Raw genomic sequence first — 93,039 nt, forward strand, 5'->3', positions numbered from 1 at the left:
AGGGATGGCTGACGGCGCTCGTGTTGCTCGTGGGCGGAAATCGTCGTCGCTATGGCGGCTACGTGGCGCACATGGGCGTGTTCATGGTGGCGCTCGGCATTGCGGCCAGTTCGTCGTTGCGTACGGAGCAGGAAGCCACGCTCGAGCCCGGCAAGTCGTTGACCATTGCCGGACGTACGATCACGTTGCGCAATGTGTGGGGGCGTGAGGAGCCGCAGCGTTCGGTGATTGGCGCCACGCTCGATATTTCGACCGGTGGCAAGGTGGAGCCGCGCATGAACTTTTATCCCACCTCGCAGCAGCCGGTGCCCACGCCTGAGGTTCGGAGCTATTGGTCCGGCGATCTCTATGCGAACCTGCAGGCCTTCCAGCCGCAGGGAAAGAACGCGACGGTCAAAATGATTTGGGAGCCGCTCGTGCCGTGGATTTGGCTCGGCGGGGGCGTGGTGGTGCTCGGCGCACTCATTGGAATTATGCCGGCGGTTCGCCGGAGGGACGCATGAACTGGAAACGGGCGTCGATCGCATCATTGTTCGCGATTCCCGTCGTCCTGCTGTTGGCATGGGGGATGACGCGCGATCCCAAGGACATCCCGTCTCCGCTGCCGGGGCGAGAGGCGCCGACGTTCACGTTGCCGGTGTTCGCGCCGGGGCAGCCACCGTTGCAGCGCAGCGTGGGCGACACGATTCGCCTCGCGGATTATAAGGGCGAAGTGGTCGTGCTGAATTTTTGGGCGTCGTGGTGCCTCGCGTGCCGCGATGAACACACCACGCTCAGCGAAGTGGCGGCGACCTATGCTGGCAAACCCGTGCATTTCTACGGGGTGCTCTACAATGACTCTCCGCCGAATGGCACCAAGTGGATCGCGGAGATGGGCGGGCAGAGTTATCCGTCGCTGAATGATCCAGGGGCGCGCACGGCCATCGACTACGGGCTGTATGGTGTGCCCGAGACGTTCTTCCTGGACCGCAACGGACGGGTCGCGTACAAGCACACGGGCCCAGTGTCGCCGGCGGTGTTGCAACGTGTTGTGGATTCATTGATGGCGGTGCCTGCCGCAGGAGCACCTACCGCGCCGGCCGCGCCCACCGCGCCGGCCGCTACTACTCCCGCCACTGCTCCCGCCACTGCTCCCGCCACGAAGGGGATGTAAGGATGTCACGTCACCTGAAGGTGGTGCTCGCCGCTTTTGCTCTCGCCGCCACCTACGCCAGCGCACTCGGAGCGCAGCAGAGTGCCTCCGATTCGGCGAAGGCTGCCGCCGCTGCATCTATTGCTTCTGGCGCTCCGCAGGAAGGCGCGCAGAGCGCGGAGCAGCGGGCCGCGCTCAACTTGCGCACCGCCAATGACTCCGCGCTGGAGCGGCTCACGACGACCGTGGCCTCCGAACTGCGTTGCCCTGTGTGCCAAGGGCTCTCCCTGCAGGCGTCGCCGTCTGAGCTGGCCCAGCAGATGCGTGGCTTAGTAAAGGAGCAACTCGCAAGCGGAAAAACCCCCGATCAGGTAAAAGCCTACTTCGTCAGCAAGTACGGGGAGTGGATCCTGCTGGCGCCGAAAGCGCAGGGCTTCAACCTGTTGGTGTATCTGCTTCCAGCGCTTGTAGTTGTCGGCGGTGGGGCGTTCGTTTATGTTATGGTACGGCGGTGGAGTAGCCCGTCTGGGAGTGATACCGTAACTACACAGGACCACGAGTCATAACGCTGTTCTGTAAGCACTTATGAGCTTGTGAAGTCAGGTAACAAACTCCTAAAATTCAGGGAATTACCTACGGTGGGGCAGTTCCCCCATCCGTAAACTTACTCACAGTACATGTGGGTTCTGTTCGTAGTGTCAACATCGAACTGTAGGTCGGAGGCTTGAGTCATATGATGCGTTCCCGGGTCAATACATTGGCGCTGCTGTCGCTTGCGTCGCTCCTCGTAGCCGCCTGTACGTCTGAGAAGGTGGTGTACCGCGACGGGCCGAACTACGCGCAGCCGACCACCGGCGCCGCCAGCTTTGTCGGCTATTCCGACGAAGCGAGCAAAAAGACGGTGTGCGGTTCCTGCCACGTCGAGAAGCAGTCCAAGTGGGCCACCACCAAGCATGCCAGCGCGTGGAAGGATCTCTCCTCCAGTGGCTCCATGCAGACGTACTGCCAGCCCTGCCACACGGTCGGACAGAATGGCAATCCGAGCGCGGATGCCAAAGCTGGTTTCGGCGACGCGGCCGCGGCGCAATATCATGACGTGCAGTGCGAAAGCTGCCACGGCGCTGGCCTCTCGCACGTGTCGAACCCGAGCTTGACCAACTATCCGTTGGCTTCGATCGCGGCTGACACCTCGGCAAAGAACGGTTGCGGCGAATGCCACAGCGGCACGCACAACCCGTTCGTGAACGAATGGCGCGTCTCGGGTCACGCCGCCACCTGGGAAGTGTCGCACAACAGCGTCGACCCGTACTGCCAGGGGTGCCACACGGGCCAGGGCGCGCTTGCCACGTGGGGCATTACCAGCAACTACGTCGAGAAGAACAACACGGCCGGCGGAACGGTGAAGATGCTCGCCGCCACCTGCGCCACCTGCCACGATCCGCACGGCTCGGCCAACAAGGCGCAACTGCGCTTCCCGATCAACACGGCCAGCACCGAAACGAATCTTTGCATGAAGTGCCACCAGCGTCGCGGCACCTTCCAGGACGCCATTGCGCAGGGTCGTAACTCCGTGCACTCGCCGGAAGGCCCGACCCTCCTCGGACAGGCCGGTTGGTTCCCCCCGGGCATGAGCATTTCGGACTCGATCGTCAGCACGCACGGCAACGTCTCCAAGAATCCGAATCTCTGCGCGACCTGTCACGTGTCGAAGTACGCGGGCACGGACCCGCTCACCAAGGCCGCCGTCAACAGTACGGGTCACCGTTTCCTCGCCACGCCGTGCGTCGACGCCTCGGGTCTCCCGACGCTCACGCAGACCTGTGCCGTGACCGCCATGAGCTTCCGCTCCTGCGTCGCCAGCGGTTGTCATGGTACGGAATCGCTTGCTCGCGCTGCCTTCAACACGGCAACAGCTCGCGTCACGTTGCTGAACAACGAAGGCACGCGCCTCGTCAACCTCATCAAGGCGATCCCGGCCAACGCCGCCGACTGCACCTTCTCCGCCACCAAGCCGTATAACAGCTGCTTGGGGCTCCAGTTCAACCAGAGTGTGGTCACGAAAGTGGGCGGCATTATCCACAACCCCTTCCTGCTCGAACAGCTGATGGTGGCTTCGATCACGCAGGTCAAGAAAGATTACGGCGTCACTGTGTCGGCGAACATCAGCCTAGAGCCGCAGCTGAAGCGGCCGCCCACGGTTCCGCTCAGTGGAACGCAGCACTAAGTAGGCCTCGCGTGCACGGTCGGATCGACCCGGAGTCGACCGTGCACGCAACGACGCGGGACCGGCGGGTCACATTGCCCCGCTGGTCCCGCGACGCCGTTTCAACCCTGAGCCAACGACCGTGATGATCACGCCGCTGCTCTACCTGCTGAGCCAAGCGCCCGAAGTGCATTACAAGGGCGGTGCCTCTGGAACGACGGTGGAGGGAGTCAATACCGTCGCCAAACTGTTCCGCTTTCTGTTTTCCACGGTGCCACAGTGGGTGCAGCTCGCCGGAATCCTCATTGGCGGCCCACTCGCGCTGATCGTCGCGTGGCAGTGCTGGAAGCACCGCCAGCAGATCATTGGCTGGTTCAAGGCCAAGTCGCGCCTCTACAAAATGCTGCTGGTGGGCAGCGTTGGCGTGGTGGGACTCGCCGGCGGCGGCACGGGGCTCGTGGGGTACAACTACATGATGACGAACAACGACTTCTGTCAGTCGTGTCACGTCATGGATACGGCGTGGAACCGCTTCCAAGCCAGCGCACATAAAGAACTGCAGTGCCACGCCTGCCATCGGCAGTCGATCTTTGTCAGTAGCATCGAGCTCTACTGGTGGGTCACCGAGCGTCGCATGGCGGTGCCAGCGCACGACAAAGTCCCCACCAAGATCTGCACCGAATGCCACATGCGGGCACAAACCGACTCGACGCGCACGAACGTGCTCAAGTCGGCCGGCCATCTGGTGCATCTCAAGTCCGATTCCAGCGCGCTCAAGAACGTGCAGTGCGTCAGTTGCCACGGCCGCGACTTCCATCTGTTCCGGCCCAACAACAGCACCTGTATGCAAAGCGGCTGTCACACCGACAAGCGCATCAAGCTTGGCGTGATGTCCGACCAAGGCTTCATGCATTGCACGGTCTGTCACGCCTTCCGCGGCAAAGTGGCCGATTCGTCCACCGTCAAGCAGGGCGAGCAGCGCCTGGCTCCCAACGCCACGCAATGCACATCGTGCCACGAAATGAGCGACAAGTTCTCCAAGTACAACTTCGCGGCCGATCCACATAAGGGCGGCTGCGGCAGTTGCCACAACCCGCACAAACAGGTCGAACCCAAGGAGTCGTACAAGACCTGCGCCACCGCGCAGTGCCACGCCAATGCCGATACGCTCACCGCGTTCCATCGCGGGCTCGGCGGACACGCACTCGAGGATTGCGGCACCTGCCACAAGCCGCACACCTGGAAGGTGCAGGGCACGCAGTGTCTCGACTGTCACAAGACCATCTACCAGGATCGCCCGAGTCTGCGGCACCTGCTCAAACCGTCCAGAGCCTCCGCGAAGACGGCGTCGGCGATGACGCAGGCCGGGCCTTCCACTGTTCTCTTAGCGAGTGACCCGTCGCGTCGCTCGTCTCACCGCTCGCCCCGGCGAGCGCTCCCTCGCGCGGTGACGGTTGCCAACGCGCGCTGGGTGCCGCAGGCGCCGGTGTCGAACGCCAAGAATTCAGCGCAGAGCGCCGCACCGGCTACGGCGCCGATAACGGCGCCAGCTGATTCCGCCGCCTTCCCGCACTCGCGCCACAAGTCTGTGAAGTGCGCCGAGTGCCATGGGGCGGGGGATTACCACGGTCAGTTGAAGTTCACGGCCCCCGACGGCTGTCGTGGCTGTCATCACGCGGCCGCGCAGAAAAGTGCGTGCGCCAAGTGCCACGCCACCGCACCAAAGCCGCGCGACGTGAGCGTGACGCTTAACGTCACGCCGCGCAAAGCGCCCGTGACGCGCGGGTTGCCGTTCCGTCATGAGGTGCACGGCAAGCTCGAGTGCGCCAAGTGCCACGGCGCCGATGCCAATAAGACGGTCGTGCAAAGTTGCACGTCGTGCCACGCGGAGCATCACGCGGCTGCACGCGATTGCACCAGTTGCCACACCGGTGCGCAAAAGGGGCATGATCGCGCGTCGCACGAGAGCTGCACTACCTGTCATACCGGTGCCAAGTCGGCGGCGCTCACGCTCACGCGTGCGCTCTGCTTGACCTGTCACGAGAAACAAAAGACCCACGAACCGGGCGGCAACTGCGCCGCTTGTCACGCCATTTCGTCGCACGCGACGGGAGGGCGACACTAATGCGGCGCCATCTCCTCCGTCTCGCGCTCGTGGTCGGCCCCGCCTGCGCTGCTGCGCAGGGTGTGCGGGTGACGGGCGTTACCTATGTGCAGGGCATTGAGCTTCGCCCCCTCGTGTACGATTCCATCGCTCCGTATTTCACGGTCGGTGGTGGCGAGTGGCGCCTTACGCCGGACGGAACGCCGGCGCGTTGCTTACCGAACGCGGACTTCTGTGTCTTTCAGCGATCGGGCGAGCGCATTCAGGCGGCTCCACTCCTGCAGGACCTGTCCGTGAGTTCTTGGGGCCTCGGCGAGGGCGTCAGCGTGCACGTGGATCTGCGCGGGCGCACGCAGCTCACCACACAGGGGCTGATCTATCCGCGGTCGGACACGCACTTCGAAGTGATGGACGCCTACGCTGACGTGGATCGGCAGTGGGGTCGTGCACGCATTGGACGCCAGTGGATTGCCGGTGGACTCGGCGTCTACAATTTCGACGGCGCCAATCTCGTGTATCGGCGGTCGCGATATTCTGTGGAAGGCTGGGCGGGTCGCGCCCTCGAGGCGGGGCTCAACGTTGGCTACAGCAGCTCTGAGTTGGCCGCCATCGAAAACTTACCCCCCGATCAAAACGGATACATTTTCGGCGTGCGCGGGCGTATGCGCCCCAATGCGGTGACGTCGGCAACCGCGACGTATCAGCGGGTGTTGGTTGCTGACCGCAGTGGACTCTATTCCGAGCGCGCCGCGTTCGACGCCACCACGCGCGCGTACGGCGCCAGTATCGACATGGCGCTGGCCTACGATTTTGCGAGCGGCGCGTGGAACGAAGCGCGGCTTCGTGTGGGGCGCGCGGGGCTGCACACCCTCGGCGTCTCGGTTGAAGCACGGCATTCCGCTCCGTTCTTTGAGACCTGGACTATTTGGGGTGCGTTCTCTCCGGTCGCGTTCAACGAAGCACGCGCCACGCTCGATTGGCGCCCCGGGAGTGTGCCGGTGATTCTGTCGGCGCATGGCGCGTATCGGCGCTACAACGAGTCCGATGCGGGCTTTACGCTCCGCAGCAATGGATGGCGAGCCGGTGCGTCCGCGCTGTTGACCGGGTCTAGCGAGTTTTCTGGGCACGCGAGCTATGACGTGGATATTGGCGACGGCGCCTCGCGGAACGATGCGCGCGTATCCGTGCGCTGGAATCCAAGCACCGAACGCTCCATTGGCATCACGGGTTCTGCGCTGCAGAACATCTATGAGTTCAAGATCGGTACTGGACGCGTGATGGGGCTCGCGCTTGACGCCGCCACGCCCATTACCAGCGACGTTCGCCTGATGGCCGATGTTGGCTTTTATCGACAGCTGTTCTCAAAGGGTGCGCCAGGTCCCGATTGGACCCAGCGGCGCGCCTCGCTCCGGCTTGAGTGGACGCTAGGCCGCGACCCCGGCCAGATGGGGAAGGCCCAATGAAACGTCTCATGCTGATCGTCCTGTTGGCGTTTGTGCCCGGACTGCTGTCGGCGCAGGGGGCGGAGCCATTTCCGCACGCCAAGCACGCCAAGCTCTTTCCCGTGTGCTCCGGCTGTCACGTGGGGATTACGGCTGGCGATGCATCGCGCGTCTTTCCGCAAGCCGCGCAGTGTCAGTCGTGCCACGACGGCAAAAAGCAAAAGGTCGTGGTGTGGTCCGCGCCTGCCGCGCGTGGTGCTGGATTGCTGACCTTCTCGCATCCCAAGCACACGGAGCGGAGCGCCGACGCCAGTTGCGCGTCGTGTCATGGAACGAACGGTGATCGCTCGCCGTGGATGAATGTGGGGCGCGTGGCGCAGTCGCGTTGCGCAAGTTGCCACACGCATCAGGCGTCCGAGCACTACGCGGACGACAATAAGTGCGCGACCTGTCACCGCACGTTGGTCTCGGCCAGCGCGCTCACCGATGCCAAGATTGCGGCGCTCCCCAAGCCGTCGTCACACGCGCGCGCGGACTTTGCGCAATCGCACGGGGCAGCGGCAGCCGCGAGCACCGCGGCCTGTGCCACCTGCCATGCACGCGAGAGTTGCGCGCGCTGTCACGTCAATTCGGGCCGTTCTCCCACCATCGCGTCGTTAGCAACGGATGCGCGTGTGGCGCGCCTCGCCGCAACCAAGCCGGCCGTGTATCCCGTGCCGAGTGACCATAAGGACATCGGGTTTAGTTTGTTGCATGGCGACGCGGCGCGCACCAACACGACGCGCTGCGCGGTTTGTCATGCGCGCCCGAGTTGCGCCACCTGCCATGTCGGCGACGGCGCGGCGAAAGTGATCGCGCTCCTTCCCGATGCAGCCGAAGCCAAGGGACGTGGTGTGCAGTTGCGCCACGTGGCCACGCTGCTGGCCCGCAACGCCATTCCCGTTGGACTCGCGCGACCGGGCGAGTGGATTCCCAAGCCGCATGCCAACGACACCACTGTTCGGCGCGTGCGCGTGCACCCCGCTGGCTTTGCCCGAGGCCACGGTCCCGCAGCCGCGGCCGAAGCGCTCAGCTGCCAGGGCTGTCATGCGCAGTCGTTCTGCAAAGATTGCCATGTGGGCGAGAAGGTCGGTCCGCGCCGGTACCACGTCGCGAACTTCGTTACGGGGCACGCGGCCGAGGCCTATGGCCGCGACACCGAGTGCAGTACCTGTCATAACACGACGGCCTTCTGCCGCGCCTGTCACCAGCAGGCGGGGTTGGCCTCGCAGGGGAATGGCCGGAGCATCGGCTATCACAACGCCCAGCCGCAATGGTTGCTCGAGCACGGCCGCGCGGCCCGGCAGGAACTGAACACCTGCGCGTCGTGTCACCAACAGCGTTATTGTTTGCAGTGTCACTCGGATCTGGGCTGGCGCGTGAGTCCGCATGGACCGAACTTCGATGCGAGGCGTTACGCCAACCGCAATCGGCAAGAGTGCCTGCGGTGTCACTTCAAAGATCCGCTCGCCGGTAAATAGGCGAGCGGAAGAGGAGAGGTTTATGCTGACGATGTATCGCCCGTCGCTTCGCGGGTTGCTGGTTGTCGCTGCGGTCGGAGTGCTGGCCTGCGGGAAAAAGGATGATGCCAGCAAGATTCCGCTTGGCGCCAACGCTAAGATGCCGGCGGACAGCGTCCACAAGGGCATGGTCGCACCTGCCGGTGTGGCACCGGAACTGACCGCGGCCTCCAAGGCGGCACTCGACAGCGGGAATGCCCTCTTCCGCAAGAAGGCGTTCGCGGATGCGTTGGCGCAGTACCGCAAAGCAGCGGCGGGTTCGCCGGGGCACGCGTCGCCGGCCTACGGCATCTACATGGTGGCGCGCGCGACGAACAACGTCCCACTCGCCGACAGCGCGCTCGCCGATATTCGTGCGCACAACACCATCACGACGGACAATGTGCCCGACACGGCGGCGTTCAAGGCCGTCCCAAAGAAATCCGACGTCAAACTTCCCAAGGCCTAGCGCCTTGAGTGGTCTCACGCCCGCCGTTGGTCAACCGGCTCCAGATTTTACCCTCGCCTCGACGGGCGGCCCCGTGTCGCTCGCCAGCTTCAAGGGCAATCGGAACGTATTACTCGCGTTCTTCCCACTCGCATTTACCTCCGTGTGCACCGCGGAGCTGTGCAGCTTTACCGATGACTACGCGAGCTTCACGTCGCAGGACGTGGCGGTCATTCCGATCAGTGTGGACGCGGTGCCGAGTCTCAAGGCGTTCAAAGCCCAACACCAGATGGGTGTGGAGCTTGCTAGCGACTTCAAACGCGACGTCTCGCGGGCGTACGGCTTATTGGACGAACAGAAGTTCTTTGCCAACCGCGCGTATTTCCTAATCGACAAGGCCGGTATTGTGCAGTGGAGCTTCGTGGAGGCCGCGATCGGCGACCGGCGGTCGAATGCCGAGATTCTCGCCGAAATCGAGAAGCTGCGCGGCTAACCAACGAACGGTGAAGTAGCGAGGCGGGCGATTCTTCGCGGAATCGCCCGCTTTTCCTGTACCCCACCCTCGGAGGTAACGTGGCTGATCCGGCATCGTGTCCTTGCGACGGCGCCCCCAACCGCCGCACGTTTTGAGCATGAAAATATCTCTCTTCGCGCGAGTCGTGCGGTGCATCGCGGTTGCCATCGCGCTCGTTGCCGCACTTCCGAATCGCGCACACGCCACGTGGTCGGTGATTGCCGTGGATATGGCTACCGGCCGTATCGTGATTGCGTCGGCGACCTGCGTCAACAGCAACGATCGCTTTCTTATGGGTGTCCAGGCCGTGGTGGTGCCTGGGTTCGGCGTTTCCGCCTGCCAAGCGGGTGTCGATGGCACCCATGCCAATCAGATGCTCGTCTTCGAGGAACTGAAAAAGGGGACAGACCCCAAACGCATCATCGAAATGCTCAGCGCCGATCCGGCCTATCAGTCTCGGCAGTTCGGCATCGTCGATCTCAAAGGACGCATGGCCGGCCATTCGGGCCTCACCAACGGGTATGTGTCGCAGGACATGCACGGCCAAGTGCCGGGCACGCAGATCTACTACTCAATCCAAGGCAATATTCTGCGCCCGGGTGAGGTGGTCCCCAACGCCGTGCGGGCTTTTGTGAATACGAAGGGCGCGATCACCGACCGTGTGATGGCTGCGCTGGAGACGGCGGACAAGTTCGGAGGCGATAGCCGATGCACGTGCCCCGCGTTGCCAGACGGCTCGATGCCGGCGATCCCCTGTGAAGGGCGTACCGCGTATGTCGCGTATATCCTGATGGCCGAAAAGACCGACAAAGCCGGGGAAGGCGCGCTCCGGATGTCCGACTCCACGTGGGCGCACAATAACGGCAACTACACGATGTACCTCACGGTCACGCAACCCGAGCAGGGTGGGCCGAACGTGATTAAGCCGAACGAGAATCTAAATCCCGTGAAGACGCTTCGGATGCGCTACGATGCGTGGCGGAACCTCCAGCCGGCGTCATTCAAATGAGGACGGCATCCATGCTACGGACTTTCGGGGGAGTTGCACGCAGCCATCGCTTGGCGCTCCTGGTTTTCTGCTTGATAAGCGCCACCACGGCAGTCCAGGCGCAGGCCACGGCCGCTCGCGGTGGCGGCGGTGGCGGGGGTGGCGGGGGTGGCGGGCGTGGTGCCATTCGTATCATGACGCTGACGTCGTCAGCGTTCCACGACGGCGGGATGATTCCCGAGAAGCACGCGCAGGCTGGTCGCGATGTGTCGCCGCCGCTCGCGTGGAGCGGCCAGCCTGATACCGTGGTCAGCTACGTGCTTCTTGTCCACGACCTTGATGCGCCGGCCGGTGATGGCACCACCGACACGCTGCACTGGATGGTGTGGGGGATTCCGGGTTCCGTGACCGCGTTGGCAGAGGGACTGCCGCAGGGCACCACACTGGCACTCCCCGGTGTGGCGCCGAGTGTCAGTGGGGGGCGCGGCGGAGGCGCGACGCGGCAGCTCAGTGTGACGGGTCCGAACTACCGTGGACCGGCGGCGCCGTCCACGGGTCCGGCACATCACTATCTCTTCGAGTTGTACGCGCTCGACATCAACGTCAATGTGCAGGCGGCGGGCCAGCAGACAGTGCCCACCCGCGAGGCGGTGTGGGATGCGATGAAAACACATATCCGCGCCAAGGGCACGTTGGTTGGGATGTACCGCAGGCCAGCGCCATAGGTCGGCTCTACGTACGAGTATCGGTAGATCGAGACACACCGTCGCCCCTTTCTCCACGCCGACCATCTGGGGCATGGCATTTGTCGCGAGACAGTGTCCGGTCAGCACCTAATCGCAGGGATTCCTCGCATGAGATCGCCACGCTGCTTCGCGCCGTCCGTACGTCGCATTCTTCAGCTCTCGGCGGGGATGGCGCTCGTGGCGTGCGCGGCCACGGCGTCCGTCGCCCACGCGCAGGTGCTCCCGCCGAATCCAAACGGCCCCCAGGCCAACTGGGCGCTCTTTGAAAAGTTTAGTACTCCGAATGCGCGGTTGCTCTCGTATAGCACCACGATTTCCCCACGGTGGATCGGTCAGACCGATTCGCTCTTTTATAGCTGGCGCGATCACACGGGCGAGCATTGGTACCTCGTGAACGCCACTACGCACGTCAAGAAGCCGCTCTTTGATCAAGCCAAGCTGGCCACCCAGCTCACCGTGCTGCGCAAAAAGGCCATCGACGCCTTCGCCCTCAACGAGCTGTTCACCGTCGTGAATATCACGAAGGATCACAAGCATTTCCGCTTCGCGGTTGACAGTCAACGCTTCAACTGGAACATCGCCACCGAAACGCTCACCAGCATGGGGCTGTATCGCGGTGCCCAGGATTCGCTGATGACGAAGGATGAAGAAGTGGACGCCGCGTTGGCGGCGAATGGCCGCGCCGGCGGAGGCGGTGGGCGCGGGGCAACAGCTGCCGGTGGTCGAGGCGCGGTTCCCGATATTCGTAACTGGGCGCCCGACAGTTCGGCGTTCGTCTTTGCGCGCAACCACAATCTGTATCTGTGGGAGAAAGCGAAGGGCGATACCGTCCAGATCACGCACGATGGTATGGAGAAGTTCAGCTACGCGGGCGGAGGCGGCCGTGGTGGGCAACAGGACACGACGCAGCAGGTGGTTGAAGAAACACTAGATGCGGCGGCCGCGGCCGCGCGCCCGTCTCGGCCGACCCTCACTTGGTCGCTCGACTCAAAGGCGTTTCACATCACCCGCACCGATAACCGCGGCGTCAAAAACATGTTCCTCGTGCGCTCGCTCACGGCGCCGCGCCCCACGCTCATGCAGTACACGTACCCGATGCCGGGCGAAGACAGCATCCCCAAGCCGGAGCTGTGGACGTACCTGCGCGGGGAGAAAGAAGTGAAAAGAGCGCCGCTGGATCGGTGGCGCGATCAGCGCATCGTTGCCTCCGGCCAGGTGGGCGTGACACAGCAGGGAGGGCGTGGTGGCGGCGGTGGCGGCGCAGGCGGCGCGCAGGCGGTCACGAACTACTGGATGGGGAAGACCAGTTCGACCATCCGGGTGGTACGTCGCGATCGCTTGCAACGCAATGTGGAGTTCGTGGAACTCGACGTCGCGACCGGCAAGACGAAAGTGTTGTTGACCGACTCCAAGGGCGACGTTGGATCGCTGGAACTGCAATCGCCGATCTACGTGAAGTCGGGCGGCGACTTCCTCTGGTTCTCCGAGCGCGACGGCTGGGGGCACTACTATCTGTATAGCTACGATGGCACGCTCAAACGGCAGTTGACGTCGGGCGAGTGGCGCGCCGATGCCATTATTGGCATCGATAGTCTGAAGGGCGTTGCGTACATCCGGGGGCAGGGCCGCGAGCCGGGTGAGAATCTCTACAATACGCATTTGTATCGCGTGAATCTCGCGGACGGCGCCACGACGCTGCTCGACCCAGGCAACGCCTCGCACGCATCCACCCGTTCAGAGAATTTCCGTTGGATCGTGGATCAGTCGTCCCGCGTGGACACCGTGCCGCGTGTGCAACTGCGCGATGGAACCACGGGTAAGGTGGTGCTTGATCTCGAAACCGCTGATCTCTCGCGCCTGCGGGAAGCGGGGTGGAAGTTTCCCGAGACGTTCGAAACGCTCGCCGCCGATGGCGTGACGAGAATCTTTGGCAATCTGTGGAAGCCATTCGACTTCGACTCCACTAAGAAGTACCCGGTGATTGCCAATGTGTATCCGGGGCCGCAGACCGAATCGGTCAACGGAACCTTCAATGCCACGGCAGCGCCCCAACAGTTGGCGCAGTTGGGCTTCATCGTCATCCAAATCGGGAACCGCGGCGGCACGCCCGCGCGCTCGAGCATGTATCAGGACTTTAGCTACTTCGACATGCGCGATTACGCGCTCGCCGATAAGAAAACCGGCATCGAACAGCTCGCCTCGCGCCATAAATGGATCGACCTCGATCGCGTGGGCATCTTTGGCCACTCGGGCGGCGGCTTCCTGACGGCAGCCGCATTGCTGCTGCCGCCGTACAACGAGTTCTTCAAGGTGGGCGTCAGCGAATCGGGCAACCACGACAACAACATCTACAACAACAACTGGTCCGAGCAGTACCACGGCCTGAAGTGGGTCGCGGCATCGGACACGGCGCGTCTCACCGCAGAAGCACGCTCCAAGGGACGTTCCGCCGACTTCGCGGCAGGCGCCGCCATCGTCACCACGGAACTTGGGGGGCGCGGAGCTGGGGCTGGTCGTGGTGGCGTCGGCACGGGTGGCCGAGGAGGCGTGGGGACAGGAGGTCGCGGTGTGGTGACCGGCGGGAGAAGTGGTGGCACCGGGGGCACCGGGGGCACCGGCGGAGCCGCAGGGCGTGGAGCGACCGTCGCGGACACCACGGCGACGCGTGCAGCCGGCGCACCCGTTGCAGCACCAGACAGCGTGTTCTGGATCTACGTGCCCACGAACATCGACATTGCGAACAATCTCAAGGGCAAGCTGCTCCTCGAGACGGGCGATGAAGACAACAACGTGAGCCCCAGCAACACGATCCGCCTGATCAATGCGCTCATTCTGAGTGGCAAGCGGTTCGACTTTATGCTCTATCCTGGCCAGCCGCATGCGTACGGTCCGATGGCGCCATACGCATTTCAGTTGCAGGCGGAGTATTTCGCGGAGTTCCTGCTCGGCGATCGCAGTTTCCGTATGAGCGCGGATTTCAAGAAACACACGCCCTAACCATCCGTTCCGCGTCCGAGGACGAGGCGCGGGACCGGAAACTTCTATAAGGCTGTTCGAAAACGGGCGATTCCTCAGAATCGCCCGTTTTCTCGTATTATGGCGGCATCGGTCATCTTGTCCGATCCGACGTTCAGGCCTAGCTTCTTTACAGGTAAGGCGGCTGTTCGCCGCGCCTCCCTTTCCGTGCGAGCCAGCGCCCTGTGAGTCCATCGGCCACCTCATCGTCGCATCCGGGCGGAGCTCCCGCCGGCGCATTGCCAGCGCTGGTTGAGATGATCTCCGAGCTGGCCTCGAGTCGGTCACTCGAAGCCAACGTGGTGCGTTGCCTGACGATCCTCAGCAACGCATTGTCGGCGACTGAGGCAACCGTGTGGCTCCGCGCGGGTGACGCGCTGGTGCGCGCGTGGGGCGTCGGGGAAAGCTCGCTCGACGTCGACACCGTCATTGCTGCGCTGCAACCGGCGTCCGGCGATGTGTTGGTGCGTGCGCTCTCCATTGGCGAGACCGGTCATGCGGGCGCCGACGACGCCGTAACGGCGGGTTTGCTCGCCGTGCGAACACCACGCCCGCTGACCACGGACGAGGTCGTACTCATGACGGCGCTGGCCAATCTGCTGTGGCCTGCGCTGGCCCATGCGGAACGCAGCCGGATGCTCGAGGTTGAGGTCGAGGCGCGCACCGCCGAAATCGAACGCGAACGGCGCTTTACCGAAAAGATCATCGACGCGCTGCCGGTGGGCTTGTACGTGATCGACCGCGAATACCGAATCCAAGCGTGGAATCGCAAACGCGAAACGGGGATGCAGGGTGTGAGCCGCGAGGAGGCCATCGGCCGCACCATCTTTGAAATTCTCCATCGCCAGCCGTCCGAGATGTTGCGTCGCGAGTTCGACGACGTGTTTACTACCGGCCGAATTCAGGAATACCAGATGGAGTCGCTCGCCACGGGCGAGCTTCGCACGTATCGCATCACCAAAATTCCGATGCGCCTCGGCAGCTCGACGGTGACGCATGTCATCACGACCGGCGAAGACGTCACCGATTGGAAAGAAGCACAGCTGCGATTTGCACAGGCCGAAAAACTCGCCGCCATTGGTCAGCTGGCCGCCGGCGTGATGCACGAAATCAATAATCCGCTCGCCACGATCGCCGCCTGTGCCGAAAGTTTGGGGTTCAAGCTCGACGATGTCAAAAAAGCGGGGAGCGCGATTCCTGCAGACGCCGCCGAGTATCTCCAGATCATCGACAACGAAGTGTCGCGCTGTAAGCAGATCGTGGACGGCCTGCTCGACTTTAGCCGGCCCAAGCAGGCGTACAAGGAACGGGTCGACCTCAACGAGGCCATCGATCGCACGCTGTTGTTGCTCAAGCACCACGTGCGGTTCAAGCGGCTCACCGTGAACACCGAACTCGACCGCACGATTTCGCGTATCCCGCAGGCCAATGCGGAGCAGCTCGTGCAGGTGTTCATGGCGCTACTGCTGAATGCGATGGATGCGATGGGCGATCGCGGTGTCGTCACCATCCGCACGCGTCGTGGCGCGAGTGTCGAAGAGGGCGCCATCGCCGAGGTGGTGGACCAGGGTCACGGGATTGCGAGGTCCGAGCTCTCAAAAATTTTCGAACCATTCTATACCACCAAGGCGCCGGGGCGTGGCACCGGGCTCGGCCTGTCCATTTGCTATGGCATCATGCACGAACATGGCGGGCGCATCGAAGTCGATAGCGTCTTAGGGCAGGGGACCACCTTCCGTCTGATCTTGCCGACGGTTGCCTGATGACGCACGCGGAGACACCGATCAAGATCCTGATTGCCGAGGATGAGACGCCGCTCCGGGATGTCTTGCAGGACTATCTCGTAGGGCGCGGCCATAAGGTGACGGTGTCGGCCGACGGTCGCGAGGCCCTGCGCGCATTGCGAAGCCAGCCGTTCGACGTGGCACTCCTCGACATCGTCATGCCCGAGCTGGACGGGCTCGACGTGCTACGGCTCGTACGCGAGGATCCGACGCCACCGGAGTGCATCATCACCACCGGCAACGGCACCATCGATACCGCAATCGCGGCGATGCGATTGGGGGCATACGATTACGTGTCGAAGCCATATCGCATGGCAGAACTCGACGTGCTGGTGCGACGGGCGTTTGAGAAACGGCAGCTCGCGGGCAATCAGCGGCGACTCGTCACGCGGCTGTCACACCTCGACCGTCCGCATGAAATGACCACGGTGTTCGCGCCGCTCCAAGCGGTGCTCGCCGCGGCGCGTCGTGCGGCCGCGGGTGATCAGCCAGTGTTGATTATCGGCGAAACGGGCACCGGCAAGACGGCACTCGCCCGCCTGCTGCACGCGCATTCGTCGCGGCCCGACGGTCCCGTGCTGGAGGCGTCCTGTTCGGCCATGCCGTTCGGGCGTGCCGAGGTGGAGCTGTTCGGCGTCGAGCGCGGCGCTGCGGAACTCTCGGCGCCGCCGACGTCGGGATGTGTGGAGCTCGCGGCGGGCGGCACGTTGATTCTCGAGGATATCGGGCAACTCGAGTTGGCGGCGCAGCCGCTGCTCACCGAAGCGCTCGTGCAGCGCACCTTTCGGCGGGTGGGATCGCGCGTCCGCATTGAGATGGAAGCGCGCGTGGTGGCAACGTCACGCATGGAGCTTGCTCACGCGATTGTCGGTGGGTCGCTTCGCACCGATCTCGTCGCGGCGCTCGCCCACGTGACGTTACGGCTGCCGCCGCTCCGTGATCGCCTCGTCGATGTGCCGCTCCTCGCGCGCGAGTTTGTGTCGGAACTGGGCGGCGCGCGCGGCCCCACGATTGCTGACGAGGCGATCAGTACGCTGCAACGGTACAGCTGGCCCGGCAATCTCAGCGAGTTACGCAATGTGCTTGAGCGCGCCGTATTGCTCGCCGGCGGCGGTATCATTCATGCGCACGATCTGCCGCTCCCGCCGGACGTGCTGCAGGCGACGACGGCGGATGACGCCCCACTCGCCCTCGCGGAAGTCGAGCGCCGACACATCTTAGCCGTGCTGCAACGCGCGGGCTGGCATCAGGGGCGGGCCGCGCAGCTGCTCGGTCTGTCGGTGAAGACGCTCTATCGCAAGATTCGCGAATACGGGTTTGAACGCCCCCATTCCGGAACGTCCGCGTGAAAGTACTCGTGATTGAGGACGACCCCACGGTTGGGCAGTTCGTCAAACGTGGGCTCGAAGAACAGCGCTGGAGCGTGGATCTCGTTGCCAATGGCGAGGAAGGCGAAGCGCTGGCGCAGTCGCAGCCGTACGACCTCGTGGTGCTCGATATGCGACTGCCAGGGCGCTCGGGAATCGACGTGTTACGCAATCTCCGCGCGCGTGGCTTTGAGCGCCCCGTGCTCGTGCTCACCGCGCAGGACGCCATTGACGCCAAGGTCGAGACGCTCCGCGCCGGCGCCGATGACTACGTCACCAAGCCGTTTGCCTTTGAGGAACTGCTCGCCCGCGTCGAAGCGTTGGCTCGACGCCCGCGCGCGATCGTGGCCCCCGTGCTGAAGGTCGCCGATTTGCAACTGGATCTCGACGCACGCGAAGTGCGGCGCGGCACCACGTTGGTGGAATTGACCCCCAAGGAATACCTCGTCCTGGAATACTTGGTGCGCCACGCGGGTCGCGTGATGAGTCGGACGCTGATCACGGAGTACGCGTGGGGGTATCACTTCGACCCCGGGACCAACGTGGTGGACGTCGTCATCAACCATCTGCGAAAAAAGATCGACGTAGGGCACGGCAAGAAGTTGATCGCCACGGTGCGCGGCGTCGGCTACGTGATCAAGGCGTAAGGCGTCTCCCGTGAGATCGATTCGCACGCGCATTAGTATTGCCTTCACCCTCGCGCTCGTCGGCACCCTAGGCGCGATGACGTTGATCGTGCGGTCGCAGCGCAAGAGTGTGGTGGAGGAAGACCTGCGCGAGCGCGCGCACGTGTACGCGTCGATCGCCATTGAAGTCCTGTCGGGCTCGGGGATCGGCGACTCACCGGTCTTTCTGTATAACATGACGCGATCCGGCAGCCAGCAGATTGCCGTGGGTTCGCTCAGCCCCCGCGTCAAAGTGCTGCTCGAAACGCTGCCGGCGTATGTCATCGTCACCGATTCCGATCACGTGGTGTTCGCCTCTCAGCGCGTCATGCGACTCCGTGACCGCGAGCGCGAGGACCAACTCTTCCGGAACGCTCCGCTCATCTCGCCCCGGCTCAAGCCCATCGTGCCGCTCGACAGCGACGTGGTGCTGCTCGCCGAGCGCATGGATGTTCCGCGTCAGGGGCAGGCGCGACGCTCGGTGATCGTGGGCATGTCGTTGAAGCCGGTGGAGGACGCGACGCGCGAGGTGGTGCGTTCGATGACGATGAGTGGCGCGGTGATCCTCCTCTTGTCGCTGGTCATTGCGTGGATGATCACCGGCCGCTTGCAGCACATTGATCGCATGGTGGACGACGTGGAAGCCATCAGCGACGGGCGCTCGTTGCACCGGCGAATCCCCGTGGAGCACGACGGCGATGAAATCGGCCGCCTCGGCACCACGCTTAACGCCATGATTGCGCGCCTCGAAGTGTCGTTCGCGGCATTGCGCCGCTTTACGGCGGACGCCAGCCACGAGTTGAAGACGCCGCTCACCGTGCTGCGTGCCGACATCGAACGCGCCATGACCGCGCCGGCCAGGGGCACCGAGCAACTCGTGGCGCTCGAGGAAGCGCTACAGGAAACCACGCGTATGGCCGACCTCGTGGAATCCTTGCTCACGTTGGCACGAGCGGACGAAGGGCGTTTTGATCTTCACCGCGAACCGGTGGAACTCGATGCGCTCGCGCGCGACGTCGGCGAAACTGCGCATATCCTCGGCGAGACCGGGGGTCACGAGGTGCTGACCACCAACTTCGTGCCCGTGACCGTGCTCGGCGACCGCGTGCGCTTGCGGCAGCTTTTTCTGAATCTCATCACCAACGCCATCAAGTACACGCCGAAGGGTGGGCAGGTGGAACTCGTGCTTGAGGTTCGAGAGGGGATGGCAGCGTTTAGTGTTCGCGACACCGGTATTGGCATTGCCGGCGCCGATCTGCCCTTCATTTTTGACCGGTTTTGGCGCGTGGACCGCGCGCGCTCTCGGACAGAGCGCGGCGGGGTCGGGCTCGGATTGGCGATTAGTCAGTACATCGCGCAGGCGCACGGCGGTTCGATCACCGTGGCGTCGCGAATGGGGCGCGGGAGCACCTTTACCGTGAGCATTCCGGTCGCCCCGAGTCCTGAGGCGTAGGCACGCCGACCGTCGTCGCTGAATCCGGCGCGGCGCAATCAAAGCGTAATCCGCATGACAGGAGAACCTCACGCACTCCGGTGTGGAGTTCTCATCTGCGTTGTGTATCGTCTAGTAGCACCTCGTCAAGCACCTCGTCAAGCACCTCGTCAGGAGGGCAACGAACATCGAGCTGGAGGGCGAGTTCAGCGTTATGAGGGGGTCCGCGCGTAGGACAACTCGTGGACAAGCCGTGAGAAGGGCCGTTTTGGAATAAGGGTTACTGCGCGAAGGCCGGGGAATGCTAACGCCCACTTAAGGAATTCTTAATGTTGGCCTATTTCCGTCCGGCTGGCCCTTATGGTAGCTTCTCCCACCGTGGGCACTGTATGATCGGTTCACTCGACTAGTCAGGGGTCGCATCTTGCTCAACAACCTGCTGGAGTCAAAGCCGCAAAAACAGAAGAGCACCGGCGGTACTATCGCCAGTGTGATTCTGCACACCGTGATGATCATCTTCGGGGCGTACGCAACACTGAACGCCGGCAAAATCAAGGAAAAGCTTGAGCAGAAGATTGATTTCATGGAAGTGAAGAAGGACGAGCCGCCTCCGCCAAAGGACGAGCCCAAGCCGCCGCCACCCGATGTGACGGCAGCGCCGCCGCCGCCGAAGGGGTTCCAGGTGCTGACCGCGCCGGTGAACATTCCTGACGTGCTGCCGGAAATCGATCTCACCAAGAAGATGACGAACGAAGCGGACTTCACCGGCAAGGGTGTGGCCGGTGGCCGCGAAAAGGGTGTGGCCGGTGGCGTCGCGCAGGCGATCAACAACGATCAACCGTTGTTTGAGTTCCAGGTGGAAAAGCCGGTCATGCAGGCGCCGGGATCAGCGCAGCCGCGCTACCCCGACATCCTGAAATCGGCCGGTGTCGAAGGCGAAGTGTTGGCGCAGTTTGTCGTGGACACGTTGGGACGTGCCGAAGTGAACACCTATAAGGTGCTCAAGACGTCGCATGAGTTGTTCGCATCGGCAGTGCGCAACGCACTACCGAACATGAAGTTCCTGCCGGCCGAAGTGGGCGGGCGCAAGGTGAAGCAGCTCGTGCAGCAGCCGTTCGTCTTCGCGATTTCCAAGTAATCTTCCGTCGTTCCAACGTTTTCTGAGGCTCAAATGAATCTCTCCCTGATCGAGCTCTACAATCAGATGGGCGGCTTCGCCAAGGGCATCGTGTACGTCCTGGCGATCATGTCGATCTACTCGCTGTCCATCATGCTCCAGAAGTGGTGGTACCTGAAGAGCGCGCAGACCGAGACGCGGAAGTTCGCGCCCGAGTTCTCGCAGTTCCTCGAAGAAGACAACCTCACCGAGGCGATCAACCTCGCCGTCGGCTACAAGAAGTCGCACGTCGCTCGCGTGCTGGGCAACGCGCTCTCCGAAATCAAGCCGCTCATTCAGGACGGCTCGGTGACGGTCGCCGACATCAACTCGGCCGAACGCGCCATTGAACGTGAAATGCTGATGACGCTCGTGCTCATCAAGCGCGGCCTGGGCGTGCTCGCGACGGTTGGCGCCACGGCGCCGTTCGTCGGTCTGCTCGGAACGACGATGGGTATCGTGAATGCCTTCACGGGCATGGCCGCGGGCGGCGGTGGTGGTATCGCCTCGATCGCCGGCGGTGTGGCCGAAGCCCTTATCACGACCGCGTTCGGTCTGCTCGTGGCCATTCCGGCGGTGTGGGCGTACAACTACTTCCAGACCAAGATCGATAACATCACGGCCGAAATGACGTATTCGTCGAAGGAAATGATCGACTACCTCATCAAGGGCGTCTCGGGCGAGTTCGGCCGTAGCCGCTTTACCCGTGAGTTCAATACCGCCGCGCAGAACGCCGGCAAGTCCGCGGTCTGATCTAGCCCCAATTCCTCCACGGAGAATATCCGATGGCGATGTCGATGGGTGGGGGCGGAATCAAGGCCGAACCGAACGTGACGCCGATGATCGACGTGATGCTCGTGTTGCTGATCATCTTCATGATCGTAATCCCGCAGATCAACGCGGGCTTCGCCGCGATTCCGCCGCAAGGCGCGAATTTGAAACCGCATCCGGAAGAGGATAACGACCAAATCCTCGGCCTCGATGCGGAGGGTCACTACTACCTGAACAAGAAGCCGATCAAGACCGAGGACGTCGCGACCGCCGTCAAGGCGATCTATGACGTACGCACCATCGACAAGATCATGTACGTGAAGGCCCATAAGGACCTCAAGTACGAAAAGGTCATCGATGCCCTCGATCTCATCTCGCGCAATGGTGTGCGTGTGACGGGCTTCATCACGGATCAGAAGCCAGGCACCTCTTCGGTCGTGCCAGGGGATAACCTCTCTGAAATCATGAAGAAGAAGGAGACCCCCTAATGTCTATGTCCGCAGGCGGCGACGCGGGGCTGACCAACGAGCCCAACGTCACTCCAATGATCGACGTGCTCCTCGTACTGCTCATCATTTTCATGATGATCATCCCGATGAGCCGGAAGGCGATCGACGTGCAGCTGCCGGACCCGACGCCCGCTGTGGCGCCGGCCAACTCGGTGTCGAATCAGATCGTCCTCGAAGTGTTGCCCGGCGCCACCGGCGCCGAGTATGCCGTCAATCGTGAAAAGGTGGCGGCTGACAAGCTGCAGTCACGGTTGAAGGACATTTACGATCCGCGCCCTGAGAAGATCATTTTCATCAAGGGCGATCCCGAGGTGACGTTCCAAGACGTGATCTTCGCGATGGATGCCGCGCGTGGCGGCGGCGTGAAGGTTATTGGTGCGGCTCCCAAGGACGCGGCAAAGGACGCTGGCAAGAAGAAATAGCGCAGCATCCGTATTTTTTGACGCGGCGGGCGAACCTTTTTGGGTTCGCCCGCCGTATCATTATCTGACCCTCATGACCGAAACCTCTACTCCCGCTCGACGGCCCTACCGGCCGTACCGGCCGCCCGTCGGCATTCCGCTGCCGCGCGAAAATCGCGCCGGCAGCGCCGTGGCGTCGCTGTTTTTTCACCTGATGATCATCTTCCTGCTCATCGGCCCCTTCTGGGTGCACGAACTGCTCGTCCCTGAGGAACATGGGGCTGGCGGGGCGGGGCCACGCGGTGGCGGTGGTGGCGGCAATGGCGGCACCGGTGGCGTGGTGCAGGAACGCGTCCGTTACATGCAGGTCGCGCCGCCTCCGCCGCAGCCAACCGCTGTGCCGGTGCCAGTGGTTCCGCCCCCAGTGATCAAACCACCGGAGCCCGAAAAGCCGAAGCCAGAGCCCCCGAAGGCGCAGCCACAACCCGAGGCGACCAAGGACGCGTCGCTGGTTGCCGGCACCGGGGGCGGAACTGGCCACGACGGCACCGCCGGAACTGGCCCCGGAACCGGAGGTGGCGTCGGCTCGGGGGTTGGAACCGGGCGCGGGTCAGCCAACGGCCCTGGCACGGGCGGGGGCGACGGGCGCGTGTTCCCACCGCAGCTGGTCCAGCTTCCGTTGCTCCCGCTCCCAGTGCCGTCCAAGGTGCGTCCGTACCATCTGGTGGCCAAGTTCGAAATCGACGAAAAAGGAAACGCGCGTCTCCTCGACTGGAATCCCAGCAAGGATTCCGATTACAACAAGAAGGTCAAGGCGATGCTCGAGGACATGCGCTTTCGCGCCGCCGTGAAGCCAGACGGAACGCCGGTGAAAGACATTTACTACGTCACCGCGGACGCTCCCGCGTAGCTGACGATTTCTGGATCCGCTGCGGCCTGTTCCGGCGGAGTATTTGTGAATGCCGAGGCCCCGGCTCAGCGGGTCGAATTGGGCTGTGGCGGTCTGGCCTAACCCGCGCCCGTGCAGTAACTTCCGACGATTATTCCGGAACCTTTTCGGGCACAAAATGACCAAGCCTGCAGGCGGTAGCGGCGAGTTCGTCAAGGCCATGACGCTGACCGACGCGACGATGCTCGTCGCGGGGTCGATGGTCGGCTCCGGCATCTTCATCGTTTCGGCTGATATCAGTCGAACGTTGGGATCGCCGGGCTGGCTGCTGATTGCCTGGGCACTCACCGCCGTGATCACGGTGCTCGGTGCGCTCGCGTATGGCGAGTTGGCGGCGATGTATCCACGCGCCGGCGGGATGTACACCTTCCTCCGCGAATCCATGGGCCCGCTTATGGGCTTTTTGTACGGATGGACGCTGTTCCTCGTGATTCAGACGGGAACCATCGCGGCCGTCGCCGTCGGGTTCGGCAAGTTCTTGGGTGTGTTGCTCCCCGCCATCTCGCCGGAACGCTTCAGTTGGTTCCCGCAGGCGAACATCACGGTCGGCGGATCAACGGTTGAACTCGGTCTTTCCACACAGCGCCTGATGGCGTTGGCTTCCATCTGGGTGCTGACGTGGATTAATCTGCGCGGCGTGAAGCAGGGGAAGATGGTGCAGACGACGCTCACGTTTGTCAAAACGGCGTCGTTGGCGTTGCTGGTGCTTCTGGCCGTCACCATCGGCCGGAACAGCGAAGCGATCGCCGCCAACTTTGGCCCTGGCAAGTGGTTCGCTGGGACGCCGGCCTGGAGCGCGCTCTTCGTCGTGACGTTCGGCTCGGCGCTCACGGGCTCGCTGTTCTCCGCCGATTCGTGGCATAGCCCGACGTTCGCCGCCGCTGAGGTGCAGAATCCGCAGCGCAACCTCCCGCTCGCGATGCTGTTGGGAACGGGCATGGTCATGTTGCTCTACGTGCTCACCAATGTTGGGTATTTGAGCGTCCTGCCCATTCATGGTGTGGCCGATGGTGCCACGGTCATGGCGCGCGGCATCGACCACGCGTCGCAGGATCGCGTGGCCACGGCGGTCATGGAAAGCATGTTTGGTGTTGGCGGCGGCATGGTGATGGCGGTCGCGATTCTCATCTCCACGTTTGGCTGCAACAACGGGCTCATCCTGAGCGGCGCGCGCGTCTATTGGGCGATGGCCAAGGACGGGCTCTTTTTTGCCAAGGCAGGTGACCTCAGCAAGAATGGCGTGCCGGCCTACGCCCTCGTGTTGCAGTCGGTCTGGTGCAGCATTCTGTGCTTGACGGGCACCTACAACCAGTTGCTGGACTATGTGGTGTTTGCGGCGCTGCTCTTCTATGCGTTGACCACGATCGGCTTGTTTATTCTGCGCGTGAAGCGTCCCAATGAAGCGCGACCGTACAAGGCCATCGGCTATCCAGTGCTGCCGGCGCTCTACATCCTGCTGGCGTCCGGCGTGGCGGTGACGTTGCTCATGGCCGACAAGACGCGCCTGCAGTCGCTGGCGGGGCTCGCGATCGTATTGCTCGGCGTCCCCGTGTACCTGTTGTGGCGGAAACCCTCCGCCGTGTAGTTCTGTCCCGCGGGCGGGCGCATTGTGCGCTCGTCGGCATTGTTGAATCCCCTTACTGCCTCATGTAATGCCTTCGCAGTCAACCTTGCTGATGATCATTCTGGGCGTGTCGGTCGGCGCCCTCGTGTTCGCCGTCGGGCTCGCGCGCTGGGTGCTCGCGCGTAGCACCGGCACGCCGGAGATGCGGAAGATCTCCGATGCCATCCAGACGGGCGCCGAAGCCTATCTACGGCGCCAGAACAAGACCATCGCGATGCTCGCGGTGCTGGTGGCCGCCGTCCTCGCCATCGGCTACGGCGTGCTTCGTTCGCACGTCGAATCCGATCCGGTGAGTGACCCGAAAGTCTTCGCGGTCTTCATCACCCTCTCCTTCCTCTTGGGCGCGCTGAGCTCCGGCATTGCGGGCTACATGGGAATGTGGGTGTCGATCCGCACGAACATTCGTGTGGCCGCTGCGGCGACCACGTCGCTGAACGCGGCGCTGCAGACGGCGCTGCGCGGCGGTGCGGTGTCGGGGCTCTTCACCGTCTCGATGTCACTGCTCGGCGTGGGCGGACTGTTTGCCATCCTGACGTTCTTTGCGCCGGCTGGCACGGACGTCTCGGTGTGGGCGACCAAAATTCCGTTCCTCATCGTCGGCTACGGTTTCGGCGCGTCGTTCGTTGCGCTGTTCGCACAGCTGGGTGGCGGCATCTACACCAAGGCCGCTGACGTCGGCGCGGACCTCGTGGGCAAGGTCGAAGCCGGCATTCCGGAAGACGATCCGCGCAATCCGGCGGTGATCGCCGATCTCGTGGGCGACAACGTCGGCGATTGTGCCGGCCGCGGCGCCGACCTGTTCGAGAGCACCGCTGCCGAAAACATCGGCGCGATGATTCTTGGCGTGCTGCTGTTCAAGTCGTTCGGCGTGGCGGGCATCCTGTTCCCGCTCGTCATTGGGTCGCTCGGCCTCGTGGCGTCGATCATCGGCGTGATGTCGGTGAGCACCACCGAAGACGCGGATCCGATGGCTGCGCTGAACCGTGGCTACTACATCACGGCGGCACTGGTGAGTGTGGCGATCTTCTTCGCCTGCAAGTGGCTGCTCGTGACGCCCGACGCACCCGATGCGTGGTGGCACTACTTCATCTGCGCGATGATCGGCGTGGCCACGTCGATCGCCTTTGTGTTCATCACGCAGTACTACACGGAATACCGCTATCGCCCGGTGCTCTCGATTGCCGAGGCCTCGCAGACCGGTCCGGCGACGAACATCATCATGGGCTTGTCGGTGGGCATGGAGTCCACGGTGTTGCCGGTGTTCACGATTGCGATTGCGCTCGTGTCGAGCTTCATGGTGGGCCGCGCAAGTGGCATCATGATCGACGGCGTGGCTGCCGGTGGCCTGTTCGGCACCGCCGTGGCCACGATGGGCATGCTTGGCACCGCCGGCTACATCTTGGCGATGGACGTGTTCGGCCCGATCACCGACAATGCCGGCGGCATCGTCGAAATGTCGAAGCAGCCGCCTGAGATTCGTGACAAGACGGACCGACTCGACTCGGTGGGCAACACCACGAAGGCGTTGACGAAGGGCTACGCGATTGGTTCGGCCGCACTGGCCGCCTTCCTGCTCTTTTCGGCGTACCTCGACGAAGTCAAGAACTACACGGGGCAGCCGCTGCATGTTGACCTGAGCAAGCCGCAGGTGTTTGTGAGCGCGCTCATCGGCGGCATGTTGGTGTTCTGGTTCTCATCGCTCGCGATGACGGCGGTGAGCAAGGCCGCGCAGAGCGTGATCACGGAAGTGCGTCGTCAGTTCAAGGAACGCCCGGGCATCATGCTGGGCACCGAAGAGCCGGATTATGCCGCGTGCGTGGACATCGTGACGGTGGGCGCCCTCAAGGCGATGGTGTTGCCTGGCTTCCTCGTGCTGGCGTTCCCCATCGGCGTGGGCTTGATCTTCAAGTTCCTCGGCGGACCGACGGAGCATCTTGGCGCTGAAGCGGTCGCCGGCTTCCTGATGATTGCGACGGTGGTTGGCATTTTGATGGCCGGCTTCCTGAACAACGGTGGCGGCGCGTGGGACAATGCCAAGAAGTACATCGAGACCGGCGTGTACGGCGGCAAGAAGTCCGACGCCCACAAGGCGGCGGTCGTCGGCGACACGGTTGGCGATCCGTTCAAGGATACCGCCGGGCCGTCGCTGCACGTGCTCATCAAGCTGCTCTCGACCATCACCCTCGTTCTCGCCCCGCTGTTCATTTGAACGGCAACAGCGAGTAGGCCGTAGACCGTATACCGTAGACCGTTCACGTAGCCAGCAGTTCTACGTGAACGGTCTACTGTCTACCAGGCACCGCCTCCTGCTGTTGGAGTAGCCCTCACAACCGGCTCTGCACCGCATGCGATCTCTCTTCAAGCGCAAGCCCATCGCCGAGATGGTGGCCGACACCGAGCATTCGGGGTTGCGCCGTACGATGGGGACCGTCGATTTGGTGATGTTGTCCATCGGCGCGGTGATCGGGGCGGGCATTTTCTCATCGATTGGCACGGCGGCGGCGGGGCAACTCGCCGCCGATGGTACCACCGTCGTGCGGTATGGCGCCGGTCCGGCGCTGGTCGTCTCGTTCGTGTTGTTGGGCGCCGTCTGTGCGCTGGCCGCGCTCTGCTACGCCGAACTCGCCGCCATGATTCCGCAGGCGGGTAGTGCCTATGCCTACTCGTACGCGACCCTCGGCGAGCTGGTGGCGTGGATCATTGGCTGGGATCTGATTCTCGAGTACGCGGTCGGGAATGTGGCGGTCGCCATTAGTTGGAGCGGCTATTTCGTCTCACTCCTTTCTGGGATTGGGGTGAATCTCCCCGAGTGGATGGTGCACGGTTACCGCGAGGTGATCCTCGCGCCACCCGACTCGCCGCTCCGCGCCCTCGTGCAGAGCGCACCGCATATCGGTGGCACGCCGGTGCTACTGAACGTGCCCGCGTTTGTGATTGTCGGACTCATTACGTGGTTGTTGGTGATTGGCGTGCGCGAAAGTACGCGGGTCAATAACGTGATGGTTGGCGTGAAGCTCGCGGTATTGGCGCTCTTTGTGATTGTTGGCGTGCAGCACATCGACACCGCGAACTACCATCCGTTTGCGCCCAACGGATTCCGCGGCATCCATCAGGGTGCGGCGATTGTGTTCTTTGCGTACATCGGGTTTGACGCCATTTCCACCGCGGCGGAAGAGACCAAGGATCCGCAGCGCACCATGCCGCGCGGAATCCTGATGGGGTTGCTCGTCTGTACCATCATCTACATCGTCGTGGGTGCGGTGGCGACGGGGTTGGTGCCGTATCAGCAGCTGCTTGCCAACGACCCGTTGTCGGAAGCGTTCAACCGCGCGGGTTTGCAGCGCTTTTCGTGGATTATTTCGCTCGGTGCCGTGGTGTCGATGAGCGCCGTGTTGTTGGTGTTTCAGTACGGTCAGCCGCGCATCTTCATGGCGATGGCGCGCGATGGCCTGTTGCCGCGGTTTGCCGCCAAGATTCACCCCAAGTTCCGCACGCCGCACATCACCACGATGATCACCGGCGCGTTCGTGGCCACGTGGGCGCTGATCGGTGATGCGGGCGAGACGTACGATCTCACCAACATTGGAACGCTGTTCGCCTTTGTGCTGGTCTGCATCGGCGTGCTGGTGCTACGGAAGACGGATCCCGATCGCCCGCGCCCGTTCCGCGTGAAGTTCGTGTGGCCGGTGGCGTTGGGCGGTGCCGCCGCGTGCGTTTTTGTTATGCGCGGTTTGCCGCCGGTGGCGTGGGAGCGGTTTGGATGGTGGCTAGTGATTGGTCTCGTGCTGTACTTCGCGTACGGATACAGAAACTCCACGCTTCGCAGCGGCTCGCCGCAACGGTCATGACTAAACCGCGCATTAGTGCCACGCAGTGGATCGCGATCTCGATGGTCCTGGGCATCGCCCTCGGCTACTTCCTTCCGGCTGCCGACCATCCGACCGTCGCGATGGTCGAGAAGGCGACGTCATCGGTGTTCCTCCGCATGATCAAGTCGCTCATTGTGCCACTGCTCTTTAGCACGCTCGTGGTCGGGATTGCGGGACATGGCGACGACATGAAGAAAGTCGGGCGCCTCGCATTCCGGTCCATTCTCTACTTTGAAGTGGTCACGACGCTGGCGCTCGTGGTAGGCCTGTTGGCGGTGAACATCATTAAGCCAGGTGTTGGCGTAAATCTCGCGGCGGCGACAGCCGATAAGGGCGCGGAGTTCGCGAAGACTGAAGTGTCGTTTGCGGGCGTGATCGAGCACATGGTGCCGCAGAGTTTCTTTGAGGCGGCCACGCACAACGAAGTGCTGCAGATCGTCTTCTTCTCCATTCTGTTCGCCGTGGGCCTCTCCCGCGTGCAGGGGAAGCCGAAGCAGGTGATGCTCGACTTCTGCGAATCGCTGTCCGAGGTGATGTTCAAGTTCGTCGGTATTGTGATGGCCTTCGCGCCGTTTGGTATTGGTGCGGCCATTGCGACGACCGTCGGGGCGAGTGGGCTGGGCGTGCTCAAGAACCTGTTTATTCTCGTCGGTACGCTGTACGGGGCCCTCATCGTATTTGTGCTCTGCGTGCTGCTTCCCATCGCGCTGCTGGCGCGGATTCCGCTCCGCGCCTTCTGGAGCCAGGTGCGGGAGCCGTGGCTGATCGCATTCTCCACGGCCTCGAGCGAGGCCGCTCTGCCGCGCGCCATGCAGGCATTGGAGAAGTTCGGCCTGCCCAAGCGCATTATCGCCTTTGTGCTTCCCACGGGCTATTCGTTCAACTTGGACGGCTCGACGCTCTATTTGGCAGTCGCGAGCATCTTCGCCGCGCAGGCCGGCGGCATCGACATGCCCATTGGGAGCCAGCTGTTGATGATGCTGACGCTCATGCTCACGTCGAAGGGCGTCGCGGCGGTGCCACGTGCGTCGCTCGTCATTCTGTCCGGCGCGCTGGCGATGTTTGGCCTTCCGCTCCAGGCGGTTGCGGTGATTCTCGGCGTGGACGCGCTGATGGATATGGCGCGAACGTCGATCAACCTCCTTGGCAACTGCCTCGCGACGGCCGTGATGGCGCGTTGGGAAGGGGAGTTCCCCGAGCACCCGGTGTCGGCGAGCGGCGAGATCGGCTAAGGCGTTTAGCGGGGGCTACGGCCTCCGCGGCGCAGGAGAAACGAGCGGTTGGTGCACGCGACATGTCGCGCGCACCAACCGCTTCTCGCTGCTTAGGCGCGGGCCAGCATTGCCAGCGCGTCGCGCACGGCGCCACGCACGGGGACCACGTCATCGGCGCGGAGCTGGGTGCCTGGCACGGCGGACTTGAGTCGCAGCTCCACCAGTTTGCGGAGGTAGCTGCCGCGGCGCATCAGGCCGCCCGCGAGCGCCACTGGGGTCGCGGCGCGCTCGTCCACAAACAGTTGGCGTGACAGCGTGCGGATGTGCAGCACGAGTTCCTCAGCGGCGAGTGCGCACAGCGAGTTCGCGCGCAGATCGCCGTTCGCGGCACACTGCATCACCGGAGCCGTGAGCGTCGCCAAATCGGCTGGCGTCGCTTTCGCAGCCCACGCCACGAGTTCGTCGGGCTGCTCGAACTGTAAATGCGTCAGGATCACGCCGAGGAGCGCGGTACTCGGCTCGCGCTCATCGGACGCACCGGTGACCACGCTCAGCGCGCGTCGCCCAATCCATGACCCGCTGCCTTCATCGCCGCAAACAGGCCCCCAGCCGCCACAGCGGGCCATCTTGCCCCCCGGTGCGCGTCCATAGGCCACGGATCCCGTGCCAGCGATCAGCAGGATGCCAGAGTCGTCGCCAAAGGCGTCGGCAAAGGCAATCATTGCATCGGGGAGGACCACGAGGTCTTCGGCCAGATTCCGGCGCGTCATTTCCGCCAGAAAGGCGGAATACTCGGCGTCGCGGCCTACGCCGGCCACACCAATGCAGAGTGCAGCAGGCGTTTCATCAGACTTGCCCGCCTGATCCAGTGCCGCCACGATCAATTCTTCGATGACGTCGGCTGACTGCTCGGCGCCGCCGGGGCGTACGGCGCTAGCCGAACCCGTGATCGAGGCGAGCTCCACACCGGCATTATCCGCGACAACCACCGTGGTCTTGGTGCCGCCGCCATCCACTCCAATTACAAATGAACTCATAGTCGGAAAACTAGCGGGTGGGAGACGGTGGGGAAGCGTGCGTGAGCGACGAGAGTGAACCCGTGGTCATCGTGATCGTGAGGCCGATGAGCACATACCAGGGCCACGCCACATTGGCGAAGGGGCCAAGCAGCGACGCAAACGACGGGTATGAGGCCACGAGCGGTTTGGCAAAGACGATGCCGGCCATGGTCAGAATGCCCACGGACATCCCTAGGATCACGTCGCGTTGGTTGGCGCGACGATTGGCCATACCGAGGAAGAACGCGCCCAAGAGCGCACCCTGCGTGAAGGACGCAATGGAGAGCGCGATCACCACCACTGGTGTGCGTCCCTCGGGAAAGAGCAGCGCGCCCACCGTCAGCACCACACCCCAGCCAAGGGCAAACCACCGACCCATGCGGAAGGTGCGGGCTTCGTCGGCGCCGTGGCCGGTGAGCGGCAGGTAAATGTCGTGCGTCGTCGTGGCGGCCAGCGAGTTGATGGCGCCAGAGTGGGTGCTCATAGTGGCGGCGAGAATCGACGCCACCAGTAAGCCCACCAGGCCATGCGGCATGCGTTGGAAAATAAACGTCGGGAAAATCGTATCCGGCGAGTTGAACTGCGCGCCGTTGAAGTACGTCCAGAGCCCAATGCCGACGGTGAGGAACAACGTCATCAGCACGAGCACGGCAATGCCGCTCCCGATGATCGCGCGTTGGGCGTCCTTAAGTGACCGAGCGGACAGCATCCGTTGCACGATCGTCTGATCCGCTCCGTGCGAGGCCATCGTCAAGAACGCACCGCCGATGACGCCAGCCCAAATCGTGTGCGGGCGATCGAGGCCCAAGTAAAAATCGAACACCCGGAGTTTGTCGGCCGCGCGAGCCCCGTCAAGAATCGTCGTCCAGCCACCGTCCACCGACTGTCCGAGCAGGACGATTGCCGAGATGCCGCCCGTGGCGTAGACGCCAGCTTGGAGCAACTCCGTCCAGACCACCGCGCGCATGCCGCCGCGATATGTGTACACGATCGTGAGAATGCCGAGTAAAAGAATGGCCGCGGGCATCACCCATTGCTTGGGCATGGAGGGGCCGATGATCAGCGCAATGGGAATGGCCGACGCAAAGACGCGCACGGAGTCGGCCATCGCACGCGTGGCCATAAACACGATCGAGGTGAATCGGCGCGCGCCGAGCCCGAAGCGTGTTTCGAGGAGTGCGTATGCGGTGACCAACTCACCTTGGAAGTAGCGGGGCAGCAATACGTACGCCACCACGAACCGGCCGATGATGTAGCCGAGGCACACCTGCAGAAATCCGAAGTTTCCGACAAACGCGAGTCCGGGGACGGAGATGAAGGTGAGGGCGCTCGTTTCGGCCGCGACAATAGAGAACATCACCGCCCACCAGGGCAGGGAGCGGTTCGCGACGAAATAGTCGCGTGAGTTCTGCTGGTTGCGTCCGAGCCAGGTACCGAGCGCGACCGTGCCGCCCAGGTACACGACAATGACGACGATATCGAGCACTCCGAGTCTACTCAACGACGTACGCCTCCATCGCGAAGTACTCGGCCAGTCCTAGGCGGTCGAGCATCGCGGCTGTGTCCTTGTTGCGCGTTTCGACGCGCTGCCAGAATTCGCGGTCGTCGTGCCCCGGGAACGGAGCGGAATCCTTCTGTGACTGGTGCTTGAAAATCGCTTGGATCTTCAGGCGCAGTTCCTCTTGCGCCATCGGTACGAGCCAGGTGGCGTCCGTGACGGGCCATTCCTGCCAGGCACCGCGATACAGCCACACTTCAGGACGCCCCGGTGCCTTGGCCGTGGGCCAGAGCTGCGCACGCGCTTCGTCGATGGCTTCCTTGCACATGCGGTGCGTGCCGTGCGGATCGGACAAGTCGCCGGCCACAAAAATCAGCTCCGGCTTCTTTTCCTCGAGCAGGGCACGTACGATCGCCACATCAGCCGGGCCGATCGGATCCTTCTTCACTTTGCCCGTTTGGTAGAACGGCAGATTGAGGAAACGCGCGGACTTGGCGTGCAGCCCCGACGTTTCAATGCCGCTCACCGCTTCCGCTTCGCGAATGATGCGCTTGAGATCTTGAATATCGGAGATGTCGACGTCGCCCGGTTTTTTCGAGGCAAGGAAGGCGCGCGCGCGCTCGGCGAACCCGCTCACCTTTGCCGCGTCAATGCTCCCGCTGGCGGCCAACCGTTCGAGGACGTCAATGTAGCGGCGCACGTCGTGGTCGAACACGGCGATGTTGCCGCTCGTCATGTACGCGACGGTGATGTCGTTGTCGTTGAGTGCGAGCTTGTGCAAGATGCCGCCCATCGAGATGACGTCGTCGTCCGGATGCGGCGAGAACACAATGATGCGCTTGCCGCGGGGCAACTTGGACCGGCCACGGATTTTGGCGCCGAGGATGTTGAACACTTCGCCGTTCGCCGCGCCCGGCGATCCGCGTTGTGCAACAAGCGACGAGAGATGGTGCTCGGCGTAGTCTTGCTGTGTCAGCTTGAGAATGGCGGTGCCCGTGGTGAGCGAGAGCCACACGACCGCGCGCAGGGTGAGCTCCGGCGTCCACGCCACTTCGTCCAGCACCCACGGCGTGGCGATGCGCGTGAGGTCCGCGGCAGCCGCCCCGTCCACATAGAACGTGGTGTTGGGGTGACGCTGCAAAAATGTGGCGGCGACTTCCACGCTGATGTCGCCTTCCACTGCGCGGCGCACGATGCGCGACTTGTGTTCGCCGGTGGCGAGAATCGCAATCTCGCGCGCCTCGAGAATGGTCGCGACGCCCATCGTAATCGCTTCCTTGGGGACAAACTCCTCGCCAAAGAAATCCGCGGCCGCGTCGCGGCGCGTGACGTTATCGAGGTGAATGAGGCGCGTGCGGCTCCCGGCACCAGACCCCGGTTCGTTAAAACCGATGTGTCCCGTTTTTCCGATGCCGAGGAGCTGAAAATCGATACCACCCAAATCGCGAATGGCCTGCTCGTACGCGGCACAGGTCCGCTCCACATCGGCCCGCGGCGTCATCCCGCTCGGGATGTGGACGTTCTTGGGATCGATGTCCACCTGGGAAAAGAGATTCTCCCACATGAAGCGGTGATACGAGTGGATGCTCTCGGGCGGCATCGGCCAGTATTCGTCGAGATTGAACGTCACGACGTTCCGAAAGCTCAGCCCCTGCTCCCGGTGCATGCGAATGAGTTCGCGATACACGCCGATCGGTGTCGATCCGGTCGCGAGCCCGAGGACGACGGGGCGGTTCGAGCCCTCGCGTTCACGGATGAGCGTGGCGATCCGTTCCGCCACCACGCGAGCGAGGTCGTTGTGCGCGTCCACCGCGACCGTGGTGATTTTTTCGAGTGCGCTAGAAGACATATGGGGGATTGTGAAACGGCCCGCGATCCCCTTGGGAATCGCGGGCCTCGTTCGATGACGTCACCGGGACGAGCGCGGCATCAAGCGCAGCGGCCCGCGGTGGAACGCAGTCTCAGGCGTTGAACGAGCTACCGCAACCGCAACCACCGGTGGCGTTGGGGTTCTTGAACGTGAAGCCTGAGCCTTGCATGGAGGTCACGTAGTCAATCGTGACGCCGCCCAGGTACTGCATCGAGAACGGATCGACGAAGAGACGGAAGCCGTTGAGCAAGACGATGGCGTCGTCCTCAGCGGGTTTGTCTTCGATGAGCAGGCTGTACTTGAAGCCGGAGCAACCGCCCGGCTGCACGGCGACGCGCAGGCCACCAACATCCGGCGACACGTTTTCTGCCGCCATGAACTTCTGAACCTCGACACCCGCCGCATCGGTCATCACGACGGCGACTTCGGGCTGATTAATTGTGCTCACGGGAATCTCCTTAAGACGGGGGTGCCAGCACGACGCCGCACCACGACATAAATATAGGGCAATGGGGAACCCCTCTCAAGGATACCGCACCATCAGGCGCTGGGCGCGGGAGTTGGTACCGGCGCTCGGGCTTGCCGGCCTCCTCTTCGGAAGCGCCGCGGTGGCCTGGAAGCTGCTCACGCGGCCCGCGCCCAAGGCGGCGCCCATTGTGGTGGACGTCGACCGAAACGCTCGGCCCTACCTCTCAGTGGCCGCGGCCGCGGTGGATTTGGAGCTTATTGCCCCTGACGGGCGCCGCGCCGTCACCGCCAGTTCACTTGAGCTTGCCAGCCGGGTGCCCCTCTCAGATGCTGGGGTGGACTGCGGCGGGTATGGTCGCGAAAAGGAATCGGAATCGGCCTGCACGGCGAGCATCGTCGTCCATGAGCCCATGCACGGCACCTGGCGTGTTATCGTGACCTCAACCGACTCAACCCGAGGCGAAACACTGAATATCGGGTTTGGCGGCCAAGGGTTTCGACGCTCTGGTGGCTTTCCCGTTCGACTCATGGTCGACGCGCACCAGTCGGTGGAGTTCACCATTGGCGTGATGCCGGAAGGCGTCAGCCAAACCTCGCGCGTGAACCCCAAGGCCCGCTAACTCGCTGGCCGACGGGACGAAGTTGCCAGTCGTCGGCAACCGCGTCCCGTCCCCGGTCCGTGCCTACTTCGCTGGCTGCGGCGGGCGGGTAGCCCCAGTGCCAAGCCGCATCACGAGATCGGCCACCGCCTGCCGTACGCCGCCGATTTTCGTGTTGGCGCGCGTCGGGTTCACGCGGTTGGTGAGCAGCAGCACAAACAAATCGTTGGCGGGGTCCACCCAGAGCGAGCCGCCCGTGAACCCCGTGTGGCCAAACGCGGGGCGCTGCATCAGATGGCCAGCGGAGTTGGTGCCATTCGGCGTTTCCCAGAGCAGGGCACGGGCCGAGAAGGTGGAATCCGCCACTGTCGTGAACCGTCGCACCGTGGCATCACTCGCAATGCGCGCCGCGCCGAGCTGCCCGCCGTTGAGGTACATCTGTGCATAGCGCGTCATGTCGTGCGCCGTGCTGAACAGTCCGGCGTGCGAGGACACGCCGCCAAGCGCAAAGGCGTTTTCGTCGTGCACTTCGCCGCGCAGATGGCGCTGACGCCACGGATCAATTTCCGTTGGCGCAATACGTGCCAAGAGCGACGCCGGCGGATTGAATCGCGTGTCGGTCATGCCGAGCGGGCCAAAGACATGCTCCGCCGCATAGGCGTCAATGCGCTGGCCCGTGATGCGCCGCAGAATCTCACCCAGCAGAATCGCATTGAGATCTGAGTAGACCATCCGCACACCAGGCAGGGTGTCGAGCGCGGTGGCATAGACGAGCGCCATCGCCGAATCTGGTGAGTTCGCTTCCTTGTACAGCGGGCGCCATGCTGGCAACCCAGAACTGTGCGTGAGGAGATGGCGAATCAGCACGAGTTCTTTGTTGCGCCCTGTCCACTCGGGGAGATACCGCTGCACGGGAGCCGTCGGATCGATTTTTCCGGATTCCACCAACTGCATCACCGACGGCGCGAGCGCGGTCACCTTGGTGAGCGAGGCCATGTCCCACAGCGTGTTCGCGTCTGGGCGTGGCGAGTTCTTCCCGTCGAGATGCCCGGCGCCATACTCGGCGAGCACGCGGTCTTTGCGACCCACCACCACGTATGCGCCAGGGAAGGCGCTGTCAGCCACGGCGCGGTCGAGCAGGGCGCGCAACGAATCGCTGAGCAGTTTCGGTAGCGTGTCCACCGCGATCACCTCGTGTCCGGAATCATTGCCGCTTGCAAAGGGGCGGGGGAGTCCGTCGCCGCGCGCAAAATATCCCGGAAGTGAAATCGGGGCGCGTCCGCCGATGGGCGCGCGGCCGGTGATGGCGAGCGCGGCGGCCCGTTCGAGTGCGGGGCCGCGACCGTACGTGACGAGATAACTCCCCACATGTGGGAACTCGCGGATCACATACGGATTGCCATGCGCGGCCACGATGACGGGGCGCGTCGCGGCCACACCGTCGAGCCAGCGCGCAATGTGTTCGGCGACGGCAAAGTGGCCCTCCCCTTCGATGGTGCGAACGTGCGTGCTGAGGATAATCCGCTCGCGGGGGCGCAGCAGCGAATCGAGCGCAGCGTGCGTCCAGCGCGGCGAAATGCGCACCGCGCGCGCGCGCGGCAGGCTCTCGCGAATCGTGCTGGCGAATGTGCGGCCGGCTTCCACGTCGGCTTCGGACGTGTAGGTGAGCACAAGCGTGGGGCTGTCGTCGTGCAGCGGCACGAGGGCGCGTTCGTCACGCAGAAGCGTGATGGCTTCGCCCGCGATGCGTTCCGCCAGCGCGCGGTGTGGAGCGGCGCCGACAATCTCGCGCAGCGAGTCGAGCGCGACGATCGGGTGCTGCACGGCCCCCGTGCGGAGTTTGAGTTCTAGGAGCCGGCGCACGGATGCATCAATGCGCGCGGGTGTAATTTCTCCCGCTTCGACGGCCGCGACGACGGCGTTGATCGCGCGCTGCGTGTCCGTGGGCTTGAGCAACACGTCGGCACCGGCGAGCACCGCGAGTACCGTGCTCCGCTCGACGGTGTACCCCTTGCCGACGCCCTCCATGGAGAGTGCGTCGGTCACGGTGAGGCCGCTAAACCCAAGCGAGTCGCGGAGCAGCGCCGTCACGATCGCTGGGGCGAGCGTGGCAGGAACGCTGTCGTGCTGCACTGCGGGAAGCGCGATGTGCGCCGTCATAATTCCCGTGATACCGGCCGCAATCACCGCGCGGAAGGGCACCAACTCGGTGGTGTTCAGATGCGCGCGGTCGCCGCGCACCACGGGCAGGGCGTTATGCGAGTCGGTATCGGTGTCGCCGTGGCCAGGAAAATGTTTGGCCGTGGCGGCAACGCCTTCACCCTGCACGCCGCGCACGAACGCCGCCGAGAAGCGCGCCACCTGATCAGGGTCTTCGCCAAACGACCGGGTGTTGATCACGGGGTTGGCGGGATTGTTATTCACGTCCACCACCGGCGCATACGCCATGTGAATGCCAACCGCGCGCGATTCACGACCAGTAATGATGCCGGCGAGTTCCGCGTTTGATTCTTTGCCCGTGGCGGCGATCGCCATTTCACTTGGCAGAATCGTCGCGCTCCCGGCGCCGTACGTATTGGGTGCGAAGACGCCTCCCTCGAGCCGTCCAAGTCCGGGCTCGACGTCGGACGTCACCAACAGCGGCACGCGGGCGAGTTTCTGCAGGTCGTTCACCTTCGCGGCGACTTCAATCGGCGAGCCGAGCGACATCACAAGTCCACCGACGCCGTCCTCTTGCACCCAGCGGCGCACTTCTTCGTACGCGGGGTCGGTGGTGCTGGTGTAGTCGCCCAGCAGCCAGACGGTGACCATTTGCGCCACGCGTTCGCGCAACGAGAGACTCAACAGCGTTTGGTCGATCCATCGCCGTGCGGCGTCGTTGAGCGGAGCGGTGAGCGTCGGTTCAAAATCCGGCGCGGCGAGCGCGCGCCGCCGACGTGCGGTGCCGCTCGTGGAGGCGTCGGTTGCTGCGGCAATCGCCGTTGAGGCACCCGCGCTCGCCGGTACGGCGGCGGCCGGCGGAGTGGCGACGCCGGATGCCGCCGCGGCGCTGGGCTCCCGCGGGGCGGGTGCCGGTGTGACCTTTGACGGAGCGGGAACCGGAATGCGTCGCACCGGCTGCGGGCTTCGCGCAGCACACGACGCGACAACGGGGAGCGCGCAGCAGAGAATCGCACGGCGAAACATGGGCATCGTCACAAAGGATGGCGGGTGATGAATCGAACAGTGGCACTGGCGCTAGCCACCTTAATCTGCACACTGGGAGCCGAGGCACAATCGCGCGGCGATACTCGGCGGCCTGAGCGCGTCCGTCCGGGCATCACGGTGCTCCTCGACGAACAGATCGGACTGGTGCAGAATCGCCGTGTGGCGCTCCTGACCAACCAGACGGGAATCGACGAGCACGGGACGTCCGACATTGACCTCCTCATGCAGGATGTCCGTGCCCGCAAAGCGCGCGTGCAGCTCGTTGCGCTCTTTGCCCCGGAGCACGGCGTGCGCGGGACAGAAGACCACCCCGACGTCGACGACGAAAAGGATGCGCGGAGCGGCCTCGTCGTGCACTCCCTGTATAAGATGGGGACGATCGCACCGCCGGACTCCTTGCTTCGCGGCGTGGACGTGCTCGTGGTGGACCTACAAGACAGCGGGACGAGAACCTGGACGTATATCGGCGTCATGCTCTATGCCGTCCGCGCCGGCGCGCGGCTGCACATTCCCGTGGTAGTCCTCGACCGTCCAAACCCCATCACGGGGACGCGGCTTGAGGGGCCAATGCTCGACAGTGCCCTCGCCGACGATGCCGATCCGGTCCCCGGACGTAGAGGGAAGGCGCACGCCATCTACCCCCTGCCGCTGCGACACGGCATGACGATGGGGGAGCTCGCGTTGCTCTTCAATGGCGAACTTTCGCTGCAGGCCGACCTTCACGTCGTGCCGGTGCGCGGTTGGAAGCGCGCGCAGTGGTTCGACGAAACGAAGCTCCCCTGGGTTCGCCCCTCGCCCAACCTGCCGTCGCTCAAGAGCATGTTGATGTTCCCAGGTACGGTGATGTTTGAGGCCACCAACCTTTCCGTAGGCCGAGGCACGGGCGAGCCGTTTCAGCGCGTGGGTGCGCCTTGGCTTAAGAGCCGCGAGGTCGTGGATTTGTTGCGCGAACGGTTGCTCCCGGGGGTGAAGTTCGAAGCGGAGCGATTCACCCCCAACAATCCCACCGATCACAAACACTCGGGCGTGACCGTGCCCGGTGTGCGCATCATTGTCACCGATCGCGACGCCGTGAGCCCAACCAGAGTGGGGGCGGCGCTCTTGTGGGCGATTGCCAAAACGTCTGGCGACTCCCTGACCCTGCGGCAGCCGCGATTTGACGAACTCTTTGGCTCCACAGCAGCGCGCGAGGCAATCCTCCGCGGCGATGACCCGGATAGCGTGCTCGATCAGCAACTGCCGCTGGTGCTGGCGTGGCGCGATCGGATGCGTCGGTATCAACTCTATCGCTAATCCGTCCGGTTACCGCGCAGACGCGGGTGGCACGTACCTTTGACGGGGCCATTGTTCACGGGCATCGGCCTCGTATTATGTTACACCACAAGCAGTTAGGCCGTATTGGCCTCGTGCTGATCCCGCACCCATTGCCGCAATGCTGACCCTCTGGAGAGCGATTACCGCTGGCTATCTGCGGCTAATAGAACCACTGGCCGACGCGCTGGTGCGGCGGCGAGTAAACCCGAACACCATCACCACGCTCGGCACCCTCTGCATGGTGGTTTCGGGCGCCCTCTACGCGACGGCGCATATCCACCTCGCGGGATGGGTGCTGGGTCTCACCGCGTTTTTTGATGTGCTCGACGGGACTGTCGCCCGCCGTACGGGGCAGGCGACCGATTTCGGCGCTTTTTACGATTCCACCTTGGATCGCATTGCGGACGGGGCGGTCCTTGGCGGTCTCACGCTGTTTTGGTCTACGAACGGCCCCTATCACAGCGTGCCGATGGTCGCCGTCAGCCTTGCGGCGCTGATCGGGACCTTTCTTACGTCCTACACGCGTTCGCGTGCCGAGCTCATTGGCGTGGATGCCAAAGTCGGCTGGATGCAGCGCCCCGAGCGGGTGGTGCTGCTCTCGGCGCCCCAGGCGTTTTTTGGCCTCGCGCTCGGCGGGTGGGTGTTGGGCGGCGTCGTGACGCTCCTTGCGGTGACGGCGTGGATTACCGCGATTCAGCGCATGCTGTTCGTACGAGATGCCACGCGGTCGCGGCTGCCGCACTAGCGCCGCAGCAGTGGGGTGGAGTGCTCTCCGCACCTGGGTGGCGGGGCGAACTGAAAGATTTTTGTGCGCTGAGGTGTGAAGGGCATTCAAGAGTCGTTAAGCTTCTATTACAAATCGCTGATGGCCGCTGCGGGGCTCCAATCCGAGCACAATCTTTTTGTGCAGATGACGACACGAGTGCATGCCCGTCGTCACGTGCTGGGAGCGGCGCAGAGTACCCACTTCGGCCTGGAGTTCTGACCATGACCCTCTCGCTTCGTTTTTGCTGGATGCCGTTGGCAGCCGCTCTCGTGTTGGGCGGCTGCGGCCCGTCGCAGCCGGTCACCGACCAGCGCGGGTGGACCGACGACTTCGATATTCGCATTCACGCCGACGTCATCCCGCCGTTCGCCGAAGAACCGACGCACTACACCGTCACGGTGCGTGACAAAAAGACGCGGCAGCCGATCGTGAGCGGGCAGGGGCGCATTTTTGCGACGAATGCCGACCGTCACTCGATTTACGACGGGTTTGTCTACGGCCCCGAGGTGGGGACGTATCATGCGACTCTCACGTTTCTCACAGCAGGTGAGTGGGCGATGGGAGTCCAGTTTCGCGCTGATTCGACGCAGCCGTTGCAGCGGACGCTCGATTGGCGACAGCTCATCCGTCCGGGGCAGGAACCCGGCGCTACCGAGAAAAAACCGTGAAGCACTTTCATCGCACCAGTGTGATGCCCGACGCCGTCTTGGCCGACGCCGACATTTTCTTTCCGATGATCGGGTTGCGCAAAACGCAGTCCGCCGCGCGGAGTCGGACCTTTGAAGGCGTGGTCGGCGCGCCCGAGGAAGTCCACACGCTGACGCTGACCGTCAAGATGGAAGGTGGGCACTACACCTTCGTCGAAGCACACACCTCGGCACAGGGTGAGAGTCGGCTCGACCGCAATGTGAAGAAGTTCTTTGTCCGCCTGCACCGGCAGGTGGACGCTCGGCACGCTTCCACCGCCGCGTACTAGGCGAATGACCGGTCCGGAGAGTGCCGCTGACGGACAAGCGGAGGCGCCCCGCGCCCCGCTCGCGCGTCGCGTGTTCGTGGGGTGCTTTACCGCCTGGCTCGGTCTCTTCAGTGGGGCGATGGTCTTCGCGTTCCTGTCGAAGATGGTCGCCTACCTGACGCATACGCAGGCCTGCTCGGGCGTTCCGGCGTGCAACTGGTACATTTATGCGATGGTCGGCGGTGCCTTGGGCGCCGTGAGTCTCCCGGTGCTCGTGATCCGGGCGATGTCGAAACCGGCTAAACGCCCGCAATCAGACTAGAGGAACGATCGGTGGCTCGCGTAGACGTGATTATGCCCCAGATGGGGGAGTCCATTGCCGAGGGGACGGTGTCCCGTTGGCTCAAGAAGGTCGGTGACGACGTCAAGCGCGACGAGCCGATTTTCGAAATCTCCACCGACAAGGTGGACGCTGAGATTCCGGCCCCCATCGCGGGTGTGCTGGCGGAGATCATCATCAAGGAAGGGACGACGGTCGGCATCAACACCGTCGTGGCCCGAATTGAAACAGAAAAAGGTGCTGCGCTCACCGCGTCGGTTGCCGCGCCCGCACCAGTGGCCGCAGTGGCAGCAGTTGCCGCGCCCGTCGCGAGTTCGGCGGCGAGCGTCTCCGCGGCCGCGCCGCGCACACCGGCGGCTCCGAGTGCACCGAATGGCAGCTTCGAGGAACGCGTGCGCACCAAGAGTTCGCCGCTCGTGCGTCGCATTGCCGCCGACAAGGGCATCGCGATTGCCGCGCTCACCGGAACAGGGATCGCCGGACGCGTGACCAAGCGTGACCTCGAGCACTTCATCGAGAGCGGCGCGCCAATGCCAATGGTTGCGCAGGCCGGCATGATCAGCGGCGCGCACGCCGTGCCCGCCATGGATCTGTCCGCGTCGCCAGTGGCAACGGCTTGGCCGGGCGACGTGGTGGAGCCGATGTCCAAGATGCGCCGTCTGACTTCTGACCACATGGCGCAGGCGCGCCGCGTGGCGGCGCATGTGACGACCTTCTTTGAGTTCGACTTCACGCGTGTCGCCCGTGTGCGCACGGCGTTGCGCGGCGATTTTGAAGCGCAGAACGGGCAGAAGCTCACGTATCTCCCGTTCATCATTCAGGCGACGGTGCAGGTCCTCAAGCGTCATCCGTTGATGAACGCCGCGGTCAACGGAACCGAGATCATTCACCGGAAGCGCTACAACATCGGTCTCGCCGTGGCGCTCGAGCCGTCGGGTCTCATTGTGCCAGTCATCAAGCACGCCGAGGATCTTTCGTTGAGCGGACTCGCGAAGGCCGCTGGCGACCTCGCGTCACGCGCGCGTTCCAAAAAGCTCGGCCCGGCCGACGCTCAAGACGCCACGTTCACCATTACGAACCCAGGCACGTTCGGTTCGCTGACCGGCACACCGATTATTCCGGTGGGCACTACCGCGATCCTCTGCCTCGGCGCCATCGAAAAGCGGCCCAAGGTCATCACGGGTCCGGACGGGGAAGACACCATTGCGATTCGTACCTGCGCGTATGTCTCGCTCTCGTTCGATCACCGGGTGGTGGACGGCGCCGACGCAGATCGTTTTATGTCGGATCTCAAGCGCACGCTCGAAACGATTCCTGAGCGCGGCTGGTAGCCGCACACTGCCTCTAGTCCCGACGAGATGCCGCGCGCCCTCTCTCTGCAGCGATCGATCGTGCCGGCCGGCGAGCGGGCCAAGTATTTTGAAAAACTCAAGGTGCGTCAGGCGCACTATGAGCGGGCGCAGTGTCGCTTTTGGGTGTTTGAAGAAGCCGCGTTGAGCGGTGCCTTTATTGAGTTCACGGAGTCTGCCGACGCGCGCACACTGGCCGCGGCGCACGCTACCGCGCCGGATCGCGTCCTGGATCCCGCGCGCATTTACACTGAAGTGGAGTTCGGGTAATGCCGAGTCGCATGATTGAAATCGATGGTGCCCGCTGGCAGGTGTATCCGTCGGGCTACGTGACGCAGTACGACGGTGATGAGTTTGGGCTCATCTTCGTGACCGGGACTGGTGATGAACGCACGGTGCGTGTCACGCGGTACTCGCCACGCGGCGAGCGTGGGCGCGACGCGGCGCTCGCAGGGCTGAGCGACGCTGAAGTGCGCGCGCTGTTCGCGACCTCGCAGTCGAGTGAGCGGTCGCCCGAGGCCGGCTACGCATCGTGACCGACGGCCCCAGCGCTGAGGGCGTGTCGTATACGCGCGTGGCGCTGACCATCGCCGGCTCGATCGACCTGCACTCGCACACGACGGCATCCGACGGAGCGCGCACGCCGTCGGACTCTGTGACCAATGCCGCCGCGGCCGGACTGGCCGCGCTGGCGATTACCGATCACGACACCGTCGCCGGCGTGGCTGAAGCGCGCCTTATGGGTGACCAGCTCGGCGTCCGCATCATCGCCGGCGTGGAACTCAGCGTGTTTGAGGGCGATCGCGAAGTGCACTTGCTGGGGCTGCACCTTGACCGGCCCGCGCATATGGAAAATGCGTTGACCGAGGTGCGGCATGCACGTCGGGAGCGAGCGATTTCGATTGTCGCAAAGCTCAATGCGCTTGGCGTCCCCGTGACGGTGGAGGCCGTGCTCGCGGAAGCGGCCGGCGGTGCCATTGGCCGTCCCCACGTCGCGCGCGCCATCATTGCTGGCGGTTGGGTCAAGGATCAACGCGAGGCGTTTGATCGCTACCTCGGCGCCGGACGTCCAGCGAATGTCGAAAAATCGCGGCTCACCGTGGCAGACGGCGTACGACTCGTGCACGAAGCGGGCGGCATTTCGGTGTTCGCTCACCCGGGTGGCGATGGTCGACGCGAGCTAATTGAGTCGTTGGTCGCGCAGGGGCTCGACGGCATTGAGATTCGCCATCCGAGTCACGGCGGCGAGGACGTGCGCCGCCTGGCGGCGCTGACGCAGCACTTTGATCTCGTCCCCAGTGGCGGCTCGGACTGGCACGGGGCCGCGTCGGGCCCACGAGTCATTGGATGCCAGTGCGTGCCGAGTGAGTGGCTTGAGATTCAGGAAGCGCGCGTCGCGCAGCGTCGCGCGCAACGCACGGCGTGAGGTCCGACGCACTGCTCGGCCGCGTCGCGCTGGTGACGGGCGCGGGGCGCCGCGTGGGACGTGCGATCGCGCTGGCGCTTGGAGAGGCTGGCGCGCAGGTGGCGGTGCACCATCACGCCTCGTCTGATGGCGGCCGAGAGACCGTCGACGCCATCGTGGCCGCCGGCGGAACGGCCGTGGCGTTCGCCGCTGATTTGCTCGACCCCGCCGGGCCGGCACTCCTCGTGGCCGCGGTCGAGCAAGAGTTCGGCCGGATTGATCTCTTGGTCAACTCCGCCGCATCCATGCACCGAACGCCACTCGCCACGGTCACGCCCGCGCAGTGGGACGAAATATTCGCGCTCAATCTGCGCGCGCCATTTTTTATGGCGCTGGCCGCGTCGCGCGCGATGGGACTCGCCGGCGGTGTCATCGTCAATATCAGCGACCACATGGGTTTTGAGTCGTGGCCGCAGTTTGTGCCGCACGGGGTGGCGAAGGCCGCCGTGGCCGATATGACTCGCGCGCTTGCCGCAGCGCTGGCACCCCGCGTGCGCGTCAATGCCGTAGCGCCCGGTACCGTGCTCGCCCCTGAGGGGTGGCCGGCCGCCGAACAGGCAAAGGCGGCTGCTTCTACTCCGCTTCGGCGTCTTGGGACGCCGGAAGATGTTGCGCGGGCCGTGCTCTATCTGGCGACGGCCGAGTATGTGACGGGCGAGACCTTGTTCGTCGACGGCGGCCGACACGGCGCCCGATAGCGCCGCACCGTACGCAGTCTGCGGGTGCGACGGCGATACGCCGATCCACTTTCCGGACCATCTGCGATAATCACGAATTTCCTCGGACTCCTACACAACGGGGCGCCGACTAGCGAAATTGCAGAATCACACACAGGAACGAATGCGTGGCAACGTTTGACTACGACGTAGTAATCATTGGCGCCGGTCCCGCCGGACTGTGCGCCGGCATGTATGCGGGCCGCTCGATGCTCAAAGCCGCCGTGCTAGAGCAGGGGCTCCCGGGCGGTGAGCTGCTCAATACCGAAGTGATCGAAGATTACATCGGCTTCGAACACGTCCTTGGGAGCGAACTCGCCGAAAAATTTCATAGCCACGCGGTCAAATTCGGCGCCGATGTGCAGACGTTTGTGCGCGTCGAAAAATCCCGGAAGGTGGCCGATGGCACCTTCGAGACGCTCTGCGAGAGCGGCGATATCTACCGCTCGCCGACCGTGATCGTCACCGCGGGCGGTACGCCAGTCAAGCTGGATGTGCCGGGCGAGATCGAGTACGCGGGCAAGGGCGTGTCGTACTGCGCCATTTGCGACGGAGCCTTCTTCAAGGGGCACACGATCGTGGTGGTGGGCGGCGGCGACGCGGCCGTGGAAGAGGCGGACTTTCTCACGCGGTACGCGGCAAAGGTGTACCTCATTCATCGTCGGAGCGAGTTTCGCGCGTCGAAAATCGCGCAGCAGCGCGCCTTCGCAAACCCGAAAATCGAAGTCATTCGTGACACGGTCGTCGAGGAGATTCGCGGGGAAGGCGGACTCATGACGCACGTGGCGCTGCAGGATCGCGTCACGGGGGAGCGTCGCAACCTCGACGCGACCGGCATCTTTGTGTTCGTGGGTTTTCGTCCGAACACCGGCGTGATCGATGGCCACTTCGAACACGATGCGGCGGGCTACATCCTCACCGACACCTCTATGCAAACGTCGATCGCTGGGCTGTACGCCGCCGGTGATGTGCGTGTGCAGCTGACGCGGCAGGTCACCACCGCAGTTGGTGACGGCACAACGGCAGCGATCGCGGTGGAGAAGTATCTCACGGCGCGCAAAAACGGACATCCGGCGCCCGTGGCCGTCCCGTCACTCGTGCGCCACGACTAATGCAGGTGCACTGCATGACGGTCGGCCCGTTTCAGGAAAACACATATCTCGTCGTCGACGAACCATCGCGCGACGCGGTACTCATCGATCCCGGTGACGAGGGCGGGCGATTGGTGGCCGAGGTCGAGCGGGCGAAGGTGCAGTTGCGCGCGATTTGGGTCACGCACGGGCACCTCGATCATATTGGCGGCATCGCCGCCGTGAAGCGGGCGTGGAATGTCCCAGTGCTGATGCACCCACTTGATCGGCCGCTGTACGACATCGGCCACCAACAGGCGGCCACCTACGGCCTCCCGTTTGAACAGCCGGAGGCACCCGACGGCGAACTCGCGGAGGGCGATGCGCTCCAGCTTGGGGCGCTGCGGTTCAACGTGTGGCATGTGCCCGGGCACGCACCGGGGCATGTCGCGTTTATCGGGGAAGGCGCCGTGTTCGGCGGCGATTGTCTTTTTGCCGGTTCCATCGGCCGTTCCGATTTACCGCTCTCAAACCCCGCGGCGCTCGCGGCGTCGCTCGAGCGGCTCTCCACATTGCCGGCGGCGACGGTGGTCTACTCCGGACATGGTCACGTGACGACGATCGGCGCGGAACTCGAGTCTAACCCGTTCCTGAACGGTATCGCGCGGATTCCTCGGCAGTGACCACGAGCGCCAAGCGTCTGACCGCGGCCTTACTGCTGGCGGCCTGGATCGGTGCTGCGCTCATTACGGTGGCGGTGGTCGCACCAGGTGCTTTTGCGGTGTTGCCCTCGCGCACGATGGCGGGGCAGATGGTTGGCGCGGTGCTACCGGCCGTCTTTCTCTCTGGGATCGTGATTGGACTCGTCACCGTTGCGCTCATGGGCCTCGCCCGTGACCGTTACGTGCCCGCCATCACGGCCCTCTGCTCAGTGGCCGCGTGCAGCGTTGCACAGTTTTTGATCAACCCGAAGATTGCCCGACTTCGTGACGAAATCCACGGTCCCGTGGACGCCCTTTCCCCCGACGACGTGCGGCGTGTAGCCTTTGGGCTGCTTCACGGGTATAGCGTAGCGGGGCTCGGCGTCGCGATGCTGGCGTCCATGCTCTCGCTTGCTTTCATTCTGTATAGTCCGCGCCAGACGTCCTGACCGGCGCGCCCACCCGAACGGTGCTATCGATGCTTCGACTCAACCGGATTCTGCTCGCCCTTGTCCCGCTCGCCACGCTCACGGCGTGTCTCAGCACTTCGCCGACGGAGGGCTCCTCGATCGCCCTCATCACGATGAACGCGCGCGTGAAGGGCGCCGGTTATACCACGGCGCCGGTGGCAAATTTTTACAAGGCGAGCTCCATCACCTTCGCGTCGTCAGGCGCCGCTACGGACACCTGTCAGGCGGGAGCGTACTCGTCCGCAGTGACCCCAACGACTGCGGCTGTGATTTCAGGCGGCGCGAACATCGCCGTCAAGCTCTCTGGAAAGAGCGATACGCTCCGCAAGGTCTCCACCACTGACTTGTCGTATAAGCTGGCGTCCGCAGCGGGCATAACGTACACGCCGGGCGACAGTGTGACCTTCACGAACTCCGGCGACGTGACCGGATTTTTCTCGACCACGTTCTCCGGAAAGACCGCCGAGGCCTTCACCGCGAGCGCCATCACGGCGCCGGCGGCGGGGCAGCCATTGGCCCTCACTTGGTCCGCCGCCACCGACGGTAACTCCGCAATGATCGTGTCGTTGCGGTATAACGACGGCACGGGCAGCGGAGTCAACGCGCAGATCTTTTGCGATTTCCGCGACGACGGCGCCGGAACGGTTCCCGCCGCGCTTGCGGCTAAGTGGGCTGCCAGCACCGAGCGCTCCACGGTGATGCAGCGTCTGCGCACGGCGGTCATTGTCACGACCTCCACGCAATACATCAACCTCATTTCGACGTTCGAGCTGCCGACCCCGACCTCGCCCTGATGCCGCGCACGCCGGAACCTTCGGTGCGCATGGAGCGCGACCCGCTTGGCACCCGCGAGGTGCCGGCTGGCGCGCTCTACGGCATTCAGACGCTACGCGCGCTCGAGAATTTTCCGATCAGCGGACTCAAGCCGCTCCCGGCCTTCGTGGATGCCGTCGTGCAAATCAAGCGGGCGGCTGCATTGGCCAACGGCGAGAGCGGTCGGCTCCCGCGTGATCTCGCCGACGCTATTATCGCGGCTGCCGACGAGGTGCTGGCCGGCGCGCATCGCGACCAGTTCGTGGTGGACGTGTATCAAGCGGGAGCGGGCACGTCGCACAACATGAATGTCAACGAGGTGCTCGCCAACCTCGCCAACGAACGGCTCGGCCACGCGCGCGGCACCTACGCCCCCGTGCATCCGAATGATCACGTCAACATGGCGCAGTCCACCAATGACGTGATTCCCACGGCCATCCGGCTCGGCGTGCTCACCGAACTCACGCCATTCGCTCAGGCGGCCAAGGCCCTCGCCACCGCGCTCACCGACCAAGGCGGTGCGTTCGACCACATCATCAAGGCCGGGCGCACCCATTTGCAGGACGCGATGCCCATTCGGCTCGGGCAAGAGTTCGCCGCGTGGGGGCACACCATGACGCGTGCGCTCCAGCGCGTCCTACAATCGGCGGATTTTCTGCGCGACCTCGGCATCGGCGGCACGGCCGTCGGAACTGGCGTCAACGCGGAGCGCTCGTACCCGTCACGCGTCATCGCACACCTCAAACAGTCGTGTGGCTTCGCGTTGCGCGAGGGCACCGACCGCGTGCAGCTGATGCAGTCCATGGGGGACGTCGCGGCGTTCAGTGGAGCACTGCGGGCCTTTGCGTTGGATCTCTCAAAGATCGCCTCTGATCTTCGTCTGCTCGCGAGTGGGCCGCGCACCGGCCTTGCCGAAATCGTGCTCCCCGCGGTGCAGCCTGGTTCGAGCATCATGCCGGGCAAGGTGAATCCGTCCGTGCCGGAGATGGTCAACCAGGTCTGCTTTCAGGTCATGGGAAACGACGCCGCGGTGGCTATTGCCGCCGAGCACGGTCAGCTCGAACTGAACGTGATGATGCCCGTCATTGCCCATAACGTCCTCTTTTCGATGGAGATTCTCCGGCGTGCCGTCGAGACACTCAACGTCCGCTGCGTGCAGGGAATCGCGGCCGATGAGGCGATGTGCGCCTACTGGGTCGAACGGTCGGCGGCCCTCGCCACGGCGCTGGCGCCGAGCATCGGTTACGCCCGGGCGGCGGAGCTGTCCAAGGCCTCGGTGGCCAGCGGGGAGTTGATTCGTGACCTCGCGGCTCGGGAACAGGTACTCCCGCCGAACGAGTTGCGGGAGATGCTCGACCTCCGGCGCCTCACGGAGCTGGGCGTCCCAGGCCAGCCAGACAAACCGTAGGGCAAACGCCCTCCGTCCTTGTTCGAATGGGCGGAGTTTCGTATTGTGTGGCATGCGCATTACCACGTGGGCTGAGTACGGTGTCATCTGCGCGATCCACCTCGCGCGACGGGCGAACGACGGGCCGGTCACCGGACGAGAGATCGCGACAACGGAGCATCTCCCCGCGGATTACGTGGAGCAGATCCTCCTCCGCCTGCGTCGCGCCGACATCGTGCACAGCACGCGTGGCGCCAAGGGCGGGTACGCACTCGCGCGGCCCGCGACCGAAATCACGGTCAAAGACATCCTTGCCGGTGCGGAACTTGGCACCTTCGACATTCAGTGTGACCGCCACCCTGTGAGCGAAGAACGCTGTTCGGCCTCCGGTGACTGCAGTGTGCGTCCCGTGTGGCAAATGCTGCAGCGCCGCATTGAGGACGTCCTGGAGAGCGTGCGGCTGAGCGATCTGCTCCAACCAGAAGCGGTTGTGCGCGCACAGGTCGGCCTTCCTGTGCTCAGCGACTGAGTGCGCGCGGTACCATGCTGATCCCCCTAACGCGCGCGTGGCGCGTGGACCGTGATCGTCGTCGCCGCGCGACGGGCTATCTCATTGCGCTACGGCGCGAGCCCGAGGCCGCTGATGTCCGGTGGCTCACCGACGCGGCGGCAGCTGGAGACGCAGACCACGCGCAGTGGGAACTGCGGTACGCGCGCCTGGCGCTCGGCGTGCTCACGGCCCAACGCGATGCGCTGGACGATCAGACTGGCTCCGACGTGGTCGCGGCGCTCGACGGGTCATGGAACGACGATGCCCGGATCGCTGAGGGGATGCATGCGCTCGTGGCGAGTCAGTTCAACGATCGGCTTGGCGCGTACCGCGAGGCGCTCGCGGCGCGCGGTGGTGCGGTGGGCGCGAGCGAACGTCTCGGGCGCGTGCTGTTGGCCTTTGCCTCGGATGGCGCACGCAGCGCCGGCGCACCGCTCCCGAGGGCCATCGCGCTCTTATCGCAGTATCTCGGCGATGCGAGTGAAGCGCTGCGCGCCAATTATGGCGCGGCAAAACTACCCGAGCACCTGCCGCCGTCGGAGATGGCCGCTAAGGCTTGACCCGTATTGGGCGCAGCACGTCAGGGTCTGGGGGGCGGGGCGTGCGGGTTCCGTCCGTCGTGCGACCGAGCGATGCCGCGGTCGCTTCGCGAGGATCCATCTTCCGGCACTCCATTTTGAACCCGCCCGCGCCGCGGGTGAGGTAGGTCATCGAGATCGCCGTACACACGGTGCCTCCGGAAAGCGATCGCACTTTCAGAAACCAGTGGCTGTCGTCCGCCGTGGAGGTGAGCACCTCGTACTGGGGGTCGAGCAGCATCGCGATCCCTTCATCGCGGATAAAGTGCGCGGGGTCGATGTAGTTCCCCGTCTGCCGCAGCACTTTTTCTTCGGCGTCAAACAGATCCTTGTAGCCCTGCGTCATCCGCTCGGTGGTCTTGCTCGCGGCCAACCGCTTTGGCACCGTGCGCACGAGGATCGGCGTGGTGATCGCTACGGCGGCGATTACCACCACCACCCAAATGATCACCTGTAAATCACCCAGCCATTTGACGTCGAGTGGCGCCGTGAGCGTGGCCCACCAGCGAGCGAGCGGATGCAGCAGACGGCGCCGCGGGCGCGCACGGAGGCGTGGCGCGTCGGCGACAAGAATCGGACGATACGGCACCGGCGCCGCGCTCGCCGGTGCCTCGACCGGGATGGCCTTGATCGGGAAGCGCGGCGTCGGCGCGGCGTACTTGGTCTTCGTCTGGCCCGGGGCCACGGGCACCGTGTAGTGCGTGGCCGGCTTTGGCATCGCACCCACCATGACTTGGCTCCACGACGGCGCCTGCTCGGCGTCCTGCGCGGCTTTTTTCATGTCAACGGTGAGGTACAACGAGCGCGACGGCTTCTTCATCTTGAGGTCAGCGGGGAGCCTATGGCGGTGCCGGAATACACCATCCGAACAGAGTATCGGCGCCATAGGCCACCCGCTTGAGACAAAACACACACGCCACCGAGCGAGGCCCGGTGGCGTGTGTGTTTGAAGCAATCTTCCAGTGCCGAAGGGGGGACTCGAACCCCCACGGGCTTGCACCCACTGGCTCCTGAAGCCAGCGCGTCTACCAGTTCCACCACTTCGGCATGGACACGCAACATAACGACTTGGCGCGCGATACCCAAGGGTGCGGCCGGTCGTCTGTTGTCGTGAGGCAAAGTCTCAGCGTAGCTTGCAGTTGAACCCTGTGCCCGACATTGTGTCCAAACCAGCCGCTCCCCAATCCAAGGACGATCCCAAGGCCGTAGAGCCGATCGCGCGCAACAAGCGCGCTCGGTTCGAATACGAGATCTTGGATACCTGGGAAGCGGGCATCGTTCTGACCGGCACCGAGGTGAAATCGCTGCGGGCTGGCAAGGCCAACATTACCGACGCGTACGGCATCGTGAAGGACGGCGAGCTCTGGCTGCTCAATGCCAACATCGCCCAGTACGAAATGGGGAATCGTTTCAATCACGAAGCGACCCGCACCCGGAAGTTGCTTCTCCACTCCCGAGAAATCAGTCGGCTCATTGGAGCGGTGGAGCGTCAGGGGCTCACCCTCGTCGCGCTCGACCTCTACTTCAAGGGCGGACGTGCCAAAGTCAAAATTGCCCTCGCCCGAGGCAAGAAGCTTCACGATAAACGCGCCGACCTCCGCGAAAAGGACGACAAGCGCGACATGGCGCGCGCGATGAAGGTGCGCGGATGACCGTCGGCCTCGGATTCCTCCTCTCGCTCGGCGTGCTCGCACAGTCCGATTCCATTGCCGTGCGTTCAGCCACGCGCGATACGGCCGTCGCGGCAGTCGCGACGGCATCGGGTCCGGCGCTCCGCGCGGCGCTCGCACTTCCGGTTGTTGGTGTGCGCGTCACGGCTGACGGGCAAGGGCGCTGGAAACTCTCGCACGGAACCAGTGTCGTGACCCTGGTGGACGGGGTTCCGTTCGCGTCCGATGGGACATCCAACTTTCCGCTGGCTGCGCCTCCGGTGATGCGCAACGGAGAACTGTTGCTCCCGCTCTCGACACTCACTGCGCTCGTGCCTAAGCTTGGTGCCGACGTGCATTGGAGCGCCGAGCGTCGTGAGCTTCGCTCGGGCGCCGTGCGCGACGTGCGCGACGTGCGCGACGTGCGCGCCGTTGCGGCCGCCGCGCCGCCACTCGCACCAGCGACGCTCCCCGCGCCTGAAAAAGTTGTTCCGCCGGTCACCAATGCCGTCACCCCGCGAAAGACGCCGCGTGCTGCTGCGCAGCACCGGGTGGTGGTGGACGCCGGCCACGGCGGCCCGGACAACGGCATGAAGGGTCCACTCGGCGGACGCATCACCTTGTACGAAAAAGACATCACGCTCGCGGTCTCAAAAAAACTGGCGGGGGAACTCGAGGCACGTGGCATCGAGGTCATCATGACCCGCTCAACCGATACGCTGATCGCGCTGTCCGATCGCGGACGCATCGCGAATCAACGGCATGGTGACCTGTTTATCTCCGTGCACGTGAACGCCGCGAATCCCGGTTGGAAGGACCCCTCGGGAGCACGAGGTTTTGAGACGTACTTCCTCTCGGATGCAAAAACCGAGGATGAACGCCGCGTGGCGCAAATCGAAAATTCATCGGAACGCTTTGATTCCGACGGCGAGACGGGGAAGGCGGATCCGCTCGGATTCCTCATTGCCGACATGAAGCAGAATGAATACTTGCGCGAGTCCAGCGATCTCGCCTCGCTCATTCAGGCCCGCTTGCGGAAGTCGCACCCCGGGCCGAGTCGTGGCGTCAAGCAGGCGGGGTTCCGCGTGTTGGTCACCTCGTTTATGCCGTCGGTGCTCGTGGAAATCGGATTTGGTTCCAACCCCACGGAGGCGGCCTTTATCTCGAGCGCCGAGGGGCAACGCGAACTCGCGGCCGCCGTTGCTGATGCGGCGGTGGAGTATCTCGCGCATTACGAGCGTCGCGCCGGTGCCTCGCCCGGAGGACGTAAGTGAGCGACACAACGTCGGTGCTCTCCGTTGCTGCGTGTGGTCTGCAGTTCCAGAATCCCGTCATGCTCGCCGCCGGCACGGCCGCGTACGGCCGTGAACTGAACGATGTGGTGCAACTCGAAGCGCTTGGTGGGCTGATCACGAAAGCCGTGAGTCTCGAACCGCGGCACGGGAATCCCGCGCCGCGCGTGGCGGACTTCGAGGGCGGCATGATCAACGCCATCGGGCTCGCCAATCCCGGCGTGGACGAGGTGCGTGCGCACGATCTCCCGTGGCTCGCGCAGTCGGTGCAGCGGGCCCGTGTGCTGGTGAACGTGGTTGGCCGCGCGGTGGAAGAGTTCGGCGAAGTGGTGGCGCGTCTTGACGATGCCGCGGGTTTTCAAGGATACGAGCTGAATGTGAGTTGCCCGAACACGCGCGCCGGTGGCCTGGAGTTCGGCGCTGACCCCGTGGCGCTCAAGGATGTGGTGTCGCGGGCGCGTGCGGCCACACGCAAGCCGCTCTTTGTGAAGCTGTCGCCGACGCTCCCTGATATCGCCGCCATCGCCGCCTGCGCGGTGGATGCCGGCGCGGATGGCATCACCGTGATCAACACACTTCCCGGATTAGTGATTGACGTCGCCGCTCGTCGGCCGGCACTGGGATTCGGATCCGGCGGCGTGAGCGGTCCTGGGCTGCGTCCCGTTGGGGTGCTGGCCACTTGGAAAGTGCGTCGCGCGGTGAAGGTTCCCATTATCGGCGTCGGCGGTGTGTCCACCGCTGAAGATGCGCTGCAGTATCTGGTCGCCGGCGCGACCCTCGTGGCCGTCGGCACCGCCGCACTCGCCAATCCCCGTGTTCCGGAGCGCATCGTGCGCGATCTCACGCGTTGGTGTCGTGCGAATCAGGTGCCGCGGATCACAGATATCATCGGTTCGCTCGAGTGGCCCTCGTGAGTGTATCTCCTCTGACACCGCAGCCCATCGTAGCGCTCGATGTGCCAACCCTCGTGGACGCGCAGCAGTTGGTCGCGCGACTCGGCGACCGCGCCGACTACTACAAGGTCGGCTTGCAGTTGTTCACTGCCGTGGGGCCGCGAGTGGTGGAGTGGCTGCGCTCGCAGGACAAGCGCGTATTTCTCGATCTCAAACTGCACGACATTCCGAACACCGTGCGCGGCGCCGCCGAGAGCGCGGCGCATTCCGGCGTGTCGTTGCTTACCGTGCACGCGCACGGTGGCGAGGCGATGGTGCGCGCGGCTGTTGAGGGGGCGGGGGAGCACACGGGGATTCTTGCGGTCACGGTGCTGACGTCCATGGACGCTCCTGCGCTGGGGACAGTGCTCGGGCGTGAGGTCGATGTCGCGGCCGAAGTGTTGCGCTATGCGGGGGTGGCCTCTGCGGCCGGCGCGCATGGGGTGGTTTGCGCTGGGAGTGAGTGCGCGGCGGTACGCGCTCGGTATGCAGATCTTCGTCCGTTAGTGCCCGGCATTCGCGCCGCGGGGGGCGCGACGCACGATCAAGCGCGCGTCGTCACACCGCGCGAAGCGTCGCGTGCCGGAGCGGCGTACGTCATCTTCGGCCGAGCCGTCACGGCGTCTCCGGATCCAGCAGCGGCCTACGCCGCGTTGACCGCCGAACTGGCATCGGCGTAGTGCCTAGTTCGAGCGGACCCCGTTGTTGATGAGCTGGGTGCCAATGCGATTTGCCGATCGCCTCTATTTGGGAGAGACCTGATGCGCCGTCTGTCACTGCTGTCACTGCTGTCACTGCTGTCACTGCTGTCGCTCGTACTCGCCGCCGGCTGCGCGTCCACGGGCTCCACCGCCGCGAACACGACGGGGATGATGTCGACGACGCGCGTGACGACCGGCGGCGGCGGCTCAATGAACATTCAAAGCGGCGCAGGGAGCGTCGGCGCCACGGGGTGGGTGCCGGTGAAACCCGATTCGGCGTTCGCGCTCCTCCAGAAGGCCTATACGGACCTTGAGGTTCCGCTCACCACGCTGGTGAGCGCCGAGCGCACGCTAGGGAACTCGAATCTGAAGGTCCGCCGAAAGCTGGGCCGCCTGCCCATGCAGAAGTACCTCGACTGCGGCATCAAGGAAGGGATCCCGAACGCCGAGACGTACGAGATCCAGATGAACGTGCAGAGTTGGGTGAGCGCCGACCCCAAGGGTGGGGCGTCCATCACCACGCGGGTGCAGGCGATTGGGAGCGATCCGGCGCATGGTCGGGGGAACAACACCAACTGCACCTCGACTGGGGAGATCGAAATCCGCCTCCTGAAGTGGGTGCAGGAGCACTCCTGAGCAGGGGATTCCCCTCTGAGGGGCCGGCAAGAGGGTGACGGGGGCGGACCTGCGGGTTCGCCCCCGTTTTGTGCAGATTTGAGTGGTTCGGTACACGTCGGTCCTGCCCCTTGTGTCAAGGGGTGCAGTCGACTATGCTTGGTGTCTGCCCCAAAACAGGTCCCCCATCTCGGGGTCTGGGGCGCGGTCACTGGGGCCGCGCAGGGGAGTTCCGTCCGACCGGAGTCCGTCCGTGAAAGTTCGCACGAGCGTCAAGCCGATTTGCGAGCACTGTAAGGTGGTCAACCGCCGCGGTGTTACTCGCATCATCTGCAAGCGCAATCCAAAGCACAAGCAGCGACAGGGCTAATCCATGGCGCGTATTGCAGGCGTCGATCTCCCCCGCGAGAAAAAGGTCGAGATCGGACTCACTTACATCTACGGCATTGGTCGCGTGACCAGCCGTCGGATCCTCGAGGCTGCGGGTGTGAACCCGGAGCAGCGCGTGAAGGATCTTTCCGACTCCGACGTGAATAAGCTGCGTCAGGAAATCGAAAAGACCTATCGGGTCGAAGGTGCTTTGCGCACTGAGATCGCGATGAACATTAAGCGCCTGATGGACATCGGGTCGTATCGGGGCATTCGCCACCGCCGCGGTCTGCCGGTCCGTGGGCAGCGCACGCACACCAATGCGCGCACAAAGAAGGGTCCGCGCCGCGCAATCGCTGGTAAGAAGAAGGTGACCAAGTAATGGCTATCGGAAAGAAGTCCAAGCGCGTGGTGGATGCCGAAGGCATCGCCCACGTCAGCGCAACGTTCAACAACACGACCATCACGATCACCGACGCACATGGCAACGCCGTGGCGTGGGGTTCGTCCGGCAAGGCGGGCTTCAAGGGTTCCAAGAAGTCCACGCCGTTCGCCGCGACGGTTGCCGCCGAGCAGTGCGCTCGCGAGGCGATGACCGCTGGTGTGCGCCGCGTACATGTGAAGGTGCAGGGCCCGGGCTCTGGTCGCGAAAGCGCGATCCAGGCGCTCGCCGCCGCCGGCCTGCAGGTCAAGTCCATCAAGGATGTGACGCCCATCCCCCACAACGGCTGCCGTCCGCCGAAGCGTCGGAGGGTCTAACTCATGCGTTATACAGGTCCCAGCTGTCGTCAGTGCCGCCGCGAAGGCACCAAGCTGTTCCTCAAGGGCACCAAGTGCTTCACCGAGAAGTGCCCGGTGGAACGCCGTCCGTATGCGCCGGGCCAGCACGGTCCGAACGCCGCCGGTCGCCGTCGCAAGGTGAGCGAGTACGCCAAGCAGCTTCGTGAGAAGCAGAAGATTAAGCGCATCTATGGCGTGTCGGAGAAGCAGTTCCGCAACACGTTTGAGAAGGTGAGCGGGTTGCCGGGTATCACCGGTCACAACTTGCTGGCCGCGCTCGAAAGCCGCCTCGATAACATGGTGTACCGTATGGGTTTTGCCGCCAGCCGTAAGGCCGCGCGTCAGCTCATTCGCCACCGTCACATCGAAGTGAATGCGAAGACGGTGGACGTGGCGAGCTTCAACGTGCAGCCGGGGCAGGAAATCCGGATGCGTCAGAAGTCGCGCGAACTCGTCATCGTCGCGGCCGCGCTCGAGCAGGCGGCACGCGGAGCCACGCCGAGCTGGTTGGCCGTGGACAAGGGCTCGTTCAGCGGGCGGATGCTGGAACGTCCGCAGCGCGCAGCCATTCCGATTGCCGCGCAGGAACAGCTCGTCGTCGAACTGTACTCGAAGTAAGTAAGGTCGGGGCCCTGACCCCTCTACGGGTCTGCCGCGCGTCAGGGGCGGGGCAGGGCGTAGGCCGCGCACCATGCGCGGCCTGACCATCACCAGGATTCTTACGAATGGTTCAAGCAATCGATCTCCGCGGGCTCGTCCGTCCGCAGCTCGTCGAGGCGACGAAGCGCGAGGACAACCCGAACATCGCCGAGTTCCGTCTGCAGCCGCTCGAGCGCGGCTTCGGTCACACCCTCGGCAACGCCATGCGTCGCATGCTGCTGTCGTCACTGCGCGGCTCTGCCGTGTGGGGCTTCCGCATTGACGGCGTGCTGCATGAGCACCAGACGATCGTTGGCGTCTCTGAGGACGTGCACCAGATCATCGGTAACCTCAAGACGCTCGTGCTCGCCCTCGACAACGAAGTCGAAGAGACCATCCTTCGCATCAACGTTAAGAAGGCCGGCCCTGTGACCGCGGGCGACATTGAGTCGACCGGCGGCTGCAAGATCGTCAATCCCAAGCACCATCTGTTCACCATGCAGGACGACAAAGATCTTTCCGTCGAACTGTACGTGAACCGTGGGCGCGGCTATGTCGAGTCGGATCAGCACCCGACCGACCGCTCGCTCCCAGTCGATCTCGTTCGCATCGACTCCATTTATTCGCCGGTCAAGCGCGTGAACTTCTCGGTCTCCGAGACCCGCGTTGGCCAGCGCACGGACTACGATCGCCTTGTCCTTACGGTCGAGACGGACGGGACTGTGACCCCCGAGGAAGCGGTGAGCTATGCCGCGGCCCTCGCGCAGACGCACTTTCAGTACTTCGTGGGCTTTGGCTCGCACAGCGCGGCCCCGGTGGCCGGCGGTGAGTACAACGGCTCCGATGCGGCCCGCTTGGCGGCGTTGTTCAAGACGCCGATCGACGACCTCGAGCTGTCGGTCCGCTCGGTGAACTCGCTCAAAAACCACAACGTCCGCACGATGGGCGATCTGGTGCAGCTCACCACCAAGCAGTTTGGTGAGGTGCGGAATTTTGGAAAGAAGTCGCTGCAGGAGATCGCCGATCTCCTCGAGCGTGAAGGGCTTAACTTTGGGATGCGGTTTGAGGATACGGGCGATGGCGTGCGCGTGAGCGATTGGGGCACGCCGCCGAAGGAAGCCGTCGCCGCCGCGCCTGACGACGTCAACGAGGAATAAATGCGGCACCGTAAGGTTGGCCGGTCTCTGCGCCGGACGAGCGAGCAAAAACTCGCCCTGATTCGTAACCTCGCCACGTCGCTCATCGAGCAGGGCGCGATCGAGACGACGGAAGCGAAGGCGAAGGAACTCCGTCCCTTTGTCGAGAAGCTCATCACCAAGGCCAAGGCCGGCACGCTCCACGCGCGCCGTCTGGCTGGCAAGCACGTCACCAAGCGCGGCGCTGCGGACAAGCTCTTCCAAGAGCTCGGTCCCAAGTTCGCCAAGCGGGCGGGCGGCTACACGCGCATTCTCAAAACCGGCCACCGCAAGGGTGACGGGGCTGAGATGGCGCGCATTGAACTGATGGAGGGCTGATCCATGGCACCCATTGCCCGTAACGTCTGCTACAGCTGCCAGAAGGGGGTCGCCTTCGGCAACAATGTATCGCACGCCAATAACAAGACTCGTCGTACCTGGAAGCCGAACCTTCAGGTCGCTCGCATTGTTCGCGACGGCAAGACCATCAAGATCAAGGTCTGCACGCGCTGCCTGAACGCGGGCAAGATTCAGCGCGCTCCTCGTGGAGCCGCCCGAATCGCCGCCGGCATCTCCTGAGTTCCCGTACGACCGACGCACCAAAACAGGGAGCCTCGCGGCTCCCTTTTTTGCGCCGGTCGGCGTCGCACCAGTTGGGGCAGCTAGCCGCTCCAACGGAGTGACGAAGGCGCTATAATTCAAGGTTGTTCCGGATACCTTCCCGATTCCCGAACGCACCCCTCAGCATGCGCACTGCACTCATTACCGGCATCACGGGCCAAGACGGCTCTTACCTCGCCGAGCTTTTGCTCGCCAAGGGGTATCGTGTCGTCGGCATCGTACGCCGCAGTTCCACCACGCCCTACGAGCGCATTGCGCATCTCGTGGATCGCGTGGAGCTGCTGTCGGCGGATCTCCTCGATCAGACCTCTTTGATGGACGCGATCAGCGACTGCGCGCCCGACGAGATTTATAACCTTGCCGCGCAGAGTTTTGTGGCGACCTCGTGGACCCAGCCGGTGTTGACCGGCGAGTTCACCGCGATTGGCGTGACGCGCATTCTCGAAGCCATGAAGCGCGCGGCACCGAAGGCGCGCTTCTATCAGGCGAGCTCGAGCGAACAGTTCGGCAAAGTGGTGGAGACGCCGCAGCGTGAGAGCACGCCGTTCTATCCGCGCTCGCCGTATGGCGTGGCCAAGGTGTATGGCCACTGGATCACGGTGAACTACCGCGAATCGTTTGGCCTCTATGCCGTGAGCGGTATTCTGTTCAATCATGAGAGCCCGCGCCGCGGTCTTGAGTTCGTGACGCGCAAAGTCACTGACGCTGTCGCACGCATCAAGCTCGGTCACGCCAACGAACTGCGCCTCGGCAATCTCGACTCGCGGCGCGACTGGGGCTTTGCCGGCGATTACGTGGATGCGATGTGGCGCATGCTGCAGCAGGATGAGCCGGATGATTACGTCATCGGTACCGGCGAGACGTGGTCCGTGCAGCAGCTGTGCGAGGAGGCGTTTACCTATGCCGATCTCGACTGGCGCGAGTTTGTAAAGCTCGACAAGAAATATCTGCGCCCTGCGGAAGTGGATCTGCTGGTGGCTGATCCGTCGAAGGCGCGTGCCAAGTTGGGTTGGGAGCCAAGTGTGAAGTTCGGCGCCCTCGTGCGGATGATGGTGGACGCCGATCTGGCGCGTCACCGCGTCGGCCCGGGCAACGGCTGACGTGACCGTTCGGCGCGCACTCGTCACGGGAGCCGGCGGTTTCGTCGGGCAATGGCTGTGCCGTGAACTCGCGCGCCACGGCTGGGGCGTGACTGGGGCATCCCTCGAGGGTGATCCTGGTGTGGACGTCCTCAGCCCAGAAGATCACGCGCTGATCACCTGGCGTCGCGACGACGTCACCGATCCCGAAGTCGTGCGCGCCATGCTCGACGCCTCGCAGCCCGATGCGATTTTCCACTTGGCCGCCATGGCGTTTGTGCCGGCCGCGAGTGAGGACCCGCGGCGTGCGTTGGCGGTGAATGTTGGGGCCGCCATGACACTCCTCGGTGACGTGCGTGAGCGCCGCGCGGCTGAGACGCTGGATCCGGTAGTGCTGCTGGTGGGAAGCGCCGAGCAGTATGGACGCCACGATTGGGAGGCGATGCCGCTCACCGAGACATCGGAATGCCGGCCTCGCACCCGCTATGCGGCGACCAAAATGGCGCAGGAAGTGTTTGGCCTCGAGGCCTATCGGGCGGACGGCGTCAAGGTGATCTGTACCCGCAGTTTCAATCACAGTGGACGAGGGCAGCACTCGAGTTTCCTGCTCCCGTCGCTGGTGCGCCGAGCGCTCGATGCACGGGCGCGTGGCGAACGGGCGATCTCGATTGGAAACACCACCACCGTGCGTGATTTTCTGCACGTCGAGGATGTCGTGCGCGCCTATGCGCTCCTCGTGGAGCATGGACTCGCTGGCGAGGTGTACAACGTGAGTTCGGGGGCGGGCACGACCGTGGAGACGGTGGCCACCGAGGTGCTGGAGGCCGTTGGGCTCAGCGCAACGCTCACCGGCGATGCCGCACTCAAGCGCGTGGTTGACGTACCGTTTCTCGTGGGCGCGAACGATAAGCTCCGCTCCGATACCGGCTGGGTGCCGCAGCGCACTCGGGCCGACATCATTCAGGACCTGATACATGCCGCGTCGTAACGACATTCATCGCATTCTGCTCATCGGTTCCGGCCCTATTGTCATTGGACAGGGGGCGGAGTTCGACTATTCGGGAACTCAGGCGGCCAAGGCGCTGCGCGAAGAGGGGTACGAGGTGATCCTCGTCAACTCCAATCCGGCGACGATCATGACCGATCCGGAAATCGCCGATCGCACGTACATCGAGCCGGTGACGCCGGAGTTCGTGGAGCTGATCATCGCCCGCGAGCGGCCGGACGCATTGCTGCCCACGATGGGCGGTCAGACGGCTCTCAATGTGGCGATGGCGCTACACGAGAATGGTGTGCTCGCCAAGTACGGCGTGGAGCTCATTGGCGCCAATGCGCGCGCCATTGCCGTGGCTGAAGACCGCAAGCTCTTTGGCGAAGCAATGGAGAAGATTGGGCTCACCTGTCCGCAGGGGCGCATCGCCACCACATGGGAAGAAGCGCTGGCGATCGTGGAGTGGACGGCCTTTCCGGCGATTATCCGTCCGGCGTTCACCCTCGGCGGTTCGGGCGGCGGCATTGCCTATAATCGCGAAGAGTTCGAGGCCATTGTGCGGCGCGGCCTCGCCGAGAGTCCCATTTCGCAGGTGCTCATCGAAAAGTCGCTGCTCGGGTGGAAGGAGTACGAACTCGAAGTGATGCGCGACAAGGACGACAACGTCGTCATCGTGTGCTCCATTGAGAACATCGATCCGATGGGCGTCCACACCGGTGACTCGATTACCGTGGCGCCCGCGATGACGCTGACCGACCGTGAATATCAAGTCATGCGTGATGCCGCGATCAAAGTGATTCGCGAGATCGGCGTGGATGCGGGCGGCTGCAATATTCAGTTCGCGGTCAACCCGGCGAACGGCGACATGGTCGTGATCGAGATGAATCCGCGCGTCTCGCGGTCCTCGGCGCTGGCATCGAAAGCCACGGGTTTCGCGATTGCGCGCATCGGCACGAAGCTCGCGGTGGGATATCGCCTCGACGAATTGCCCAACGACATCACGGGCACCACGCCGGCGAGCTTTGAGCCGGTGCTCGACTACGTCGTGGTCAAGTGTCCGCGTTTTGCTTTTGAGAAATTCCCCGCCGCCGATCCGGTGCTCACCACGCAGATGAAGTCGGTGGGTGAGTCGATGGCTATCGGCCGCACATTCAAGGAAGCGTTGCAGAAGGGGCTCCGCGCCCTCGAGTCGGGACGCAACGGGTGGACGACGGCCGAGCGTCTTATTGACGATCGCTTGGCGGATGATTCGCTCGAGACGTTGTGCGATGCGCTCGCGACGCCGACGCCGGAGCGCATCTTTCAGATCAAGCGCGCGTTCGAGCGCGGTCTTGATGTGGCGGAGATTAACCGCATTACCGCAGTGGACCCTTGGTTCCTGCAGCAAATGCAAGAGCTCGTCGAGGCGGAGCGTGAGTTCGCCGCGCTGGGCGACGTGGATGCTGAAGCACTGCTCGCGATGAAGCGCATGGGCTTTGCCGATGTGCAACTCGGCCAGTTGCGCGGCGAAACCGAGACGCAGATGCGCGAGCGCCGTTGGGGGATGAACCTTCGCCCCGTGTACAAAATGGTGGACACCTGTGCCGGTGAGTTCCCCTCGAATACGCCGTATTTGTATTCGACGTACGACGAAGAAAGCGAAGCGCCACGCTCGGGGCGCAAGTCGGTCGTGATCCTCGGCTCCGGTCCGAATCGCATCGGGCAGGGCGTGGAGTTCGACTATTGCTGCGTGCGTGCCGCGCTCGCCCTGCGTGAGCAGGGTTATGAAACGATCATGGTCAACTCCAATCCCGAGACGGTTTCTACGGACTGGGATACGAGCGACAAGCTGTACTTTGAACCGCTCACACTGGAGCACGTGCTGGAGATCGTGCAGCGCGAGCAGCCGGTTGGTGTGATTGTGCAGCTCGGCGGCCAGACGCCCCTCAAACTGACGCGACCGCTCGAAGCGGCCGGCGTGCGCATTCTCGGCACGAGTCCGGATTCGATTGACGAAGCGGAAGATCGCCGTCGTTTTGAGGAAATCGCGCGGCGCTTGGGTGTGGAGCAGCCGCCCAATGGCACGGCGACGAGCGTAGACGGCGCCGTGGAAATCGCTGATCGCATTGGGTACCCGGTGCTGGTGCGCCCGAGTTATGTGCTGGGCGGCCGCGCGATGGAGATCGTGTACGACGAAATCAGCCTGCGCGACTATTTTGCGCGTGCGGTGCGGGTGTCGGAGGATCGGCCGGTGCTTGTGGATTCTTTCCTCGAGGATGCGTTCGAGGCCGACGTCGACGCGCTCAGCGACGGGCATCAAGTGGTGATTGGCGGCGTGATGCAGCACATCGAGAACGCCGGTATCCACTCGGGCGATTCCGCGTGCGTGCTGCCGCCGTATCTCATTGGCGCCGCCGAACAACAGGTGATGCGCGACCACACGGTGGCGTTCGCCAAAGCGCTCGGTGTGGTAGGGCTCATCAATGTCCAATACGCCATCAAGAATGGCATCGTGTATGTGATTGAGGTCAATCCGCGGGCGAGTCGCACGGTGCCGTTTGTATCGAAGACCATCGGCGTGCCGCTCGCGAGCTATGCCGCGCGCGTGATGCTCGGTGAGACGCTGGCCGATCTCGGCTTCACGAAGGAAGTCATTGCGCCGTACGTTGCCGTAAAGGAAGCGGTGTTTCCCTTTTCGAAGTTCCGTGAATTCGACCCGATCCTCGGCCCAGAGATGCGTTCGACGGGCGAAGTGATGGGCGTGTCGGACAGCTTCGGCACCGCCTTTGCCCGTGCAGAGTTAGCAGCGGGCAACGGGTTGCCACTCGAGGGCGCGGTGTTCGTGACGGTCAACGATCACGACAAGCCTACGGCCGTTGGTGTGGCGCGTCGCTTTCACGAGATGGGATTCAAGGTGATCGCCACGGACGGCACGGCCAAGTACCTGCGGGAGCGCGGCGTGCCGTGCGATCAAGTGCATAAGGTGAGCGTGGCGCGCCCCAATGGCATTGACCTTATCAAGAATGGTGAAGTCCAGTTGTTGATCAACACGCCGCTCGGCAAGCGTGCGCAGAAGGACGACTATTCGCTTCGGCAGGCTGCGATTTCGCACCGCATTGCGTACACGACCACGCTCAGTGCAGCCAACGCCGCCTGCGACGCGATTATTTCACTCAAGTCGCGCGCGCCGAGCGTGCGATCCATTCAAGAGTGGCAGGAGACCATCGTCCGATGACTGACACGCCCTGGGTGCACGAGTCTGCGTATGTCGATGACGGGGCCGTGATCGGCGCCGGCACGAAGGTGTGGCACTTCTGTCACGTCATGAGCGGCGCGAAGATCGGCGCGCACTGCTCGCTCGGGCAAAACGTGGTGGTGATGAACGGCACGGTGATTGGCAACAACGTCAAGATTCAGAATAACGTCTCGATTTACGAGGGCGTGGAGCTGGAGGACGACGTGTTCTGCGGGCCGTCGATGGTGTTCACCAACGTCATTAATCCGCGCAGCGCGGTGAGCCGAAAGCACGAATACCGGCGCACGCTCGTTGGGCGCGGCGCGTCAATCGGCGCCAACGCGACCATCGTGTGCGGGGCGACCCTCGGCGCATACAGTTTCGTCGGGGCAGGGGCGGTCGTCACGAAGGATGTACCGTCTCATGCGCTCGTCGTTGGCGTGCCGGCGCGGCGAGTCGGCTGGATGTGCGAGTGCGGGGTGCAGTTGGAGGAGGGGCTCATGGAGCTCACGTGCCCGTCCTGCGGCAAGACCTACACGCGGCGCGGTGAGACTGTCACGCGCGCCGAAGAGGAATAATGACCGTCCAAAAGTCGCTTCGCGTTGCCCTCGTGGGCTGCGGCCGCATCTCCAAGAATCACTTTGACGCCATTGCCAAAGTTGACGGGCTCGAGGTGTCGGCCGTCTGCGACATCGTGGAGTCTCGGGCGCAAGAAGCCGGCGCTGCGCTGGGCGTGCCGTACTTCACGTCGTACGACAAAATGTTGCGCGAGGCGACCTGCGACGTGGTGACGGTCGCCACGCCGAGCGGGCTGCATCCGGAGCATGGCATTGCCGCCGCGCGTGCTGGCAAGCACGTGGTGAGCGAGAAGCCGATGGCGATCTCGCTCAAGGGCGCCGATGCGCTGGTGAAGGCCTGTGATGACGCCGGGGTGCAGCTGTTTGTCGTGAAGCAGAATCGACTCAATCCGTCGATCCAGCTGTTGCGCCGCGCCATCGATAAGGGGCGCTTCGGGCGCATCTACATGGCGAATGCCACCGTCCGTTGGGCGCGGCCGCAGGAGTACTACGATCAAGCGCCGTGGCGTGGCACGTGGGAGTTTGACGGTGGCGCCTTTATGAATCAGGCGTCGCACTACGTGGACCTCGTGCAGTGGCTTGTGGGTCCCGTGGAGAGCGTGATTGCCAAGACGGCGACCCTCGCTCGGCGTATTGAGGCCGAGGATAGTGGTGTGGCCGTGCTCAAGTTCCGCAGCGGGGCGCTGGGCTGCATCGAGGTGAGCATGCTCACCTATCCGAAGAATCTCGAAGGGTCCATCACGATCCTCGGAGAGACTGGGACGGTGAAGATTGGCGGCACCGCCGTGAACAAAGTGGAGACCTGGCAGTTCGCGGACTACGATGACGACGATAAGACCGTGGATGCCGCCAGCACGAGCCCGCCGAGCGTCTATGGCTTCGGGCACGAGGGGTATTACCGGAACGTGCTGGAGGTCCTGCGGGGCGGGGCCAAGGCCGACACGGACGGGCGTGGGGGACGGAAGTCGCTGGAGCTGATTCTCGGGATTTATGAGTCGGCGCGAACAGGGGCTGAGGTGCCGTTGCCGCTCAAGGGATAGGGGTCGGTGACCGACGGGCTGACGGCGGGGTTCTCAGAGGAGAATCCCGCCGTTTTTCGTTGACTTATCCTCGACTTCCGGCGAGCTTTAACAGTTGTCTGGAGGTGGGTTTTGGCCGGTTTGAGGGAGCGAAAGTTCTCTCGGCGGACCCGTCTCCAGTCGCCCCTTTCCGAATCCGATCCAACATCACAAATATGCCAGTCCCTCTGCTCGACCTGCGCGCCCAACACGCCCTGATCAAGGATGCCGTGATGCAGGCGCTGATGCCGGTCATCGATGACCAGGCGTTTATTCTCGGGGCACCCGTCGCTAGGCTTGAGGCCGACGTCGCGGCGCTCTCCAACACCAAGCACGCCATCGGCTGTGCGAGCGGCACGGATGCGATTCTCCTCGCGCTTCGGGCGCTCGATATTGGCGCTGGCGACGAAGTAGTCACCACGCCGTTCACGTTCTTTGCGACCGCCGGCACCATCCACAACGTGGGCGCGACGCCCGTGTTTGTGGACATCGACCCCAAGACGTTCAACATCCGCCCCGACCTTGCGGCCGCGGCGGTAACGTCAAAGACCAAGGCCGTCGTGCCGGTGGATCTGTTTGGACAGATCGCCGCCATCGAAGAAATCCGCCGCTTGTTGCCCACGATGCCGATCATTGAAGATGCGGCGCAGTCGATTGGGGCGCGCCGCAAGATCGATGGAGCGTGGACGATGGCCGGCCAGACGGCCACCATCGGCACCTTCTCGTTCTTTCCGTCCAAGAACCTCGGCGGCTACGGTGACGGCGGCATGATGGTCACGCAGGATGACGCCATTGCCACGCGCCTGAAGCGTCTGCGCGTGCACGGCGGACTGCAGACCTATCTGCACGAAGAAGTCGGTTACAACTCGCGCCTCGACGCCCTGCAGGCCGCGGCGTTGATCGGCAAGCTCCCGTACCTCGGTGGCTGGAGTGCGAAGCGTCGCGAGAACGCCGCGTTTTACGACGCCGCGTTCGCGGACATCGCCGACATCACGACACCGTTTATTGACCCGGCCAACGAGAGCATCTTCAACCAGTACACGTTGCGCGTGCAGCGCCGCGATGAGTTGAAGCAGCACCTCGCGGCGAAGGGGATCGGTCACTCCGTGTACTATCCGCTCCCGCTCCATTTGCAGCCGTGCTTTTCGTACCTCGGGTACAAGGTGGGGAGCTGCCCCGAGTCGGAGCGCGCCGCCCACGAAGTCGTGTCGCTCCCGATTTATCCTGAACTCACGCGCGCACAGCTGGATGAAGTAGTCGCGGCGGTTCGTAGCTTCTTCGGACGATAGGCCGCGCGATGACATCGCAGATGAAACAGCAGCTACTCGGGCGCATCAAGGACCGGACCGCGATCTCCGGTGTGGTGGGGCTCGGGTACGTCGGACTGCCGTTGGCGATGGAGTTCTGCGAGGCAGGGTTCCGCGTGGCGGGCTTCGATGTGAGCGAGTCGGTGTGCGCGGGGCTGATGGCGGGGCGCTCGCACATCATGGACGTGCCCGCTGAACAGTTGGCGCGCCACGTGAAGAGCGGCAAGTTCGTGGCCAGCACCGACGAGTCGGCGCTCAAGGTTGCCGACGCTATCTCGATTGCGGTGCCCACGCCGCTGGCCAAGACGCGCGATCCGGATATGTCGTACGTGATTGCCGCCGCCGAGACGGTGGTGCGTCAGGCGCACGCCGGTATGTTGGTGGTGCTGGAGAGTACGACGTACCCCGGCACGACGCGCGACGTGATGCAGCCGCGGCTCGAAGCCCTCGGGTACACGATCGGTGACGACGTGTTTCTAGCGTTCTCCCCCGAGCGCGTCGATCCGGGCAATGCCAAGTGGCACACCAAGAACACCCCCAAGATCATTGGCGGCATTACGCCGGCGTGCAACGAAGTGTCGATGGCGCTGTACGCCACCTGCATTGACACGATTGTGCCGGTGTCGTCGCCTGAGGCCGCGGAGTTGGCCAAGCTGCTCGAGAATACCTTCCGCTCGGTGAACATCGGGCTCGTCAACGAAATGGCGATCATTTGCGATCGCTTGGGCGTGGACGTGTGGGAAGTGATCGATGCGGCGGCCACCAAGCCGTTTGGGTTTATGAAGTTCACGCCGGGCCCTGGTATCGGCGGACACTGCATTCCCCTCGACCCGCATTACCTCGCGTGGAAGATGCGCACGCTCAACTACAAGACGCGCTTCATCGACCTCGCCAGCGAGATCAACTCGGCGATGCCCGATGTGGTGGTTGAAAAAGTGTCGCGCGCGCTGAACGACGCGAGCAAGCCGGTGAAGGGAAGCCGCGCGCTCGTGCTCGGTGTCGCGTACAAGAAAGACATTGACGATATGCGCGAGAGCCCAGCGTTCGACGTCATTCGACTGCTCGAGGAGCGGGGCGCGCACGTCGTGTTTCACGACTCCTACGTGGCCTCGTATCAGGAAGAGGACGAGACACGCGTTGGGGTTGCGCTCACGGACGCCGAGCTCGCCAAGGCCGACGTCGTGGTGATTGTGACGGACCACAGCAATGTGGACTACCAGCGTGTGGTGGATCAGGCGTCGCTGATTGTGGACACGCGCAACGCGCTGAAGGCCACGCGGCCGTCGAAGGCGCGCATCGTCTCCTTGTCGGCGCTGCACGCATGAACGTCACGGTCGTTGGTTCCGGCTATGTAGGCCTCGTCGCGGGTGCGTGCTTCGCCGAGACGGGCGTGGCGGTGACGTGCGCCGATGTCGATCAAAAAAAAATCGACGGACTCAAGCAGAACATTCTCCCCATTTATGAGCCTGGGCTCGATTCGCTCGTCGAACGCAATCAGGCGCAGGGGCGCCTGCAGTTCACGACCGACGTGCCGGCCAGCGTGCGTAGCGCGACGGTGGTATTCATCGCGGTCGGCACACCGCCCGATGAAGATGGGTCGGCGGATCTTTCGCACGTGCTCGCGGTGGCCGAGACGATTGGTCAGCACATGGCGCACGAAACCGTCGTGGTGACGAAGTCCACCGTTCCGGTGGGCACGGCCGCTCGAGTACACGCGGCCGTCGCTAAGCACGCCAAGTTCCCCTTCCACGTTGTCTCCAATCCGGAGTTCCTGAAGGAAGGCGCGGCGGTGGACGACTTTCTCAAGCCCGATCGCGTGGTGCTCGGCGTCGACAGCGACTTTGCGCGGAGCGTGATGGCTGAGCTCTATGCGCCATTCGTGCGCACGGGCAAGCCGATCATCTTCATGGACGTGCCGTCGGCTGAAATGACCAAGTACGCCGCGAACGCCATGCTCGCCACGCGTATCTCGTTCATGAATGAGATTGCGAATCTGTGTGAGAAAGTCGGCGCGAATGTGGACTTGGTTCGCAAAGGCATCGGCAGCGACTCGCGCATTGGGCCGTCGTTCTTGTTTCCGGGGCCTGGCTACGGCGGCTCGTGCTTCCCCAAGGACGTAAAGGCGTTGCTGCACACGTCCGAGGAGCGCGGCGCGCCGATGCAGGTGTTGGCGGCGGTGGAAGCGGCCAATGACTTCCAGAAGCATCGGTTGTTTGAAAAACTCAAGGCGGCCTTTGGCGGCCCGCTCAAGGGAGCGCGCATTGCGGTGTGGGGGCTCGCCTTCAAAGCGCAGACCGACGACATGCGCGAGTCGCCGGCGCTCACGCTCATTGAGGCGCTATTGGCGGAAGGGGCGACCGTCGTCGCGCACGATCCTGCCGCGATGCACGAGGCGGAGCGCCGACTCGGCGCCCGTATTGGGTATGCGGCGACGAACTATGACGCATTGACCGGCGCCGATGCGCTGGTGATTGTGACCGACTGGAACGAATACCGCTTTCCTGATTTCGCGCGCATCAAGGCGGCGCTCAAGCGCCCAGTGGTTGTGGATGGTCGCAATCTGTACGATCCCGCGAAGATGGAGCAGTTCGGGTTCACCTATCGGTCGCTCGGTCGAGGCACCGCATGAGAGTCTTGATTACCGGTGCGGCTGGTTTCCTCGGTTCTCACCTGTCGGAGCGTTTTCTTGCCGACGGGCATTCGGTGGTGGGGCTCGACAACTTCATCACCGGCCATCCCGACAATATCGCGCATTTGATTGGGCACGAACGGTTCTCGTTCATGCGGCACAATATCTCCGAGTACACGTACGTCGCCGGGGATCTCGACGGGGTGCTGCACTTTGCGAGTCCGGCAAGCCCCATCGACTATCTCGAGCTCCCCATTCAGACGCTCAAAGTGGGTTCGTTGGGTACGCATAATGCGCTCGGCATTGCGCTCGCCAAGAAGGCGCGCTTCTTCATTGCGTCGACAAGTGAAGTGTACGGCGATCCGCTCGTGCACCCGCAGCCGGAGAGCTACTGGGGCAATGTGAATCCGATTGGCCCGCGCGGTGTGTACGATGAGGCCAAGCGATTCGCCGAAGCGCTTACGATGGCGTATCACCGCTTTCACGGGGTGGACACGCGCATCGTGCGCATTTTCAACACGTATGGCCCGCGCATGCGGCCGCGCGACGGCCGCGTGGTGTCGAACTTCATCGTGCAGGCGCTGTTAGGTGAGCCACTCACGATTTACGGCGATGGCTCGCAGACGCGTTCGTTCTGTTTTGTGGACGATGAGGTCGAAGGGATTTATCAGCTCTTTCTGCGCGGCGACGCCAATCCCACGAATATCGGCAACCCGGTGGAGTACACCGTGAAGCAGCTCGCCGAGATCGTGGTGGAACTCACCGGCACCGCCGCGCCCATTGTCTATAAGCCGCTTCCCGAGGATGACCCCAAGGTGCGACAGCCCGACATCACCCGTGCCCGCACGATGCTCGGCTGGGAGCCGAAGGTCGACGTACGCGAAGGCGTGCAACGGACCATTGACTATTTCAAAACGCTGGTCGGATCGTCGAGGATGGCGCCCCGATGACTCTTTCGTCGCTCCGGCTCGCGCGTCGAACACGGACCTCCCCTTCGGGTATCACCCGCATGACTGCACGCACCCGCGCTACTGTCGTTGTCTCGCTGCTCCTGTTGGCCGCCTGTAACCGCGGCTTTCAGTTGCGCAAATATCCCACGAACGCCGGACTGTTCAAGGCGTCGATGGCCGAGTTCCAGGCCAAGAAGTGGGAGAATGCGATCACCGGCTTTGAGAAACTCACGCTCGATCTCTCCGCACGCGACACGTTGTTGCCGTTGGCGCACTACTACCTCGGCAAGTCGCACGAGAATCGCGAGGAGTTTCTGTTGGCAGCGCAGAGTTATGCCCGCCTAGCGGAGTCGTTCCCGGACGATTCGCTCGCGGCATCGGCGCTGCTCTCCGCTGGCGACTCGTACCTGAAGATGTGGCGCGACCCGTCGCTCGACCCCACGTATGCGACGATGGCGCAGACGCAGTATCGGTTGCTCGCGAGCGTCTATCCGGAATCCCCGCTGAAGGTACAAGCCGAGAAGGGTGCGCAGAAAATCGAGGAGTTGCTGGCGACGAAGGATTATGAAACGGGGATGCACTATGTGCGTCGTCGCGCCTTTGACTCCGCGCTGATTTACCTCAAGGACGTGGTGCGCAACTTCCCGAACTCGGCGAAATCGCGGGATGCGATGCTCCGTATTGTTGAGGTGTATCGTCGCCCCGAGATGAACTACAAGGACGAAGCCAAGGAGATGTGCGTCGCGCTCAATGGTGCGTATCCGCGCGACACGGATGTGGCCAAATTGTGCCCTGAGGAAGTGGCCGCTGACTCCACGGGATCAAAGGCAAAACTGCCGATGCCTAGCCTGCCGCTGCCCAAGAAGCCGGGCGCGGTCTCTCCGTTCTCGCGCTAAGCGCGAACCTGGGGGAGGAGGAGCGGGTTGATGCGCATCGGAGTGTTTGGCGGAACGTTTGATCCTCCGCACATCGGGCACCTGTTGGCCGCGACCGATGCGTGTGAGGCGCTGGCGTTAGATCGGCTGGTGTTCATCCCAGCCGCCGAGCAGCCGCTGAAAATGGGGACGGTGGTGGCGCCGGCGCATCATCGCTTGGCGATGGTGGAGCGGCTCATCGAAGGGGATTCGCGGTTCGCTGTCGATGCCCTCGAAATCGACCGGGGCGGGTTATCTTACACGGTTGATACGTTGCGGGCGTTGCGCAGTCGCTGGGCCGGTGATGTGGCACCATTCCTGCTTTTGGGGAGGGATGCGGTGGCCGCTCTGCCGAAATGGCGCGAGCCGGAGGCAGTGATGTCGTTGGCGCAGGTCGTCGTGCTCACGCGCGCTGGTGAGTCGGCGGAGTTGCCGGCCGGTGTTCGGGCGCTTGCCACGCGCCGGGTGGATGTGTCGTCCACCGAAGTACGCGCGCGGGTGCGGGAAGGAAAGTCGATTCGAGGATTCGTGCCGGATGCGGTGGCGACCTATATCGCCGCTGTCGGCTTGTACCGATAAAGGAGCTCTGTAGGACATGCTGAAAGCGCTATTGTCGACCGTGTTTGGAACACGCCATGAGCGCGAGCGAAAGCGCGTGCAGCCGATCGTCGACGAAATCAACGAAGAGTATGCCAAGCTCGAGGCCTTGTCGGATGAGGCGCTCAAGGCACAGACCGACAAGTTTCGGGCGCTGATTGACGAGCGCACGGCGGAGTTGGCTGGGAAGATCGAAGCGCTCAAGGATGCGAAGCGCACGGCCTCCGACGCCGAAGAACGCGAGCGCATTGACGGTGAGCTGGGCGGTGCGGACGGTATGGGCGGCCTTGAGCGCGACTACCGCGGTCTACTTGCCGATGTGCTCGACGAGATCCTCCCGGAAGCGTTCGCCACGGTGCGTGAGGCGGCCCGCCGTTTGGTCGGCACCACGGTGTCGGTGACGGGGCAGGACATTGTGTGGGACATGGTGCCATACGATGTACAGTTGATTGGTGGCATTCAGCTGCACCTCGGTCGCATTGCGGAAATGGCGACGGGCGAAGGCAAAACGTTGGTCGCCACGCTCCCACTGTACTTGAATGCGCTCCCGCGGCGCGGCGCGCACCTCGTCACGGTCAACACGTATCTTGCTCGGCGCGACTCGCAGTGGATGGGGCACCTGTTCGGCTATCTCGGGCTCACCGTCGGGTGTATTGACGACACGGAGCCGGGCACCGCGGAGCGCGTGGCCGCATATCTCTGCGACATTACCTACGGCACCAATAACGAGTTCGGCTTCGATTACCTCCGCGACAACATGGTGGTGTCGCTCGACCAGCGCGTGCAGCGCAAGCACGTGTACGCGATTGTCGACGAAGTGGACTCCGTGCTCATTGACGAAGCGCGGACGCCGCTCATCATCTCGGGTCCGGTGGGGAACGAGAGTGACGCGGAGTACGCGTTGCACAACGCCGCCGTGGCACGCGTGGTGCGTAAGCAGACCGAACTCGCCAACGATCTCGTGGCGCAGGGCGAGAAGGCGATGGAGGCCGGCGACGAGCACGCGGCTGGCCTCGCCTTCTACAAGGCGCAACTGGGCAATCCCAAGAACAAGCGCCTGATGAAGGCGCTGCAGGAGCAGGGCGTCAAGCAACTCGTGCAGAAGATGGAACTCGAGCATCTGGCGGACCGCAAGTTGCCCGCGGCCAAGCAGCTGTATCGTGAGGTCGAGGAAGACTTGCTGTTCGTGCTCGACGAGAAGGGGCACAGCGTGCACCTCTCCGACCGTGGCGTGGACTTCGTGTCGCCCGCGGATCACGAGGCCTTTGTGCTGCCGGATATTGCGGGCGAGATTGGTCGTATTGACGCCGATCATGACGCGACGCCGGAAGAGCGACTCGCGAAGCGTAACGCCATTGAACGGGAGTACGCGCTGAAGAGCGAGAAGCTCAACATCGTGCACCAGCTGCTGAAGGCGCACGCGCTGTACGAGAACGACGTCAACTACGTCGTGCAGGAAGGGCAGGTGCTCATCGTCGATGAGTTCACGGGCCGCACGATGCCGGGACGCCGTTGGAGCGAAGGGCTCCATCAGGCCGTCGAGGCCAAGGAAGGGGTGCAGGTGAAGGGGGAGACGCAGACCCTCGCCACCATCACCATTCAGAACTATTTCCGCATGTACGAAAAGCTCGGCGGTATGACGGGCACCGCCGAGACGGAGGAGACGGAGTTCTTCCAGATTTACGGACTGGAAGTGTCGGTGATTCCAACGAACCGCGACATCATCCGCGACGATCGGCAGGATCTCGTCTACAAGACGCGCCGTGAGAAATACAACGCGATCGTGGAAGAGACCAAGCGCCTCACGGGGCTCGGCTATCCGGTGCTCGTCGGCACGACGAGCGTCGAAGCATCCGAGACGCTTGCCCGCATGTTCCAGCGGGCGAACATTGTCCATAATGTGCTGAACGCCAAGTACCATCAGCGCGAGGCGGAAATCGTTGCGCTTGCGGGCCAAGGCAACGCCGTCACGATCGCCACGAACATGGCCGGCCGTGGCACCGACATCAAACTCGGTGCGGGCGTCAAGGAATCCAAGCCGTCGGTGATCAAGGATCCCGACAACAAGGACATCGAGGTTGAGGAGTGCGGTGGGTTGCACATCATTGGCTCGGAACGCCATGAGTCGCGCCGCATCGACCGCCAGTTGCGCGGGCGCTCCGGCCGTCAGGGTGATCCGGGGGCCTCGCAGTTCTTTTTGTCGCTCGAAGACGATCTCATGCGTCTCTTCGGTTCCGACCGCATTGCCAAGCTGATGGATCGTATGGGCGCGCAGGAAGGGGAGATGCTCACGCATCCGCTCATCACGCGCTCCATCGAACAGGCACAGAAGCGCGTGGAGTTACAGAACTTTCAGAGCCGTAAACGGCTGCTGGAGTTCGATGACGTGATGAATCAGCAGCGCGAGGTGATCTACTCGCTGCGGTCGTTCGCGCTTGAGGGTGGCGAGGAGCTGAAGGGCGAAGCCGTGCGCATGGTGGAGCAGGCCGTGGCGCGCCGTATCGAAACGGCGCTCGCCGCGGAGATGGATGCCCTGCAGTGGGACGTGCCGCTCGTGCGCCAGGATCTCCTGATGCACTACCTGCTGCGCGTTGATTGCTTTGAAGAAAACGGCACACGCCCGGCGACGATCACCGAAGCCAAGGAGTTGGGGAGCGCCGCTGGTACGGTGGCGTTCAACGCAAAGTTCGGATCGCTCGGCGAATATGCCTCGCAGGTACTCGCGTTGGTGATGCTCAACGTGCTCGACGAGAAGTGGAAGGACCATCTCTACGATCTCGACCAGCTGCGGAACGCCATCCACTATCGCTCGTGGGGGCAGAAGGATCCGCTCCTCGAGTACAAGCAGGAAGCGTACGTGATGTTCGTGGACCTGATGCACGACGTGCATCACACGTTCACCGAGCGGTTCTTGCGTGTGCAAATCGATCTTGGCGGTCCGCCGCCGGCACCGGAACCGCCGCCGGCCGTGAAGAAGCGCTTCAATGCGCTTGGCATGGCCGAGGACGTTCCGGCGGGTGAAGACGGGGCCTACGATGTGGGCCCGGATGAGGCACCGAAGGCGACGTCTGCCGTGCGTCAGGATCCGACGATCGTCGGCGCCGGTCGTGGCGTGCGCTCGTTGTCCGGTGAACGCGCGGAGCCTGTGGACTGGGCCAGCGTGGGTCGCAACGATCCCTGCCCATGCGGCAGCGGGAAGAAATTCAAAAAGTGCCACGGGGTCAACGCGTAATTGATCCGTTCGGCATCGCTTCGATGACAGAACGGGCACGCGCCGGCGATATCGTCGGCGCGTGTCTATTAATCCTGCCCCATCGCTCCGCGAAATGCCGCGTACGGAACGGCCGCGTGAGCGGCTGAAGTCGCTCGGCGCGCATGCGCTGAGCGCCAGCGAACTGCTGGCTATTCTCATCGGAACGGGGTGTGCGAACCGATCGGCGCTCGCCGTGGCGCACGATGCGCTGGCGCGGTCAGTCGGCTCGCTGCGACATATGTCGCGCCAGCCAATCGCGGCGCTGTCGGCGGTACCTGGGCTCGGTAGCGCGAGGGCGGTGGCCATTCACGCGGCACTTGAGCTCGGGCGCCGACTCGCGGCGGAGTCTCGCGACGACGGCGCCCCGCTGCGCTCCCCACGCGACGTCTGGGCGGTCTTTGCACCTCGCCTTGAGGATCTTCCGGTCGAGGAGTTTCACGTGGCGGTGCTCGACGCGCAGCACCGTCTGGAGCGGGACATCACGGTCACGCGGGGTATTCTCAACTCCTCGCTCGTCCACCCGCGCGAGGTCTTTCGTGAGGCCATCGCCGAACGCGCGGCGGCGATCGTGCTTGTCCACAATCACCCCAGCGGCGATCCCACGCCGAGCACCGATGATCGGGCCATTACCTCACAACTGGTGGCGGCCGGGCGGTTGCTCGACATCCCCGTTGCTGACCACCTGATCATCGGACGAGGGCGGTATATCTCCTTCGCCGAGGCCGGATTGCTCTAAAGAGACGCGCCTGCGCTTGACAGCAGCGAGGGACTCCGGCGATATAGCGGTATGACCACAGCGGTACTTGCCGACATCATCCCGGGGTGGGTCCTCGGGGAAGAGGCGCTTCCGGATCGACTCGACTCGGAGTTGTTGGCGCGCGCCTATCGGTTTAGTGAGCGCGCACACGCCGGGCAGACGCGCCGCAACGGCGATCCGTATGTCACGCACTGTGTGGAGGTCGCCAAGATCCTCGCCGACCTGCAACTCGATTCGGTCACGGTCGCCAGTGGGTTGATCCACGATGTGGTGGAGGACACCGCGGCCACCATCGAGGATGTGGAACGGGAGTTCGGTCGCGAAATCGCGCAGATCGTAGACGGACTCACGAAGATCGGCCATCTGCCGATGACGAGCTCCCAAGAGCGGCAGGTTGAGAACTATCGCAAGCTGTTGCTCTCGATTGCCAAGGATGCGCGCGTCATTCTCATCAAGCTGGCCGACCGCACGCACAACATGCGGACGCTCGAGTTCATGCCAGAAGAGAAGCGGGCGCGCATTGCGCAGGAGACGCGCGACCTCTACGCGCCGCTCGCGCACCGCTTTGGACTCGCGAATCTCAAAGGGGAGCTCGAAGACCTCGCGTTCAAGTTTCTCGAGCCAGAAGACTACCGTCAGCTTGCCAGTCAGATTGTGCAGAAGCGCGCCGAGCGTGAGGCGTTGATCAACGAAATGTCGGAGCCGCTCAAGGCGCGGCTGCATGAATCGAATATTGTGGTGTACGAAGTGAGCGGCCGGCCGAAGCACCTCTGGTCGATCTGGAAGAAGATGCAGAAGCGCGATAAGCCCTATGACGAGATCTATGACTTGCTCGCGATTCGCGTGCTCGTCGAGAACGTGCAGGAGTGCTATCACACGCTCGGCGTGATCCACGGAGAGTGGACGCCGCTGCAGGAGCGCATCAAGGACTACATTGCGAGCCCCAAGTCCAACGGGTATCAGTCGTTGCACACGACGATCTTTGGGCCGAAGCAATCGCTCTTTGAGATTCAGATTCGCACGCGCGAGATGCATCGCACGGCCGAGTACGGCATTGCGGCGCATTGGGCGTATAAAGGTGGCGTCGCGACGGGCGGTGACGATCTCGATCGCGCACTGCACTGGTTTCGTCAGGTGCTGGAGCTCCAACTCGACGCCGAGACGCCGGATCAGTTTCTGGAGTTCCTCAAGCTCGATTTGTACCAAGACGAAATCTTCGTCTTCACGCCCACCGGTGACGTGATTCAGTTGCCGCGTGGTGCCACGCCTATCGATTTCGCCTTTGCCGTGCACACCGAGGTGGGGCTCCATACGCAGGGCGCCAAGATCAACGGACGCATTGTGCCGTTGTCGCGCGAGCTGAAGAACTCCGAGACCGTCGAGATTATTCGATCGCCCAACGCGCGCCCGAGTCGCGACTGGCTGGCGCAGGTGCGCACCGGACGCGCCCGTCACCGCATTCGGCAGTGGCTCCGGCACGAGGAGTCGAAGACCTCAATCAAGATTGGTCAGGAGATTCTCGAGCGCGAACTCAAGCGGCGGCGGCACCCCAAGCTCGGCGAGGCGCAAGTGATGGCCGCTGCCGAGGCGCTCAAGCTCAACGACGTGCAGCACCTGTTTGCGTCGATCGGGCAGGGCGACATCAATGTCACGCAGGTGCTCCGTTCGATTTACCCCGACTTCGACGAGCGCGACGATACGGCGCTCAAGGCCAGTCCGCTTGAGCGTCTGATTGACCGCATGAAGCGGCCTGGGACCTCAAAGGGCATTCGCATTTCTGGCGTCGACGGCGTGATGGTGCGCTATGCGCAATGCTGCCAGCCGGTGCCCGGTGACAAAGTGGTGGGCTACGTGACGCGAGGACGTGGCGTGAGCATCCATCGCAATGACTGCCCGAATGTGCTCACGTTGGCGCACGAGCCGGAACGTCGGCTCGAAATCGACTGGCAGGAGAATGAAGGGGAGCGGTTCGTCATTCGCCTCGCGATTGAAGGGTCCGACCGGCGGAGTCTGTACGCGGACGTGGCGCAGGCCGTGAGCGAGACCGGTACTGACGTGCGGTCGCTCGAACTCCGGACCGTGGACGGCCGAGTGAGTGGCGCCGCGCTGGTTGAGGTCGAAAACCTCGCCCACCTTGAGAAGATCATTAAGGCGGTGCGGCGGGTGAAGGGGATTGTGGAAGTCTCGCGGCGCGAGCGGATTGCCGCGGACGACTGAGTAGAGTGTCGTTTTCCCTCACGGCGCGGTAATTTGCAGGTATGGCTCACATACTCCTGATCGTTCATTCGTACGTCCGTTGGCTCGTCCTTCTGGCCGCCCTCGTGGCGGTCGCGCGCGCCGTGTCTGGCGTTGCGACCGGTCGCTCGTACGGAGTGGCCGACGCCAAGTCCGCGCTCTTTTTCATGATTGCGATGGACACCCAGTTCTTGCTCGGCGTTGTGCTCTACGGGGTCAGCCCGTTGATGCGCGAGGCGATGCGCAACATGGGTGCGTCCATGGCCGATGCCCCGACGCGTTTCTTCGTGGCGGAGCATCCAACCTTCATGCTGCTGGCACTGGTGCTGGTGCACGTCGGTCGCGTGCTCATCAAGCGGGCGGAGCTCGATCGGGCCAAGTTCGTACGGTCCGCGGTGAGCTTTGCAGCGGCAACAGGGCTCATTTTGGCCGGGATCCCTTGGTGGCGGCTGGCCGCGGTCTGAGACAGCAGGGGCGCCGCTTGGGTCTGACGGCGCCCTCCCGAACAAAAGCCAAAGGCGCTATATTAGTGAATGCCTCGCGCCCTCTTTGACCTCCAAGCCCCCTTCCTGCCCGCTGGCGACCAGCCCAAGGCAATCGCCGAGCTGACGGCGGGGCTTGAGCGTGGCGATCGGTTTCAGACGTTGCTGGGCGTGACGGGCTCCGGCAAGACGATGACGATGGCCAATGTCATCCGGAACTGGGGTCGCCCCACCTTGGTCCTGTCGCACAACAAGACGCTCGCGGCTCAGTTGTACGGAGAACTTAAATCGTTCTTCCCAAACAACGCGGTGGAGTACTTCGTCTCGTACTACGACTACTACCAGCCGGAAGCCTACGTACCGCAAAGCGACACGTACATCGAGAAAGATGCGTCGATCAATGACGACATCGACCGGCTCCGACTGCGCGCAACATCGTCGCTCATGGAGCGGGACGACGTCATTATCGTCGCGACGGTGTCGGCGATCTACGGACTCGGCGATCCCAAGGCATATCGCGAGACCATGGTGACGCTGCACGTCGGGCAGAAGATCGCCCGCGACGATATTCTCCGTTCGCTCGTGAAGATTCAATACTCGCGCAACGATGTGGCGTTTGAGCGCGGCACCTTCCGGGTGCGCGGCGATACCGTGGAAATCTTTCCCGCGTACGAAGAGCAGGCCGTACGCATTGAGATGTTTGGTAACGAGATCGAAAAAATCTCCAAGGTGAATCCGCTCACGGGCGAGTTGATTACTGCCCTGCAGAAGACCGCGGTGTATCCGGCCAAGCACTTCGTGACGACGCGGCCGACGCTCGAACGCGCCATCGCCTTGATTCGTGCGGAACTCGCCGAGCGGCTCCCGTTGTTGCGACAGGCGGGCAAGCTCCTTGAGGCGCAGCGGCTCGAGTCACGCACCAATTTTGACATCGAGATGATGCTCGAGATTGGCACCTGTCCTGGCATCGAGAATTATTCACGACATCTCTCGGGACGAAATGCCGGCGAGCGGCCGGCCGTCCTGTTCGATTATTTCCCCGACGATTTTCTGGTCGTGGTGGACGAGTCGCACGTCTCGCTCTCGCAGATTGGCGGCATGTTCAATGGCGACCGTGCGCGCAAGACGACGCTCGTTGAGTACGGGTTCCGGTTGCCGAGCGCGCTCGACAATCGGCCGTTGATGTTCGATGAGTTTCTCGCGCTCACGCCGCGCGCGGTGAATGTGTCCGCGACGCCGAGCGACCTCGAGCTCAAGCTCTCGGAGGGCGCGGTGGTCGAACAAATCATTCGGCCCACCGGACTCATTGATCCCACCATCGAGATTCGTTCGGTGCGCGGGCAGGTGGACGACCTCCTCGGCGAAATCCGTATTCGCGAACGGCGCGGAGAGCGAGTGCTGGTGACGACGCTGACGAAGCGCATGGCCGAAGATCTGGCCGACTATCTGCAGCAGGTGAAGGTGCGAGTGCGCTATATGCACTCGGACATCGATGCCATTGAGCGCATGGAAATCGTGCGCGGCCTTCGGCTCGGTGAGTTCGATGTGCTGATCGGCATCAACTTGCTGCGCGAAGGGCTCGATATGCCTGAGGTATCGCTGGTCGCCATCCTCGACGCGGATCAAGAAGGATTCTTGCGCAGTGAGCGCTCGCTCATCCAGACCATCGGTCGCGCGGCACGCCACGTGAGTGGCACGGCCATCTTCTACGCGGATCGTATCACGGGATCCATGCAGCGTGCGATCGACGAAACCGATCGCCGGCGTGCCATCCAGACGGAACACAATCGCGTGCACGGAATTATTCCGCGCGGTGTTACGAAGAGTGTGGAGGAAGTGCGCTTCATCACGCGCGTGGCCGATGCGCGCGACGATCGTGAGGCGCGCGAGGATGACCGCGCATCGCGTGGCAAGCAGAAGCGCGTCGCCGAGGCGGCGGTGCACTACGGGACCGACGATCTGCCGGGGCTCGTGTTGCGCCTCGAACAGGAAATGCGCGACGCCGCCAAGAATCTCGACTTTGAAACCGCCGCGCGGTTGCGCGACGAACTCTTTGACATCCGCGCCAAAATGGATGGCAACCGACGCGAGCCTAGGCGGACCCGTGCCGGTCGCTGAGCTCACACTCCCGGAGCTCGTCGCGTGGGGTGAGGCGTTTGGCGCGCGCCTCGCGGCGCCCGCGCTCATCACGTTGTGCGGCGATTTGGGCGCCGGGAAGACGACGCTCGTGCAGGCCATCTGCCGTGGCTACGGCGTGTCGGAGGCGGTCACCAGTCCGACCTTCGGTTTGGTGCATGAGTATCACGGCAAGGCGTCGCTAGTCTATCACCTCGATCTATATCGTCTCAAAGGGCCCGCGGATCTCGCGAATATCGGATGGGACGACGTCCTCGGTGCTGGCGCCGTCGTGCTCGTCGAGTGGCCGGACCGTGCGGGAGATGCGATGCCGACGCCCGATACGGCGATTGCGCTGAGTCATCTCCCGTTAGACCCCGACCACCGGGGGCTGTCCTGGTGAGCGACCTCGTCACGCTTGCCATCGACGCGAGCACCTACGTGGGCACCGTCGCCGTGTTACGGCACGGCGTGCTCGTTGCGCAGGGCGAGGCGGCAATGCGTGGGGAAAACGAAGAGCGGTTGATGCCGGCCGTGATGGCAACGCTTGCCGAGGCGGGTTGTTCCGCGCGCGACGTGCAACAGGTGATCGCCGGCGACGGTCCCGGAAGTTTTACCTCACTCCGCATCGCGGGTGCGATTGCGAAGGGGATCTGTGCGGGCGCATCGGCAGAGTTGTGCGTGGTGTCATCGCTGGCGCTGATCGTTGCCGGTCACGGCACGCCGTTGCCCGCGGGCCGGTATCTCGCGCTGCTCGATGCGATGCGCGCCGAGCGGTACGCCGCGATTTACGAGTCCGCGACCAATGGCGGGGTGACGCTCGTCGACTCGCTCGGTATCATTCCCGACGCGGAAATCGCGGCGACGGCCGCGCGGTTCGGCGCGTCGCCGATTGGGCCGCGGCAGCTGCTCGATATCGCACCGCATGCGCGCGGCGTGGCGCGGCTGCACGGTGGCCCGCTGGTGCGGGCGGTTTCCCTCGATGCGTGGGAGCCCGCGTACGGTCGGCTCGCGGAAGCGCAGGTCAAATGGGAGGCCGCGAACGGACGCGCGCTCGGATCGTGACGGAGGTCGTGGCGCGCGAGGGCTTCCGACTGCGCCCGGCCGAGTCGCGCGACCTCGATGCGATTCACGCGATTGAGTTGTCATCTTTCTCTGATGCGTGGCCACTCTCGGCGTTTCGGGAGTTGTTGGATCAGGCGCACGTAGATTTTGAGGTAGCAGAGTCGCCATCGCGAGGGGTGGACGGCTACATCATTGTACTGCGGGCGGCCGACGAGGCCGAAATTGCCAATCTTGCCGTGGCCGAGTCGTCTCGTCGCTGCGGGGCAGGGCGTGGCCTGCTGGGTTGGTTTCTCGCCGGTGCGGCCGCGCGCGGTGTGCGCACCGTGTTTCTCGAGGTCCGCGAATCAAACGCGGCGGCGCGGGCGCTGTATGAAGCGCACGGCTTTGCGCCGGTGGGGCGCCGTCGGCAGTACTACCGGAGTCCGGTGGAGGATGCGCTGCTCCTGCGGCGAGAGTTGTAGGGGGGAGGGAACGGTCATCGCGGCGTTGGATTGGTGACGCGCAGTGCCGCCGCTAGATTCATCATAGGTCTGGATCTTTATCAGGAGGAGTCGTGAGCCGGAGCTTGAACAAGGTGACGTTGATCGGGAATCTCGGGAACGATCCCGAAATCCGGACCACCACCGGTGGGAACAAGGTGGCGCAGTTCTCCCTCGCTACCACGCGCCAGTGGAGTTCGGCGTCGGGAGAGAAGCAGGAAAAAACCGAGTGGCACAAGTGCGTGGCCTGGAATCAGGGCACGCGCGGCACCGGACTCGCGGACATCATCGAGAAGTACGTGAAGAAGGGCGACAAGCTCTTCGTCGAAGGACGTCTCGAGTACCGCCAGTACGAGGACAAGGACAAGCAGACGAAGTACGTCACCGAGATCAACGTGCGCGAGATCCTGCTGCTCGGCGGCAAGGGCGGCGGCGGTGATTTTGGCGGTGCGCCGTCCAAGGGGAGTCGCCCGGCCGAGAAGAAGGCCGCAGGCGGCGGGGAGTTCACGGAGTTCCCGGGCGCGCTTGAGGGCGAGGACGACGATCTGCCGTTCTAGATTGGGTGCGATTCTAGACTGTACATGTTAGTCTAGAGAGCTCTCGAAATTACCTGGATGGGGGGTGAGGCCTTTCGGTCTCATCCCCCGACCCGTTTGTTGTACCTGCTGTGAGAGGTATGTCATGGTCAGGTCAATAGATTTGACGTCTTGAGTAACGCGTGATCTTTCAGGCTAAGGCGTGTGGCTTCGTCCCGCTGAGCACCCAAGGCACGCTCCGCGGGCGCGTTGTACGCTGGGGAGGTGTTGTCGAATGGGCCGGTCCTTGCTCCGAAGTTTGCTGTTCGCGCTAACACTGCACGGCGCCGTTCTCACACCGCTCGCTGCGCAGAGTCAGCCGAAAGGTGTCGGGCCATCGGCCGCAGCCGCCAGCGGTCGACGACCGCGCCTGCTTGGCGTATTCGACGCAGCGACCGGGCTGCCGATTGATAGCGTCGAGGTGATCGACCTGATCACGGAGTTTCGTACGCGCACGGACGCCAACGGAGGCGTGGCGCTCAATTGGATCACGCGATGGAAAGCGACCGACAGCGCAGTCGTCGCTGTCCGGAAGATCGGCTATGCCGAGCAGCGATTTGTTATGCTCGCGTCAGACACCGTCGATATCTCGGTGGCCTTGGAGCGTGTCACGGACCTCACCACCGTGGTGACGACAGCAGAGAAGTCGACGATGGCCTCGCGTTGGCTTGAGCCGTTCGAAACCCGCCGAAAGACTGGAATCGGCAGGTTCGTTACATCGGCGGATCTTGTCGACGGCGACCGGAGTGGACTCGGGCTCCGTGACTTGCTCGCGCGGCGCGGGATCATTCTCTGCGGTGCTGGTAGCGGTCACCGCGGCCGAAATGGTGGCCGCCTGATCACGTACGTCGATGGTGTCCAGCAGGCGCTCCGGGACACCACGGCGGGCACCGTCAGTTCGATGTATGCGGCGTTTGAGTTCCACAGCGCGGCGACTGTACCAGCGCAGTTCAATGCGACGGGCCCGTTCGTGTGCGGCTATCTCCTAGCGTGGACTCGCCGCTAGCGGAAGGAAAGTGTCCATCGCACAGGGCCGTTCGGCCGCGGAGTCGGCGGTGACTGGCGATTGATGACCGGCCGCCGCTTTGGTTGGGGGCCGTAACGTTAGGGCGTTGGGTCTCAGAGGCGGACATTTCGTCCCATTCCTGTTTCCCCAGCCTGCGTCCGCTCGTCCAATTCCGTAATGTCGCGCACGGCCCGGAACGGGGTGCGCGGGGTCGGACACACCCAACCCGAGCGGTTATGTCTCGTCTTCGAATCCAATATCTCGCCTTGTTACTCGCCGCTTCGGCCGCGGGTGCGGCTCCGCTCGCGGCCCAGCAGGGCGGCGAAGGGCGCACATACACCGTCAAGCGCGGTGACACACTGTGGGAGATTGCTCGTCAACTGCTGGGCGACGGCTATCTCTGGCCAGAGCTGTTTCGGTTAAACACCGGCACGGTCGCTGATCCGCACTGGATTTACCCCGGAGCCCGTTTGCGAGTGCCCGGTGCCGAAGCGCTGGCTGCGGACGCCGTGGCCGTGGCCGGGCCGGAACGGGAAGGGACGCAGGGGCGGAGTCTCCGCCGTCCGAACGAAACGATGACGGTATTCAACCCGGCGTCAGGCCGCCAGGCGGGAAAGTCCCGCGAGTCGGTATTGCTTGGCGCACGGAAGACGGCCGTTCGGCCGGGCGACTTCACGTCGTCGCCGTTTACGACCGAACTCACTGGGGTTGAGGGTGCCGGATCGTTGCAGTGGAGCGCCGAGACACAGGGCGTATCACTCACGGTTGAAAACCGGCCCATTCAATACGCCGAGGAAGTGTTCGTGCAGTTACCCAAGGGCGCCAAAGGCGTGGCCGGCGAACGGCTGTTGGTGGTTCGTGACGGCCCCGTGCTCGACCGCACGGTGCGGGTGATCGTGCCGACCGGAGTCTTGATGGTGATTGCCCCGATCGCAGGTGGCCGAGCCCGCGTGGCCCTCGTGCAAAAGATTGAAGATGTGTTCATCAGTCAGTCCGTGCTGCCCTTCGACACGCTGCCCTCGCGTCCGGGCGTCTTCCCGTCCCGGGTGGAGTCGGGTGGCTTGGTGACGCAGCTGCGCTGGATGAAGAGCGAGCCGGTGCTTCCGTCGGTGGGGCAACACCTGATCTTGACGGCCACCGCGAAAGACGGCATGACGGCCGGTGATCAGGTCACGTTGTATCGCGATGGCGGGGTGGACGTGCAGGGGCACGCGCTGCCTGAAGAGGAAGTGGCGGCCGCGCAGATCACACGCGTCACTCCGACGGGGACCTCCGCCGTGTTGCTGCGCATTACCGGCCCCGCGATCACCGTGGGCATGAGCGCGCGCGTGACGGCGAAGATGCCTTGACGGTGGGTACGCCGACGCCGCGCCATTAGTTTTCAAGCGTGTCTACTTTACGCGCGCTGGTCACCGGCGGAGCCGGGTTTATTGGGTCGCACGTCGCCGATGCACTCATCGCCGACGGGTTTCAGGTGGACATCCTCGACGATCTTTCGCGCGGCCGACGTGACAATGTTCCGTCGGCCGCGCATTTGCACGAACTCGACATTCGGTCGTCGGACGCACACGCCCTCGTGCGCGACGGCGGTTACGATGTGGTCTGTCACCTCGCCGCACAGATCGATGTGCGCGTCAGCGTAAAGGACCCGGTGGCCGATGCGTCGCGCAATATCCTTGGCTCGCTCAACGTGCTCGAAGGGGCTCGCGCCGCGGCGCGTCCGCCGCGTGTGGTTTTTTCGTCGACGGGCGGCGCCACGTACGGTGACTTTGGTACTCCGCCTAGCCACGAGCCCGACGCCAAGGATCCCGAATCGCCCTATGGCATCGCCAAGCTTTCCGTAGAGTACTATCTCGCCTACTATGGTCGAGTGCACCGCATGGACACCGTCGCGCTGCGCTACAGCAATGTGTACGGGCCGCGTCAGGATCCGCACGGCGAGGCGGGAGTGGTCGCCATCTTCTGCGGCTGTGCGCTCGACGGCCGCGCCATGACCGTGTTTGGCACGGGAGAGCAGACGCGCGATTATGTCTTTGTTGGCGATGTTGCCTCGGCGAACGTGCGTGCGGCTCGCGCTGCACTGCCGGCTGCCGAGCGCTTGGACAGACGCGCGTACAATGTGGGGACAGGCGTTCCGACTTCTGTGCTCGAACTGGCCGAAGCCACACAGCGCGTCGCCGGCGTCACCGTGCCGGTGGAGCTGGCGCCGGCGCGCCCTGGTGAGCAGATGCGTTCATTTGTTGCCGTGGACAAAGCGAAACGTGAGTTGCAGTGGGCACCCAAGGTGTCGCTCGACGAAGGGCTGGGCATTACTTATCGCTGGTTCCGCGCCGCGCGCGGCTAACCCGCCACGTTCATTCCCTTTCTTCCCGACCCGACTGTGATGGATTTTCAAGCCGGTTCCGCAATCCCGTCGACGCCTGTTGAGCTCGTCCTCAAGGCGACGCTCGTCACGCAGATTGTGCTCGGCCTCCTGGCGCTCCTCTCGCTCTTTTCGTGGGGCGTGATGCTTGCCAAGTGGCTGGAGTTCCGTCGCGTGAGTGCGTCGTCGCGCGGATTCCTGCGCGACTTCGCCAAAGCGTCCAAGCTCGAACAGGTCGCGGGCCTCGCCAAGCGTTCCAAGCCAAGTCCGTTCACGCGCATCTTTACGCGCGCCATCGATTTTCTGCACGAGACGCAGCCACTCGGCACCGCGAATGTGGCGGGAGCTGAACGCGGCGCACACGTCACCCTCACGGCGTCGCAGGTGGAAGCGCTACGGCTCGTGCTCGATTCGGAAACCAATGCGGAGCGCGATGCCCTCAGTCGCTTTATTCCGTCGCTCGCGATGATCGGCTCGGCGAGTCCGCTGATGGGGCTGATGGGCACAGTCCTTGGCGTGATCCAAGCGTTCCTCGGTATCGCTCGGAGTGGCGCCGGCAATCTTGGCGCGGTCGCGCCGGGTGTCGCCGAGGCGTTGATCGCCACAGCGGCTGCGTTGGCTGTCGCTATTCCGGCGGTGTTCGGCTACAACATCTTCGCCAACAAGCTCAATCGCTTCGACAGTGAGCTCGAAGGGTTCGGATCGGAAGTCATCGCGCTGATGGCGCGCGAGGGTCGCATTTAATGTCGGCGAAGGTTGGCGTGCGTACGTGTGACCGCGCGGGACGCGCGTCGTGAGCCGTCGTCGACGCGGGGAACGCACGCCGCTCAACGCGGAGATCAACGTCGTCTCGTTGATCGACGTGATGATGCTGCTGATGGTGATCTTCATGATCACCGCGCCCATGATGCAGGGCGGGGTAGACGTCGCGTTGCCGAAGGTGGATGCCAAACCGCTTGAATCAAAAACGGCGCTCGTGGTGAGTGTCACCGCTGACGGTCGCATCTTTGTGGACGAAACGCGGATGTCGCTCGGCGAGTTCAAGGCGACGTTTCCGTCGATGGCGCGTCGGCAGGGGCGCGAAGGCGTCTATTTCCGCGGCGACGAACGCGCACGGTACGGACTCGTGGTCGAGGTACTCGCCGTGATGCGTGCGGCGGGGGTGACCAACGTCGGCCTGGTCGCCGAGCCGGAGACCATCAACAAGTGAGTGCGGCTAGGCGGCCCGCGGCGTCGATCACTATGCCGGTGGGCGTGTCGCTCCTCGGTCACGCCGCGATCATCGTGGGCGTGATCTTTATGAAGACGCCACCCCCGCTTCGGATGCCGCCTATCTACAAGGTGGATCTCGTGGCCGCACCAGCCGGCGAACGCGCGGCCGGCGTCGTGTCGGACGCGCCCGCGCCAACGGAACCCGCCGCCAAAACGCCGCCTCGTCCCGATACGAAAGCCAAGGCGCCGCCGACGAAGGCGAACAAGGCCATCCCCACGAAGGCCGCGCCGCGCGCCACGCCGAATGTCACCGCGAAGTCCACGCCGGAGGCGGTAAAGAATCCGCCCAAGGCCGGCGCTGGTGAAGTTGGCGGCAAGGGGACCGATGTCGTTGGCGTGCACACGGAAGGCATCGTCTTTCCGTATCCGGGGTATCTGCAGAATATCGTGCGGCAGATTGCCCTGAATTTTCAGTGGAAGGGGAATCCGGCTCTCCGCGCCGAGGCGTTTTTCATTATTCGGCGCGACGGCTCGATTGCCAGCTTTCGGTTTGTCAGCAGTAGCGGTAACTACGCGTTCGACCTCGAGGCGAAGGGTGCGGTGGAGGCGGCGGCCAAAGCGTTTGGACTGTTGCCCGCTGGATTCACCAACGACGCCCTCCCCGTAATCTTCAGCTTCGACCCGAGTATCCTGCGATGACCCCTTCCGCTCCGAACTCCAAACGACGAAGGCTGTCCGCCAGCGCCGTACGCCCCTCGCGCGCCGGCATCCGCGCGGCCGTTTTCCTTGCCGGCAGCGTGCTCTGTTCGGCACAGTTGACGGCCCAAAACGATAGCACCAGCGGCGTCCGGATCGGCCTGACCTACACCCCCGGAACCCGCCCTGGCGTGTTTGTAGCGCCGGTGGCCGGCGCGTGGTCGGATTCAGTCCGAACCATTATCGGGCGGGACCTCGACAACGGCGACCGGGTGACCTCCATTTTGGCTCAGGGCGGCGAGCCGCTCAGTGGGGCGCTCAACTACGCGGCCTATGCCAAACTCGGCGCCAATGCGGTCGTGCAGGCCTCGGTGACCCCCTCCGGGTCGCTGCATGTGGCGCTCCACGATGTGGTGGCCAAGAATGTGTCGAATGTGGGCGATTTTCCACTTCCGGCGCAGCCGCTGAGCCCGGAATGGCGCCTCGCCGTGCATGGGGTGGCCGACGAAATCGAGCGGTGGGTGACGGGGACTCGGGGGATCGCGCAAAGTCGCGTGGTATTTGCCCGAGAGCAGGGCGGTGGCCTCTGGACGGTGGACTCCGACGGTGCCAACGCCCGACCGATGGGGGCCCCAACGGGGCTTTCGCCTGCGTGGCACCCCTCTGGGCGCTACATCGCCTTCTGCGATATGACCAACGAGGGGACGAAAATCGCCCTTCGTGACCTCGTGACCGGACGCACTCAGCGGGTCTCCAGCCGGCCCGGTTCGAACATTAGCCCGGCCTTCTCCCCCGACGGCAGCACCCTTGCCTTTTCGGCGGGTGAGGATGGGATGGACATCTTTGCCGTCAACCCATTCAATGGCGAAGCGGCCCACCGCGTGACCATCTCCCGGGGGGTGCAGGACGCCCTCCCCTCGTTCAGTCCGGACGGCCGCCGTATCGCCTTCACCAGCAATCGCTTGGGGCATCCAGAGGTGTATATTGTTGATGCGGATGGAACGAACGTGGAGTTGCTGACATCCACCGGTTTTGGCGATCAGTTGTATCGCTCGAATCCGGACTGGTCGCCGGACGGACGCCGCGTGGCGTTTCAATCGCAGATCAATGGTGTATTTCAAGTGATGACCATCAATGTGCGCGATCACAGCGTGCAGGCGCTCACCAGCGAGGGGCGCAACGAAGATCCCTCGTGGGCGCCTGATGGTCGCCACATCGTTTTCACGTCGACGCGCTCCGGACCGAAGCAGCTCTGGGTGCTCGACACTGAGACGTATCGCACACGGCAGCTGACGCGCGTGGGATTGGCGCGGCAAGGTGCGTGGTCGCCGCGTCTCGATAACGCGAAGTAGTTGGTGTTGCAGATCCCCACTCTCCGGAGACCTCCGATGCTCGTGTCCCGCCGCACCTCCACCGCTCTGCTGCTTGCGATTGTCTCGCTGACCGCATGCAAAGCCAAGCCGGCTCCGACCCCAGTTCCCGTCGCTCCGCCGGTTGCGGTTGCGCCAAAGTTCAACAAGGACTCGGCTGACGCGGCCGAAGCCAAGAAGCGCGCCGACGCGGCTGCCGCCAAGGCCGCTGCTGAAGCCGCTGCGAATGCCTCCGCCGCCATTGCGAAAGCCAAGGCGACGCTTGGTCAGATCGTGTATTTCGACTACGACAAGGACGAAATTCGCGACGACCAGAAGGCGACCATCGAAGCGAAGCTCCCGATTCTGGAAGCGAACCCGACGCTGCGCATCCGCGTCGCGGGGCACACCGACAATCGCGGTTCTGACGAATACAACCTGACGCTCGGTCAGAAGCGTGCCGCGGCCGTCAAGCGCTATCTCGCGGCTCGCGGCATTGCCGATGCGCGCGTGGAGACGGTGAGCTTCGGTGAAGAACGTCCCGCCGTGCAGGGCGAGAACGAAGACGCGTGGGGCAAGAATCGTCGCGCCGAGTTCGAGATCCTGAGCGGTGGCGACACCATGAAGGCGCCGAAGTAATGGGTCGCGCGCACCGCCTCCTTCTCATCGTGGGCGCCATAGTTTCGGCGTCGGGATGTTTTGCCACGCGCAGTGACGTGCAGGTCCTCCAAGGGGACATTGCCGTGCTGCGCGCCGAGGCGGTGCGCGCAGATTCCGCACACCGAGATCAGATGCGCCAGATCGCCCGGCAGATCGGGGCGGTCGGCGATACGCTGCGCTCCGTGAATGCGTTTCTCGCGCGATTCCAGGGCGATTTCTCGTTGACGATGCACACCTTTGGTCAGCAGCTGCTGGCAGTGCAGGAACTCACCGGACAGAGTCAAAAGAAGTTGCAGGAAATGCGCGCCTCGCTTGAGGCGGCTCAGCAGGAGCGAGCCACGCAGGTGGTCGTCCCAGCGGCGCCGATTGCCTCGGTGCCAGGGGCGCCGACGGCCGCGCCGGTGGCATCCGCAGCGGTTCAGCCGCCGGTCATTGGCCCGAATCAGCTCTTTCAGGTCGCGAAGGAACAGCTGCAGGCCGGCCGCACCAGTGCGGCGCGCGACGGCTTTCAGACATTCCTCGCACAGTATCCGTCCGACGATCTCGCCTCCGACGCTGCGTATCGCATTGCGGAGTCGTGGGCGCTCGAAGGCAAGCTAGCGGCGGCCGACACGGCGTATCAGCTCGTCGCCGATAAGTATCCAAAGAGCGAGCAGGCGCCGCGCGCCATCTACAAGCGCGCGATGACGTCTCGGCAGGCCGGACAGACGCGCCAGGCGCGGACGCTGTTCCAGTTGATCGTGGACAAATATCCGAAGTCGCTCGAAGCCGAACTAGCGGCTGACTTTCTCAAGACGTTGAAGTAGGCGCGCCTCCCGGCGCGCTACGATCCGGACCCGTCGTGGCTCTCGACCAACAAGACACCGCCTCCGCTGAAATGCCGTTCCTCGATCACCTCGAGGAGCTGCGCTGGCGCATTTTCAAGTCGCTGCTGGCGCTGATTGTGACGTTCGCGGTGTCGATGTGGGTGTGTACGAACATCGATGTGTTCGCGCTGCTTGCCGCGCCGATCAAGCCGTACCTGCACGGCAAGCCGTTGTACTACACGCATCCGGTCGAGAAATTCACCATCCTGATGCAGGTCGCGGTGGGGCTCGCGTTGGCGATGGCAAGTCCGGTGCTGCTCTATCAGGTCTGGGCGTTCCTTTCGCCCGCGCTCACCAAGCGTGAACGCACGGTGGTGATTCCGGTGTTCGGGTTTGCGCTGGTGTTGTTCGCGAGCGGCGTCGCCATGGCCAATATGGTGTTCATCCCCATCACGATGAAGTTGCTGGAGGGGATCAAGACCGACATGCTCGAGCCGCTGCTTACCGCGAGCGAGTACTACGGCTTCATCATCACGACGTCGCTGGCGTTTGGGGCCGTGTTCGAACTGCCGATTCTCGTGCTGCTGCTCACCGCGCTCGGGCTCGTGACGCCGAAGCTGATGTCGAAGTACCGACGCCACGCCTTTGTGGCGCTCTTGGTCATCTGCGAAATCGTCACGCCCGGCGATCTCATTATTTCGACGCTGGCGCTCTTCATTCCCGTGTACGGCCTGTACGAGCTGAGTATCATCGTGTCGTGGTTCGTGTATCGGGCGCGCCAGCGGCGCCTGGCCGCGCGCGACGCGGAGGCACCAGGGGAGCACGCGGCGTGAGCCGACGCGTCGCGCGCGC

91 protein-coding genes and 1 tRNA gene (1 of these 92 running past the window's edge) are annotated in these 93,039 nt (G+C 63.6%); 85 read left to right on the plus strand and 7 right to left on the minus strand.

The features are described from left to right. From NTZ43_08965 to NTZ43_09085, 25 genes are all read left to right on the plus strand, one after another. Positions 1-503: the final stretch of a heme lyase CcmF/NrfE family subunit gene (locus NTZ43_08965; protein MCX5767336.1), read on the plus strand. The gene continues 1,444 nt to the left of window position 1, outside the view; only the last 503 of its 1,947 coding nucleotides appear in the window; the start codon falls outside the window, past its left edge; its stop codon occupies positions 501-503. Further along, entirely contained in the window at positions 500-1,153 is a 654-nt protein-coding gene (locus NTZ43_08970) for a redoxin domain-containing protein (protein MCX5767337.1), read from the plus strand. Before NTZ43_08965 ends, NTZ43_08970 begins: the two co-directional genes overlap by 4 nt. Before the next feature lie 2 nt (positions 1,154-1,155). Continuing rightward, positions 1,156-1,698: a cytochrome c-type biogenesis protein CcmH gene (locus NTZ43_08975; protein MCX5767338.1), complete on the plus strand. Its 543-nt coding sequence runs from the start codon at positions 1,156-1,158 to the stop codon at positions 1,696-1,698. 167 nt (positions 1,699-1,865) lie between these two features. Further along, a complete protein-coding gene (locus NTZ43_08980; protein ID MCX5767339.1) occupies positions 1,866-3,356 on the plus strand; it encodes a multiheme c-type cytochrome in 1,491 nt (496 codons plus the stop codon). 121 nt (positions 3,357-3,477) lie between these two features. Then, complete coding sequence (locus NTZ43_08985; protein MCX5767340.1) at positions 3,478-5,460, plus strand: hypothetical protein; 1,983 nt, start codon at positions 3,478-3,480, stop codon at positions 5,458-5,460. Beyond that, positions 5,460-6,902, plus strand: a complete 1,443-nt coding sequence (locus NTZ43_08990) for a hypothetical protein (protein ID MCX5767341.1) — start codon at positions 5,460-5,462, stop codon at positions 6,900-6,902. Before NTZ43_08985 ends, NTZ43_08990 begins: the two co-directional genes overlap by 1 nt. After that, positions 6,899-8,401 (plus strand): cytochrome c3 family protein, encoded by a 1,503-nt coding sequence (locus NTZ43_08995; GenBank protein MCX5767342.1) that lies wholly within the window; start codon positions 6,899-6,901, stop codon positions 8,399-8,401. Before NTZ43_08990 ends, NTZ43_08995 begins: the two co-directional genes overlap by 4 nt. A 22-nt stretch (positions 8,402-8,423) precedes the next feature. Then, positions 8,424-8,888, plus strand: a complete 465-nt coding sequence (locus NTZ43_09000) for a hypothetical protein (GenBank protein ID MCX5767343.1) — start codon at positions 8,424-8,426, stop codon at positions 8,886-8,888. Positions 8,889-8,892: 4 nt separating this feature from the next. Next, positions 8,893-9,360, plus strand: a complete 468-nt coding sequence (locus NTZ43_09005) for a redoxin domain-containing protein (GenBank protein ID MCX5767344.1) — start codon at positions 8,893-8,895, stop codon at positions 9,358-9,360. A gap of 139 nt (positions 9,361-9,499) precedes the next feature. Beyond that, complete coding sequence (locus NTZ43_09010; GenBank protein ID MCX5767345.1) at positions 9,500-10,390, plus strand: DUF1028 domain-containing protein; 891 nt, start codon at positions 9,500-9,502, stop codon at positions 10,388-10,390. Between the two features lie 173 nt (positions 10,391-10,563). Further along, positions 10,564-11,094, plus strand: a complete 531-nt coding sequence (locus tag NTZ43_09015) for a YbhB/YbcL family Raf kinase inhibitor-like protein (GenBank protein MCX5767346.1) — start codon at positions 10,564-10,566, stop codon at positions 11,092-11,094. 129 nt (positions 11,095-11,223) lie between these two features. Further along, positions 11,224-14,112, plus strand: coding sequence for a DPP IV N-terminal domain-containing protein (locus NTZ43_09020; protein ID MCX5767347.1), 2,889 nt, complete (start codon positions 11,224-11,226; stop codon positions 14,110-14,112). 203 nt (positions 14,113-14,315) lie between these two features. Next, on the plus strand, positions 14,316-15,893 hold the full coding sequence (locus NTZ43_09025; protein MCX5767348.1) for an ATP-binding protein: 1,578 nt from the start codon (positions 14,316-14,318) through the stop codon (positions 15,891-15,893). After that, positions 15,893-17,263, plus strand: coding sequence for a sigma-54 dependent transcriptional regulator (locus NTZ43_09030; GenBank protein MCX5767349.1), 1,371 nt, complete (start codon positions 15,893-15,895; stop codon positions 17,261-17,263). The genes NTZ43_09025 and NTZ43_09030 overlap by 1 nt, the downstream gene beginning before the upstream one ends. Beyond that, positions 17,260-17,928, plus strand: coding sequence for a response regulator transcription factor (locus NTZ43_09035; protein ID MCX5767350.1), 669 nt, complete (start codon positions 17,260-17,262; stop codon positions 17,926-17,928). Before NTZ43_09030 ends, NTZ43_09035 begins: the two co-directional genes overlap by 4 nt. A gap of 10 nt (positions 17,929-17,938) precedes the next feature. After that, positions 17,939-19,399 carry a HAMP domain-containing sensor histidine kinase gene (locus NTZ43_09040; protein ID MCX5767351.1) on the plus strand — a complete coding sequence of 487 codons (1,461 nt, stop codon included), beginning with the start codon at positions 17,939-17,941 and terminating at the stop codon, positions 19,397-19,399. Between the two features lie 403 nt (positions 19,400-19,802). Continuing rightward, positions 19,803-20,516: an energy transducer TonB gene (locus NTZ43_09045; protein MCX5767352.1), complete on the plus strand. Its 714-nt coding sequence runs from the start codon at positions 19,803-19,805 to the stop codon at positions 20,514-20,516. A 33-nt stretch (positions 20,517-20,549) separates the two neighbouring features. After that, positions 20,550-21,287, plus strand: a complete 738-nt coding sequence (locus NTZ43_09050; GenBank protein ID MCX5767353.1) for a MotA/TolQ/ExbB proton channel family protein — start codon at positions 20,550-20,552, stop codon at positions 21,285-21,287. 32 nt (positions 21,288-21,319) lie between these two features. Next, positions 21,320-21,793, plus strand: a complete 474-nt coding sequence (locus tag NTZ43_09055) for a biopolymer transporter ExbD (GenBank protein ID MCX5767354.1) — start codon at positions 21,320-21,322, stop codon at positions 21,791-21,793. Beyond that, complete coding sequence (locus NTZ43_09060; protein MCX5767355.1) at positions 21,793-22,236, plus strand: biopolymer transporter ExbD; 444 nt, start codon at positions 21,793-21,795, stop codon at positions 22,234-22,236. The genes NTZ43_09055 and NTZ43_09060 overlap by 1 nt, the downstream gene beginning before the upstream one ends. 73 nt (positions 22,237-22,309) lie before the next feature. Continuing rightward, positions 22,310-23,125: a hypothetical protein gene (locus tag NTZ43_09065; protein ID MCX5767356.1), complete on the plus strand. Its 816-nt coding sequence runs from the start codon at positions 22,310-22,312 to the stop codon at positions 23,123-23,125. A 157-nt stretch (positions 23,126-23,282) separates the two neighbouring features. Beyond that, the gene (locus tag NTZ43_09070; GenBank protein MCX5767357.1) at positions 23,283-24,749 is read left to right on the plus strand and encodes an amino acid permease; all 1,467 of its coding nucleotides are present in this window, start codon (positions 23,283-23,285) and stop codon (positions 24,747-24,749) included. 67 nt (positions 24,750-24,816) lie between these two features. Then, complete coding sequence (locus NTZ43_09075; protein ID MCX5767358.1) at positions 24,817-26,997, plus strand: sodium-translocating pyrophosphatase; 2,181 nt, start codon at positions 24,817-24,819, stop codon at positions 26,995-26,997. 136 nt (positions 26,998-27,133) lie between these two features. Then, positions 27,134-28,636, plus strand: a complete 1,503-nt coding sequence (locus NTZ43_09080; protein ID MCX5767359.1) for an amino acid permease — start codon at positions 27,134-27,136, stop codon at positions 28,634-28,636. Beyond that, positions 28,633-29,889: a dicarboxylate/amino acid:cation symporter gene (locus tag NTZ43_09085; GenBank protein MCX5767360.1), complete on the plus strand. Its 1,257-nt coding sequence runs from the start codon at positions 28,633-28,635 to the stop codon at positions 29,887-29,889. Before NTZ43_09080 ends, NTZ43_09085 begins: the two co-directional genes overlap by 4 nt. Before the next feature lie 92 nt (positions 29,890-29,981). Here the strand turns inward: NTZ43_09085 and NTZ43_09090 are convergent, their stop codons facing one another. From NTZ43_09090 to NTZ43_09105, 4 genes are all read right to left on the minus strand, one after another. Then, a complete protein-coding gene (locus tag NTZ43_09090) occupies positions 29,982-30,908 on the minus strand; it encodes a hypothetical protein (GenBank protein MCX5767361.1) in 927 nt (308 codons plus the stop codon). A 10-nt stretch (positions 30,909-30,918) separates the two neighbouring features. Then, positions 30,919-32,430 (minus strand): sodium:solute symporter, encoded by a 1,512-nt coding sequence (locus NTZ43_09095; protein MCX5767362.1) that lies wholly within the window; start codon positions 32,428-32,430, stop codon positions 30,919-30,921. After that, positions 32,423-34,276 carry a glucosamine-6-phosphate deaminase gene (gene nagB / locus NTZ43_09100; protein MCX5767363.1) on the minus strand — a complete coding sequence of 618 codons (1,854 nt, stop codon included), beginning with the start codon at positions 34,274-34,276 and terminating at the stop codon, positions 32,423-32,425. The genes NTZ43_09095 and nagB overlap by 8 nt, the downstream gene beginning before the upstream one ends. Before the next feature lie 112 nt (positions 34,277-34,388). Next, on the minus strand, positions 34,389-34,745 hold the full coding sequence (locus NTZ43_09105; GenBank protein MCX5767364.1) for an iron-sulfur cluster assembly accessory protein: 357 nt from the start codon (positions 34,743-34,745) through the stop codon (positions 34,389-34,391). Positions 34,746-34,806: 61 nt separating this feature from the next. Here NTZ43_09105 and NTZ43_09110 point away from each other — a divergent pair, with 61 nt between their 5' ends. Further along, positions 34,807-35,385 carry a hypothetical protein gene (locus tag NTZ43_09110; protein MCX5767365.1) on the plus strand — a complete coding sequence of 193 codons (579 nt, stop codon included), beginning with the start codon at positions 34,807-34,809 and terminating at the stop codon, positions 35,383-35,385. A 63-nt stretch (positions 35,386-35,448) separates the two neighbouring features. Here the strand turns inward: NTZ43_09110 and NTZ43_09115 are convergent, their stop codons facing one another. After that, entirely contained in the window at positions 35,449-38,556 is a 3,108-nt protein-coding gene (locus tag NTZ43_09115; protein MCX5767366.1) for a serine hydrolase, read from the minus strand. A 21-nt stretch (positions 38,557-38,577) separates the two neighbouring features. Here NTZ43_09115 and NTZ43_09120 point away from each other — a divergent pair, with 21 nt between their 5' ends. From NTZ43_09120 to NTZ43_09200, 17 genes are all read left to right on the plus strand, one after another. Further along, on the plus strand, positions 38,578-39,864 hold the full coding sequence (locus NTZ43_09120) for a DUF1343 domain-containing protein (protein MCX5767367.1): 1,287 nt from the start codon (positions 38,578-38,580) through the stop codon (positions 39,862-39,864). 139 nt (positions 39,865-40,003) lie between these two features. Continuing rightward, complete coding sequence (locus tag NTZ43_09125; protein ID MCX5767368.1) at positions 40,004-40,630, plus strand: CDP-alcohol phosphatidyltransferase family protein; 627 nt, start codon at positions 40,004-40,006, stop codon at positions 40,628-40,630. Positions 40,631-40,872: 242 nt separating this feature from the next. Continuing rightward, positions 40,873-41,319 (plus strand): hypothetical protein, encoded by a 447-nt coding sequence (locus tag NTZ43_09130; GenBank protein MCX5767369.1) that lies wholly within the window; start codon positions 40,873-40,875, stop codon positions 41,317-41,319. Continuing rightward, entirely contained in the window at positions 41,316-41,627 is a 312-nt protein-coding gene (locus NTZ43_09135) for a hypothetical protein (GenBank protein MCX5767370.1), read from the plus strand. The genes NTZ43_09130 and NTZ43_09135 overlap by 4 nt, the downstream gene beginning before the upstream one ends. A gap of 4 nt (positions 41,628-41,631) precedes the next feature. Further along, positions 41,632-41,928: a hypothetical protein gene (locus NTZ43_09140; protein MCX5767371.1), complete on the plus strand. Its 297-nt coding sequence runs from the start codon at positions 41,632-41,634 to the stop codon at positions 41,926-41,928. A gap of 11 nt (positions 41,929-41,939) precedes the next feature. After that, positions 41,940-43,277: a dihydrolipoamide acetyltransferase family protein gene (locus NTZ43_09145; protein MCX5767372.1), complete on the plus strand. Its 1,338-nt coding sequence runs from the start codon at positions 41,940-41,942 to the stop codon at positions 43,275-43,277. A 27-nt stretch (positions 43,278-43,304) separates the two neighbouring features. Continuing rightward, positions 43,305-43,565: a hypothetical protein gene (locus tag NTZ43_09150; protein ID MCX5767373.1), complete on the plus strand. Its 261-nt coding sequence runs from the start codon at positions 43,305-43,307 to the stop codon at positions 43,563-43,565. After that, entirely contained in the window at positions 43,565-43,831 is a 267-nt protein-coding gene (locus tag NTZ43_09155) for a hypothetical protein (GenBank protein MCX5767374.1), read from the plus strand. Before NTZ43_09150 ends, NTZ43_09155 begins: the two co-directional genes overlap by 1 nt. Continuing rightward, positions 43,828-44,721, plus strand: a complete 894-nt coding sequence (locus NTZ43_09160) for a PHP domain-containing protein (GenBank protein MCX5767375.1) — start codon at positions 43,828-43,830, stop codon at positions 44,719-44,721. Before NTZ43_09155 ends, NTZ43_09160 begins: the two co-directional genes overlap by 4 nt. Continuing rightward, a complete protein-coding gene (locus NTZ43_09165) occupies positions 44,718-45,458 on the plus strand; it encodes an SDR family oxidoreductase (GenBank protein MCX5767376.1) in 741 nt (246 codons plus the stop codon). Before NTZ43_09160 ends, NTZ43_09165 begins: the two co-directional genes overlap by 4 nt. A gap of 146 nt (positions 45,459-45,604) precedes the next feature. After that, positions 45,605-46,588 (plus strand): FAD-dependent oxidoreductase, encoded by a 984-nt coding sequence (locus tag NTZ43_09170; GenBank protein MCX5767377.1) that lies wholly within the window; start codon positions 45,605-45,607, stop codon positions 46,586-46,588. 14 nt (positions 46,589-46,602) lie between these two features. Next, positions 46,603-47,229 carry an MBL fold metallo-hydrolase gene (locus NTZ43_09175; GenBank protein ID MCX5767378.1) on the plus strand — a complete coding sequence of 209 codons (627 nt, stop codon included), beginning with the start codon at positions 46,603-46,605 and terminating at the stop codon, positions 47,227-47,229. Then, the gene (locus NTZ43_09180; protein MCX5767379.1) at positions 47,226-47,696 is read left to right on the plus strand and encodes a DUF4149 domain-containing protein; all 471 of its coding nucleotides are present in this window, start codon (positions 47,226-47,228) and stop codon (positions 47,694-47,696) included. Before NTZ43_09175 ends, NTZ43_09180 begins: the two co-directional genes overlap by 4 nt. A gap of 29 nt (positions 47,697-47,725) precedes the next feature. Then, the gene (locus NTZ43_09185) at positions 47,726-48,511 is read left to right on the plus strand and encodes a hypothetical protein (GenBank protein ID MCX5767380.1); all 786 of its coding nucleotides are present in this window, start codon (positions 47,726-47,728) and stop codon (positions 48,509-48,511) included. After that, entirely contained in the window at positions 48,511-49,938 is a 1,428-nt protein-coding gene (locus tag NTZ43_09190; protein ID MCX5767381.1) for an aspartate ammonia-lyase, read from the plus strand. Before NTZ43_09185 ends, NTZ43_09190 begins: the two co-directional genes overlap by 1 nt. Before the next feature lie 52 nt (positions 49,939-49,990). Then, positions 49,991-50,446 carry an Rrf2 family transcriptional regulator gene (locus NTZ43_09195; GenBank protein MCX5767382.1) on the plus strand — a complete coding sequence of 152 codons (456 nt, stop codon included), beginning with the start codon at positions 49,991-49,993 and terminating at the stop codon, positions 50,444-50,446. A gap of 14 nt (positions 50,447-50,460) precedes the next feature. After that, positions 50,461-51,027 (plus strand): hypothetical protein, encoded by a 567-nt coding sequence (locus NTZ43_09200; GenBank protein ID MCX5767383.1) that lies wholly within the window; start codon positions 50,461-50,463, stop codon positions 51,025-51,027. On the opposite strand, the gene NTZ43_09205 is transcribed toward NTZ43_09200, so the two are convergent. Both NTZ43_09205 and NTZ43_09210 read right to left on the minus strand, forming a co-directional pair. Next, complete coding sequence (locus NTZ43_09205) at positions 51,017-51,865, minus strand: hypothetical protein (GenBank protein ID MCX5767384.1); 849 nt, start codon at positions 51,863-51,865, stop codon at positions 51,017-51,019. The genes NTZ43_09200 and NTZ43_09205 overlap by 11 nt on opposite strands. Before the next feature lie 143 nt (positions 51,866-52,008). Next, a tRNA-Leu gene (locus NTZ43_09210) sits at positions 52,009-52,092 on the minus strand. 110 nt (positions 52,093-52,202) lie between these two features. On the opposite strand from NTZ43_09210, the gene smpB reads away from it, so the two are divergent. From smpB to tatC, 42 genes are all read left to right on the plus strand, one after another. Further along, entirely contained in the window at positions 52,203-52,697 is a 495-nt protein-coding gene (gene smpB / locus NTZ43_09215; GenBank protein MCX5767385.1) for an SsrA-binding protein SmpB, read from the plus strand. Further along, complete coding sequence (locus tag NTZ43_09220) at positions 52,694-53,968, plus strand: N-acetylmuramoyl-L-alanine amidase (protein ID MCX5767386.1); 1,275 nt, start codon at positions 52,694-52,696, stop codon at positions 53,966-53,968. The genes smpB and NTZ43_09220 overlap by 4 nt, the downstream gene beginning before the upstream one ends. Continuing rightward, the gene (locus NTZ43_09225) at positions 53,965-54,900 is read left to right on the plus strand and encodes a dihydroorotate dehydrogenase (protein ID MCX5767387.1); all 936 of its coding nucleotides are present in this window, start codon (positions 53,965-53,967) and stop codon (positions 54,898-54,900) included. The genes NTZ43_09220 and NTZ43_09225 overlap by 4 nt, the downstream gene beginning before the upstream one ends. Continuing rightward, complete coding sequence (pyrF, locus tag NTZ43_09230) at positions 54,897-55,598, plus strand: orotidine-5'-phosphate decarboxylase (protein MCX5767388.1); 702 nt, start codon at positions 54,897-54,899, stop codon at positions 55,596-55,598. The genes NTZ43_09225 and pyrF overlap by 4 nt, the downstream gene beginning before the upstream one ends. A gap of 81 nt (positions 55,599-55,679) precedes the next feature. Then, the gene (locus NTZ43_09235) at positions 55,680-56,255 is read left to right on the plus strand and encodes a hypothetical protein (GenBank protein ID MCX5767389.1); all 576 of its coding nucleotides are present in this window, start codon (positions 55,680-55,682) and stop codon (positions 56,253-56,255) included. A 232-nt stretch (positions 56,256-56,487) separates the two neighbouring features. Continuing rightward, complete coding sequence (rpmJ, locus tag NTZ43_09240; protein ID MCX5767390.1) at positions 56,488-56,604, plus strand: 50S ribosomal protein L36; 117 nt, start codon at positions 56,488-56,490, stop codon at positions 56,602-56,604. Positions 56,605-56,607: 3 nt separating this feature from the next. Next, on the plus strand, positions 56,608-56,985 hold the full coding sequence (gene rpsM, locus NTZ43_09245; GenBank protein ID MCX5767391.1) for a 30S ribosomal protein S13: 378 nt from the start codon (positions 56,608-56,610) through the stop codon (positions 56,983-56,985). Beyond that, positions 56,985-57,362: a 30S ribosomal protein S11 gene (gene rpsK / locus NTZ43_09250; protein MCX5767392.1), complete on the plus strand. Its 378-nt coding sequence runs from the start codon at positions 56,985-56,987 to the stop codon at positions 57,360-57,362. The genes rpsM and rpsK overlap by 1 nt, the downstream gene beginning before the upstream one ends. Before the next feature lie 3 nt (positions 57,363-57,365). Continuing rightward, on the plus strand, positions 57,366-58,001 hold the full coding sequence (gene rpsD, locus NTZ43_09255) for a 30S ribosomal protein S4 (protein ID MCX5767393.1): 636 nt from the start codon (positions 57,366-57,368) through the stop codon (positions 57,999-58,001). A 107-nt stretch (positions 58,002-58,108) separates the two neighbouring features. Beyond that, complete coding sequence (locus tag NTZ43_09260) at positions 58,109-59,179, plus strand: DNA-directed RNA polymerase subunit alpha (GenBank protein ID MCX5767394.1); 1,071 nt, start codon at positions 58,109-58,111, stop codon at positions 59,177-59,179. Continuing rightward, a complete protein-coding gene (gene rplQ / locus NTZ43_09265) occupies positions 59,180-59,536 on the plus strand; it encodes a 50S ribosomal protein L17 (GenBank protein MCX5767395.1) in 357 nt (118 codons plus the stop codon). Between the two features lie 3 nt (positions 59,537-59,539). Then, a complete protein-coding gene (gene rpmB, locus NTZ43_09270; GenBank protein MCX5767396.1) occupies positions 59,540-59,776 on the plus strand; it encodes a 50S ribosomal protein L28 in 237 nt (78 codons plus the stop codon). A 167-nt stretch (positions 59,777-59,943) separates the two neighbouring features. After that, the gene (gene gmd, locus NTZ43_09275) at positions 59,944-60,918 is read left to right on the plus strand and encodes a GDP-mannose 4,6-dehydratase (protein MCX5767397.1); all 975 of its coding nucleotides are present in this window, start codon (positions 59,944-59,946) and stop codon (positions 60,916-60,918) included. A 1-nt stretch (position 60,919) separates the two neighbouring features. Further along, positions 60,920-61,885, plus strand: a complete 966-nt coding sequence (locus tag NTZ43_09280) for a GDP-mannose 4,6-dehydratase (GenBank protein ID MCX5767398.1) — start codon at positions 60,920-60,922, stop codon at positions 61,883-61,885. Beyond that, positions 61,872-65,102: a carbamoyl-phosphate synthase large subunit gene (gene carB, locus NTZ43_09285; protein MCX5767399.1), complete on the plus strand. Its 3,231-nt coding sequence runs from the start codon at positions 61,872-61,874 to the stop codon at positions 65,100-65,102. The genes NTZ43_09280 and carB overlap by 14 nt, the downstream gene beginning before the upstream one ends. Beyond that, entirely contained in the window at positions 65,099-65,680 is a 582-nt protein-coding gene (locus tag NTZ43_09290) for an acyltransferase (GenBank protein ID MCX5767400.1), read from the plus strand. The genes carB and NTZ43_09290 overlap by 4 nt, the downstream gene beginning before the upstream one ends. Further along, positions 65,680-66,720, plus strand: coding sequence for a Gfo/Idh/MocA family oxidoreductase (locus tag NTZ43_09295; GenBank protein ID MCX5767401.1), 1,041 nt, complete (start codon positions 65,680-65,682; stop codon positions 66,718-66,720). Before NTZ43_09290 ends, NTZ43_09295 begins: the two co-directional genes overlap by 1 nt. 194 nt (positions 66,721-66,914) lie before the next feature. Beyond that, positions 66,915-68,027, plus strand: coding sequence for a DegT/DnrJ/EryC1/StrS family aminotransferase (locus NTZ43_09300; GenBank protein ID MCX5767402.1), 1,113 nt, complete (start codon positions 66,915-66,917; stop codon positions 68,025-68,027). 20 nt (positions 68,028-68,047) lie between these two features. Continuing rightward, the gene (locus NTZ43_09305; protein MCX5767403.1) at positions 68,048-69,370 is read left to right on the plus strand and encodes a nucleotide sugar dehydrogenase; all 1,323 of its coding nucleotides are present in this window, start codon (positions 68,048-68,050) and stop codon (positions 69,368-69,370) included. Continuing rightward, a complete protein-coding gene (locus NTZ43_09310; GenBank protein ID MCX5767404.1) occupies positions 69,367-70,674 on the plus strand; it encodes a UDP-glucose/GDP-mannose dehydrogenase family protein in 1,308 nt (435 codons plus the stop codon). The genes NTZ43_09305 and NTZ43_09310 overlap by 4 nt, the downstream gene beginning before the upstream one ends. Next, positions 70,671-71,624, plus strand: coding sequence for an SDR family oxidoreductase (locus NTZ43_09315; protein ID MCX5767405.1), 954 nt, complete (start codon positions 70,671-70,673; stop codon positions 71,622-71,624). Before NTZ43_09310 ends, NTZ43_09315 begins: the two co-directional genes overlap by 4 nt. A 59-nt stretch (positions 71,625-71,683) precedes the next feature. Next, a complete protein-coding gene (gene bamD / locus NTZ43_09320) occupies positions 71,684-72,520 on the plus strand; it encodes an outer membrane protein assembly factor BamD (GenBank protein ID MCX5767406.1) in 837 nt (278 codons plus the stop codon). A 30-nt stretch (positions 72,521-72,550) separates the two neighbouring features. Then, entirely contained in the window at positions 72,551-73,117 is a 567-nt protein-coding gene (nadD, locus tag NTZ43_09325) for a nicotinate-nucleotide adenylyltransferase (GenBank protein MCX5767407.1), read from the plus strand. Positions 73,118-73,133: 16 nt separating this feature from the next. After that, the gene (gene secA / locus NTZ43_09330; protein MCX5767408.1) at positions 73,134-76,367 is read left to right on the plus strand and encodes a preprotein translocase subunit SecA; all 3,234 of its coding nucleotides are present in this window, start codon (positions 73,134-73,136) and stop codon (positions 76,365-76,367) included. A gap of 61 nt (positions 76,368-76,428) precedes the next feature. Continuing rightward, positions 76,429-77,124: a DNA repair protein RadC gene (gene radC / locus NTZ43_09335; GenBank protein ID MCX5767409.1), complete on the plus strand. Its 696-nt coding sequence runs from the start codon at positions 76,429-76,431 to the stop codon at positions 77,122-77,124. A gap of 51 nt (positions 77,125-77,175) precedes the next feature. After that, positions 77,176-79,362: a bifunctional (p)ppGpp synthetase/guanosine-3',5'-bis(diphosphate) 3'-pyrophosphohydrolase gene (locus NTZ43_09340; GenBank protein ID MCX5767410.1), complete on the plus strand. Its 2,187-nt coding sequence runs from the start codon at positions 77,176-77,178 to the stop codon at positions 79,360-79,362. A gap of 41 nt (positions 79,363-79,403) precedes the next feature. Continuing rightward, the gene (locus NTZ43_09345; GenBank protein MCX5767411.1) at positions 79,404-79,844 is read left to right on the plus strand and encodes a hypothetical protein; all 441 of its coding nucleotides are present in this window, start codon (positions 79,404-79,406) and stop codon (positions 79,842-79,844) included. Between the two features lie 69 nt (positions 79,845-79,913). Beyond that, complete coding sequence (uvrB, locus tag NTZ43_09350; GenBank protein ID MCX5767412.1) at positions 79,914-81,980, plus strand: excinuclease ABC subunit UvrB; 2,067 nt, start codon at positions 79,914-79,916, stop codon at positions 81,978-81,980. Next, positions 81,967-82,380: a tRNA (adenosine(37)-N6)-threonylcarbamoyltransferase complex ATPase subunit type 1 TsaE gene (tsaE, locus tag NTZ43_09355; GenBank protein ID MCX5767413.1), complete on the plus strand. Its 414-nt coding sequence runs from the start codon at positions 81,967-81,969 to the stop codon at positions 82,378-82,380. The genes uvrB and tsaE overlap by 14 nt, the downstream gene beginning before the upstream one ends. Beyond that, positions 82,377-83,042 carry a tRNA (adenosine(37)-N6)-threonylcarbamoyltransferase complex dimerization subunit type 1 TsaB gene (gene tsaB, locus NTZ43_09360; protein MCX5767414.1) on the plus strand — a complete coding sequence of 222 codons (666 nt, stop codon included), beginning with the start codon at positions 82,377-82,379 and terminating at the stop codon, positions 83,040-83,042. The genes tsaE and tsaB overlap by 4 nt, the downstream gene beginning before the upstream one ends. Beyond that, entirely contained in the window at positions 83,039-83,503 is a 465-nt protein-coding gene (rimI, locus tag NTZ43_09365; GenBank protein ID MCX5767415.1) for a ribosomal protein S18-alanine N-acetyltransferase, read from the plus strand. Before tsaB ends, rimI begins: the two co-directional genes overlap by 4 nt. A 92-nt stretch (positions 83,504-83,595) precedes the next feature. Continuing rightward, positions 83,596-84,078 (plus strand): single-stranded DNA-binding protein, encoded by a 483-nt coding sequence (ssb, locus tag NTZ43_09370; GenBank protein MCX5767416.1) that lies wholly within the window; start codon positions 83,596-83,598, stop codon positions 84,076-84,078. A 253-nt stretch (positions 84,079-84,331) separates the two neighbouring features. Next, on the plus strand, positions 84,332-85,102 hold the full coding sequence (locus NTZ43_09375) for a hypothetical protein (GenBank protein MCX5767417.1): 771 nt from the start codon (positions 84,332-84,334) through the stop codon (positions 85,100-85,102). Between the two features lie 236 nt (positions 85,103-85,338). Continuing rightward, on the plus strand, positions 85,339-86,451 hold the full coding sequence (locus NTZ43_09380; GenBank protein ID MCX5767418.1) for a LysM peptidoglycan-binding domain-containing protein: 1,113 nt from the start codon (positions 85,339-85,341) through the stop codon (positions 86,449-86,451). Positions 86,452-86,489: 38 nt separating this feature from the next. Next, complete coding sequence (locus NTZ43_09385) at positions 86,490-87,446, plus strand: GDP-mannose 4,6-dehydratase (GenBank protein MCX5767419.1); 957 nt, start codon at positions 86,490-86,492, stop codon at positions 87,444-87,446. A gap of 39 nt (positions 87,447-87,485) precedes the next feature. After that, positions 87,486-88,208, plus strand: a complete 723-nt coding sequence (locus NTZ43_09390) for a MotA/TolQ/ExbB proton channel family protein (GenBank protein MCX5767420.1) — start codon at positions 87,486-87,488, stop codon at positions 88,206-88,208. 49 nt (positions 88,209-88,257) lie between these two features. After that, positions 88,258-88,674, plus strand: a complete 417-nt coding sequence (locus NTZ43_09395; GenBank protein ID MCX5767421.1) for a biopolymer transporter ExbD — start codon at positions 88,258-88,260, stop codon at positions 88,672-88,674. After that, positions 88,671-89,375, plus strand: coding sequence for a TonB C-terminal domain-containing protein (locus NTZ43_09400; GenBank protein ID MCX5767422.1), 705 nt, complete (start codon positions 88,671-88,673; stop codon positions 89,373-89,375). Before NTZ43_09395 ends, NTZ43_09400 begins: the two co-directional genes overlap by 4 nt. Then, positions 89,372-90,724 (plus strand): hypothetical protein, encoded by a 1,353-nt coding sequence (locus NTZ43_09405; protein MCX5767423.1) that lies wholly within the window; start codon positions 89,372-89,374, stop codon positions 90,722-90,724. The genes NTZ43_09400 and NTZ43_09405 overlap by 4 nt, the downstream gene beginning before the upstream one ends. A 36-nt stretch (positions 90,725-90,760) precedes the next feature. After that, positions 90,761-91,360, plus strand: coding sequence for a peptidoglycan-associated lipoprotein Pal (pal, locus tag NTZ43_09410; GenBank protein MCX5767424.1), 600 nt, complete (start codon positions 90,761-90,763; stop codon positions 91,358-91,360). After that, positions 91,360-92,187 (plus strand): tetratricopeptide repeat protein, encoded by an 828-nt coding sequence (locus tag NTZ43_09415; protein MCX5767425.1) that lies wholly within the window; start codon positions 91,360-91,362, stop codon positions 92,185-92,187. The genes pal and NTZ43_09415 overlap by 1 nt, the downstream gene beginning before the upstream one ends. A 35-nt stretch (positions 92,188-92,222) precedes the next feature. Beyond that, positions 92,223-93,020, plus strand: coding sequence for a twin-arginine translocase subunit TatC (tatC, locus tag NTZ43_09420; protein MCX5767426.1), 798 nt, complete (start codon positions 92,223-92,225; stop codon positions 93,018-93,020). Positions 93,021-93,039: the final 19 nt, after the last annotated feature.

This window comes from Gemmatimonadota bacterium, from assembly GCA_026387915.1.
Lineage (GTDB): Bacteria > Gemmatimonadota > Gemmatimonadetes > Gemmatimonadales > Gemmatimonadaceae > Fen-1231.

What these genes read in the sequence shown, in the direction of transcription:
- NTZ43_08970 (MCX5767337.1), top strand. Translation starts at nt 500, where the DNA reads ATGAACTGGAAACGGGCGTCGATCGCATCATTGTTCGCGATTCCCGTC.
- NTZ43_08975 (MCX5767338.1), top strand. Translation starts at nt 1,156, where the DNA reads ATGTCACGTCACCTGAAGGTGGTGCTCGCCGCTTTTGCTCTCGCCGCC.
- NTZ43_08980 (MCX5767339.1), top strand. Translation starts at nt 1,866, where the DNA reads ATGATGCGTTCCCGGGTCAATACATTGGCGCTGCTGTCGCTTGCGTCG.
- NTZ43_08990 (MCX5767341.1), top strand. Translation starts at nt 5,460, where the DNA reads ATGCGGCGCCATCTCCTCCGTCTCGCGCTCGTGGTCGGCCCCGCCTGC.
- NTZ43_08995 (MCX5767342.1), top strand. Translation starts at nt 6,899, where the DNA reads ATGAAACGTCTCATGCTGATCGTCCTGTTGGCGTTTGTGCCCGGACTG.
- NTZ43_09000 (MCX5767343.1), top strand. Translation starts at nt 8,424, where the DNA reads ATGCTGACGATGTATCGCCCGTCGCTTCGCGGGTTGCTGGTTGTCGCT.
- NTZ43_09010 (MCX5767345.1), top strand. Translation starts at nt 9,500, where the DNA reads ATGAAAATATCTCTCTTCGCGCGAGTCGTGCGGTGCATCGCGGTTGCC.
- NTZ43_09015 (MCX5767346.1), top strand. Translation starts at nt 10,564, where the DNA reads ATGACGCTGACGTCGTCAGCGTTCCACGACGGCGGGATGATTCCCGAG.
- NTZ43_09020 (MCX5767347.1), top strand. Translation starts at nt 11,224, where the DNA reads ATGAGATCGCCACGCTGCTTCGCGCCGTCCGTACGTCGCATTCTTCAG.
- NTZ43_09030 (MCX5767349.1), top strand. Translation starts at nt 15,893, where the DNA reads ATGACGCACGCGGAGACACCGATCAAGATCCTGATTGCCGAGGATGAG.
- NTZ43_09050 (MCX5767353.1), top strand. Translation starts at nt 20,550, where the DNA reads ATGAATCTCTCCCTGATCGAGCTCTACAATCAGATGGGCGGCTTCGCC.
- NTZ43_09055 (MCX5767354.1), top strand. Translation starts at nt 21,320, where the DNA reads ATGGCGATGTCGATGGGTGGGGGCGGAATCAAGGCCGAACCGAACGTG.
- NTZ43_09060 (MCX5767355.1), top strand. Translation starts at nt 21,793, where the DNA reads ATGTCTATGTCCGCAGGCGGCGACGCGGGGCTGACCAACGAGCCCAAC.
- NTZ43_09065 (MCX5767356.1), top strand. Translation starts at nt 22,310, where the DNA reads ATGACCGAAACCTCTACTCCCGCTCGACGGCCCTACCGGCCGTACCGG.
- NTZ43_09070 (MCX5767357.1), top strand. Translation starts at nt 23,283, where the DNA reads ATGACCAAGCCTGCAGGCGGTAGCGGCGAGTTCGTCAAGGCCATGACG.
- NTZ43_09075 (MCX5767358.1), top strand. Translation starts at nt 24,817, where the DNA reads ATGCCTTCGCAGTCAACCTTGCTGATGATCATTCTGGGCGTGTCGGTC.
- NTZ43_09080 (MCX5767359.1), top strand. Translation starts at nt 27,134, where the DNA reads ATGCGATCTCTCTTCAAGCGCAAGCCCATCGCCGAGATGGTGGCCGAC.
- NTZ43_09085 (MCX5767360.1), top strand. Translation starts at nt 28,633, where the DNA reads ATGACTAAACCGCGCATTAGTGCCACGCAGTGGATCGCGATCTCGATG.
- NTZ43_09090 (MCX5767361.1), bottom strand. Translation starts at nt 30,908, where the DNA reads ATGAGTTCATTTGTAATTGGAGTGGATGGCGGCGGCACCAAGACCACG.
- nagB (MCX5767363.1), bottom strand. Translation starts at nt 34,276, where the DNA reads ATGTCTTCTAGCGCACTCGAAAAAATCACCACGGTCGCGGTGGACGCG.
- NTZ43_09110 (MCX5767365.1), top strand. Translation starts at nt 34,807, where the DNA reads ATGGGGAACCCCTCTCAAGGATACCGCACCATCAGGCGCTGGGCGCGG.
- NTZ43_09115 (MCX5767366.1), bottom strand. Translation starts at nt 38,556, where the DNA reads ATGCCCATGTTTCGCCGTGCGATTCTCTGCTGCGCGCTCCCCGTTGTC.
- NTZ43_09120 (MCX5767367.1), top strand. Translation starts at nt 38,578, where the DNA reads ATGAATCGAACAGTGGCACTGGCGCTAGCCACCTTAATCTGCACACTG.
- NTZ43_09125 (MCX5767368.1), top strand. Translation starts at nt 40,004, where the DNA reads ATGCTGACCCTCTGGAGAGCGATTACCGCTGGCTATCTGCGGCTAATA.
- NTZ43_09130 (MCX5767369.1), top strand. Translation starts at nt 40,873, where the DNA reads ATGACCCTCTCGCTTCGTTTTTGCTGGATGCCGTTGGCAGCCGCTCTC.
- NTZ43_09140 (MCX5767371.1), top strand. Translation starts at nt 41,632, where the DNA reads ATGACCGGTCCGGAGAGTGCCGCTGACGGACAAGCGGAGGCGCCCCGC.
- NTZ43_09150 (MCX5767373.1), top strand. Translation starts at nt 43,305, where the DNA reads ATGCCGCGCGCCCTCTCTCTGCAGCGATCGATCGTGCCGGCCGGCGAG.
- NTZ43_09155 (MCX5767374.1), top strand. Translation starts at nt 43,565, where the DNA reads ATGCCGAGTCGCATGATTGAAATCGATGGTGCCCGCTGGCAGGTGTAT.
- NTZ43_09175 (MCX5767378.1), top strand. Translation starts at nt 46,603, where the DNA reads ATGACGGTCGGCCCGTTTCAGGAAAACACATATCTCGTCGTCGACGAA.
- NTZ43_09185 (MCX5767380.1), top strand. Translation starts at nt 47,726, where the DNA reads ATGCTTCGACTCAACCGGATTCTGCTCGCCCTTGTCCCGCTCGCCACG.
- NTZ43_09190 (MCX5767381.1), top strand. Translation starts at nt 48,511, where the DNA reads ATGCCGCGCACGCCGGAACCTTCGGTGCGCATGGAGCGCGACCCGCTT.
- NTZ43_09195 (MCX5767382.1), top strand. Translation starts at nt 49,991, where the DNA reads ATGCGCATTACCACGTGGGCTGAGTACGGTGTCATCTGCGCGATCCAC.
- NTZ43_09200 (MCX5767383.1), top strand. Translation starts at nt 50,461, where the DNA reads ATGCTGATCCCCCTAACGCGCGCGTGGCGCGTGGACCGTGATCGTCGT.
- NTZ43_09205 (MCX5767384.1), bottom strand. Translation starts at nt 51,865, where the DNA reads ATGAAGAAGCCGTCGCGCTCGTTGTACCTCACCGTTGACATGAAAAAA.
- NTZ43_09220 (MCX5767386.1), top strand. Translation starts at nt 52,694, where the DNA reads ATGACCGTCGGCCTCGGATTCCTCCTCTCGCTCGGCGTGCTCGCACAG.
- NTZ43_09235 (MCX5767389.1), top strand. Translation starts at nt 55,680, where the DNA reads ATGCGCCGTCTGTCACTGCTGTCACTGCTGTCACTGCTGTCACTGCTG.
- rpsM (MCX5767391.1), top strand. Translation starts at nt 56,608, where the DNA reads ATGGCGCGTATTGCAGGCGTCGATCTCCCCCGCGAGAAAAAGGTCGAG.
- rpsK (MCX5767392.1), top strand. Translation starts at nt 56,985, where the DNA reads ATGGCTATCGGAAAGAAGTCCAAGCGCGTGGTGGATGCCGAAGGCATC.
- rpsD (MCX5767393.1), top strand. Translation starts at nt 57,366, where the DNA reads ATGCGTTATACAGGTCCCAGCTGTCGTCAGTGCCGCCGCGAAGGCACC.
- NTZ43_09260 (MCX5767394.1), top strand. Translation starts at nt 58,109, where the DNA reads ATGGTTCAAGCAATCGATCTCCGCGGGCTCGTCCGTCCGCAGCTCGTC.
- rplQ (MCX5767395.1), top strand. Translation starts at nt 59,180, where the DNA reads ATGCGGCACCGTAAGGTTGGCCGGTCTCTGCGCCGGACGAGCGAGCAA.
- rpmB (MCX5767396.1), top strand. Translation starts at nt 59,540, where the DNA reads ATGGCACCCATTGCCCGTAACGTCTGCTACAGCTGCCAGAAGGGGGTC.
- gmd (MCX5767397.1), top strand. Translation starts at nt 59,944, where the DNA reads ATGCGCACTGCACTCATTACCGGCATCACGGGCCAAGACGGCTCTTAC.
- carB (MCX5767399.1), top strand. Translation starts at nt 61,872, where the DNA reads ATGCCGCGTCGTAACGACATTCATCGCATTCTGCTCATCGGTTCCGGC.
- NTZ43_09290 (MCX5767400.1), top strand. Translation starts at nt 65,099, where the DNA reads ATGACTGACACGCCCTGGGTGCACGAGTCTGCGTATGTCGATGACGGG.
- NTZ43_09295 (MCX5767401.1), top strand. Translation starts at nt 65,680, where the DNA reads ATGACCGTCCAAAAGTCGCTTCGCGTTGCCCTCGTGGGCTGCGGCCGC.
- NTZ43_09300 (MCX5767402.1), top strand. Translation starts at nt 66,915, where the DNA reads ATGCCAGTCCCTCTGCTCGACCTGCGCGCCCAACACGCCCTGATCAAG.
- NTZ43_09305 (MCX5767403.1), top strand. Translation starts at nt 68,048, where the DNA reads ATGAAACAGCAGCTACTCGGGCGCATCAAGGACCGGACCGCGATCTCC.
- NTZ43_09310 (MCX5767404.1), top strand. Translation starts at nt 69,367, where the DNA reads ATGAACGTCACGGTCGTTGGTTCCGGCTATGTAGGCCTCGTCGCGGGT.
- NTZ43_09315 (MCX5767405.1), top strand. Translation starts at nt 70,671, where the DNA reads ATGAGAGTCTTGATTACCGGTGCGGCTGGTTTCCTCGGTTCTCACCTG.
- bamD (MCX5767406.1), top strand. Translation starts at nt 71,684, where the DNA reads ATGACTGCACGCACCCGCGCTACTGTCGTTGTCTCGCTGCTCCTGTTG.
- nadD (MCX5767407.1), top strand. Translation starts at nt 72,551, where the DNA reads ATGCGCATCGGAGTGTTTGGCGGAACGTTTGATCCTCCGCACATCGGG.
- secA (MCX5767408.1), top strand. Translation starts at nt 73,134, where the DNA reads ATGCTGAAAGCGCTATTGTCGACCGTGTTTGGAACACGCCATGAGCGC.
- NTZ43_09340 (MCX5767410.1), top strand. Translation starts at nt 77,176, where the DNA reads ATGACCACAGCGGTACTTGCCGACATCATCCCGGGGTGGGTCCTCGGG.
- NTZ43_09345 (MCX5767411.1), top strand. Translation starts at nt 79,404, where the DNA reads ATGGCTCACATACTCCTGATCGTTCATTCGTACGTCCGTTGGCTCGTC.
- uvrB (MCX5767412.1), top strand. Translation starts at nt 79,914, where the DNA reads ATGCCTCGCGCCCTCTTTGACCTCCAAGCCCCCTTCCTGCCCGCTGGC.
- NTZ43_09375 (MCX5767417.1), top strand. Translation starts at nt 84,332, where the DNA reads ATGGGCCGGTCCTTGCTCCGAAGTTTGCTGTTCGCGCTAACACTGCAC.
- NTZ43_09380 (MCX5767418.1), top strand. Translation starts at nt 85,339, where the DNA reads ATGTCTCGTCTTCGAATCCAATATCTCGCCTTGTTACTCGCCGCTTCG.
- NTZ43_09390 (MCX5767420.1), top strand. Translation starts at nt 87,486, where the DNA reads ATGGATTTTCAAGCCGGTTCCGCAATCCCGTCGACGCCTGTTGAGCTC.
- NTZ43_09405 (MCX5767423.1), top strand. Translation starts at nt 89,372, where the DNA reads ATGACCCCTTCCGCTCCGAACTCCAAACGACGAAGGCTGTCCGCCAGC.
- pal (MCX5767424.1), top strand. Translation starts at nt 90,761, where the DNA reads ATGCTCGTGTCCCGCCGCACCTCCACCGCTCTGCTGCTTGCGATTGTC.
- NTZ43_09415 (MCX5767425.1), top strand. Translation starts at nt 91,360, where the DNA reads ATGGGTCGCGCGCACCGCCTCCTTCTCATCGTGGGCGCCATAGTTTCG.